We start from the raw sequence: 115,343 nt of genomic DNA, 5'->3' as shown, positions 1-115,343 counted from the left end.
ACTTTTCTTCCATAGCCCCTGAGTAACAACCACTCCATAAGTCTGGATCTTGTCTCAACTTTTCTGGTACTTCAACACTAGACACAATATCTGAGATAACAGCTTTACCGCCAACTTTTAATACACGGTAAATCTCTTTGAAGAGTGCTTCTTTTTCATCAGTTGAAACCAAATTTAAAACACAATTCGAAATAACAACATCGATACTATTATCTAGAACCATTGTCATTTCGTTCTCCAAATAATCTATATATTCCTGAACAGACTGGTACGTCTCTATATTATTCACTGGATGTCCTTTTAAATATTGGTCCAGTAAGTCTAAATTTAATTTTAAGTTTTGTATTTTTCCTTTATAAAATTCAACATTGTCATAACCTAATTTTTCGACTATTTCTGGTTGATATTTTTTGGCAAGTGTCAACATGTCATCATTCATATCTACACCAATGACTCTACCTGACTCACCAACCATTTGTGAAACGATATAAGGTACTTTTCCACCACCAGAGCCTAAATCTAAGACCGTATCGCCTTCTTTGATTTTTCCTAATGGATCCCCGCAACCATAATCTTTTTCAATTATTTCATCGGGAATAATCGCTAAATATTTTGGATCATATTCTACTGGGCAACATAGGTTTTGTTCGTGTTTCTTTGCAGCATTTCCATATCTACTCATTACTGACGTTTCTTGATTCATAACGAATCCTCCCTTGAAGTTAAATAACTGCATTAATAATGAGACCGGTAGCAATTGCAACAATTAAGATTGCGATAACAAATGAAATGACAAATTTTTTCTTGAACAGTTTAGAAAGTAAGACAACTTCTGGAATACTCGCACCAGCACCTCCGATAATTAGCGCAATGACCGTTCCAAGTGACATGCCTTTTGATACTAGGGCTTCTGAGATCGGTAGCATTGTTTCTGGTCTGATATACATTGGGATACCAATTACTGATGCAATAAACACTGATATTACACTATCTCCACTTGCATATTTCGTAATGAATGCTTCTGGCACAAAATCATGTATAATCGCTCCAATCAAAACACCAATCAACAAGTACGGTAACATTGGATAGAGAAAGGCCCATGCATCGTTTAATGCCTGTTTGACACGAGATCCTGTCTGATTCGCAAAGAAACCTTCCCCTTTAACCGTTACCCCTTTATAGCTATCCGCCAAGTTCATTTTTGAAAATATAAGTCCTGTTAGTATACTAAAAATGGCAAGTACGATTAAATAAACCACGGCCACTTGCCATCCAAGCAACGTCCATAGTAAAAAGATCATAAGCGGATTCATCAACGGAGAAGCTACTAAGAAACTGATTGACGGTCCAAAGGGGACTTTTGAATTTAATAACCCTGCAAGTATTGGGATGGTTGAGCATGAACAAAATGGTGTCATCGCACCGAAAAGCATCCCCATTGTGTAATTAACGATCTGATTGGGTTTACTTAAAAGTCGTTGAATTCTCTCTTCTGAAACAACTTGTTGAATGAGACTTACGATGAAACTCACAACAATAAATAGTATTAGTAATTCAAAAAACAAACTAAAAAATGTTTTTATAAATTCCATTATTGAATCTATCATTATAATACCCCTTACAAAATGATTTAATCAATTTTTCTTGATATATTAATCAAAAAAAGTTGATTTATTGTAGTAAAAGAAAAGATACCTTTATAGTATCTTACAGCAAGTATCTTCATTTAAAACCACCTGTATTTGTTGCTCATTGATTCGATAGTAATTCCATGTACCATGCTTTTCAGAAATAAGAATATTGGCATCCACCAACTTCTTCAAATGATATGAAAGCTTGGATTGCTTCAACTCTAACAATTCTTCCAGATCACAGACACAGAGAGATTTCGTAGGACTTTGTCGTATTGAATTTAAGATTTTAAGTCGAATCTTATCAGCCAATGCATTAAACATCTTTTCATAAAATGCTAATTGCTCTTCTTCTGTCATGTTCGGCTTTGATTTAATCACTTCCATAGAATGCCTCCCTCTTATTAAATTTCTTATCATTATAGACCTTTTATATCAACTTTTTTTGATATATTAATTATAAATTGAATTTCAATATTTTTCAATCATATACCTCTCTCAGTAAATTTCTTCCTTCTTATATCATTTGTACTTGTACGGCCATATAATATTTTCTTTTAGTTGACAATTACACTTATATTGTATATGTTATAGTTAAATCCAAACGAAAGGGTGAACCAATTACATGAGCTATTAATCCTATTTTTGAACGTAAACAATTGAAGGTTTCTCATTTTTCGACAATGTATGAGTATGTCTTCAACTGTTTTCTCAGGATAGGATTGTGTGTATGTGTATTGGTATCTATGGGTGCGATATGTCTTTTAGATGACACCTATGTCGATGACGACCTCCTATTCTGAATGAAATAGGAGGCATTTTTTGTCTCCAATTATTTTAAGGGGGATAAATTTATGAAAATTTTATTAGAAGCTTCTCACATAAACTATGACGTCGCGGATCGCTTACTATTGAATATTGATCATTTACAAATACATCAAGGTGAACGTATTGGATTGGTCGGTTGTAACGGTAGTGGAAAGACAACATTACTTCAAATATTGAATCATACAATCTCAACTGAACAAGCGACCGTCACCTATTATGCGCAATGTGAAATGATACCACAATTAAAGCCTATGCATTCTCACAAAAGTGGCGGTGAAGTAACACAAGCATATATTCAGCAGGCATTGGATAAGACGCCCGAACTATTACTCGCAGACGAACCAACAGCTAATCTCGATATCACACATATAGAGGCGTTAGAACAGCAATTGAAGCATTGGCGTGGCAGCTTTATGATCGTGTCACACGATCGATCATTTTTAGATACGCTTTGTACGACAATATGGGAACTAAAAGATGGAAAAATCAACATGTATAAAGGGAATTACAACGACTATATGAAACAAAAAGAATTAGAAGCACGACAAAAACAACTGTCATATCAAGAATACGAAAAACAAAAAAAGCATTTGCAAGAAGCAATAAAAATTAAAAGAACCAAGGCACAACGTGCAACGAAAAAACCTAAAAACCTAAGTCATTCAGATGCGAGACAAAAAGGGATAAACGTCTATTTTGCGAATAAGCAAAAAAAGCTCCAAAAAACTGCAAAGTCATTAGAAACACGATTAAATCAATTGGAGATTAAACACCAACCGAGAACGGCTCAACCACTTAAAATGGATATTCTTCATTCCGAATCAATAAACAATCGTATCATCATTCGAGCAGAAGGTCTTACGGGAGTAGTTAATAACAAAATTTTATGGAAACCAGCTAACTTTAATATCTATGGTGGTGAAAAGGTAGCAATCATTGGAGACAATGGGGTTGGCAAAAGCACTTTGATTCATAAGATTGTTCACCACGATCCCAATATTTCACTCTCACCATCGGCTCAAGTTGGTTATTTCAGTCAAAACTTGGATATATTAAACCTTGAAAAATCTATATTAGAAAATATTCAAGATTCATCTAAGCAAAATGAAACATTGATCCGAACAGTCCTTGCAAGAATGCACTTTTTTAAAGACGATGTTCTAAAACCAGTCAAAGTTTTAAGCGGTGGCGAACGTGTAAAGGTAGCGCTGGCCAAAATCTTTCTAAGTAATGTTAATACATTAATCTTAGACGAACCAACAAACTTCCTAGACATGGAAGCAGTGGATGCATTTGAATCTTTATTACAAGAATATGAAGGAACTTTAATTTTCGCTTCTCATGATAGGCGTTTTATTGAAAAAGTGGCAAATCGCATCCTGATTATTGAAAATCAAGAAATCCACGTATTTGAAGGTGCATTTAGTCAGTTTCAATCTGAGCAAACAAAACGAGAAAGAAGTATAAAAGAAGATGAAAAAATGATACTTGAGATGAAAATAACAGAAGTACTCAGCCGGTTAAGTGTTGAACCAACAGATGCATTGGAGCATGAATTTCAACATCTCATTCAGAAAAAACGTGAACTTGATGAGTGATATCAGATAAAAAAGGAATAAGCAAACCGAACTAATCAATAGTTAGTTCGGTTTGTTTAATATGATATTCTTGTGATTAACACCCTTTGAAATACATAAGATAAGAATGACGGATATGTAACCTAAAATCGATATGAAAGATGCATCCATACCGTATTCGCCACCAGTCAACCAAACATTATCTATTTTGATAATGTACTGAAAAAGACTGTAATCTACTTCAACTTTAGTAACAGTAAAGACGCCGGCTATGTTCCAGCACATATGCAAGGCAACACCTGCCCATATGGAATTAAAGTAATATGAAGCAGTAGCATACATAGTACCAGCTAAAAATCCTGCTAAAATTAGCAAATATAAGTCAATACCTTCTAATTTACCATTAAATAAGTGCACAATACTGAATAAAAAGGAACTTAAAATTATTGAAAAAACAATATTCGTTTTCTCTTCAATATATTTTAGAAGTATACCTCTAAACACCATTTCTTCCACAATAGGTGCAACTATGCCTGAAATAAACACCGTATACAGTAGCATTTCAACATAATCCGTCATTGAATCTAATTGTGTCACTACAAACTCACCTGGTATAAACGTGATATAAATCAAATTTACAACTACTGGTAAAAATATACCTAGAATGACACACAGTGGAAATATCTTAATATGCGTTATACGATAATCAGACAACTTGCTCTTTAACCCTTTGTTAACGAGCCATTTAATCAGCATTACAGTTACAATAAGGTTCGTCACCCCATGCAATACGTACTCTAACCCTTTCCAATTGAAAAAATGCCATAATATCCCTAAATTCTGTGCAAATACTGAAATGCAGAATAGTAATATAACCATACCTAACATTTTGGCCGTCTTTGCCATCTAATGACCTCTTTCAAAAAATTATGTAGGTAACATTCTATCCGAAAATTTGTCCAAAAGTACCACAGATAATCAGAACAATGATTAAAATAAACCACCATTTTTCATTAGCCAATTCCCAAAAATTCATAGGTAATCTTTCTTTAGAATTTTTAGTCTGCACACCATTTACTAATTCATCAAGACTTATCTCAAACAGTGTTGCTAGTTCATTTAACATCTGAAGGTTTGGCTCCAAAACACCTTGTTCCCACTTTGAAACTGACTGTCGCGTTGTATTCAGTTTTTCTGCCAACGCTTCTTGAGTCAAACCCGCCGCTTTTCGATATTTTCTTATCTGAGTACTAAGTTCCATATATGTCACCTCTCAATAAATGTATCAAAGTTGCATGTCAAATTCTACATATCATATGGATCATCGTGTCACTCATTTCGATCGTTATGTCATATCTGTTTCGGATTCTACATGTTGTCTCTCTTATTACATAAATAATCAAAGTGATGTACAATTTCATCCCAGTTTTCAGAACGATTAATTATTTTAAAACTGTCCTCACTTCCGTTAATTATTTCTTTTTCCACCACATAATACATAGTTTTTTCTCTATAAGAAGGCTTCACAATCAAGTATCTATTTTTTTCGTTCAAAATAATATATCTTAATTTCAATTTTTCTCTATTAATTCTAAAAAATGCTCTATCGATAGGGATTTTTAGAATAAAAATAGATTTTAATATATATGAAATTAATATTAAAATATTGAGTATTCTTAGTCCTGAATTAATTTCAATTGATCTCTCACTCAAATAATCATAGCTGCCATTATTAAGAAATAACAATACAAGAAAATAATAAATCCAACACTTTGTAAGTATCAATATATATATAAATTAATAATTCTATTTATTGCGGTAACATAATTAACTGATCTACTTGTACCATCAGTGTACTCTTTTTCATTCAAGGTAAATTTATACATACCTAGCCCTCTATAAATGAACAAAATGATAAGAACTATACATATAAATATAAATGTACATAAAATGAGATGGTCGTATATCAATGAAAATGTATGTAAGACTTTATTCTTCAAATCTTTATTTACAAAATTGCTTAATTTATCTATTCGGTAACCTAAACACCAAATTATCAACGCTATGCCAAATAATACATAATGAAAAGGTATAGAGAACCTTTTTTCAACATCATTTTTAAATCTATGATAATAACCTATTATATCTAATGTACCTATTATTAATTTCTTCTTTCAACAACTACTTAAAAACATTTTAGAGAATGCTTTCTGCTACTTCCATATTTTTATTTATGATAACTTTCTGCTTATCAGTTAATGATGCGGTTTTTTCTCATTTCCAAATTCTATAGATTCACAAGAACAAAAACATAGACTATCATCTATATAGTTGATAGTCTATGTGGTATCTAGGAGGTATAGTTATGTCTTATCAAGAAGTAGCAACAATATTAAAAGTTTTATCAGATTCAAGCAGGTTAGAAATATTAGATTTACTTTCTTGTAGTGAGCTATGCGCTTGTGACTTATTAAAACACTTTCAATTCTCACAACCTACACTAAGTCATCATATGAAGTCATTAGTAGATAACGAATTAGTTACAACACGAAAAGACGGCAACAAACATTGGTATCAACTTAATCATGCTATTTTAGATGATATTATCCAAAACTTAAACATCATTAATACATCTAACCAAAGATGTGTATGTAAAAATGTTAAATCAGGTGATTGTTGATGACCATTTTAGCAATTGTGATTTTTCTTTTAACTTTAATCTTTGTGATATGGCAACCAAAAGGTTTAGATATTGGTATTACAGCTTTAATTGGAGCTGTTGTTGCTATCATTACAGGAGTCGTAAGTTTTTCCGATGTATTAGAAGTAACAGGTATTGTTTGGAATGCAACTTTAACTTTTGTAGCTGTTATTCTTATTTCATTAATATTAGATGAAATTGGGTTTTTTGAATGGTCTGCAATACATATGGTCAAGGCTTCAAACGGTAATGGCTTAAAAATGTTTGTTTTTATTATGTTACTTGGGGCAATTGTAGCAGCCTTTTTCGCAAATGATGGTGCAGCTTTAATCTTAACACCCATTGTATTAGCGATGGTTAGGAATCTAGGATTCAATAAAAAAGTGATTTTTCCCTTTATTATTGCCAGTGGTTTTATTGCTGATACAACATCATTGCCCTTAATTGTAAGTAATTTAGTAAATATCGTTTCTGAAGATTACTTCGATATTGGATTTATTGAATATTTTAGTCGAATGATTATTCCTAATATATTCTCTCTGATTGCTAGTATTCTCGTTTTATGGTTATATTTTAGAAAATCTATACCAAAAACATTTGATACTGAAAATCTTACAACGCCTAGAGATGCAATTAAAGATCCCAAATTATTCAAGATTTCATGGATTGTATTAGCCATATTGCTCGTTGGCTATCTTGTTAGTGAATTTATTCATATTCCTGTATCAATTATTGCTGGTATCATTGCTTTTATCTTTGTGCTCTTAGCTCGTAAATCTAAAGCAGTTCATACTAAGCAAGTGATTAAAGGCGCACCTTGGAACATTGTGCTATTTTCTATAGGTATGTATTTAGTAGTGTTTGGATTAAAAAACGTTGGTATCACCACAATTTTAGCAGATGTATTATCCAACGTTTCAAGTTATGGATTATTTAGCAGTGTCATGGGTATGGGTTTTATATCAGCCTTTTTATCATCAATTATGAACAATATGCCTACTGTCTTAATAGATGCAATTGCTATCGGAAAATCGAATGTAGTTGGAACAATTAAAGAAGGTATGGTTTATGCAAATGTCATAGGTTCGGATTTAGGTCCGAAAATTACACCAATTGGTTCTTTAGCAACTTTATAGTGGTTACATGTTTTAACACAAAAAGGTGTAAAGATTTCTTGGGGAACGTACTTTAAAACGGGAATCATTATTACTATTCCAGTACTATTTATAACTCTCTTAGGTTTATACTTTACACTAGTTATATTTTAAGAAAAGAGACTTTAATTATGGATAAAAACACAATTTATTTTATATGTACTGGCAACTCTTGTCGTAGCCAAATCGCCGAGGGTTGAGGAAAGAAAATATTAGGTGAAGATTGGAATGTCTATTCTGCTGGTATTGAGACACATGGTGTTAATCCTAAAGCTATAGAAATTATGAAAGAAGTAGATATTGATATATCAAACCATACATCAGACTTGATTGATAATGATATTTTAAAACAATCAGATTTGGTCGTAACGTTATGTAGTGATGCAGACGATAATTGTCCTATTTTACCACCAAATGTAAAAAAAGGGCATTGGGGTTTTGATGATCCAGCAGGTAAAGAATGGTCAGAATTCCAACGTGTTAGAGATGAAATAGGTAATACAATTAAAGATTTTAGTAAAAACATCAAGTAAATACTTGATGTTTTTTAAAATTAATATCACTCGATAACTTCATAACGGGTTATACTGCAGCTCAAACTGTACCCGAACCGTTATTTACGTTTGCTTCATACATTGATAAGTCTATAGAAGGAATTGGAGGAGCAATTTTGGCTACTATTGCTATTTTATTTCCAGTATTTCTTTTGTTGTTTGGAATTTTGCCATTCTGGGATAATATTAAATCTAATATTTATGCTGAAGGATTTTTAAAAGGGATAAGTGCAGACGTAGTCGGTATTATTATTGCTGCTTTTATAACTCGATTTGGACTTCAAAGATTACATCAGAATTAGATTTTAATTTAGTCAGCTCATTGTTCATATTATTAATTTATTTTAAATTTTCTCTTGGGCTATTGTTTTGATAGGTATTATTTTAGGTATTCTATTTTATTACTATAAACAATAATTAAAATACTTATACTCTATATACACTCCTCTTATTTAATAATTAAGGGGAGTATATTATTTATCTAAATGTCTGTATAATGTGGCTCTACTTATATTTGTTGTTGCTTTTATCTCATTTAATGTATATTTCTTACTCATATACATTTCTATAGCATCTCTTAAACTTTTATCATCACGCTTAGGTCTACCAAGACTTTTACCTTCTCTTGTATAATTCTCTAACCCCATACGTGTTCTAAATTTTACAATATCACTTTGAAAATCAGTAATATTATGTAATGTTTTTATAAAATTTTCATTACTATCTGTAATAAGATTTTTATTTAAATTAATTACATATAATGAAACTCCTTTGGCAGAAAGTAAATCTAGTATATCTACTAAGTGTTTTGTAGAATCTGCAATAATACATAAGTCTGTAATATACAATATATCGCCAAAAACTAATTTTGAATTTAATAATGTATTTAGTTCGTTTCTTTTTTTATTATTAGCATGCATCTCTTCTAGAATATTTTTTGTATATATTCCTATTTTCTTTGTTTGTTCAGTAACACTATCATTTATTGTCACAGGTCTAATATAGCCATATTTCATTTTAATACACCACCTTACATAAAAAAGTATAACATATAGTTTCATTAAGGGGTATACATATGAAACTTATCTGTTATACTTTATAATATAATTAATATAAAGGAGAGAAAACGATGGTTGAAAAATTAAAATCTGAATGGCTTAATCAGCCCAGAAAGAATATACTTGCTGGTATCGTTGTAGCACTAGCATTAATACCAGAAGCAATTGCGTTTTCAATTATTGCTGGTGTAGATCCGATGGTGGGATTGTATGCAGCATTTATCATCGCTACTGTTACTGCTATAGTGGGAGGTAGACCTGCAATGATTTCTGGCGCCACCGGTGCTGTTGCGCTTTTAGTTACACCTTTAGTTAAAGAACATGGTGTTGAATATCTTTTTGCTGCTACGATATTGATGGGATTAATACAATTAATTTTAGGCATACTTAAAGTAGGTCGTTTAATGAAATTTATTCCCCGTTCCGTTATGATTGGATTTGTTAATGCATTGGGTATTATGATTTTTATGTCTCAAATAGAGCATATTTTTAATATATCTATAGCAACCTATATATACGTTATTATAACTTTACTTATTGTATATATAATTCCTAGATTCTTTAAAGCTATCCCTGCACCATTAATAGCTATAATTGTTTTAACGGCACTGTATATGTACACAGGATCTGATGTAAAAACCGTAAGTGACTTAGGCAATATTAAGCAAACTTTACCTCACCTATTAATGCCTAACGTTCCTTTTAATTTAGTAACACTTCAAATTATTTTCCCATATTCATTATCAATGGCTATTGTAGGTTTAGTAGAAAGTCTACTTACAGCTAAAATTGTCGATGATGCAACAGATACACACAGTAGTAAAAACAAAGAATCAAGAGGCCAAGGGATTGCCAATATTATTACTGGGTTTTTTGGCGGTATGGGAGGTTGTGCCATGATTGGACAATCTGTAATCAATGTTAAATCAGGTGCAAATAGTAGATTGTCTACATTTACAGCAGGTATCGTACTTATATTTATGATTATTGTTCTCGGTGGCGTAGTCGTTCAAATCCCGATGCCAATTCTTGCAGGGATAATGGTTATGGTTTCTATCGGGACTGTTGACTGGAATTCATTTAAGTATATAAAAAAGGCACCTAAAACAGATGCATTCGTTATGGTTTTAACGGTTATTATTGTATTAATGACACATAACTTAGCTATCGGTGTAGTTGTGGGTGTTATTTTCAGTGCTATATTCTTTGCGACTAAAATTTCTAAGATTGAAGTTATTTATAAAGAATCAGATAAGCAACATCGTTTTTCTTTTAAAGGTCAAATATTCTTTGTATCAATTGATTCTATGATGGAGCAAATTGACCTTAATATTGAAGATAGTGTCATAGTGTTAAATTTTGATCGTGCTCACCTATGGGATGATTCAGCAGTTGATGCCATTGATACGATTGTTAGGAAATTTGAAGAGAAAAACAATATTGTGTATGTTGAAAAATTAAACACAGATAGCCGAAAAATCGTTTCAGAACTAAGCCAATTAAATGAAAATCATTTAAATTAAGGAGTGTTTTTTATGTATAATTCAATTTTGCTTGCAGCAGATGGTTCAGAAAATAGTACACGTGCAGCTCAAGAGTTACTAAACTTTATAGGTGATTATACAATTGTCACAATACTTACGGTTGTAGATATTGATGAATCAAAAACAGATGTTTTACATGGTCAACAAGGAACTAATTTAACTCAAGAAAGAGAAAGTAAATTACAATCTATTAAAAATTTATTTGCAGAACACAATGTGAATTACGAAATTAAAATTGTTCATGGTACTCCAACAGATAAAGTGGTTGAAATTTCAAATAGTGGTGAATATCAAGCTATCATTTTAGGTACACGTGGCTTAAACAGTTTTCAAGAAATGGTTCTTGGTAGTGTAAGTCATAAAGTTGCTAAACGCTCTCAAATACCTGTAATTATTGTTAAATAATTTAATATTTAGATACATAAATAAAGTCAAAAGAGAACTGGACTTTGTATTAATGGCACTTAATATAAGAAAAGTAATAGCTCAACAAGCTAACTATAATCAAAACAATTATGAAAAATGCAATTTCTATATTATTTTAATAGAAATTGCATTTTTCGCTTGTCCGAGAACTTTATGTCCCGTTCTTTTTTATAACTTTATAAACTGAAACTTATAACCAATATTAATTTATTTAGTTTTCTTTGTGCCATTTAAGACAAAAATTTTATGCCATATAACTCCAAAACTGACAGTATTATCTACTAAATTAATGCTATTGCTTCCAAGTTGAAAGCTTGAAACAGCCTTTTTAATTCATTGAACACCTTTAGGCATAATACTTTTCATATCTTTGCGTGAACTTTTTAAACTTGATACCTTAATACCAACTAAAGTCCATAACGGTTGATAATAATGATGTTCAGCCGCATCTATAATAGCTATTTTCCATTTAAGCTTTGATTTTTTAAAATAGTTCGATACCACTATTATACTAGCTGTACAACCACCCACAATAACAATTTGATAATACTTACTTATTTTAATGATTCTGGAAAACCTTGATAGCCTTCGCTAATATTCACGACATTTTCAAAGCCTTTGTTTTCTAATATACCCACTGCGATTGAACTTCTAACACCTGACTGACAATGTACGTATATTTTAGCCTCTTTATTAAATGGAATATTTTCATTTAATAATTTACCATGCGGAATATTGACTGCTTGATCTAAGTGCCCATTATTCCACTCTTCTTCATTACGTACGTCAAGTATAGATTCTTCTTTACCAGTCATATCAACGCTATGGATGGATTGTGTTAAAATTTCTGATTTTGGTAAACGATAACCTGCTACATTATCAAAGCCAATTAATTGTAAAGTATGCGCTGCTTGTTCAACGGTAGATTTATCACCAATCAAATCTATATTTTTTTCATAGTCTAAATACCAACCGATTTGGTTAATAAAGTTTTTATTGTAAGGAATATTGATTGTACCTTCAGTATGACCGCCATGAAAGGCTTCTTTACTACGAAGATCAAAGGCTATTCTTACATTATCTAAACTAGGAAAAATGTTGTATGGTTGATACATGTTCATACCAAACTGATTAATTTTTTTCATCTGTGCAAAGTGATGGGGTGGCGCTGGTTGATTTGATGTTAATGTTTCAACAAATTTAGATTCATCTGTCACATTAAATGCCCAGTTATTTGTTTTTTCGTAACCTAGCGTAGACATTGGTATGGCACCTAATGCTTTACCACATGGGCTTCCAGCACCGTGTCCAGGCCATATTTGAATATAATCTGGTAAATCTTTAACACCTTCTATAGATTGATACATCTGTTTTGCGCCAATCTCTGTAGTACCTTCCATTTGTACTGATTTTTCTAGTAAATCAGGTCTATCGATATCACCAACAAAAATAAAGTCACCACTAAATAAACCCATTGGAACACTTGAGCCGCCACCTTCATCAGTGAGTAAGAAACTAATACTCTCCGGGGTATGTCCTGGTGTATGCAATACTTCTAATTTAATATTACCTACTCGAATAATATCTTGATTTTTAACAAAATGTGTTTGTTTGGGCATATTTTTATAACTTAATTGCTCATCGCCTGCGCCAGACACATATATATTGGCGTTTAAACGTTTTGCCACATCTCGAATTCCAGAAGCAAAATCAGCGTGGATATGTATTTCTGCAGCTTGTGTAATTTTAAAACCTTCGCTATCTGCAACTTCGATATATTTTGTTAAATCACGAACAGGGTCAATTATTATTGCCTATCCTGTACGTTGACAGCCAACTAAATAAGATGCTTGAGATAAATGATTATCATAAAATTGTTTAAAAAACATAAAAGGTGGATTTTATAATCAACTTAGCCACCTTTAGACAAAAAAACGCCACGTGAATTTCATGTTATTATTGAGGCTACCAGACCAAATCAATAAAGGAATGAATTCACATGACGCATACTTATTCTAACATGACAAACCATAAAGGAACACACTTATGTTATGAAGAACGTGTTCAAATAGAAACACTTAAAAATTTAGGTTTTTCAAATCGTGCAATAGCGCGTGAATTAGGACGTGCACCTCAAACAATCAATAACGAAATTCATCGAGGAACAACACGTCAAATTAAACGACAAAAACAACAACATAAAGTCTATGAATATGAGACGCAAATTTATTTTTCTTCACTAGGTCAACAACGTTATCGACAAAACAGACAACAATGTGGTGCTCAGCCCTTATGGAAGAAGAGCCCATTATTTATTCCATGGGCAGATCACCTCATGAAAAAGAAACGCTGGTCACCTGAAGCAGTCGTGGCATATGCTCACAAGGAACAATGTTTTGAAAGAGAAGAAATCCCTTCAACAACGACAGTATATGCTTGGATAGATCAACAAATCATGGAAACTAAGAATATTGATCTACTAGAAAAATTAAAAAGACGTCACTCTACTCAGAATAGCTACCATAATCAACCACACAGTCGAGTGCTCGGTCCAAGTATTGAGACACGTCCTAGTGAAATTGAATCACGTCAGTCTTTTGGTCACTGGGAAATAGATACCATAATAGAAACTAAAGACAAGTCAAAGCCAGTTATCTTAACACTTGTTGAGAGACAAACGCGTTTTGAAATACTAGAAATAATAGAGAGTAAAAGTGCTGATGCGGTGTCTCACGCATTGAAAAACTTATTTGACTCCTTAGCCGAAAAAGCACCAAAAATCTTCAAATCTATCACATCTGACAATGGTTCAGAATTTGCATCGCTGTATGAAGAATTTGGCCATATGATAGAAATATACTTCACACATCCATTCTCATCATATGAACGTGGGACAAGTGAAAACCAACATAAAATGATTCGTCGTTTTATTCCAAAAGCACATGATTTATCCAATGTTCAAAAACACTTCATAAAAGCCATACAACAATATATGAATGACTATCCTAGAAAGACTTTAAATTACAACACAGCTCATCATAATATGGCAGAAAGTTTAAAGCACCTCAATCTGTATGAATCTTTCCAAAGCTAAAATCTTAGCTTTGGTTACCTGTTGAGTATTAATTGATTAAAACCAATCAATCCTCAACAGGTTCGAATACGGTTAACCCTTGTGTACACCTCAGTCATTATAGGTGGCTAACTTAAACTTGAAATCCTCGACTTATATTTTTATATAAATTATATATAATTATAAATAATTTATATAAAAAGAATTTACATTGACATTGTTGTCCGTTTATCATATGTATAATTATATTAAATATAATAATTTGGAATCTTTTAGTGTTGTCATCATTTTTAAATACTCTAATGGAAAATCATATTGATTTAGACATTGCAGTCCAAATTTTATTTTTTACGTATCATTAAGTATACACCATATTAGGATTTGTGATCTTAATTATTCAATTTATTTAGCTGTAACTGAATTCCTTCAAATTGGCTTAAGACGTATGTATCATGTGAAATAATGATTAATTGTGTCATCTTTAAGGAAATCAACATTTGAAGTATATCTTCTTCATTAATGATATCTAAATTGGTTGTTGCTTCATCCAATATGAGGATTTCTGGTTCTAATATTAAAGCTTTAGCTATCCATACCCGTTGAAATTGACCACCACTTAACGTTGAAACTTTTTGATTAAGTATATTGTATGGTAAGTTACACTGATCAAGTACTGTTTCAATGCTTGATGTATAACGCTGTTTATCAATCTTGTAATTCTTAAGTGGTTCTAATAGTGTAGCTAATACCGTTTTACGTTGATTTAAGGTATCGCGTTGATATTGTGGTACATATTGGATGTGCTTCATCCACTCTTTAGATGTATAAGATTCACGTAAGTTCCCATTAAGATATAATTTGCCCTGATAATCCGTATCTAAGCCAGCGATAATCTTGGCTAACGTAGATTTACCACAACCACTCTCACCACTTATGAGTAAGTGTTGGTCATTAATTGTACATGATATCTCTTTAAATATTAGTTTCGTATCTATATATTTGGTTAGACTCTCTATTTTAAGCATAAGGTTGTCTCCGATGTGCAATCGTAATTAATTTTTTCGTGTAACTATATGTCGGCTTAGTTAAGATTGACGCTGCCTCACCACTTTCTATCAATTGACCTTGCTGCATAATGCTAATATGCGTGGCAAATTCTTTCACTAAGTTAATATCGTGTGTGATAAAAACGATGGTCATTTGGTAGCGTTCTTGTGCCTTAAGAAGGTAATGCATAAACTTTTTAACATTTCCTTGATCAAGTGCACTCGTCGGTTCATCTAAAAATAAGTAGTCCGGACGTCTAATTAATGACATTATAAAGGCGACACGTTGTGCCATACCTCCACTAAGTTCAAAGGGATAACGCTCAAGTAAATGTTCTCCTTGCCTTAAACCAAGTAATTGCATCATCTGTAAGACGTCCTCCTTAATACACTGTTTAGTCAGATGTGTCCGATTGGCTTCATAAATGTATTGGAAATGCTTAGCTAATGTTATATTTTGAAACATATTACTTTGAACATCTTGAAACACTGCATCTGTTTTAGTTAAATCGATGTCAATATCTCCTTGATAACATAATTGTGGTCGTTTCATTCCAAGTATCGTTCTTGTTAACAATGATTTCCCACTGCCACTTTCACCTATAATGCAATGAAATGCACCTTTAGTTACTGTCAAATCAACATCTTTTAACAATACTTTTTTTTGATCTAAAATCGATAATTGATTGACGTTGACTACCGTATTTACTGCGTTATTTTTTTGTTGATGATTTGACATAATAAGGCGAAACCTCCTAACAATACACCAGGAAAGAAGAAGAGCCACGGTGCGCCGTTGAAATAACTTTTCCCATCAAAAAGAATTGTTCCTAACTCAGGCGTCGGCGGTTTAATACCTAGTCCTAGAAAGGCAAGACCAGATATGCTGAGCATCATTTTGCCAAAGTCAGCCGTTACCAAAGCGGATATATTACTCAATAAATGTGGAATCACATGTGTTACTGTCGTTTTGAATGTTGAGTTCCCACTCAATCGTGCATATTGAACAAATGGACGTTTTTGAATATCTCGCGTTAAATTTCTGAAGTAACGTAAATAACGTCCTATCCATCCAATCGTTAAAGCAAGTATCAAACCTATCATGGAGTTACTTACTAAACTTAAAATGACTAATGCGATAATAAATGACGGAATAGCCAACAACATATCGGCAACAAACATAATGATTTGATCTAACCATCGTCTTTCTATGCCTGCAATTAAGCCAAAGATAAGTCCCATACAAACACTTAATAGAATCACTATACCTGTTAAACTCAATGTGACAAGACTACCGACAATCAGTCTTACTAAGAAGTCTCTGCCTAATTGATCGGTACCCAACCAATGTTGTCCATTAGGTGACTCAAGTGGGTTCAAATGTTGCGTGTCTTGCATTAAACCATACGTCACTAATACAACTATCAAACTTAATAGTGAACCTATTGCGATGTACGTTTGATATTTTTTCATCACATCGCACCTCTTTTCTCATTGCCTGACTGCTGGGTATGACGTCGTCGAAGTCTAGGTTCATTCTTCAAGATAATCACATCGCCTAAATAATTCATTAGCATAATAAAGACGATGATAAAGATGACAATGCCCTGAATTAGTGGATAATCTCGTTGGTTAATAGCATTAATCAACAATTTACCTATTCCAGACATGCTGAAGATGACTTCAAGTATTACGGCTTTTCCAATTAAATGAATGACACTGTTAATTGAAATGGTCATTAGTGGTGCAAATATCTCTTTAATTTGTACGATGATACGCGCTTTTAACGAGAAATGTCTTAACTGCGCAAGTTGATACGCATCTTGATCTAACGTTTGCGCCATCAAATGTGCTGTCATCAATAAGATATGACACCCTTCTATAACAACAATTGTGAAGATTGGCAGCACAAAGTGTTGCCATGAACCACTACCTACAAATGGTAACAATTGCCAACGTACTCCTAAATAATAAATGAATAAAATAGCTAACCAGTATTCCGGCATTGAGGTCATCACTTGGGCGAATCCACGAATTCCATTAGCGTAACGTGTATGCGGACGCGTCCCAACGAAGTAACCAACAATATAGCCAAATGGCAACATGATACAACTAGAGACAATGATTAGCACAAGCGTTGGCATGATAGCTTCCATTATCATAGCGGTAACCGCTTCGTTGGTACTAAAGCTGTATCCTAAGTTGCCCGTAAGTGCATGTCCAACCCAATCGATATATCTTAGTAACACATGTTGTCCTAAGCCAAGTTTATGTTGTGCCGCTTCAATATTGTCTTGCGTAATCGACGTATAACCATGACGTTGTAGATACAGAATCGCTGGATTACCAGATGTCTTCTCAACTAAAATGAAGATAATAAACGAACTTACGGTTAAATAAAGTATGAATTTAATTGTACGTTTGAGCATTGTTATTCATTAACTTTCAACGCTTTATAATCAATTGGTGCATCCGTAAGTCCAGAGAATTTGAATTGTTTTACTTTATCACTCACTACAAATGTCTCATTAGGATAAGCAATTGGCACACCATAATATTGTTGATTAAAGTGTTTAAATATGTCATCAAACGAACGCTGTTGGTCTTCTTTTGATACAGTTGATGGGAAATCGTCTAGCTGTTTCGTTAATGTTTCATCATCAGCTAACACCCCTGGTTGACCATCATTATTTTTAAACACTGAACTCATAAAGTTGTAAGGCATTAATGCATCTGAATACGTTCTATAGAAAATCAAATCATAGTCTTTTTTCGTCCATAATGTATCATAGTATGATTGTGAATCTAACGTCTTCACATTTAACTTAATACCGGCTTGTTTAAGCTGGCGTTGCACTTTTTCTGCTTTATCTTTCCAACTTGGGAACTCTGCAGTTTGAATGACTAAGTTAAATGATAAAGGTTTGCCATTCTTTTCAAAGATGCCGTCATCGTTTTTATGATAGCCTTCTGATTTAAGTAAACTTTCAGCCGCTTTCATATCATAATCGTGTGGCTGTTGATTATCTTTAGTCACAAATTGTACGTTCTTCTGGAACAGACCATTTACAGATTTACCCGCAATATCTTTCGCATCGATGCTCTTACTTATCGCTTCACGAATTGCGCGATGATTTAATACATCATTTTTAGGGTTAAATGCCATAAAGTGACTTACTGTGCTAGGTCTATCTTCAATCGTTAAGTTCTTATTTTTCTTATCTTGTTTGATTTGTTCATCTGAGAGCATTCCTAAAGCACCACCAGAAATATCTACAGAACCACTTTGTACTGCAGAATTTCTTGAGTCCCCATCTTCAATCGTTTGGAATGCAAGATGATAATTGACTGGGTGACCGTTGTCGAAATATTTATTTGGCTTCATTGTCGTTTTTTCTTTCCCAGTTTTATCAACAACAAATGCACCTGTTCCAATCGCTTTTTCAAATTTACCGTTTACTTTACCATCTTCTACTGAATGTGGACTCATAATACGCAACGGTCTCACTTGTGTTAATTCATTTAACACTTGATTTGATGGAGATTTCAATCTAATTTGGACCACGTGATCATTTTTAACAACGACCTTATCTAATTTTTTTAACGTTTCTACAGTCGTATCTTTATTAATCGCTTTCGCACGATCAATCGAAAATTTCACGGCCTTAGCATCTAATGCTGAACCATCTGAGAATTTAACGTTCTTTTTCAAATGGAATTCATAAACTTTTCCTGATTCATCAACGCGCCATTTATCTGCTAAACCTGCTTTAAAGCCCTTATCTTTGTCGTATTTAACTAATGCATCATACACTGCACTATAAACGGGCATCGCTGCATCATAGCCTTGCGCGTCAAGTTTATCCGCCTTTGCTTCAGTAGGTAGCGATACCGTAACATCTTTATCTTCTTTTTGACCATTGCCACAACCTGCTAATAAGAGCGTAACACTTGCTGCTACCGTCATTAATATACGTTTCTTCATTTCTCAGTACCTTCTTTCACTCTTGCTTTGATTAAAAATGATTCTTCATATAATGTTTGTAAATAATCATTCGGTGATAAATAAAAATCGCTATAATGTGTTAAATCAATCACGTCAGGTACAGGCTCTTTCATTACTGCAACTTCAAATCCTGCATCCACAAAGCTATCAACGATATGTTTTAGAGAATGATTCTGAGACGGTGTGGCACCATATTGATTAATCGTGTCATCCATAAACTGACGACTCGAGTTATTAGTTAAATCCGCGAATGAAGCGTAATAAACGCCACCTGGTTTCAATACCTCTTTTAAATCTTTCGCATGTTGCGGAATATCCTCTATTAAGTACAAGACAGACGTACTTACAGCCGTATCAAATATGTGCTTCGTTTCTTGTGGTTTATCTGTTAAATAGTATGTAAGTGGACGTTGTCCTTTTAATGTCTCTGCTTTTTCCAAAGATAAACGTGCTAAATCGATGCCAACACCTTCTTTAAACGGTGTTGTATCGTATAATTGTCGTAAAAATCCGCCTTGATTACATCCCACATCTAAAATCGTTTTCCCTTCGATGTCAGATCTATCAAGCATTTCTATCGTTCTCTCCCAAGCTTCTTGATGGTCTCGTGCCATATCATCATCTGATTCTTGACCTTTTTGCCACCAAACGTCATAACTATCAGTCATTTCATTTTTCTCCTTACTTTAAATCGTAATTATTACGTTTTAAATAATACTATACTCTATCAATTTACACAATAAACTTTTTATCTCATAGCTTATTACTTAGTTTTATTACATTTATGTATATCTGTAAGAAAAATGATATAAACTATAAGTCTTATAGTAGTCAAAACACTTCAGACCATTAAAATTATGAAAAATGACAGCTATTAAATTGATACTTGAGTGAATGATGCTTTACCAAAAGTTTTCGACTAACATTGGTATTATCAAAAAATCTATAAAAGCTGTAAATTTACAAAATTAATTGAGTAATTGAATAACAGAATAACAAGTGTTAATAAAATAATCATAATTGCTAATAGATAAATAAACATTAAACGTCTTAATAAGATTGAAACGTTTTTTACTTACTTTTTGATTTATCTCCAGGATTAGCCATTTTTCTTATCTATTTATTTATAGTTTATTGTATATTTAGAGAAAAATAGAAAGGGATTTAAGAATGTTTAAAGTTAATAAAGATGAAAAGCAGCTAGTTAAAGCAGTAGTTCAATTACTTAATATAGCTTCTGAAAATTTAGAATTTAACGAAGAAATATTCATTAGCTCAAACCAAATGCTAAGTGCGCCATTTATCACTAATAAAATAAGCATTGAAATAAAAGATGATTTCAAACATGTTATCAATCAATATGGCGCACACGCTGGTTCTGTCTTAATACTTAACCGATTATTCGACGCTTTATATAAATTTTTGAAATATAGTTACGATCAAGAAATGCTAGATGAACAATTCGAACAGGTAAAAGAAGAAATCGTATCATATTTTATTGATAAAGAAAGCGTTACTCGTTACTTATAATATTTCTTACTACAAGATAACTTAATTGATTTAATTGATAAAGAAATAAAAAATATAAAGATAGCCATTACTTTCGGTGGATCAAAGGAATCTTTAAACTATCGATTTCATTTAACTCCTATTGTAAATAATATTGAATCTGTTGTTGCAAGATTAAAACAACTCCCCCAATCTAATATGAAGAATGCAAAAACTTACAGCCAATATGAAAAGATTCGATTAAGCAAATTAACTAAATCCTTAGCTGATACCAGTGAATTCAATCCAAATGGCCATTTCTATAGCGGTATTCAGTTTAAAAGAAAAGATATTCAAATAAGCTATTATGCGACGATGAAAAGTTATATTAGCTCAACCTCATCAATAGAAATGCCTACTAAGAAAGACCTGGATAAGGATATTGATAATTTAATGAAGCATGTTGCTAAAGAACAAGATAATGACTTTACTAAAGCATTTTATACATTTAATGATACTTTACTAATAATAACCAATTGTACGGTCAATAGGTTATTACTGTCTAACACGTATTGGCAATTATTAAATCACAATAAAAAGCTTTTATCTAAGTATGAAAATTCTAAAGCAACACTCACTCATACTTTATCAGAGACATTTATTGACACATTACTTACTTCTAATAATTCTAAAGAACTACTCAATGAAGATTTTTCTAAAGTAGTTGAACTACTCTCAAATATAATACCTAAGCATTTAATTATTTTGAGAAATAGCACTACTTATAGTTTAGAGGACCTTTTAGATGCGGATTTTCTCGATAATTATAATTTAATATTTCATTTTAAAAAGAGGGCATCTTACTACCCTTTACATCAAGTGTTTAAAGATTTTTATATTTATTACTTTAAAGGTTTCAATGATTTAAGAACATTAGCAAATTACACTCGAATTTTAATAAAGGAGGAAATGTACAACAGTTATACTAGAAACAAGTGCTTTGATATATTTGAATTTAATGATTATTTACATACTAAAATTAACAACTTTAATTTCAAAGATATAAAGTCTAATAGTAGTAAAGATAATACTTCTCAATCTCTAAGTATTTATCAGGATAAGCTATTTACGAGTTTAAATCATATACATTCTAAGAGCACATTTTCATTATTTGATGACGTTAATTTCTTAAACATCTATAAATCAAAACTAATAAGTAGTCGTAAATAAAAAATTTATATATTTTTTATTAATAGGCTGATAACTGATTTATTAGTAAACATTCATTAAAGTTGCACATTAATCAATTAGTGATTCTAAAGCGCAAACACTCATTCAACACTGTGTTTGTGCTGTTTTTTTAGGTTATTTACTAAAATTTCGAATGTGAAAAATTAAATAGGAAGATCAGTACTTTCTTTATATACTCTGAACATAAACAACAAGAACTAGTCATAGAAATAAAGGGCATATTAAGAAAGGATGTTTAATCAATGAAAGAAAAAAGAAACGAACAAGAATTACTATATGAAGGTGTAAAGATAGTTACTAAGAAGTTATCTCCAAATACAGATTATTCTTTTAATGAGTTAAAAAATATGGCAATAAAAATGCCACAATTTAATAATATGGATCTTTCAATTAATGAACAAAGAGAGGTTGGACGTCGTTATAGTTCATGGGTAAAAAATGTCCTCAAGCAAACGTTATTATAATCAACCGTAAATCAAATCGTAATTTAATTTACCGTAAGGTCAGTACAAATAATATTAGCAACCCTTCGAAAGGGGGTGTTCGCTAATGAGTCATCATGACTTTTTTAAACGATTTCCATACCATATAGATTCAATGGGATGTCATAAAACTATTCTACCTAAAAAAGATGGAGATGAGAAAAAAGTGGTGACTATGTCTAGTTGTATCACTGTTGAAGCTAAATTTTGGCATACCTCAGAAAATACAGAAAAGATAATTATTTCTAACGGTAAAGATAAAGAACATACATTTGAATCTGATATTTTAACAACTCGAAAGTTACCTTCCTTGGTTAAATATGGTCACAGTATCAATGAAAATTATATAAGAGATTTGAGCTATGCACTACAATTAATGCGTGATGAACTGCCCACTTCTGATTTATATGATGGCTCGGGCATCATAGAAACACCCCACGGTTATATTGTAATGATAAATACAATTTATACATCTAAACAATATGATCAATTATCATCTTTAGATCCTATTGTCGATAGTGCTTATCTATTAGAGTCTAAAGGTACATTTAAAGATTGGTTAAATAGGTATATTAACGAAGTCAAAGGTCATCTTCTTCTAGATTTAGCGGTCGTATTTGGAATTTCTGCCTTAGTGACAAGCTTTCTGAAGTACAAACGTGAAATCGAATTTGCAGGAATTATTTTTAGTTTTACAGGCCAGTCATCAACTGGTAAATCAACAGCGGCAGCTTTAGCAGTATCCGTCGCTGGAAATCCAACTAAAGGTAATCAAATACTTTTTCAAAGTTGGAATGCCACACGTAATGCACTTGAAGGTTACTTGAGTAACAATTTTGGTGTACCTATTGTATTTGATGAACTCTCATCAGCAACTTTTAAAGATACAACAGGGTTATTGTACTCTATCACTGAAGGTCAAGGGCGTCAAAGTTCCAATGTACATGGAGAAGTTAAAACGCCTAAGAATTGGGGCACTTCTATGATTTCAACCTCTGAATACAGTATCTTTACTGATTCTGCCCAAAATGATGGTTTACGCGTGAGAACTATTGAAATTAATGAACGGTTTACTAAAGATGCAACAAATTCTGATAATATTAAAAATCTGTGGCACTAAACTATGGTTATCTTTTACCGTTAGTAGCTAAATATCTTATAAACCGTGAAGATGAAGTCATTCAATGGTTTCAAGAGGAGCATCATTGGTTTAATGAAACATTGAAAGATGAAACAAATAATACTGGTGTTCGTATGTTTAAGCGATATGCGACTATCACTACTTCTGCCAAGATTCTAAGTCGTGTTTTAGCTACTGATATTGATATTGCTAAAATAAGAGACTACTTTATTGATTATCATGCTCATACAGTATCTGAACGATCACTGGCAGATAAAGCGATTGAAGTCATTACGTAATCTGTAGCTCAAAACCGTGGTAAATTTTCTGATGACAAAGCGTTAAAGAATATGACTGAGAACCATGGACTAATTGCCTTAAAAGATGAGTATATCGAAGTCAAAATCATTGCGTTTGTATTTAAAAATATGTTGGCAGAACATCACTTCCAAGATGTCAACAATGTCGTGAATGCACTAAGGGATAAAAGATTTATCGAATCTGACCATGATCGAATTATAACAAAAAGAACAGTCAAAGATGACAATGGCAAAAAACAGTCACTTGTCTTTTACCATTTAAAGCTAGATTCAAAATATGCGTCTATTTTTGATCTAACTAAAGATGCTGAACCTATTAAAGCTGAAATTAACTTGGATAACAAAAAGATGCTTGAATCATTGAAAAAACAGAATGATGATTTAATTGATTTTTAATAACTTAAAGATGAAATTGTGCAGGAGTGAATAAAATGGATGAGTTAATTGAAGTATTAGCTGACTTAGTCGTTGAAAAGTTACAGAACGATAACTAATCATGACGGGGCTGGGACATAATTCCTAGCCCCTTTATATTCTTGTATTCTACTTCCGATTTCATCTCTAACACGTTGAAATTCTGACCATTCTTTTCCTGCTGGATCATCAAAGCCCCAGTGTTCTTTTTTGACGTTAGGTGGTATGATGGTACAATTATCATCTGCATTGCTACATAATGTTATGACTAAATCTGATTGTCTTAAGATATCATTATCAATCAAGTCTGATGTATAATTTGAGATATCAATACCTACTTCTTTCATAGCTTCTACTGCTTTTGGATTAAAACCATGTGTTTCAATTCCAGCAGAATAGACATAAAAACTGTCACCTAAAATTTTCTTTTCCCAACCTTCTGCCATTTGGCTACGACAAGAGTTGCCAGTACATAAAAAATAAATTGTTTTCTTATCCATAGTTAAAGCCTCTTTTCTTAAAATATAATTAGTGTGAGATATAAACCTAAGAGTGTGACAAATAGTACCGGAATAGTAATAATGATTCCAGTTTTAAAATATATTCTCCACGAAATCTTTACACCTTTTTGTGTTAACACATGTAGCCACAATAATGTTGCTAAAGACCCAATCGGTGTGATTTTCGGTCCTAAATCAGAACCTATTATATTGGCATAAACCATACCTTCTTTAATGGTTCCTACTACATTAGATTGTCCAATCGCTATAGCATCGATTAAGACAGTAGGCATATTATTCATAATGGATGATAAAAATGCTGATATAAAGCCCATGCCCATAACACTACTGAATAATCCATGACTTGAAATATTAGATAATACTTCAGCTAAAATTGATGTGATGCCAACGTTTTTTAATCCAAATACAACTAAGTACATACCTATAGAAAATAGAACAATATTCCATGGTGCACCTTTAATCACTTGTTTAGTATGAACTGAAGGAGAATTACGAGCTAAGATCACAAAGATAAGTGCAATCGTACAAGCAATGATCGATACAGGGATTTGAATAAACTCACTAACAAGATAGCCTACAAGTAATATTGCTAATACTAGCCAAGAAATCTTAAATAATTTTAAGTCTTTAATTGCATCATTTGGGTTCATAAGATTCTTTTATCGAAAGTTTTTGGTATAGACGTTCTGAAATAAAGCCATAATACAAATATGCTAGCGATCAGAGAGAATATATTTGGAATAATCATTCGACTAAGGTACTCAATAAATCCAATATTGAAGTAATCAGCAGAAACGACATTTACTAAATTCCTCACATTTAATGGAAGTGATGTAGTATCAGCAATAAATCCACATGCAATAATAAAAGGGAATAACGTTTTTTTACTGAAACCCAAATTTCTTACCATCGCTAATACAATTGGCGTTAAGATTAAAGCTGCACCATCATTTGCGAAAAATGCAGCTACTATTGATCCTAATAGCATAATATATACAAACATTTTTAAGACGTTACCGTTTGAAGCTTTGACCATATGTATTGCAGACCATTCAAAAAATCCAATCTCGTCTAATATTAATGAAATAAGAATAACAGCTACAAATGTTAAAGTGGCATTCCAAACGATACTTGTTACCTCTAGTACATCAGAAAAGCTAACAACGCCTGTAATAATAGAGATGACCGCCCCAATTAAAGCTGTAATACCAATATCTAAACCTTTAGGTTGCCATATCACAAAGAATAAAGTTAAAAGAAAAATTACAATTCCTAAAGTCATCATCATCAACATTCACCTGATTTTATATTTTTACATACACAACGTTGGTTAGATGTGTCAATAATGTTTATATTTTGATTGATATCATCTAAAATAACATGATTAAGTTGGTACATATGTTTGTTACCATCTTTACGTGTATAAACTAATTCGTTATCTACTAATAACTTCATATGATGACTGAGTGTTGGTTGTGAGAATTGAAAGTGCTCCAACAAATCACAAGCACATAATTCACCACAAGAAAGTAAGTCTAATATTTCCAATATACTTGGATCTGATAACACTTTTAATATTGTTGAGAGTTCTTTATAAGACACATATCTACCTCCTAGATATTAAATAGATTAACAACTATATAGTTGTTTAACTGTATTATAATTACAAGTATTAAAATCGGGATGAAGAGTAGTTAATGTCGTTTCAATAAAAAAAGGCACATCCACATTATTGAACAATTCGTCAATATGTGTTGTGCCTTTATTACATTTATATATAATTAAATATTAAATAAATCATTAAATGATTCTATCATAGTAGGATGTGTATATATATTGTCACGTAAAACTGTATAGTCAATATTTTGGTCAATTGTCAGTTTTACTAAATTTATGATTTCCTCGGATTGTAAACCATATAAAGTAGCCCCAAGTACTTTATTTGTTGTTGCGTCTATCACAACTTTAAACAAACCTCTAGGATCATTATTAATTTTGTGACGAGGTATATTACTTACTGGTAGTTTACCTTCTTTAATTTCATACCCTTGTTCTTTTGCTTCTTTAGCAGTCAATCCCACACGAGATAATGGAGGATCTATAAATACCGTATAAGGTACCGCACCTCTATTTTCTGTAGTGCGAGCAACTGAACCGAATAATTTGTCTTTAACAATTCTAAAGTCATCTAAAGAAATATAAGTGAATTGCATGCCACCTTTTACATCACCTATTGCATAGATATGTTTTACAGCTGTTTCCAACTGATTATTGACTTCTATTTCGCCACGTTCACCTAGTTTAATATCAGTGTTTTCTAAATTTAAGTCAGTATTTGGCTTTCTACCAATTGCGAGTAATACCGCTTCTGCTTCAAAATCACCTTTATTCGTTTTAGCGATTGTATATCCATCTTTATCTTCAAATTCTGAAGTTTGAGCACCTAACTCGAATTTTACACCTTTATCTTCTAAATCTTTAATCGCATGTGAAACGATTTCTTCATCTTCTCTTGCCATTAATTTATCATTCGCTTCTAATACAGTCACTTGTGTACCAAAGTTTGAAAACATAGATGCGAATTCTAAAGAAATATATCCTCCGCCAACAATAACTAACCGTTTAGGTTGTTCGCTTAAATTCATTATTCCTGTAGAATCATATAAATGTTTAGATTCTTTAATGCCTTTGATATCAGGAATAACAGGTGTTGCACCAGTATTTATCACAATGTCATCTGCTGTTAAAGTATCTACAACTTTGCCTTGTTCATCTAATAAGTCTACTTCCGTATTGGATTTAAAGCTAGCCTTGTAATCTAATACTGTTATATTTTCATCGTCTGCTAAGTTATGATAATTCTTTTTATTAAGGGCCGTTACGACTTCTTCTTTACGCTCAAATGCTTGATTGAACGATCCACTTTCTAATCCTTCGTGCACTAATGTTTTAGATGGAATACAGCCGATATTGATACATGTACCACCATACATTTTTTTGGATTGTTCAACAACTGCTACTTGTTTCCCTTGAGCTGAAGCTGTTTTTGCTAGTGTTTTTCCACCTTTACCAAACCCTAAAATTAATAAATCATACTTTTTCATTGTAACCCTCCATTAATATATCGTTTAATATATCTCCAATAGAAATATTTTGATAATATTTTTCAATTATTTCAAATTCTTTTCGATGATAGTTGGACATTACTCGACTCATTTCATTTGAGATTTTACAGTCACTTTCTTTTGTACCTGTATAAATTCTGCCAAATGATTGACTAGAAGCGAATAATTTAAATAAATTGGATAATGGCGTATCTAACACATTACCATTTATACGATACCCTCCATATTTGCCCTTTTGTGTTGTAATGTAACCTTCTTCTAATAGTTTGCTCATAACTCTTCTTAATTGCACAGGATTAACACAAACTTTTCATGACAATTCGACACTACTAAATCTTTCAGATGAATGTTTACTTAAGAAAGTTAATACGTGAACCGCGATATTAAATTCTAAATTCAATGAATCATCTCCTTTTAAATGTAACTATAATAATTACATTTAAACATATCTACTTCTTAAGTTCAAATAAAAAAATCACGCCTATAATAAGACGTGATTTTTTCTTATAAAATTATTGATTGTTGTTGATATAAGAATCTGGATTAACTGAATATTCATTACCTACGCCACCTTGCATACGTTGGAAATGTAAATGTGGTGCCGTTGAATTACCAGTATTACCTGATTGTCCAATTTGTTGACCTGCTTTCACTTCGTCACCTTTATTTACATTTAATTTATTCATATGCATGTACCATTGATAATAATCACTATTTTTCTCTTTTATTGTTACTTGGTTACCACCACCGTAGTTACTCCAACCACTTTGAATCACAGTTCCATCTGCTAAAGCGTATACAGGGGTATTTTCTTCCATAGCATAATCTACACCGTAATGTGCACCTCCGCCGTGATATTGACCATATTCTTGTAACTTTTTATTTTTAGTAAGCCAATTTGATGAAGCTTCTGCATTACCTTTCGCTTCCTTAGTGCTAGTTGCATCGTTGTTATGAGTAGATTGTTCTTTAGAAGCAGTATTGTTATATTGAGCTGTTTCTTGATTATCATTTGTTTCATTAGAAATCGCTACATGTCCATTACTTCCTGTTTCATTATGCTTAGCTGTTTGATTATCATTTGCTATCGTTTCTTTATTTGTTTCAGATGTTTGATTCTCTTCTCCATTATTTACTTGATAACCTTTATCCTTAATTGATTGATTTGATTGAGATGGTGAATAATCATTATCATCTTTTTCAAAATAGTAATAATGCGTAACACCATTTTGATCTACTTCATACGATTTATATTCTTTATGTTCAAACATAGATTGATTCCAATTGCCATCTAATGTGTGATGATAATTCCCTTTACTATCTATTGTATAATAAACATCATTTTCAATTCCCGTATAGTTGTGAGTATTTTGCGTAGATACACTACTTTGTTCTTCAGCTTGTGCGTCTTGTTGAGCAATACTCATAGTTAGAATTCCAATAGTCGCTATTGAAGTTGTTAGTATTTTTTTCATTTTAATAAACCTTCCTTTTCTTAAACTATAGAACTCAATCTATCACGTGCTTAAATGAAAATAAATACTTGTAATCGATTTGTGTATAGTAAATAAAAAGTTGTAATATTTTCAAAATAATATTACTGATTTCTGAATTTTTGATATTAGTGTCATTCCTTATTACACATAGGATGTATACATTTAATGGGCTATTTTCAAAAAATTCATTACGCAAATTTCAAGTTTAAGTTAGCCACCTTTTCCGACTACATAACTTAGGTGTGTTCCTTTATGATTTGTCATGTTAGAATAAGTATGCGTCATGTAAATTCATTCCTTTATTGTTTGTGTGGTAACTTCAATAATAACATGAAATTCACGTGGCGTTTTTTGTCTAAAGGTAGCTAAGTTGGTTATAAAATCCACCATTATTTAAAATAAAATCTTTTTGCAATTTAATTATAAAAAATTGCAAATTATAAACTAATACTTTTACTAAAATAATAGTTTGGTTTAGAATGAATGTTTGTAAACAATTGTTGGTGATTGTTTTAAGGGGAGAAAAACAAATAGAGAGAGAGTGAGTAAAAGTATGGATTTATTAATTGCTTTATTACCCGCGTTATTCTGGGGTAGTGTAGTTTTAATTAATGTTCTTGTAGGTGGAGGTCCTTATAATCAAATTAGAGGGACAACTTTTGGTGCGTTAATCATCGGTATTATCTTATTACTTACAGGTAATGCTAAATTTGATGACCTTACGATTATTATCGTTGGTTTAATTTCTGGTGCTTTCTGGGCATTAGGACAAGGTTATCAATTAAAATCTGTCAGCCTTATAGGTGTTTCAAAAACAATGCCTATTTCTACAGGTTTACAATTAGTTGGTACAACGTTATTTAGTGCTATTTTCTTAGGTGAATGGAGTACTGGTGTGCAAGTTACATTAGGACTTGTTGCTATGGTATTACTTGTTATCGGTATTGCTTTAACATCTATTAAAGGTAAAAATGAAGAATCAGAAAGTACCAAAAACTTTGGTAAAGCGATGCCTATCCTTTTAATTTCTACTGTTGGTTATGTTGTCTACGTAGTAGTAGCACAAATATTCGGCGTAGATGGAATGAATGCTTTATTCTTCCAATCTATAGGTATGGCTATTGGTGGTTTAATACTATCAGCTAAACATGAAACATCAGTTAAAAGTACACTATGGAATTTAATCCCAGGTGTTGTGTGGGGTATCGGTAACTTATTTATGTTCTACTCACAACCAAAAGTTGGTGTAGCAACTAGTTTCTCATTTTCACAGTTATTAGTTATTGTATCTACACTCGGCGGTATTTTCCTATTAGGCGAGAAAAAAGACAAACGTCAAATGATTGGTATTTGGGCTGGTATTGTACTTATCGTTATTGCAGCCTTTGTACTCGGATATATTAAAGCATAATTATAATTAAGAGATATGACCATGCTTTAGATTGTTACTAATTAAGGAGGAGTTTGAATATGTTCAAAGATTTAGAAGGCAAAGTAGTAGTTATCACAGGTGGTAGTAGCGGCATTGGTAAAGCAATGGTAGAACAATTTGGTAAAGAAAAAGCTAAAGTTGTTATTAACTATCTTTCAGAAAGTTCATTAGACGATGTTGCTGAATCTATCAAATTAATTGAAGATGCAGGCGGACAAGCAATTAAAGTACATGCAGATGTATCAAAAGAAGAAGATGTAAACAATTTAATTAAAGCAGCAGTTGATACATTCGGTACATTAGATATTCTTATTAATAATGCTGGTTTCGAAAAACCAATTCCAACTCATGAAATGCCTCTAGAAGAATGGCAAAAAGTTATTGATATCAACTTAACTGGTGCATTTATCGGTTCAAAAGCCGCTGTTAATCAATTTCTTAAAGAAGATAAAAAAGGTATTATTCTTAATACATCAAGTGTTCACGATAGAATTCCTTGGCCAAACTATGTAAACTACGCTGCTAGTAAAGGTGGTTTGAAATTAATGATGGAAACAATGTCTATGGAATATGCTCAACACGGCATCCGCATTAACAATATCTCACCTGGGGCTATCGTAACAGAACATACAAGAGAAAAATTCTCTGACCCAGAAACACGCGCTGAAACATTAGAAATGATTCCAGCCAAAGAAATTGGTGAAGCTGATCAAGTTGCAAATGTTGCACGTTTCTTATGTTCAGATCTAGCTGACTACATTCATGGTACTACAATCTATGTAGATGGTGGTATGACAAACTACCCAGCATTTAAGGGCGGTAAAGGCTAACTTATATTTGTCAATTAGACTTAATCTTGTCTAGCGACAAATCGTTTGCTAAGACCATTTAAACTGAAATGTCTTATTATTCTTGTTTTTCAATTAATAAAGCTAATAAATAGAGGAGAGTTTAAGCTACTGCCCATATAACGATTAAGGTTGCGGCAATTAATTGCCGCAACCTTAACATGTGTTTGATAAATAAAGTATTCATTAAAAACGTTTTATACAAATAAAGCTTGATAAATATATAAAATGACAATGCTAATGACAATCGTTAAATTAGTGACCATACCTACCAGTGGTAAAGTTTTATATTTAAATTGTATGGAGTAAGGTATGATAGCTACGCCAACTGGTAATAACCAGGCAACTTGTAGAGTTGTTTTGATCATCTCATCATCAACTGGTAAAAAGAAATGTACTAATAAGCCAGCAATAATACCTAAGCCATAGTGTATAGCTAAATATTTAAGAGCAATTGGTAAGAATCTCTTATCAATACTGAAGTTTAACATCAGACCTAGTAAAATCATTGATAATGGCATATTCGCACCTGATAGCACAGAGAAGAAATCAATTACTGGCTCTGGAAAATGAATATCAAGCATATTTAAGATAAACATTATAATATATGTCATAAGTGGCACCGATTTAAGCAAGTTTTTCCCTAAATATTTAAAGTCGAAACTATCCCCTGCACTACTAAAATAGCTACCGACAAAGTAAGTTACACCAAACATGATAATAGCCCCACCTATATCAGCCATACCAAAGTATATCATCCCTGTTTGTGGCCATATCGCTTCAACGAGTGGATACGCAAATAACCCTATATTTAACGAAGCTATCATCATGCCAGTGGCACCACGAATCTGATTATCATAATTTATAAATAACCAGACCACAATAATTTTGGCAAGAATACCATAAATAATCATCATTATTGGTAAAATTGAAAGTGATAAATCTAATTCTGCACCGTTCAAATTAACTATTACTAGCGAAGGCAATGTGACATTTAATACTAAGGTAGAGAATACTTGACTATCATTCGCCTTAAAGTAATTAATCCTCTTTAATGTATAACCCAATGCAATCAGTATAATAATTATGATAAATTGTTGAGTCACAACAATCCTTCTTTCATTACATTTTTTCGTTTTCAATCCATTTTCATACTTTAACATAAATGTTGGTTATTTTAGAAGCTTTCGATTTCATGTTATAATTCTAGTCAAACTCGTGTAGTCCAATGTCCTTGTCTATACCTATAAAGTTACGTCCTTCTAATAGTGCAGAAACTAAAAATGAACCACTACCACAAGTATTATCTAAAATGGTATCACCCAAATTAGAATAAGTTTTTACTAAATATCTGCCTAAATCTATGGGTTTTTGAGTCGGATGGTAAACTTTACCTTCAGATTCTGCCGTTTTAAAATAAGTTAAATCAATTGGATATCTCGTTCCCTCGCTTTTTACTTCACTAGGGGAAAATAGTCCATAACTACCTGTTAACTGATTTTTACGTGTACCCTTATTATAAGGATTACCTTCTGACAGGTTCTGTTGCAAAGTTGAATTTATAGTATAATTTTAACAAAAAGGAGTCTTCTGTATGAACTATTTCAGATATAAACAATTTAACAAGGACGTCATCACTTTAGCCGTTGGCTACCATCTAAGATATGCATTGAGTTATCGTGATATATCTGAAATATTAAGGGAACGTGGTGTAAATGTTCATCATTCAACGGTCTACCGTTGGGTTCAAGAATATGCCCCGATTTTATATCAAATTTGGAAGAAAAAGCATAAAAAAGCTTATTACAAATGGCGTATTGATGAGACGTACATCAAAATAAAAGGAAAATGGAACTATTTATATCGTGCCATTGATGCAGAGGGACATACATTAGATATTTGGTTGCGTAAGCAACGTGATAATCATGCAGCATATGCGTTTATCAAACGTCTCATTAAACAATTTGGTAAACCTCAAAAAGTGATTACAGATCAGGCACCTTCAACGAAGGTAGCCATGACTAAAGTTATTAAAACGTTTAAACTGAATCCCGACTGTCATTGTACATCGAAATATCTGAATAATCTCATTGAGCAAGATCACCGTCATATTAAAGTAAGAAAGACAAGATATCAAAGTATCAATACGGCAAAGAATACTTTAAAAGGTATTCAATATATTTACGCTCTATATAAAAAGAACCGCAGGTCTCTTCAGATCTGCGGATTTTCGCCATGCCACGAAATTAGCATCATGCTAGCAAGTTAAACGAACACTGACATGACATATTAGTGGTTAGCTATATTTTTTACTTTGCAACAGAACCTTACATATAATAAAAAAAGAGATGATTATAATCCTCATTTTCATGTGTTAATTGCAGTAAATAAATCGTATTTCACAGATAAAAGATATTATATTAGCCAACAAGAATGGTTAGATTTATGGCGTGATGTAACGGGCATTTCAGAAATCACACAAGTTCAAGTTCAAAAAATAAGACAAAATAACAATAAAGAGTTATATGAAATGGCTAAGTATTCTGGTAAAGATAGTGATTATTTAATAAATCAAAAAGTATTTGATGCATTCTATAAATCACTTAAAGGTAAACAGGTTTTAGTTTATTCAGGATTATTTAAAGAGGCTAAAAAGAAATTAAAAAATGGGGATTTAGATTATTTAAAATAAATTGATCCAACCGAATATATCTATCAAATTTTTTATATTTGGAAACAAAAAGAGTATTTGGCTAGTGAACTTTATGATTTAACAGAACAAGAAAAAAGAGAAATTAATCATAAAATGATAGACGAAATCGAGGAAGAACAATAACAAAATATAAGTGTTAACAGCTGACCTCCCGATAACATCATGTAGTTATTGGGAGGTCAGCTGTTGAATTATGCACGAGTATTTTAAAAGTTATTGTGATGACGGCGATAAACGATTATCAAAAGTATAATGTTAAAATGTTTTATTATACTAACGTTATATAAACATTATACTTTTGTTATACAAATTTTAACCCTGTTAGGAACTATAAAAAATCATGAAAATTTTAATTTGCATGTAACTGGGCAGTGTTTTAAAAAATCGACACTGGATTTTTTAAAAATTGATATCTGGATTATCTGCAAAATAAAAATCGTAAAGTTTAAGAAATTCAAAATCAGTATCTGATATGTTTTGGTCTTTCATGATTTTAATTATTTTTTGGATTCTTTGGTCGTTAGGGATATTACATAGTTCAGCAATTTCTTTTGATGTTTTATCAAATACAGAAAAAGTGAATACAAAGTTTATCGTCATAAAAACACCTCTTATTTGGCTCATATTTACGTTTTAAGAAACAAATATAATTATACAGGTAATGAACTATATATTTTTAAAGTTTGCTCTAAATACACCTTTAAAATGCAAATAAAGATATTTGATTATCACACGCAAATTTTGTTTTTAGCACTATACCTTTTTAGGTATGTAAGTGCGCCCTTGGATATTTAAATTTATTTATGTCGGGTCTACTAGGTCTATCGAGTAGACAAAGGAGCTAGATGTATTTATGCCGAGAAAATTTATTGATGTTGAGAAGAACCCTTAACTAAACTTGTAGACGAATGTCGGCATAGCGTGAACTATTAAGCCGACCATTCGACAAGTTTTGGGATTGTTAAGGGTTCCGAGGCTCAACGTCAATAAAGCAATTGGAATAAAGCAATTATTTATAACTAATTCATTAAGTTTGAAAGCATATCTGCTACATATGTTTCAGTGAATGCCGCTAATATGACCATTGGCAAACATATAAATAAATATGCTTTTAGTAGGTTAAATAAACTTGTTTTGAAAGAGTGATTTTCCTTTTTTTCTTTTCTGAACAGATTGGTTATTTTTCTTATAATTGATTTATTTAGCATATAGAGACCGCTAGTAAATATACAAAAACTCATAATTTCTAAAGTGTAATGTGGTATATAAGCGATTAAGCTAGTTAGACCTTTGTATGTGTCAAAATGGATAAAAAAACCAAATAGTATTCCAGGAATAATAACCGATACTATTAAGTTTATAGTATATAAAATGGTATTGGTATTAATGCTAACAAAAGCATTTGTATTGGTACATGAAAGCCATTATTTTGTATAAAACCCCAAACTTTTTTTAATCCATGTGTTTTACTAACGCTTTCAGGTGAACTGGAACCTAATTGTTTTATAAATTCTTCTGAAGGATGAAAAATTAAAGCAATAGGAATTGTTACTAGTAATAAAGCTGTTGATAATATAAAGATTTTTAATGCCCTTTTAAAATAATTTTGATCTTTGATACTCAGCATAATTAATCCTTTCTTTCTTGTTTTTTGAAACTCGTTTCACTCGTTTCTAAAAACCAAAAGAAATAAGCCCAATAAACAAAGGTAAGACTAAACCTAAAATAAAAATAAAAGAAGTCACAGTTTCATATTTTTCAGATCCAGACAATTTTTTTAAAACAGGATTTGCAATTACTCTAATCAAACCCAGACAAATCACAATACTAATAATGAATACAGCTTGATTATCATTTAAATAAACTATAGAAATTAAAAACAAAATTGAGAACGGAACACCTAACAAAAAAGAAAATAAATACTTCATCAAAACTCTCCTTTTCATAAACTAACACTATTTAAATTTTATTCCAATTTCCTTTTGGTGTGAACCAACAGCGAAACAAAAAATAAAAAAGCTGTCAAATGGCAAAATTGATACCTAACGGTATCCAGCCATTCGGCTTTTTAGTATGTTTCCGTTTCGCTTTTCCCACCAAAAATTTTCTCGGCATAAATGCGTCAACTCTTTTATTCTTCAGAAATACTTTTAGTTAATAAAGTTGCTCCACCAATTAACATTCCAATGCCCAAAATAAAGAAACCACTAAAGGTTGCAAAAAGACTTCCTAAAGATAAGAAAATAGAAAATAAATTACGTTCTGTTTTTTTCAACTTCAAAACTCCTTTTTAGCAAACTTTATCACAATAGTTATTGTTTTGCAGGTCTATTTTTCATGGTTTTTTCTTATCTTGAATTTAAGTGAAAAAAAGCGGTTCTGTTGCAAAGTAAAAAAATATAGCTAACCACTAATATGTCAGTGTTCGTTTAACTTGCTAGCATGATGCTAATTTCGTGGCATGGCGAAAATCCGTAGATCTGAAGAGACCTACGGTTCTTTTTATATAGAGCGTAAATACATTCAATACCTTTTAAAGTATTCTTTGCCGTATTCATACTTTGATATCTTGTCTTTCTTACTTTAATATGACGGTGATCTTGCTCAATGAGATTATTCAGATATTTCGATGTACAATGACAGTCGGGATTCAGTTTAAACGTTTTAATAACTTTAGCCATGGCTACCTTCGTTGAAGGTGCCTGATCTGTAATCACTTTTTGAGGTTTACCAAATTGTTTAATGAGACGTTTGATAAACGCATATGCTGCATGATTATCACGTTGCTTACGCAACCAAATATCTAATGTATGCCCCTCTGCATCAATGGCACGATATAAATAGCTCCATTTCCCTTTTATTTTGATGTACGTCTCATCAATACGCCATTTGTAATAGGCTTTTTTATGTTTTTTCTTCCAAATTTGATACAAAATCGGAGCATATTCTTGAACCCAACGGTAGACCGTTGAATGATGAACGTTGACACCACGTTCTCTTAGAATTTCAGATATATCACGATAACTCAGTGCGTATCTTAGATAGTAGCCAACGGCTACAGTGATGACGTCCTTGTTAAATTGTTTATATCTGAAATAGTTCATATAGCATACTCCTTTTTGTTAAAATTATACTATAAACTCAACTTTGCAACAGAACCATAAAGCGTTTTGCAATATGTCTGATAGGTATATATCTTTATATATAATAAATCCACCTATAAAAAATGTCACAAAAACAACAACAGACTTCACTTTCTTTATATAATCATTCTTATTTTTTCCTATGAATTTTTTATAATAGTACAAGTAAATAAAGGTAACAACACCAGACAATAAAAATGCCAAGCTGTATCGTAAAAGTAAACCTAATTGTCCAATTCCAATATGAAATAGCCCGAAAAAATCTTCACTATAACCAGTGAAACCTGCTACTTGAATAAGTATAAAAACAACAAATATAAGAGCCAAAAACCATGGCTTTAAAAATTGAACTATATCTTTAGGTTTAATCAATTTAATTTCTCCTCCTAAGATTTACTCAAAAAATTCATAATGAATATTATTGTTCAACCTCGTTTTTTTAGTTTTATTTGTGATATGCTTCTGAGTATCGGTTAATGATGCGGTTTTTAATTATATAATTTCAATTAATAAGGTAATGAATAGTTTTTTTTATAAATTTTATTCTTCTAAAATTCTTTTTAATTTACACACTAAAAAATATCCTCCTTAACAATAATAAGTTATTTAAATTGTTGATTAAGAAGGATATTTTTATATCTATTTATTTCTCAATTTAGAACTAGATTTTTATCGTGCTTTCAGCTCATTTCCTGTCATCCATTTATGATTTTTAATGATTTTACCATTATCTTTGGATTTGTAATCAACTACGTAAACAGTAGTCTTTTTCACGTTATCTATATTGGCTGTAGCACCTTTCATACCAGACATATGACTTGCTTCTAATTTAACAGTATCGCCCTTACTAAATCCATCTTTAGGTGCATCTTTAATCTCTTCGTTTACGACCCATTTATGATTGTTTACTTTTTCATTTCCATTTGTGGGTTTATAACTTACAACATAGGCATATGTTTTATACGCACCTTTTACAGTAGCTTCTGCACCTTTCATACCTGGCATATGCTCTGCTGTAATCGTTACTTTATCTCCCACTTTAAATTCACCCTCATTAGTCGATTTCATATCTTCTGGAACTTTACTTTCATCATTATGCTTCATATGGCTCTCACTTTTTTGGTCATTAGGGTCTTTATCTTTTTCATCATTATTGGAGCAAGCTGATAATATTAGTAATGATCCTAATATCATAAAAATAATTTTTTAATCATAATAAAACTCCTATCTTTTATTTTAATTTTAATGTAAAGGCATTAATTGCAACAATAACCGTACTTAGTGACATTAAAATAGCACCTATTGCAGGTGATAAAATCAAGCCGATAAATGCTAAAATACCAGCTGCTAAAGGTACAGAAACAATATTATAACCTGCACCCCACCATAAGTTTTGCACCATTTTTCTCATAGTATTATTTGAAAGGGTCAAGAAATGAATAATATCTGATGGATTACTTTTAACAAGTATGATATCACCTGAATCCACTGCAACATCTGTGCCTGCACCAATTGCTATACCAATATCGGCTCTTATAAGACTCGGCGCATCGTTGATACCGTCTCCGACCATCATGACTTTATTACCGTCACTTTGATAATCTTTTATAATGCTTTCCTTATCTTCTGGCATGAGTTGTGCGTGGACATCACTAATACCTAATTCTTTTGCGACAGCGTGTGCCACTTCATTATTGTCACCTGTAAGCATGACTGGTGTAATATTTCTTGATAGTAAATCAGCTACCATTTGTTTTGAGCTTTCTTTAATTTGATCTCCTTGAGCAATCATGCCAATGACTTGTTGTTCCTCAATTAAATAGCTGATTGAATTACCTTGTTGAGCTAATTTAGTAAACAAGTCATCGTCATAATTAAGTTTATGTTTATCAAGATAAGAGACATTTGTTATTTTATATGTTTTATTATCAATTAGACCTTCTAATCCGACACCTGGAATATTATTAACGTCTTGTGGATTAGTAAATGAAACATTTTTACTTTTCGCAAAATCAACAATACTTATAGCTAATGGGTGATTAGATTGACTTTCTAATGAGGCGAAAAGGCTTAATATTGTATCATTACTCAAATCATTTTTAAAGCTCTCATAATGATTCACAGAAAAGTTACCCTCAGTTAAAGTACCAGTTTTATCCATCATTACATAATCGATATGTTGAGCTATTTCTACAGACTCTCTATTTTTAATAATTAAACCATTATGTGCACCAATTGAAGTAGAACGTGCAGTGACTAAAGGTATTGCCAAGCCTAAAGCATGTGGACAAGCAATGACTAACACAGTTACAAGACGTTCTAATGCAAAATCAACATCATTTTGAATGAGCATCCAGACAATAAACGAAATCACGCCAACACTTACAGCAAAGTAGAATAAATAACCCGCTACTTTATCAGATAACAATTCAGCACTAGATTTATCATTTTGTGCTTGATTAACAAGTCCCATAACTTGAGAAAGATATCCATCTTCTCCAACAGCTGTAACCTTGACTTGTATTGTTCCAGATCCATTAATAGAACCCCCAATAACGTTGTCATTTTGATTTTTTTGTACTTTTTTTGATTCTCCAGTGACTAGGGATTCATCTATGGATGTTTGTCCTTGAACAATAATACCATCTGTTGGAATGCTTTCTCCGGCTTTTACTTCGACGACATCATCAGCCATGATCTCTGATATTTTAACTTCTTCGCGTTGACCATTGTCCATAACTTTAATAGCACTATTAGGTAAAAGTTCTGCCATTTTCTTTAAGGCATCTCCAGCATTTCCGACAGCATTCATTTCTATCCAATGTCCTAATAACATAATTAAAATTAAGGTAGCTAATTCCCAAAAAAAGTCCATTGTATGACCAGTTGCACTACTAAAGTTATTCATATAAAAAGCATACAAGCTATAAATATAAGCTACCGAAATGCCTAGGGCAACTAAGGTCATCATGCCTGGTTTTTTTGCAGCAATTTCATCTTTACCACCAGACAAGAACGGTTTACCACCATAAAAGAATAAAATTGTACTTAATATTAACACTACCCATTCAGAACCTGGAAATGTGAATTGAAAAGGTAAGTTAACACCCATCAGTGGCGATAAAAGAATGATAGGTATTGCAAAAATTAATGAAACAAAAAACTTAGCTTTAAAATTCCCATGATGATGTGCATGGCCACTATGATGATTATGTGATTCATGGTTATCATGATGCATTTGATTGGAATGATTCATGTGATTTTGATGCTTAAGCTCTTCACCATTATTCTTCAAATTAACTCCTCCTATTTATGAAAATATTATATTAGCTATACTTATACTATAACATATACCCCTTAGGGGTATAAAGGTTTTCGATTTATCTACTTTTATGAATTTATATAATTCCGAAACTTATGTCTACACGTCCTACATTAGACCTTGTCATCGATATTTAAAACAATGTTTTAATTAAAAGATCTAATCTTAACTATCGCATGACAATACACTCTGACCAAGGTTATCATTACCAAAACAAGTCATATATTAATATCCTTAAAGAAAATAACGCATTTCAGAGTATGTCTAGAAAAGCAAATTGTCTAGATAATTATTTAAAGAAGCCAGTAAATGAATTTATAATAAACTCATTTACTGGCCATTTTTCTAGTATTTATGCTCAGTCTCTTCAAACTATATTAATCCTTTTTTGATTCTCAAATTCTACGCCACAATAGCTGCATTTTATTAAAGATACTATATATTCAATCAATTTCAAAGTGAGTTACATACAACTTATTTTTTAGTTTTATTTGTGATACGCTTCTGCGTATCAGATAGTGATGCGGTATTTTAAATAACTTTTATTATAGATAACTTTATTAATTTATACCTTTATTGTAATTAATGTAGTTCATATAAACTCCAAATTAATCAATCATGCCCGATTCAATCCATTTATTAAATTCTATTTTTACAACATCCCCATGATAATATGTACCATTATGTTCGTCACCGTTTTTCATCCACCAATTTTTTGAATTTTCATTCTCTTCAACATCAATATAATTAGTATAAAAAGTGCCTGACATCACAATGGGACAAATGCCCTCTTTATTACCAAGATCTGCTAAATTTGATGCTGTTGTTACTGCTTTTCCAATCCATACAAAATCATTTATACCTGAACTCTTTCTACCTGCCTTCACTGCCAAATTTTTATCTGCAGCCAAACCAATACCTGCTTTGATATTTGGAAGATTTCTTTTATCTAATAATTTATTCAACATTTTTAAATAGGTATTAATGTAAACTGCACGGCTGTAGACATCATATATTTCTTCTTTGCTAGCAGTTGAATATACAGCAAATACGCAATCTCCCCTAATACCAATTTCTTTCAATTCATTATCTTGAGTATCCTTTTGTAAAATCTCTATAACTTCAGACGTAAAGCCTCTAATTACCTTGGCAACATCTACTTCACTATTTTCAGTGAATAATTTAGTAGAATTTCTTAAATCTATAAAGATTGCACTAAGCCAAGCTTTATAGCCATTCTCATATGTAAAATCATCGTTATTAGGAAATCTTTCCACTTCATTTATAAAGTTGGTATTCTCTAATATTTCTTCAACTTTTTTCTTTCTTGACTTGTAATCATAGCCTCTTATTTTCATATTTAAAAACCTCCCGCTTTAACTAAAATAATACCGATAGAATGCAAAATTAAAATTCCTAAAATCCCCCAAAGTACCAATGCTAAGCCTTTCTTATAAAAATGATATTTTCTTGTAGATATTTTTGAATTTATATAAATCTGGGATAAAATATCATGGATTTCTTCTTCTGATGTTCTATTAATCCTTTGCTTTTTATACTCAGAATAAGTCTTGCTTGAAATGCTTTCAAAATAATATAAGGAGTCATTTTCTATTCCGCTATAAGCCTTAACAGATTTTTTCAACTGGGGAAAAAGTACCCTAATTATATTAAATAACCCATCAAAAAATAAAAAATAGACCGCTCCTTCAAACATTAAATAAATTAAATTCGAAAAATTTATATTGTTCAATGCGTTTAATACTATTTCTTTTTGACTATCTAAGAATACTTCAGAAGAAATAGTAGCAATAAAAATCCCTAACATTGCTAAAACAATTGAAGCTTTTGTATCACAACTCCTTATCCATTCTAAATGTCTATCTAACTCGTCTAAAAGATCATTTTTTAAATTATTGTTTCTCATTAAATTAATCACCCTTTTAAAAATTAAAATTTTTAAAAAATAATAAATATAATATTTTAATTTTTATTGTACATCCACTTTATAACGAAATTACTTAATACAAATAATTATAACAAATCAAGAACTTACGTTCTATATATATATTCATAATTCTTAAGATATAATTATTTAAAAATTAGAAATGAGTGATTTGATGTATCGCAATTGGGGACGTGAGTTACAATCAATAATAGAAAATATGGACACGAAAGACGTAAAAGAAGTGATGAGTCAAGCAAGTAAGTCTTATGAGGAATTAAATATTAAACGCAACACTCGTAACAAAGAAAAATATCCAATGATTTTAACTGACATAGTTAAATATGAATTATATCTTCTTGATGGATGCAATAATGTAGATGAGGAAAACAAACCAAAAAAGTGGGAAAACCATGATTTATTTGTGCCAACTAAAACTAACTTTTCAGCAAATTTCAAAAAGTTTTGTCTTGCACTTGGTATTGATTCTGAAAATTTTAAAATTGGAAAATTCTATGCATTTAAATATGATAGTAAACTTGTTATACATGATATATTGTCGAATAACTCTGATTATATCCATTTTTTAAAAAATGGCGTTAATAAAAAAGACTTAGAATCTACAAATAAAATTAATGATAACATATATTATTTTATAAAAAATGAAATTACTAATGCTATTGATTATAAAACTGCTATGACAAATTATTATTTATATTTCTTAATCGATTCAAATATCGAAGTTGGTATAAAATCTAAGGTTATCGATATTATAACAGCACCAAATGTTAGCAGTGCTCAAAAAATAGATATAATTAATTACTATATGGATGAATTAGATGAACTCAAGGACGAAGTTAATGCAAGATTAGCTGCAACCCAATCTTATAGCTATAGTGACTATTTAGAACAAGAATGCCGTGTTCAAATTGACGTAAATCTTGCAAAGTATTTAACTAAAAAAGAAACTCAAGCATCTGCCCCTAAATCCTTAGTAACTAGATTGTTAAGTCAAAGCGAGCTAGTAGATCCACCAGATTACACCAAAGAAAATCGTAACAAACTTATCTCTGAATTAAAAAAAGCTTTAAATTATCATTTAAAGAAGAACATCAATGATAAAAATAACCTTGATGATTCTGAATATTTTTATATCACGACAAAATAGTAACCATCATTATAGAAGTGCCGATTTTCATCGGCACTTCTTTTTGTCAATATACTTCTTCAAAATTTTGTCTGGAATTTTTAAGTCTTTTTTACAGACTTACTCTTCACACTATTACCTATATAGTTATATATGTATTCGGCCGATACACAAATTAATACATTCGGAGGTAAATAATTATGAAGTACAAAGGTGAAGATTTTAACGAACTTAAGAGAATACGTTTAGGTGCTGCTTTCAGTCTATCTGAAGACACTACATTTACATTTCATGACTTAAATGTAAATACGGACATTACATGTTCAACTGACGTACAACAAGATGTTGGTCGCTGGTTTGCATACTTTGTAAAGAACATGCCAAATGTCCCATTTGTCATTATTGGTAAGAATAGCAACGGAAACTTAGTTTATCGTAAGACAGGACCTAATCCAATGCTTCACAAACATAACTGGAAAGGTGGTAACAACTAATGCCTAACAACATATTCAAGCAATATCCATATTTTTTAAATTCAAATGGCTTTTATGAAGTGATTCCACCTAAAAGTAACAATGATGTAGAAAAAATCATTCAATTGTCTAGTCCCATCATTATTGAAAATAAATTTCTCGACCCGTCTACAGGGGTTGAGAAATTGATTATTACAGATGGAAAAAATATTAAACGTATTGAGGCATCAGATATCTTAACATCTTTCAAGCTACCTGGATTAATTAAGTACGGCTTCAACATCAATGAACGGTACATTAAATCATTAAGCTATGCGTTACAATCGATGCGCCAATCACTTCCATTATCTAAATTATATACCGGCGTAGGTGTATTACAGTCTGATGAAGGTATGGTCATTTCATTGGATAAACCATACTTTTCAAAAGAAATAGAGCAATCCCAAGCTAATGAAATCATTTGTGAAACACACTATGATTTACAACCAAAAGGTACTTTCAAAGACTGGTGGGAGATGTACTTAAAACAAGTTAAAGGGAACTTACTACTAGAACTTGCAGTAGTATTTGCTGCTTCTTCATTAGTTACTGCGTTCCTAAAAACAAGACATGAGGTCGAGTTTGCGGGAACCATATTCTCATTTATGGGAAATTCAAGCACAGGTAAATCGACTGCAGCTGCTTTAGCTGTTTCAATAGCCGGCAACCCTACTAAAGGCAGTAATACCCTGTTTAGATCATGGAATGGTACTAGAAACGCGCTTGAAGGATATTTAAGTAGTAACTTTGGTGTGCCTATCGTATTAGATGAATTGTCAGCTGCAACCTTCAAAGACACTACTGGATTGTTGTACAGTTTGGCAGAGGGACAGGGCCGACAACGCTCTAATATTGATGGTAATATCAAAGAACTCAAAAATTGGGGCACTACAGTGATAAGTACCGCAGAACACAGTATTTTAAATGATAGTGCACGTAATGATGGTTTGAACGTCCGTACGATTGAAATATCTGAAGCCTTTACAACAAGTGCTGACAATGCAGATGCAATTAAAAGGGCTACATCGGTCAATTATGGCCATATAATGCCATTAATAGCTGAATATCTTTTAAAACGTGGAAACGAAGTAATTAAATGGTTTCATGCGGAACATGATTGGTTCAAAAACCAACTAAAAAATGAAACGAGTAATACTGGTATTCGTATGTTCAAACGCTATGCAGTGATTGTGACATCAGCAAGAATATTAGCACGTGTAATTGCGACACCCATAGATTTGGATGCAGTAAGAGAGTACCTAATTAATTATCACGCTGATTCCGTAAGTGAAAGGTCCCTGGGGGATAAGGCCATCGATGTAATTGTGCAGTTCGTCATGAGAAATCGTGGGAAATTTGCTGAAAATGGAAAACTCTCAACAATGATTGAAAATTATGGCCTTATTGAGCTGAAAGACGACCACATTCAAGTCAAAATGCTTAAAAATATTTTTAAACATATGTTGAATGAAAATCAATTCCAAGATGTAAATATTGTAATTGATGCTTTACGAGACAAAGGTTATATCCATTCTGATCGGAACCGTAAAACAACAAAACGTAGCGTTCCAGATACTAATGGCAAAAAGAAGACTATTGTCTTTTATCATCTTAAGCTAGATATGACTTATGCTTCAATGTTTGGTTTGAGTTCTAAAACAGAACCTAGTATACCACCATTCGTTGATAATACAAATAAAAATTTGCTAGAAGATTTTGTAACGAAAGCTAAACAATCCGAAGCAAATGACGATTTAGGATTATAAAATATCGCTATAACACCCTAAAGGCTGTTGTAGCTTACTTAATCAAATACTTAGAGGAAATTAAAATGAATACCAAATTCAAATTAACACAATACACATTATGCTCTTTGGTCGAATTAGAGAATCAACAATTAGTCGTAAACTATATTGATCATAACTATGATATAGAATCCTATACGTTAACTGAGACACAACGTAAACTCTTGATACTTTATAAATTTCACCCTGAATTTATAAATGAGGTAGCTCTCACTAATTTCTTTGTGAAAAGTACAAGAGACGACAGAATGACTGTTTATCATATTATCAAATTTTTAAATATTTTATAGAATCGGAGGTCTTTTCATTGGACGAATTAATCACATTACTCGCTGATTTAGTGATTGAAGAAATCAATCACGTTGATGACTAATAATAACGCCCAACACCTCACTGGTGTTGGGCTTATATATAAATTCGTTCATAAATATATATTATCAATTTGGAAGGAGGAAACAGGATGAAACAAGCAATAGGTTATCTACGTCAAAGTACACTCAAAAAACAATCACTCTCAGCCCAAAAACAAACCATCAAGGCATTAGCCGAAAAGCATAATATTCAACACATTACCTTTTATAGCGATAAGCAATCAGGTCGAACTGATAAACGCAATGGTTACCAACAAGTCATTACGCTAATTCAACAAGGTCACTGTGACGTATTATGTTGCTACAGACTGAATCGATTACACCGAAATTTGAAAAATGCTTTGAAACTTATCAGATTATGTCAAAAGCATCAGGTTCATATCTTAAGTGTCTGTGATGGCTATTTCAACTTAGACTCATCTTTTGATCGTTTAAAACTTAACATTTTCATCAGCCTTGCAGAGTTAGAATCTGATAATATCAGTGAACAGGTCAAAAATGGACTACGCGAAAAAGCTCGCCAAGGTAAACTCATTACAACTCACGCCCCTTTTGGCTATCACTATCACGATGGGACATTTACTATAAATAAGGATGAAGCACCTACTGTAAAAGCCATATTCGACGACTACGTGGAAGGTTACGGATACAAGAAAATTTCTCAACGCTTAGAAAAATCCAATCACCTCATCAACCGAAAACCTTTTCAAGTGCGTTGTATTATCCTAAATCCTAATTACTGTGGCCGAGTGCTAAATCAATATGGACAATACGATAATATGTTCCCCCCTATTGTTTCAGTCAGCTTGTATGAATACGCTCAAAAAGTTAGAAACCAAAGACAAGTTAAACGTAGATCTTCAGACAACCAACTCAAACAAAAAATCAAATGCCCTTGTTGTGGTTCAACGCTCACCAATCTGACCATTAGGAAAAAGAAGCACGCATTGCGTTATTATGTTTGTCCAAGAAATATGAATGCTTCACGTTTTGTCTGTGATTTCAAGGGCATCAATGCACAAATGCTAGAAACAAGGGTCTTAACAACTTGTAAGGACTTTTTTCAAAATCAACAGCTCTATTTAAAAATTAATCAAACAATCCAACAACAACTAAAAAACCAAAGAACTTTGGAAACGAAACATATACTCACCCAAGAACAACTAATAGAAAAGCTCGCTCAAGGGACGATTACTGCAGATACATTCAGAGAAAAATCTCTACTGTTACAACAACAATCAAAAACCAATTCATCCATTAGCTCGACTCAAATTCAAAGGGCTTTTCAAAATGTCATTCAACAATGTTTCACGTTAAATATGTTATACCCCTATATTGATGAAATTCATATTACAGAAAATAAAACGCTTACAGGAATCTATTTCAAAAATGAACCCTTAAACATCGTCAATCAAGATATGCAATCATCGATTGCCTAATCAGAAAGGATGAAAAATCATGCAACAACTCAAACAAAAACGTGTTGGTATCTATGTCCGCGTATCAACAGAAATGCAAAGTTCAGAAGGATATAGTATCGACGGACAAATCAATCAAATCAAAGAATATTGTAACTTCCATCATTTCGAAGTCAAAGATATATACGCTGATCGTGGTATTTCAGGAAAGTCTATGAACCGTCCTGAACTCCAACGCATGTTAAAAGATGCAAATGAAGGATTAATCGATTGTGTGATGGTGTATAAAACAAATCGACTTGCACGTAACACCTCTGATTTATTAAAAATAGTCGAAGACTTACATCGCCAAAATGTCGAATTTTTCAGCCTATCTGAGCGGATGGAAGTCAATACGAGTAGTGGAAAATTAATGCTTCAAATCCTTGCGAGTTTTTCTGAATTCGAGCGTAATAACATTGTTGAGAACGTCTTCATGGGCCAAACCCGACGTGCCCAAGAAGGCTATTATCAAGGCAATTTGCCGTTAGGTTATGAAAAAATACCCGATAACCCGATAGTAAACATGAACTGATGATTAATCAACATGAAGCCAATATCGTGAAATATATATTTGAAGCTTACGCTAAAGGTCATGGTTACCGTAAAATTGCTAATGCGTTGAATCATAAAGGTTATGTCACTAAAAAAGGCAAACCCTTTAGTGTGGGTTCTATAACCTATATCCTATCTAACCCCTTCTACATTGGACAAATTCAGTTTGCGAAATACAAAGACTGGAATGAAAAGCGTCGTAAGGGGCTAAACGATAAACCTGTCATCGCTCAGGGAAAGCATTCTCCTATTATAAGCCAAGATTTGTGGGACAAAGTCCAAATGCGTAAGAAACAAATCAAAGAAAAGCCGCAAGTACATGGTAAAGGGACTAACCTACTCACGGGTATTATACGTTGTCCCCAGTGTGGCGCAGCCATGGCCGCTAGCAATACAACGAATACACTCAAAGATGGCACTAAGAAACGTACCCGTTACTATTCCTGTAGCAACTTTCGCAACAAAGGATCAAAGGTATGTTCAGCCAATAGTGTTAGAGCTGATGTTATCGAAAAGTATGTTATGGATCAAATACTCGAAATAGTCAAAAGTGATAAAGTTATCAAACAAGTTGTCGAACGTGTCAATCAAGAGAATAGAGTCGATGTAGCTGCGCTCAATCATGATATTGCTTATAAACAACAACAATTTGATGAAATTAACACTAAACTTAAAAATCTAGTTCAAACCATCGAAGACAATCCAGACTTAACATCTGCACTCAAACCAACCATTCATCAATATGAAACACAACTCAATGACATTACAAACCAAATGAATCAACTAAAGCAGCAACAAAATCAAGAGAAACCATCTTATGATACGAAACAAATCGCTGCCCTATTACAACGAATATTTCAAAATATAGAATCCATGGATAAATCACAACTCAAGGCATTATACCTTACGGTCATTGACCGTATTGACATTCGTAAAGATGAGAATCATAAAAAGCAATTCTATGTCACACTCAAGCTCAATAATGAGATTATTAAACAACTTTTCAATAATAAACAACTCGACGAAGTGCACCTCAGCACTTCGTTTTTATTTTTGCCTCAAACACTCTACTTTCAAATCTAGGACAAGTGTACTGTCCTTTCGTCATTCAATAACACTCAACTAAAGAATAACTCAAAATATACAAAAGAGTCACAACTCGACGTGAAGCTTATATTGATATGACGAAAGAACATCCCAAAACAAAATGTGGGCGGGATAGCAACGGGATTAGACAACTTCATGTAGCAGAAGGATTACGCAAGCGTAATCCCGAAATCCCATTATTATTTATAAATAAATAATATAAATGAACAAGTAACTCGAAACACTCCCAAAAGCCTAAATGATATATAAATATATCGCTATATTTCTCGTGAAACGAGCGGGATAACGGGATTTCCTTGTCATACCAACGATTGTAGCGATTTCTACATGGGATATTTTTTAAATTTCAATGGGATTTTTAACCGAAACAAACGTGATTTCAAACTTATATTATCAAAATGATGTAATACCTACTTACATCAATCAAATACACTAGGAGGTCATAAACATGACGTTAGAACAACAACTCAAAATCTATATCACAAATTTGTTTCACCTACCCCAAGAGGAAGTATGGCAATGTGAAACCATGGATGAGATTGCCGAAAACATCCTTCCTGACAAATATGTAAATCTTGGACCCCTCAGTCAAAAATTACTTCATACCTACACCTATTATTCAGATACATTACACGAAAGAAATATCTATCCTTTCATTTTGTATTATCAAAAACAACTCATAGCCATCGGCTATATCGATGAGAATAACGATATGGATTTCTTATATCTGCACAACACCATCATGCCCCTTTTGGATCAACGATACTTACTAACAGGAGGACAATAATATGCATAAATATATCAAAATCACACAACTCGTCATTACCGTTCTAAGTGAAATAATGACTTGGATGAAAGAATCAGAAAGAAAGGAAAACGCTTATGAATAGATATATTACACGTGGTATTGCCAATAACTTATCCCCCACCTTACAACATCAAATATGGGACCTCGTCCTACAAAAAGATACCAAACCATCTAACGAACAAGAACCCTTGGACTATTTTCATATCTTTCAGTTTATTATGCATCAACAAAAGCTTTTTATAAGACATACTCTAGAAAATCCCGAATACTTTCAATATACAAAAGCAAATGACAATCATCAGGTAAACATTAGTAAAGTCTACGTCATCCGAGAGGACGATGTAGACTTTTCTTATTATGTAATGTTACTACCCGAAGAATACTAAGGAGATAAAATCAATGGAAAATATCACAAATACACTTGTCACCACTGCAATATTTGACGAAAAGAGAACTCACCGCTACTTACTAACAAAGACATGGGACGATAGTAAGAAGACTGCTACAGTCATCACAATGTATCCAAACTACGATGGTATTATAAACATCGATCTCACTACACAACTCATTATCAATCAACTATTACAACAAGATATTGGTACGGTACACTTTGTTAATCTTTATTCAAATATTACTACTCCTAAAAACCTAAAACACTTAAAAGAGGCTTATGATAAACACACAGACATTCACTTGATGAAAGCGATAAGTGAAAGTGAAACAGTGATTCTAGCTTATGGAGCTTATGCAAAGCGGCCTGTTGTCGTCGAACGTGTTGAGCAAGTGTTGGAAATGTTAAAGCCTCACAAAAAGAAAATTAAAAAACTCATAAACCCAGCAACAAATGAAATTATGCATCCACTTAACCCTAAAGCACGTCAAAAATGGACTTTGAAATAAAAGGAGGATTACTTATGAATCATGAAACTACACAATCAAACTGGCAAACGGTTGCTAATTGTTTAGCATCACAAAATTACGTTTCAATAGTAAAAGGTCTAATAAGTCATTTCACAGCAATTGAATTTGATGAAGAAATATTGGATAAAATCTATGATGATTTTATGGATGATGATTGTATTACAACGGTGCTTAATAATGATTTACAGACAATTATTAACCATTACCTATCAAAGTGAATATTATAATACTTATAAAATAGTAGAGCATCCTTCACTTTGCGGTGAGGAATGCTCTATTTAATATCATTTGATTCATTGGTATTATTATCTAATTAAAAAACAATAGAATACTTAGTTTGACTGTTCATGATTAAAATATTCTTTTAATTCTTCCCACTAAATACGAATAAAAGCATATTTTTACTGTTCTTACGAATTCTTCCGGTTAGCTTTTCTATATCGTTTTTCATTCAATAATAATTTTCTTAACATCTTCTAAGTAATCATCTTCAATCATTGGCTTTAAAGTATTTCCATCAATAGCATTTAACATTACATCTTCTTTTTCTTTCAACCGATTATAAACTGCTTTATCGATAAAACCTTTATGAGCTCTATCTCCTTCAGACATTAAATAATAGTATCGTGTATATTGATTATTACTTAATCCCAAACGATGTATTCTATCACGTGATTGCAACATAAACGTTAAATTAAAGTTATATTCAAAATATATTGCATCATGTACTGTCTGATGTAAAGATATGGACTCGCCTAATGTATTAGGATTAGATATTAGAACTTGTGCATTTCCATTCCTAAAATTATTGATCATATCTACCCTATCTTCTTTAGGTGTTTCTCCATAAATCAATATTGAATTAATATCACTTTCTAGTAACCTTTTATTGATTTTATTCATTGTACCTACAAACAATCCCCATACTAGAACTTTTTTTCCTTGGCTAACTAAGTTTTCAATCAATTCAATACCTTTTTCGAATTTTGGAGAAGTTACATTTTTTAAATCAAAAGAATTATAAATTTGTTGTTTTACTTGATTTTCTTCTTCTTTATTTAATGCTTTATCCAAATCGAAATTTAATTCATCATTCAACATTCCTAGTTCACTATAGTTAATATTCTTTTGCAATAATTCTGGGTTAGTTGAAGCTTGTAGTAACCTTATATAAATTGCTAGTATCCCAGATTCATTTTCGTATATCGCTTTTGCTAATTCAATTTGAATATTACTAGGCTTAACACATAATATAATATCATTTTCTGCTTGGGGCACTTCCAAATCGTTCTTATTTGTACGCCAGAAAAAAGGGTTCAACTTGTCATTAATTTCATTAGGATCAGGATTTTGTAAATCAGCAACATTCCAACCAAAATAAGTATCATACTCATCTTTATATAAAATATTTAAGAAGTTAAATATGTCTTGATAACTATTTGGAATTGGGGTACCAGTTAAAACGTATCTATAATAACTTTTAGGACCTAAAGTTAATGCATAACTTGCTCTGCTACTATTAGTACCTTTTATCCTATGAACCTCATCATAAACTATCATTGTCTTATCATTAATAAGTTCATTTAAAACCCCTACATACTTTTGTATTGCTTCAAAATTCAAAACAATGACATTTGCACTTCCCCAATCTGTTCGTACTTTACCTAAATCATTATATTTTTTATCTCTTAGGTTCATAAAGTGTAATTCTCTTTTATCTTGAAAAACTTCAATAAATTCTGAACGCCAAGCTTCAAATGCATTAATTGGAGAAATAACTATTAATTTATCAACTTTCCCCTTTATTTCACTAGACAAAAAAGCAAATGTGCCATACATCATAGCTGTTTTACCAGCTCCAGGTACAGAAAAATTGGCTGCTCTTTTCATGGTGGCTAAATAAAAACTCGCTCTTACTTGAATAGGTTTTAATGGTCTTGTAATCTCTTGATTTATAACATTATTAAAATTTGAAAGTTCTTCTTGCCATCTTGAATCATTTTCTTTAATTGTTAAGCCAGCAATTCTTTGTTCATTAATAGCATAAGCATTTTTACTAATAAAACTTTTTATATTATTATCTATTAATATATCAGGTTTCGATACTTTAGCTAATGCTTTATTCAGCTCTGAAACTAATCTTTCTATTTCAAGATGTGATAAATCCGCTTTTAAAACATAATTAGTGAAATCAGAAAAATAACTTGTGAATTTCTTTAAAGTTCTATGAACCTTTCTGTTCGTAAGATCACTGTCTATACTATCAACAAAAACAAATTCATTATTAACTTCAACTAGTTGTATCTCAGATTTCATGTTCATAAATATCTATCAACTCTCTACTACAATTATTTATTCTTATTAGCATTTCTCTAATTTCTTTTAATTGTTTTAGATTAAATTGTTCAAAATTAAGACTACTAGGTAAACCATTGCCTTTTTCCATATCATTGAGACTTTCAGACATTGATTTAACATTTTCAATAAAACTTTCCACATTAGCATTTCGTTTACTTTTGCTTACAACTTTGTTATATGAAGAACTTACTTCTCGTAGTTCAGGTATCGATTGGCTTAGTGTACTCTTTAAATCTGCGGTAGATTCTACACGTTTTTCTTCTAATTTATCTCTCAAACCATCGATAGCATCTTCTGTTTCTGTATTAAATTGATGACTACCCTCATTTGAAAAAACGATATTTTCAAAATAATCTCTTCCAGCATATGCCCGTGTGCTTGTCCCTGATTGAATTTGCAAAAGGACAAAACTAAAAAATTTTTCAATAGCATCTTCTAACGAAGGTCCACCTTTAGGATAAGCTTTATCTAACTTAGGTACTGCTTCTTCAAATAATGAATAAATGCCAGCATCTTTTATAATATAATAAGAATTCTCTTGTGCATTAATAAAATCTAAAAATTTTCTTATTAATTTTGCAGAACCTAATTGCTTTTCAATAGTTTTTTTTGTTTTATTTGACTCATTTGCATAGTCCGCTACAGTCATCAACTTTTCAACTTCAATTGTTTGATAAATATCCACCGCTTCATCAACTTTATCATAATCTTGCTTTCCTTCTATACCCATTTGTATTGCAAGTTCTAATTGCTTGATTTTAGCTCGATCAGTCTTTTTATCATAAGTAAATGGTAAAATAACAGCTTCAAAATAAAAAGTATTTCCTGTTTCTTGCTCTAATTGCCTGAGCGCAGTAAACCTTCTATTTCCGTCAATAACTCTACCATCATCTAATACATAACCAAATACTTGCTGACCTTTATCTTTAATAGATTTTTTAGTGCTTTTTAAAGCAGAGGTATTAGTCTCATATATCATATTTTCAATACTTTTATTATAATTATTATCTTCAAATTCATAAGCAACCTTTATATCGTCGCTTACTCTAGATATTACAGAAGCAATTCTTCCATTTCTATCATTATAATACAGAAACTTTAGTGGTATTCTATATACCTCTAAAGTTTCTTGATTTAAATCAGTAATAGTTGTTGGTAACTTAGGTTTTGCTCCTGTTTTATCTACTAAACCATCTCGGACTTTTTCAAGTAATGAAATTTTTTCTGTTTCTCCCACTATATTCTCCTCACTTTGAATCATATAATTTTTTAATTTCATTATAAACATCTTGCGCGCTAGTAGCTAATTGATATTTAATATTCAAATTATCTAATGTGTTAAAGAAATTTTTTTGTATTTCACCAATACTTTTATCTCCTAGTCTCATGTTTTCTGCTTTTGTTTCAACAATAAGATATTTTACATCTTGTTCATCAGTTTCTATCATATAGACAAAATCAGGCGTAGTAGTGCCACCAGTATATTTAGGAACTTGTATCGCTTTTTTAGGCAAATTACCAAATACAGTTACATTTTTATCGTAATTTCTTTTTAACAACTCTAACTCAGGTGTTACACTATCATATCTAACTGGTGGTCTTTCATATAAAAATCGTTTTTCAGTTTGAATGTTATTTTCAACGTTAGTACCTAAATAATTTGCATCTACCCAATCTTTAAACTCTGATATTTCTGAATCATAAATGGTTGTAGTGGCAGAAAAATCTAATTTTTTATATTCATAACTTTGACTATATTTTTCTTCAAAACGCTTGTTAAATTCTCTTATTATATTATTTAAACTTAATTCACTCAAGAATCGTTCATCACTATTATATTTATCTTTTAAAACGGAAAGTAAATTTTTATGCATTATAGATATTGGTACATTAGTTTTAAGTACAATTTGTTTTAAAAACTTACCATAGTTCATATAAATAAATTCATTTCTATAATTATATTCTGAAATTGATTCCTTGATAACTTGTTTACCTTCATCATCTTTTTCCAAAGATTGATGTATTCTTTCTGGTTGTTGTTTAACAAATATATCATCGTCGTTCAACAATCTTTCAACAAAAAAATACAGATCATCTTCACTCATCTTTTTGAATTCTAACATATATCTTTTAGATAAATTTTCCCATAAGAATCTCAATTTATTCCAATTCTCTTTATTTAACTTCACTTTTAAATTGGGTGGATTTTTTTTCATATCTCTGACTTTATCTGCATTCAATTTAGATGCATTAACTTCTGGATATAATTCTAACAACCATTCAAATCCTGATTTTTTAACTCCATCAATTTCAACATCTGTTTTAAACTCATTTTTCCTATTAATTAGATTTCGTTCATCTAATTGTTCTAATAACACTTCATCATTATAATGAGGATTCATTTGTTTTCTATGTTCAACTATTTTATTAATCATTTCATCAGTTAATTTGTCTTCACTTAATTTAACGTCAACATCAGAATTTATTTCTCCAATTAACTTTTCTGCGAAATCCTTTTCATCATATCCAATTAAAAATGAAAGTCTACTTGGAAATTCATCTTGTGTTAACCTATGACCAGTCTCATCAACAGGTAAACGCAAACCTCTTCCTACTTCCTGTAACTTGCTATTTTCAGAACCAGAAGTTCTCAATTTCGCAATAACGAAAACATTAGGGTTATCCCAACCTTCTCTTAGTGTCCATTTTGAAAATAAAAATCTTCTTGTAATCCAATTACCATTCGAATCCTTAAAACTCAACATTTTCTCTTTATTTTTAAGTATGTCATTTACTTCAGCTTGTATTGCTTCTTCACCGGAACCTCTGTCTTCACCAAAGTAACCTGCATGAACCATTTGATTTTCACTATTAAGACTCTCGTATGTAGCTTTTAAAAAATCTGAGTATTCGATCTCTCGTGGTAATTTTTTAAATTCAAATTCTTTTATTAATTTTCTAAGTTTAACTTTTAAAAGTCTCTCAAAAGTCTTTTTCAACCAGCCATCTTTATTTCTATATGACCTAATAGAATCAATAAAAAATAGTGAAAGTGTTTTTACTTTTGGTTGAAAATTTTCTTTTAGGTTTTCTCTCATAAAATTATTAATTTCATGCTCAAAATGCTGATTAATCGCATCCTCAATAATGTGTTCCTGATAACTAATAGTGTAAGTACTAGGTATTAATTCCATATCTTCATTAATTTCTAATCCATTAGATAAATTATTATTACCTGAATAACTCAAGCCGCCTTCAAATGATGAGTCCACATTAGCTAAATTCTCGCCTACACTTAAAGTCCATCTCTTCTGACCTTGTTTTAAAACCAATTCTTTAGTTTTAACACTGTCAATTTTATATCGATTTTTTGCTTGTTCTGGAGTCAAGTTAGGATAAAATATATCAATTCCTTTTACTAAACCTTGATTAAAACTATCTATTGCATTTAATTCAAATTGTGGTACTTTACGATAATAATCTTTACTTTTTATCTTATTTTTACCACTGCCTTGTTGGATTTCAGGAAACGTAGCTCCTAATCTTAGTATCATTTGTGGACTAAGATTCTGTACTGCTTTATAAAACTCTCCATTTCTTGGAAACTTGTGTGGTTCATCGATTAGCACGATCGATTTCGTTGCTTTAAGTGCTTCAATCGGCTTAGTGTACCCTGTTAACAATGTTTGATTGAATCGTTCCCTTCCTTTATTTTTACCTCTTGATATAATACCTTTCATATTCTCTGAGTTTAACATTGATGCATTTATTAGTAATATTTGAATTGTAGAAGCATTTAGTGAATCTCCTTCAATAAAATCTATTAAGTGTGATGGAATCACACCTTTATTACTATTAAAATCTCCTGCGTTAATTATATTTAAATTAATTTGTATATTTTCATAATAATTCGAAAAGTGTTGCTTTGAATAGCTTGACTCTATAAATTTCTTCCACCCTTCTTTAATTGCAGGAGTTGGAACTACTATAATAAATTTAAACAAACCATAAGATTTAAATAGTTGATATATAGTTCTTAATCCAACATAAGTTTTACCCGTCCCAGTTTCCATCTTAATATCAATATTCGCCTTATTTTGACCAGTATAATTTATTATTGGATTTGCATAAGGAGTTGTATTTTCATTGAATGTAAGGTCTTGTCTTATTCCATAGAAGGATTCATTTATTGCTTTAATTGCATTCATTTGATGCGGCAATTCTTCCAAAAAAATTTCCATTTTTGTAATTCTCCTAATATCTTACTTGTATAATAACTTTATTTTCTAATTGATTTAAAGCAATTTCAAGTTCACGTAGTATTTCCATTTCTATTGTATATCCATAAATCACAATAGTTTGAACTGAAATTTCATATTTACCAATGGCATTTATAAGAGCTTTTGTATTTTTTGTTTTCCATTTATCAGTAATAATATATATTCGTTGATTATTAATATAAGGAACTGTAATCCCATCAAAGTTTTTCATTTCTATAGGTACATCAAATCTATAATTATCTCTCACTAAATATGTGGTTAATATAGTTTCAAAACCTGATGAATTACTTTGTAATCCCAGACTCTCACTTGAAAATTTATCAATCATGTTATCAAAAATATCTAGTTGAATATCACCATCCAACACAATTTCTTCTAATGATTCTTGACTCGGTGAAACAATATTGAAATGCTGAAAACCTAAATCCATATTTTTATTAGTATATTCTTGTCTTATATTTTCACTTGCTCGTATTATACGATTACGCGAAATTTCATCGATAGATTTATACCCCTCTCTATAAGCTGCCATCCCCCCATTAGTAGCAACTTCGTCTCCCTTAGAATTAATAAAATAAGTTTTTTCAGGCAAAGTACACATTATAAATTTTCTATTGCCTTCATCTTCAGCATTTAATTGCATCACAGCTTCAGCTGTTGTGCCTGAACCGGCAAAAAAATCAAATATAATTGCTTCAGGATTATCAAAAGTAATCATATTAATTAAATATTTAACAAGTGAAACTGGTTTGGGATAATCAAATATTTTATCAAAACCTAATTTTGATAAGTGTTTAACTGCTTCTTCATTAGTACCTATATCTAATTCCTTGTAAAGTGCAGTATTGGGAGTTTTAAACCTTTCTGATTGAGACCTTTGATAACGTGGATTCATATTCTTTGTGTTAAAAGTAAAATAGGTTCCATTTTTAACTTCATCATTTATTTTTTTTTGTGTCCATCTAATTTGTGCAAAAACTCTAAATTCATTTTCATTTATCCCATTTTTAATATTTACTTCATCTAATAACTCAATTCTATCGAACTTGCTTGGAGGGATAGTGCCATTTTCAATAAAACCAAAATTAGCACTTTTTGCAGGAATAACTACCTCTCTTTTTTTATTACTTGCATTTAACAATGAGACAGATCCATTATCCAAAAGGGAACCAAAGTACTTTTTAGAACTTATATTTTTTTCATACACTAATATATATTCAGTTGTACTTCTAGACTTATTAGATAAAGCAGGTGGAGTTGAAGTCTTTGCCCATATGAATTGAACAGTAAAACTTCCTTCTCCAAAAATTTCATCCATTAATATTTTTAAATTTGCTTGCTCATTATCATCTATGGAAACAAATATTACGCCTTCATCTTTTAATAATTTTTTTGCTAAATAAAGCCTTGGATACATGAAAGTTAACCATGCATCATGTGTAGACCTTCCTTGAATAGACTTCAATCTTTTAAGTTCTTCATCACTAAGTTCAAACATATCTTTCAATTGGTCATCACTATAATCAAAATTATCCGGATATACAAAGTCATTTGAATTAGTATTATAGGGTGGATCAATATAAATAAAATCAATAGACTTAGCATAGTTTGATTGTAAATATCTTAACAATTCTAAATTGTCACCTGTAAAGAATAAATTTTTACTATTTATATTTATTGGTTTAGTATTATGATCTTTATCAGGTACAATCACAGATTTAGGAATTTCTCCCGATTGTTTTTTAGCATAATTTTTTCCAATAAAATTTAACTGATAACCACTAGATAACTCACCAACATTATATTCTTTTAAAGCGTGTTCAAATTTATCCAAATTGAATTTAGCACTCTCTATTAAATTCCCTTTATCATCGTATTTTTCTGAAGTGAAAAATTCGGGTAATTTATTAAATAACTCTTCCATAAAAGAAGAGTTAGATTTAACATTTTTATTATAGTTTTCATTATCTTTTAACATTTTATACGACCTCATTATTTTAATATTTGATTTAATTTCCGTTAAGTAATATTTACAAAATTTATTGCTTATATAATATATATTCTCTTTATCTTCTTTTAAAATTTAAACTCTCAAAACTCTATATAGTATAACAGTTAATTTTATAAGATTGCAATGCAATAACAAGTTCTCTTATTTAGGTATTAAAAAACCGCATCATTTATGATAAGCTTCCCCTTATCGGTGATATTGCTAAAAAAGAGAAGACACATTGTGTCTTCTCTTTTTTAAACAACTTTATAATTTATTTAACAGATTAGAGAAAAATTGAATGATCGATTGAATAATTTCCACAATACCGTCCCATATGCGTTGAAGGAGATTTCTATTTTCTTCTGTATTCAAATCTTTGGCTTTATCCTTCGCTTTATTCAATAAATCATCAGAGTTTTTTTCAATATTTTTTAATACATCTTTAGCATTTTGTTTAAATGCTTTAGGATCAGAGGTTAAGGCATTAGAATTTGCCACATTAATCATATTATTATTAATCATTTGAATTTGATTATCTGATAATATCTCTGATAAGCCACGCTCATCGAGGACTTTATTAACAGTGTCTTCAACTTGTTGTTGTGTGATTTGTTTATCTTGATTTTGTTTAATATCGGCAAGTTGTTCTTTAATATCTGCTATAGAAGCATTCAAAGCTTCATCTGAATACCCATCTTTACCTTTATTTTCTTCCGAAATTGTACCTAAATCATTCATTTCTTGGTTTGAATTTTGAATATCTTCATTATTTAGATCGTTACCTTTTTCTTCATAAGCTTTATAAATACCTGCTAAAGCACCTTCACCCGTTACTGGTTCTACAGAAGCTATATGTATTTTTGCATTTTTAATTCCTGCCGTAATTGCAGCATTTTGATATTGTTCGGATGTCACTTTTGTAATGTTATCTGGTGTATCAATTTTCACATCAACACCTTTACCCCATTTTTTATGTTCAATCGTTGCACTTGAATAAATATAATTTAAATTACTACTATTGGGGATATAATTACTCACATCATTGACGTTAACACTATAAGTTTCATAGTTATCATCAACACCTAAATTATCTTCAGTTTGTTGTAAATCTTGCCCTTCTAGGTCAGCACCTTTAATAAAAACAGGTTCATCCCAATCTGCTTTATTATCAGCTGCTTTAACAACTCCTGAAGCTGATAACAATAATGTAGCTACTGCTAAACTAGTTACTGTTTTTTTCATTTTCAAATACACCATCCCTTAAAATATTTCATATATTTATATTAATCGTATCCAATAACATGTTTTTGGATTGTTTCAATCATTTCTGAATCAGCCTGTGTCATGTCATACTTATAAATTTGGTTGAACCTTGGATTATAAATACCAATGTAACGTATATTCTCAAAGATAGGCTTTTGAGATGCCTTACCCATTAAATAATATATCACTAATTGAAGCGTACTATTTTTCTGTGGCAATTGTTTTGAAACTTTAAAATCCCACAAAGTATCTTCAGTTAGAAAGTCGCCATCTCCAGTATCAATAATGCTTGTATAACCCCCCTCAAATGTGAAACCATCCATTTTAACTTCACCAATTTGATTAAAAAATGAAAGACTTCTGTTTATAAGTGATTTTATATTATTAATTGTGTCTTGATCTGGAATTTTAAATTCTTTAGGCATGCTTCCTGCTCTATATACCATATCGTAATTTACCAATTGACATGCTTTAATAATAGATAGATCATCATTATCATTAATATCTTTTAACAATGATTCGGCTGTTTGTAATTCCCCAGCTAATTTTGCGCCAGTTAACGATATGGCAAATGATTTTTCTTTGTCTTGATTAGTCATCATACGAGTAAGGTAGTCTACGACTAAACCAATTGTTTGAGGTGCTATATTTTCATTTTTTGTATCTATAAATGTTTCTGGTTCTAGTTGCTTAACTTCAAATGATTTTCTGTTTAAATATCCACCACGGGGTTGTTTAACTTGTGAAATTCTTTGTGTAACACTAACCAATTAAATACTCCTTTTGATAATAATAATTTTATATTTATGAAGCGTTTGAAGTTTCTTTGTCATTTCCTGAACTTTTTGATTCTACATCTTGAGATTATTCATTTTCATAGTTGTTATCATCAGTATTTTCATCATTGTTTTGGTTGTTATTTTCTTGTGTTGCACCTGGATTTTGCTTATCCTCGCTAGATGGTTGTTCTATTTGTTGATTTGAATCCTCACGTCCCTCATTTTGCGAAGCTTCCTCGTTACTATTTTCTTGCTGTTCTTCATTATTTTGTTTTTGATTTGATTTATTATTATCTTCTTCAATGTTGTCTCGGTTTTGTTCATTTTTTGTATTTTCATTCGTTGATTGTTTACTATCATTATCTGTTTGATTATTTTCTTTTTTATTTTGAGACTGGTTGTTATTTGATGTTGATTGATTTGACTCATTGTCATATCCTTGTTCTTTTTGCCAATAATTACCTACGATTTTTGAAAGTTCTTTATATTTTTGTTCTGGTACATCAGAGTTGGCAGTTTCAAACTTAGGCATTCCTTTTTTGTATACGTAAGTATTGTAAAAATCAGCAGTTGAATTATAGATATCTTTATCTATATAACCGTTTTCCGCTTTTATAGGACCATCTGGATGTGTAATAGCGCCACCCGTTTTGATAATTTTTCCTGTATTTCTATCTATAATGGCGTGGTGCTTAACGGATTCGTTTATCCCACCAAAAGGCGTTTCAATAAAAATTTTATCATCATTACTTTTATCTTTATTGTAAATTAGATCATCTTTATTTTGAGTAAAATTGAGTATATCTTCGGAGTTAAAAGCAATAGATTTTGCTTCATCAATTGTTATAGGTTGACTATTTTGATTATTTGCTTCATTTGTTGTTTCTGCAGCATTAGACTCACCTTGAGATTGATTCTTTGTATTTTGATTGTTTTCTACAACTTCATCATTTGATTGATTTTCAGTTTGATCTGATTTTTTATCCCTTTCGTGTGCTTTATTATTGTCTTTTTTATCATTATCTTCCGTATTTTGACTGCAGGCACTTAAAATAATAAAAGAAGACAAACCTAATATACCTAACTTTCTAAATTTCATTAAATACATCTCCCATATGTAAGATTCACTTTCAATGTTATCAAAAAATAAAGCGTTATCAAATACAATAAAATAAAAATATACTATACTTAATACAACTAATATATTGATACTGTAATAACAAATGATTCATCTGTTTGTCTGTATTTCCATAACAATTTAAATGTTATAATTATTAATAAGATAATCGTTGATCATAATAGAAAAAATAAATTTAGAGGGATGTTATGGTATATCAAAGTGAATTTGCGTTAGAAACTGAAATGATGGAACAGTTAAAATCCAACGGCTATGAAACGGTAACGATCAGAAATGAACAACAATTATTAGATAATTTCCGTTCGGTATTGAATGAACGTCACGCTGATAAATTAAATGGGGAACCTTTAACAGATAAAGAGTTTCAACGCTTGTTAACCATGATTAATGGTAAAGGCATTTTTGAAAGTGCCCGTATATTACGTGATAAAATGCCTTTAAAACGTGATGATGAATCTGAAGTGTATTTATCATTTTTGGATACGAGGAATTGGTGTCAAAATAAATTTCAAATCACCAACCAAGTATCTGTAGATGACACATATAAAGCGAGATATGATGTCACAATTTTAATTAATGGCTTACCATTAGTACAAATTGAACTTAAACGTCGTGGTATTGATATCAATGAAGCATTTAATCAGGTTATGCGCTATCGTAAACAAAACTACACGGGCCTTTTTCGTTACATACAATTATTTATTATTAGTAATGGGATCGATACACGCTATATCTCTAATAATGATGGCGAAATATATAAAAGTCATATGTTTTATTGGAATGATAAAGAGAACAATCGTATCAATACATTAAATGAATTTACTGAAACATTTTTAAGACCGTGCCATATCGCTAAAATGATTTCACGCTATATGATTTTAAATGAAACAGACAATATCCTTATGGCCATGCGTCCATATCAAGTCCACGCTGTTGAAGCCTTGATACGTCAAGCTACAGAAACAAGTAACAATGGTTATATTTGGCATACGACGGGTAGTGGTAAAACATTAACTTCCTTTAAAGCGAGTCAAGTGTTGTCAGAACAAGATGACATCAAAAAAGTCATCTTCCTTGTCGACCGTAAGGATTTAGACAGTCAGACCGAAGAGGAGTTTAATAAATTCTCTAAAGGTTCCGTGGATAAAACGAATAATACGGCGCAGCTCGTTAAGCAATTAAAGGATAAGAGTTTACCACTTATTGTCACAACGATTCAAAAAATGTCTAAAGCAATTCAAAATAATGCAGAAGCATTGGATCAATATAAAACAGATAAAGTGGTATTCATTATTGACGAATGTCATCGTAGTCAATTTGGAGATATGCATCGCATTGTTCGTCAACATTTTAATAATGCGCAATATTTTGGTTTTACGGGTACACCGCGTTTTGAAGAAAACCAAAGTCAGGATGGTCGGAGTACTGCGGACATCTTCGGTCGCTGTTTACACACTTATTTAATTAAAGACGCGATTCATGACGGTAATGTATTGGGCTTTTCCGTAGACTATATCAATACCATTAAAGCTCAGAACATAGATACAGAGACAGACGAATTGGTTGAAGGTATTAATACTGATGAGGTTTGGTTATCTGATCAACGCGTTGAACTTATTGCACGTCATATTACAGAAAATCACGACAAATATACAAGAAACAGACAATATTCAGCGATATTAACCGTTCAGAGTATTCCAGCCCTTGTGAAATATTATGATACGTTTAAAAAGATCAGTAAGGATTATGAACATCCTTTAAAAGTCGCAGGTGTGTTCTCTTATGCCGCCAATGAAGAGCGTAATGAAGGAGAAGTAGATGAGGCACATTCTAGAGAAAAATTGGAAGAAGTCATCAAAGATTATAATGATAACTTTGGCACCAATTTCTCGACAGATACCTTCCAAGAATACTTTAATCATATCTCTAAAAATGTCAAAAAAGGTGTCAAAGGCAACAAAATTGATGTTTTAATCGTCGTTAATATGTTTTTAACAGGCTTTGATAGTAAGGTATTAAATACATTATATGTCGATAAAAAATTAAAATATCACGACTTAATCCAAGCCTATTCACGTACGAACCGCGTGGAAAAAGAAACTAAACCATTTGGTAAGATTGTGAATTATCGTGACTTGAAACAAAATACAGATAACGCCTTAAAGCTGTTCTCTCAAACGGAAGATACAGATCGTGTGTTAATGAGAGATTATGATGAATATAAAGCGGAGTTTGTTGATGCATTAGCTGAACTAAAAGCTGCTGCACTAAAACCTCAAGATATGGATCAAGTTCAAGATGAAAATGAGAAAAAAGCGTTTGTGGAGGCTTTCCGTTTAGTTTCAAAACTCGTGCTGAGATTGAAAGCCTTCGATGAATTTAACTTTACAAAGGCAAATATCGGTATGGATGAACAAGAATTTGAGGACTATAAGAGTAAGTATTTTGCGATATATGACGAAGTGAAGCCTAAACGAGGTGAAGTTGAAAAAGCCTCTATTCTCAACGATATTGATTTTGAAATTGAAATCTTACGTAATGATCGAATTAATGTCTCCTATATCATGGATCTCGTCAGACAAGTTGATTTAAAAGATAAAGCAGAACAGCAGCGTAATCGTGAACAAATTAGACGTATGTTAGACAACGCGGATGATCCAACTTTACGTTTGAAACGGGATTTAATTCGCGAATTTATCGATGACGTTATACCTGAATTGTCTGAAGAAGACAATATAGATGAAGCCTATATCCTATTTGAAAAAGCGAAACGTGAATCAGAATTCAATCAATTTGCACGTCAACAATTGGTTGATGAACAGATACTTAAAGATATCACCGGTGAATATGAATATAGCGGTATTGTCAATCAAGATCACCTTAAGGATCTTGTAGGAAATAAAAAGTTACGCGAAAAACGTCAAACGAAAAAAGCCGTAACATCATTTGTCGAAGAAATGACAGAAAAATATAGTAGCTAGAAACTATATCAAACCTTTGTGATAATAAATATTGCAGAGGTTTTGATATGTTCTACAAACACATAAAATAATTATATAAGCAAAGCAAAAGCATTTTAATAAATGGAGGAAATAACATGTCAATTACAGAGAAACAACGTCAGCAACAGGCTGAATTACATAAACGTTTATGGTCCATTGCCAATGATTTAAGGGGGAATATGGATGCGAGTGAGTTCCGTAATTATATTCTAGGACTCATCTTCTATCGCTTTTTATCAGAAAAAGCTGAAACAGAAGTTGCAGAAGCATTATCAGGTGAAGATTTAACATATGAAGAAGCATGGGAAGATGAAGAATATCGTGAAGACTTAAAAGCTGAACTGATTGAAAATGTGGGTTACTTTATTGAACCTGAAGACTTATTCAGTAGTATGGTTAAAGAAATCGAAAACCAGCGTTTTGATATTGAACATTTAGCACAAGCCATTCGAAAAGTAGAGACGTCTACGCTTGGCCAAGACAGTGAAGAAGACTTCATTGGTTTGTTCAGCGATATGGATTTAAGCTCAACACGTCTGGGGAATATGGTCAAAGAACGTACTGCCCTTATAGGTAAAGTAATGGTTAACTTAGGCGACCTACCATTTGTGCATAGCAATATGGAAATTGATATGTTAGGTGATGCTTACGAATTTCTAATTGGGCGTTTTGCGGCCAATGCAGGTAAAAAAGCTGGGGAATTCTATACACCTCAGCAAGTGTCAAAAATATTAGCGAAAATCGTTACATTAGGTAAAGACAAATTAAGAAATGTCTATGACCCTACGTGTGGTTCAGGCTCATTATTACTGCGTGTCGGTAAAGAAACAACGGTTTACCGTTACAATGGTCAAGAACGTAACAATACCACATACAACTTGGCTCGAATGAACATGTTGTTACATGATGTGCGTTATGAAAACTTTGATATTCAAAATGGAGACACTATGGAAAACCCCGCATTTTTAGATGAAAAATTCGATGCGGTTGTCGCTAACCCGCCTTACAGTGCGAAATGGTCGGCGGACAGCAAGTTCAATGATGATGAACGCTTTAGCAATTACGGGAAGTTAGCGCCTAAATCAAAAGCAGACTTCGCATTTATCCAACATATGGTGCACTATTTAGACGATGAAGGAACAATGGCGGTCGTCTTACCGCATGGTGTGTTATTCCGTGGAGCAGCTGAAGGCACGATACGTAAATATCTTATTGAAGAGAAAAACTATTTAGATGCAGTTATTGGTTTACCAGCCAATATTTTCTACGGCACTTCTATTCCAACATGTGTCCTTGTATTTAAAAAATGTCGTGAAGAAGCTCAAGATGTGTTATTTATTGATGCGTCTAATGAATTTGAAAAAGGTAAAAATCAAAACCATCTCACAGACGAACAAGTTGAAAAAATTATCGCTACGTATAAAAACAGAGAAACAGTTGATAAATATAGTTATACGGCAAGCCTCAAAGAAATTGAAGACAATGACTATAATTTAAATATTCCAAGATACGTTGATACATTTGAAGAAGAAGAACCGATTGATTTAAACCAAGTTCAACAAGAACTGAATCAAATCGATGATGAAATCGCAGACGTAGAACAAGAAATTAACGAGTATTTAAAAGAATTAGGAGTGTTAACACATGACTAATGAAATTAAGAATGTACCTGAATTGAGGTTCCCAGAGTTTAAAGAAGAGTGGAGCAAATTAAAATTAGGAGAATTAGCAGAAATTGTTAGAGGTTCATCTCCGAGACCAATAAGCGACCCTAGATGGTTTGACATTAATTCTGATATAGGGTGGCTTAGAATTTCAGATGTAACTGAACAAAACGGAAAAATTACAAAATTAGAACAAAAAATATCTAAAGATGGCCAAAAAAAGACTAGAGTTTTGCATAGTAAACATCTATTACTAAGTATTGCGGCAACTGTAGGTAAACCTGTTATTAATTATGTTAAAACTGGAGTACACGATGGTTTTTTAATTTTTCTTAGACCATTATTTGACATTGAGTTTATGTATCAATGGCTTGACGCGTATAGACCTAAATGGAAAAAATATGGGCAACCAGGCAGTCAAGTGAATTTAAATTCCGAATTAGTGAAGTCTCAAAAAATATATATGCCTCATTCTGTAGAACAAAAAAAAATCAGTGATTTTTTCAGCAAACTCGACCACCAAATTGAACTCGAAGAACAAAAATTAAAGAAGTTAGAAGAACAGAAAAAGGGATATATGCAAAAGATTTTTTCTCAAGAGTTAAGATTTAAAGATGACAATGGAAACAGTTATCCTGATTGGTCTATTAAAAAGATTGAAGATATTTCTAAGGTTAATAAAGGGTTCACTCCAAATACAAAAAATGATGAATACTGGGATGAATTAAATGAAAATTGGTTATCTATAGCAGGTATGACACAGAAATATTTGTATAAAGGAAATAAAGGAATTACTGAAAAAGGAGCATCAAAGCATGTAAAAGTAGATAAAGATACTCTAATAATGAGCTTTAAATTGACTTTAGGTAAGTTAGCTATAGTAAAAGAGCCTATCTATACAAATGAAGCTATATGTCATTTCGTATGGAAAGAAAGTAATGTTAATACTGAGTATATGTACTACTATTTAAATTCTATAAATATAAGTACTTTTGGTGCACAAGCAGTTAAAGGAGTAACATTAAATAACGATTCAATTAATAGTATTATAGTAAAGTTACCAGTGATACAAGAACAAAATAAAATAGCATACTTTTTCAATGAATTAGATAAATTAATAAGAAAACAATACGCTAAAATTGAATTACTAAAACAACGTAAAAATGGATTACTACAAAAGATGTTTGTGTAGTTCTGATAAAAGACCTATTATGTTAATTGAAATTAGAAAAAAATAAGCATTAGAGCATCCCTCACCGCAAAGTGAAGGATGCTCTGTTTTTATTGTAATTAGTATAGTCTTTATTTTGATAGATAATTATTAATGATTGTCTGTAAATCATTGTTAAGTACCGTTGTAATAGAGTCATCATTTATAAAATCATCATAGATTTTATCAAGTATTTACTCATCATCGATGGCTGTGAAATGATGCACCAGACCTTTTACTATTGAAATGTAATTTTGAGATGCTAAACAACTAGCAATTATTCGCCAGTCCGATTGTTTAGTTCCATGGTTCATAGATAATTCTCCTTTATTTTAGTGTCCATTTTTGACGCGCTTTAGGGTTCAGTGGATGCATGACTTCACTTGTTACTGGATTAATGAGCTTTTTTACTTTCTTTTTATGAGGTTTTAACATTTCCATCACTTGTTCAACACGTTCGACGACAACTGGTCGCTTCGCATAGGCTCCATAAGCAAGAATCACTGTGTCACTTTCACTTATCGCTTTCATCAAGTGAATATCTGTGTGCTCATCGTATGGCTCTTTGATATGTTTGAGGTTTTCTGGTGTTTTGATATTAGAGAATAGGTTCACAAGATATACAGAACCATATTTATCAGACTTCGCTAATTGGTTAAGAATTAGAACGGTTGTTAGATCGAGGGAAAGTATGCCATCTAAATGAGGGTACATCGTTATGACTGTACATGCGGATTTCTTTTCATCCCACGTCTTTTTGAGTAAGTAGCGATGTTGTTCATCGTCGCTAAATATAGCTTCTGTGTGTATCGTACTTTTGATTGTATTCATAGTATTCACTTCCTTTAGTATTCTTCCGGTAGTAACATGACGTAATAAGAAAGGTCTACATCATCTTCTCGGATAATGTAGACCTTATTTATATTGATAGCTTTTGAATAATTAGCTTTATGTGTTTTGATGTACTCAGGACGTTCTTGTTTGTGTTTGATATATAGTCGATCATTGTGCATGTTGAACTGGAAAATATGAAAGTAATCTATTTCTTCTAGTTCCTTAGACTGTTCGTTTTCACGTTGAGCTACAAGTTGCCATAATTGATGTTGTAAGATGATAGGTAAGCTATTGGCAATACCACGAGTGATATATCTATTCATAAGCGTTTTCCTTTCGTTCTGATTCTTTCATCCAAATGATAATTTCACTAAGAATTGTAATGACGAGTTGTGTAATTTTGATGTATTTATGCATATTATTGTCCTCCTGTTAGTAAGTATCGTTGATCCAAAAGGGGCATGATAGTGTTGTGTAGGTATAAGAAATCCATATCGTGGTTTTCATCAATATAACCAATGGCTATGAGCTGTTTCTGATAGTAGAGGATAAAGGGGTATATATGTCTTTCGTGAAGTGTATCAGAGTAGTAAATATACGTATGAAGGATTTTATTGGTAAGTGGGCCAAGTCTTACATATTGGTCAGGAAGGATATTATCTGCCACTTCCTCGATAGATTCACATTCCCATTTTTCGACCTTTGGTAGATTAAATAAGTTGATTATATAGTGCTTGAGTTGTTGTTCTAGTGTCATTGTTATGACCTCCTAATGTATTGGATTGACGTATGCATGTGATACATCATTTTGATAATATATATTTGATTTTTATTTCATTTCTCTCACTTTTTTCACTAATAACTAAGTGGTAAAAGTGGAAATTTGGTCGATGAAATAATCATTTTGACCATATATTTCAAATTGGAATTTGGGCATAAAAAAAGACCCCCAATCTTTTTTCAAAGATTGAGGGATAAGACTTTCGTCAATTTTATACCTTACAAGTTTTACTTGTTTATCTGTCGTAATTTCAATAGAGTCAATCAACATCTTCATAAGTTGATTTTTTGCTTCTGGTGTAGCTTCTCTCAAGTAGATACTAAATCGGCTAATCATCATGGTTAAACGGCTTTTAAGTTTATCAAAATCAGGTACTTCAGCTTGTGATTCCCTAGCTTGTTGCGTTTCTTTAATTTGCTTATCTAACATCTCTAGTTGTTCATTTATCTGACTTTGTTTTGCTTTTAACATTTCGCTATCCATTTGATCATCTAAGAACAATTCTAACAATCGTTCTTGTTGTGTTTTAAGCTTAGCTTTTTGTTTTTCTAAACTATCAATGTCATATTTAATTTCTGTTTGGTTACTATGCTTTTGTTTCAGTTCTTCTATCACATTTGATGCAATCTGCTTAATAACATCAGGTTGTGAAAGAATACGATTCAAATGAACATTGATTACGCGTTCGACGACTTCAGCATTAATCGCATTACTATGACATGCAGAACTCCCTGAGCGGTTGAATAATGAACAAATGTAATAGCGTTTGATTGTCCGTTCTTTCGACTTTTTCGTTTTATAATAAGTCCGTCGGCATACCATATTATTGCCGCACTCTGGACATTTAATGAGCCCACGAAGATAGAAATCTCCACCAATAGGTCTGCCCGGTTTAAAACTTTTAGAAGCTAATTTTTCATGAACTTGATCAAATACCTCTTCACTTATAATGGCTTCATGTTTACCTTTGACCAATATCACATCATTTTTATCACTTTTACCACTTCTTCGCTGTACAGCCCAATTTTGATGGTTATTGAATCTGACATAGCCTTTATAGACTGGATTATTCAAAATATATTTAACCCCATACACTGAAAATGGCTTTTGATTAATGGTACGATACCCCTTTTGATTCAGTACGGTTGTAATAGCTTTGAGTCCTTTATTATGATTCAAGTATAAATCGAAGATTTCACGTACGATATTAGCTTCATTTTCATCAATAACTAAATCATTTTTCTGTGTCAGTGGGTTAAGTGATAATTTGTAGCCGAGCACTCGACCAGTTATTGCTTCTCCACTACGTGCTTTGGCATTCATGGACATTTTGACGTTACTGATAAGTGTTGAACGCTCGATGGATCCTATTAATCCAAACATTGTAACGAGTACTTCTCCAGAGGCATTGGATGTATCAATATTCTCAGAAATCGATTTATACCCTACGCCATGTTCTTTGAATTCATGAATGATATTAAACACATCTCTCATTGATCGTGAGATACGATTCAATTTCCAACTTAACACCATTTCGATTTTATTATCCTTAACATCTTGTAATAGACGTTTCATTGCTGGTCGACCTTCAATATTTTTACCTGATATACCGGAATCGATATAAGTTTCATAGTCATAACCTGGATAGTTTTTCACAACTTCTTTGATGAGCACTTGTTCTTGTTCATGGATTGAATATCCACGTTCAGATTGCTCAGATGTGCTTACACGTGAATATAGTGCAATTTTCTTACTCATAATGTACCGCTCCTTTTATTAGATTATTGTTACAGACCATCGGTCTTGTAACATCACATGGATAATATATATTTATAACTTCGTTTCATTTTTATCACTTTTGCCACTTAATAATATGAGTACTACAGGCATTAGCCTGTAGTACATAATTAGCTTAAATTAGCTTACTTACTTTTATTCATACGCTCTTCTATAAGAGGTACAAGCACTTCTACAAATGCTTCAATTTGTTCATTATTCAAATTACTTCTCACCTTTCAACACCTGGTTTCACAGTCATTTTGTTATAAATCATCATTCGAACTTTAAATTCAATGTTTCAGCAAGTTTTTTGTCAATTTTTATGTGATAATAGACAATTGATTCCATTTCGCCATTATTATTCTTTACTTTTCTTTGATTTGTTTTTCTATCTTTATCTGTAACTAATTTATTGTCGTTAGCTAATGATTTAATTACATTTTTTGTATCTTCAAACCCATTGTCCCTTAATATGCGTTCGAAAACGGAACGAATAATCCTCACTTCTATATAGTCATTTTGCGCTATTATCACTCCATTGTTTTCTATCATATTAGACAATGGACCACCATGGCTAAATTTGCCTGAATTTACAGCTATATACTGAATAAGAACTTCCATTGCTTTCTCTGTTAATGAACGTTCTAATATTGTGCTATTATGATAATTTAATAGATAGTTTCTTATTTCCTCTATGCCTAGCTTTACATCTAATGCTAATTCAAAAACTGTTGCCGAAGTCAATATAACAGCATACCTACTTATCATTCGTATGCCTGTTTTGCTTTCTTCATTTGCTAATGCTAATTTAAACCACTGTCTATGTTCTTCGTAAATAGTCACCAATTGCTCTTCATTATTTAATAAATACTCAGATATTATTGGCAATACATGACCATAATTTTTTCTTACAACTTTTTTGATAGCATCTGAATTCGAAGATGATGATGTAATTGCCTCATTAATTTCAATGATACGTACTCTTAATCCATCATTTTTGGCAGAGTTACTAAAAATGCTATACTCGCCTGTTGAAATAATAGAAGTACCTGAATTAAATTTCTCCCTTGTATTACCATTTTTATCTGCTCGCTCTCTTCCTTGCCCTTCGCTTATTGAATATAACAAGTTGGTTAGATTACTAATTGTAGAAGTCGATAACTCATCAAATATTACTGGGACACCAAAATTTGAACTCATGATATTTTCAACCCCAACTTTAGTCGCATTCCAACTACAAAATAAAGTATTATCTCCTTTATTAACATTTCCCGCTATTGAACCAGCTAACATAGCTGCTGTAGTTTTCCCACTTGAAGACTGTCCTGTCAATGAATACACTATTCCTGTATACTCAATTTCATTTAAAAAGAATAAATATCTAGTAACTAAAGCACTCACTCCAAAGATAGTAACTAGTTCCAATAGAACATTGCCACTCACTTGTTCCTGAAACATTGTTAACCATTCACTTAATTCACCCTTAGGAGCTAAATCATATTTATTATCACAAACCACTTGATTCATATCTTCTTCAGTCATTGAAGGACTAAAATAGAGATCATCTAAAACAATAACTGTTCCTTTATTTGTAGGTATAACACCAACACCTTTATAAAAACTACTTTTCACTGTACTATCTCTATACTCTTGTAAAGCATTACTCAATTCTTTAATCCTATTTTCATTAATAGTGAATCCCATTTCTATCAATTTAAACAAGTTACGTGAACTTAATATACTTGAATCTAAAATGTATTCATCACCATCTATGTCTTGTATGATAATCTGTTCTTTTTTATATACTCGATCTTTATACTTAGCGACTATAAAAATTGGAGAAGCTAGTTTAACTAGCCTCTCACCTTCTCCATCATTGCTACCTTTCATTTTCTTAAAGCAACCATTTGAATCAATTAAATATTTATCATTTTCAAACTTCATTTCTTTTTTCCTCCATGCAAAATCTTATTTACAAATACTAGCTAAATATCATCGATACTGTAAAAATCTGTTAGTCTCACGAAAATACGTTGATTTTTATTGCAAACCATTTCAAAGTGTGAAGATCCATGCAACATTACATAATTTCGAAATCGATGTTCGACATCTTCTATTAAATTTGCTGCCGGATCTTTTACACCTATATCTATTAGCAAATTTTTTACAGTGAATCTTTCATTTGCTCTTTTACTTAGCGCCTCTGGTTTACATTTTAAAAACAATTCTCTGCTCATATTACCTAACCTCTTCTATTTCGAATAAAAACTTCATTATCTAATCCATCCATATAAATGCACCCTTTATATTCGTAAAAGAAGAGATGAAACAACGTATTGACTAATTTATATTCAATTGGATTGCTAAATTCATGAATTAAATCTACGCCTAATTCTATTTCACAACCTTCTAATGAAAACGATTCTTCATCTTGTGTATCTATTCCTATTGAGATTAATTGATATAATACTTCAATAGCATGTTGACTTAATTCAGTTTGAATTGATGCGTAATTATTATTACCATCCATTGATATTAAAAAATTATCTGTTTTTATTTCCATTTTCTTTGCCTCCTAAATTAATTATTTATCTTTTGAAAATTTTAATTATTATATTTTCTGCTTCCCCTTCTTGTAACTGGCATAGCGTGAAATGTTCTTCAAGATACATTTCAAGTAAAATGTTTATAGCATATACTTCATCATCGTAAATATCGCCATAAACATTGTCACCAACCATATCCAATAAGTCGTATATTGAAAATTCAGTTCCCCTTGGCAACATCAAAGCTTGTCCAATCAAAAGAGTAATTAAATTTTTACAATCACTTGTTATTGTGAATTGTGTAGTATACTTAAATTGCTCTCCTTTTATAGTTTCAATTTCTATGTGATGAATATCCTCATCCTGGGTATAAAGTTCTTTTATTATATACGTTTTCATAATAAAAACCTCCTTGGAATTATGCTCAAGTAATAACTTAAGCTAGGTATAATATACATCCCTATAGGGAAGAAATTTTCCATTTTTGAAAAAAATAAATGGAATTGGACCGAGCAAAATATTTGACAAATTAATATTAAGAGGTGATTTTTTGGAATTGAAGTTCAAACAAACCGAAAGTAATAAGTACATCTTTTTAGGATATATTTTTGATTATTGCAGAGAGTCATTAAAGACATTAGATATTAATAAATCTTTAAATATTTCCATAAAACGCTTAAGCATAGAGGATAATTTTAGAGAGTATGTTTGCAATGGTGTTGTGATACACATTTCTGATGAAGATATAAAATCTATTATTAAATATAGTAATCCAAAGGTAGCATATAAATTGTTAATTCGACGTGTTTTAGATGCACTTTATGATGCTTTAGAAGATGATTTAAACAAGGAGACTAAATTGGCACTTTGGAATAATTTTGAGAGATCAACACTTGATTTTTTCAAATTAAAATTTGTTGACAAAGATATGGTAACACTACCAAAGATGATGTTTGAATATGATTATATGGGTAAGTACTTAATGAAGGATATTGAGAAAAAGAAATTACGTATGCAAAGACATACTGAAATCAATAGAAGTTTTGGAGATTCTTTTACTCCATCATTTTTTGATTTTTCAGGCCAAACAATTATTGATCATGAAACAGATAGAGATGGTATTCAAGAGTTATTTCAGAATTTTATTAGTGGGGATATTCAAAAGATAACTAAGCCTCAATTACCCAAATCAATTAGTTTAATAGACACTAATGAAGAAGCTAATTGTTTATGGGAATACAAACCTGAATCTATTTTTGCTCTACACAATATCATGGAGTATTTTGACAAAAAATTCTATACTATTGTGAATGAGAATTTGACCTTCGACTTATCTGATGTTAAAGACTTTGCAACAGATGACATTAATTCATCTAATCAAGAAGCCATCGGAAATGGGGCTATATACAATAAATTTAATCCTCAAAGTTTTGTATTTCATGAATTTGTTATTATTTCTGCCATAGCCAATTTTTACAAAAATCCATACTTAAAAATGATAAATATGGGAAAGTTTTCGTCACAGCCATCTAATACTTTTAATATATTTACCAAAGATTTTAATAATATACCTTTGTATATGAGTGACTTCATTATAAAAAAAAGTAGTACTTTTGCTGATGACTTAATTGACTTTATATGGGTAAAACTTAAAAACAAAATTAATAAAAGTAAACAACAAGATGTAGCATACTTAATTGAGAAAATTTTTAGCTTAAGCTTTACACCTTTAAATACAAAAAAACATTATAATGCAGTTCAAAGTACATATAATATTACACAAGCGTTAATATCTATTATCAATGATACTTCTAATTTTAATAATTTTATTAACTACGAAAATTTAATTAACAATGTAATTGATTTAATTAATGATTGGATAGAACAAAACAATCATTTTGTCCAACAAATGGAAAGTGACATAGCATCATTGAACCTTGTGTCAGATAATTATTACCTAGACATATTAGAAGTCAAAGAGCTAGACAATGATTATAATGATGATGGACTACTTAATTCAATAGCTTCTTTCAACTTATTTTTAGATAACCTAACTAATAAAGTAGATGAAAGACTAGTTTGTACCCTAGTTGCAAAAACTATTAAAAAAGTTTAACAAGTAACTTTATATAAACCACAAAACCTCTTAAAATAAAATACATTTTTTGATAAAATAATTATTATACTAAATCTATATTTATATTTTATTACTTATAAATTTTAAGTGGTTTTGTGGTTTTCCAAATAATTTTATATATTAACAGCACTTTAAACCAAAACTTACTATAATCATATATTTTTAAGTATATCCCAAGAACGCTCTCGTTTTAATTTTTGACGTGAGTAGCACAAACCATTTTGATATTATACTTATTCATTAATAAATTTATTTTATTTATTTATATAATATATTTTAAAAACCCGATGATATTGAAATTTACAATATTATCGGGTTAGCTATAATATTTTATAATGATATTGATTATAATGATTTCATCATTTAGATATCCGTAATTCGAGCAAAAATATAGAAAAGTTTTTAAATAAACAACTTCAATCTATAATTCTAAATTCCCTACTACTTTCATAGCGACTTTATTAATCTTTTTATCAATAATTTCCTTTTTATTTTTACTTCTATTTAAATTATCAAGGTGGTATGTTGTAATTTTATATATTCCCGCAAGGTTTAATGGATATTTAAGTACATGGTATCCCATTCTCTTTTTTAATTTATGAAAAATTTCTGGGCCTCCCTGCGTGTACAAAATGATTGCTTTTTTATCTTTCCATAAACCCTTTTTAAAATATTGCTTTCTTTTAAAACTAAATGCATTTTCTGGCCAAAATGCTTGATCAATAAAACTTTTCATTATTGGTGGAACATTGAACCAATATAGTGGATAAATAAAAATTAATGTCTCTGATTCATTTAAAGTATTGATTATATACGTTTGCTGTTTTGTTGGTTCTGAATAGTAACCATTCTCCAATATTAATGAAAGATCCATTTGTTGCAAATTAAATATATGTAAATCATTTTTATCTAACTTCTTTAAAATTGTCTTATATAACTCAAAGCATACTCCTGACTGGTTACCTCCGTATATAATACTAATCATTATGTTCTCTCCTTTGATTGAGTTCTTTTAGAATTGTTTCTTTATTTAGTTCATATTGGTTATCTTTAGATAATTCATGAATTTTTTTAAGCTTATTCAGTATCAATATTTGATTATTCAACTCATCTTCTTTTTCTTGTATCACTTTATTTATATACTCCACAGAATTAATATTACAAGTCTGCGTTGTCGGCTTATGAAATAATTCAATGATGTACTTCATATCTTCTAACCCTATATCTAACGCTTTTAAGTCCATAATCATTTTCAAATCTATCATAGCCGTGTCATCGAAATACCTATATTGGTTCGTGTCTCTCGGTATTCTGAGTAAGCCAATTTTTTCATAATATCTGATTTTCGATTTAGCGATATTTAGTTTTTTGGAAACTTCATCAATTCTCATGTAACACAACCTCCTTATTTTCAAATCTACCATTAAACATTACTTTAAGGTCAATTGTTCTTTACTATCATCTATGTATTATTGGTCATTTATTATTGTAAAATAGTTTTTAAGATATAAAAAATGAAGGACACATCTACACGATATTGTGTCCTTCACTTAATTACATTAACTTATCGAATCCATTAGTTTATAAAAATATTTTGCTTTATGTGACTTATTCAACTCATACCATGCTTCCAATGTATCTGGTTCAAATACGTCTATCTTTTTCAATACTTCCATAGCAAATTCTAGCGGCGCAATACCTGACGCAGTAATTAAATTTTCATCAGACACAGCCGACTTCATTTCAAAATATTTTTCTCCTCTATAATTTGGACACGTCATTTTAGTATATTCTAAGTTATTACTCGTGTGTTTCCTAGTATCTATGTACCCACTATTAGCTAAAGCATCCACTGCACCACAAATTGCAGCAATAATTGTTCCTTCATCTAATGCAGTACCAACTCTTTCTAATATCGGTTTATGTACTTGGTCATTCCAATTCATTCCTCCAGGTAAAATTAGAAGATCATTGTGTTCTACCTTACATTTACCGAAAGTCATATCTGGCGCTATATGTAATCCACCCATTGTTTTTACTGATTCCTTAGTAGCACCTACAGTTATTACGTTTAATGGTTCTAACCCATTTTTAAAATATCTTCCTGAGTTCAATTCAGCAATTAAATAACCGTACTCCCAATCTGACATTGTATTAAATACATAAAGATATACTTTTGATATTTTCATAAAATCATTCTCCATTCACTATTCATATAACAAAATGTAACATAGCTTCCCTGACAACTAACGTCAAGGAAGCTATTATTTTTGATAGAATTCAATTAAATCGGACAAGTTCTTAATCATTTCTTCTTTTAAACTCAAAGGCTCTACAACTCGAACCCCTTTACCATATGACAACAATAATTGCGGTACGTATTTATTCATAATTGTTTCTTCAAGCTGAAAAACTGCTTGATTGAATGTTCTTTCTTTTAAGTAATGTCCTAGAAACCAATGGTGACAAATTTCATCTAATGTACTTACATCTCCATTAATTACTAAAGTTGTTGTTGCATCTTCATTTTCCTTAATTGGCAACAAATTCCCCATAAAAAAGTTTTCTGCTGAAAAGTCTTCGGGCTGTTCAAACGTTTCATCAGTTAATATGAGCCTTTCTATTCTATCCACTCTAAATGTTCGAACATCATCTCTAAGATGGCAATATGCGACTAAATACCATTTGTTTTTCCAGTAAATAATTCTGTACGGATCCACCTGCCTGTCATTTGATGTGTCATCGCTTCTTTTCCAATATGAAATAATGACAGAATTTCTATTAACTACGCAATATTCTAATGCTTCTAAATGGCTATATGAAGGATATATGTTATTTTGCTTAATTACTTCAAGACTAGACATATGTTTCTCTATTTCACTTTCTTGATCCAATTTCGAATGGTTTCTTAACTTTCTAATAGCACTATTTAACGAATTTCCACCATAATAACCCGCTTCTTCTGCAAAATTTGCGGCATGACATAATGCAATTTGTTCCTCAGAATTAAAAAAGAGTGGCGCTTCAATAAAATCATTTAACAATGTATATCCACCATTATGTCCAGTATCTGAAATGATGGGCACGCCACTTTTTGAAAGTGTATCCATATAGCGATACACAGTTCTGATATTCATTTCTAGCTTGTCTGAAATTTGCTTGGCAGTAACTTTCTTATCTGAACTAAGCATCCATAGAACTGCAAGTAAATTATCCATTTTAGCCATCATACTAACCTCTTTCATATAAATGTTATTAAAAGTAATCATTACAATGTATTTTCAAATTTCAACGTACAGTGACTATCAGTGACTATTACTCAAATTATTCTTTCATTAAATTTTTATATAATTTTAAAATAGGATATGCATTAAACATTTCCAAATCTGCATAATCAAGGTTTTCATATCGTATTTTTGCTTCCTGTTTACTCCCAGATAATACATTTATATATAATGTTGCTATTTTTTCATCAATATTTATTAATTTTTCCCTCAACTCGATTAATTTACTTATTACACCATCATCTATTATATTTCTTCTTTTCATAATTTGTGCTTGATTAATTAAGTTCATAAATTTTTTATCATAATCAAAATTGAGTAAATTTTTCAATATATAATCAGCTAAATCTAATAAATCAACTTTTTGGGTTTCATCATAAGAAGCAATTAACTCTAATGCAAAATTATTCAATTTTTCCCATTTTATCTCAGATTTACAATCAAGTTCATCATTTACAATGATTTCCTTTATAACATTAATATCAAAATTAAGTACATCAACAATCATATCTCTAGTTAAGGTATATATAATTGGCATCTGCACTTCTCCCTCTTCTTCTTTAACCACTGCTTGAAATTTACTTAGGAAATCATTAGAGTAGGCATTATATAATAGGTCATCGTATCTGAATAAGACTATATATTTTCCACTAAATTGCATTTTACAATATCCATTATTTTGTATATTGTAATTTTCAAATCGCTTATATTCTAATAATTCTATTAAACCAACTATTTCATTCATTTGGTCATTAAAATCAATTGGTTTAAGTTTTTTATCAATTGGAATTAAATTTCTATATTCTGAGATTTTATTCTTCAGATTATTTATTATATCTCTTATTTCTGTTACATTTATGTTAAACGGATTTATAGATAGTTCGATATTATCTATATTAAAATCACCACCCTTAGATATCTCATTAATAATATAAAAAGATTTTTCTTCTATATTTAATTTATTAAAGGGCATCATAGAATATGTACTTTTATTACTATTTTCAAACACTTGTAGTTTAAAAATATCATTTATAATTATAGACGTAGATTCTTTTGCTACAACAAAACTTATTTTACCTTCGAATAATACTTCTCCATTTTTTATTACTTTTCTTTCTTTTACCCTTTTTATTTTTTCCATACTTAATATTGAATCAGGAATAGTTGCTTCTAGTTCAGGTGAATTTATATCTATATATCCATAAAAATCATTTAATGGGAATCCTCTATGATCCATAACAATATTTTCTGGCGTAGCAACATATGAAAGATTTTTTCCAGTATTTTTTACTTTAATTTGTTTTAATGGATTATGACTCTGTTTTTCGCTTAAGTATTTCACACAATTACTATATAAAACATTTTCATTTTCAATTTCGTACATTTCAATAGTGACACTCTTCTGCTTTTTTTGAAGTAAACGTCTTAAATCTAATAAATGTAGTTGCTTACCATAAACTTGCTTATCAATAACTTTATTATTAACGACAATCAAGTACACCACAAAATAGTAGACGCCACCCTCTTTTTCATATACTTTCAAATCATTCACTTTGACATTATTACGATGTATGACTTTACCACCTCTTTTAGCTACTTGCTTTCCTTTAACCTGAATCTGTATTTTTCCAATAAAATTACTTTTTCTTAAATCTTCTGAGTTATATACAACTAATTCACCATCAAAAGAGATTTTTGTATCATTAGAATTAACATCTGGTTCAATTTTCATAGTACTATTTGCCATCGATTCAATTTTTATAGTGGCTTCTCTTTCAATATTTTTTGAATTCAAACTTTTAATTTTAATGCACTCCTTTTACATTATGAACAACCTATTTTTTAGTTTTATTTGTGATACGCTTCCCCACGCATAATCTTAAACGCACGATACACTTGCTCCAACAATATCACACGCATCATTTGGTGCGGGAAAGTCATTTTACTGAATGACAACGCATAGTCACTACGGTTCATCACATCTTGATGTAAACCATTAGACCCACCGATGACAAATGTAAAGTCGCTTGTGCTACGTGTCATACGTTGCTGAATTTCTTGCGCAAGTGCTTCTGAGCTCAACATCTTACCTTGTATCTCTAATGTAATGACGGTAGATTGTGGCTTGATTTTGGCTAGAATGCGTTGGCCTTCTTTGTATTTCACTTGCTCTACTTCTTTATCGCTCATGGTTTCAGGTGCTTTCTCATCAGGGACTTCTACAACGTCTATTTTTGTATAGGCACCGAGTCGTTTTTCGTATTCTGCGATCGCTTGCTTCCAGTATTTTTCTTTCAATTTTCCAACTGCAATCACTGTAATTTTCATTTTATGCTCCTTATGTGTATAAATTGGTGAGTTATCCACATGTTATCAACTTATTCACACGATACATGCTTTTTATGCACCATATGTATAGAACAACTATGAAGAAATAAGCATTTCTGCTTCATTTTGTGGATAATTCTGTGGATATGTGTATAAATCTGTTGGTAAACTCTTTATTAACATGTGGATAGTATGTTTTGTTGATGTTTTTGTGCACAGTTTTGGGGATAATTCATTGCATATCTGTGCATTTATTCATTTATACTATACACAAAAAGGGCCATGACGTACACAGCTGTTCGTTGTCTGTGATAATCATGACCTCATTGTTAATTTCCTTATAATGTATAGATAGGTGTTGCTTGTTCTTTATCTGTATCACACAGTTTTACTTCGTTCGTCGTATCAATATCATGATCTTGTAAAATCTGTCCAACGCTCATACGTGCCAAGTCTTTCATATTGTTATCTTGAGACAGATGCGACAAGTAAATGCGTTTCGTCTGACCTGTGATGACGTCTCTCATCGCAAAGGCTGCATCTTCGTTGGATACGTGCCCCATATCACTCAGAATACGTTGCTTTGTTTTCCACGGATAACGTCCCATACGCAACATATCGACATCATGGTTACTCTCGAATACGAAGGCATCGCTGCCACGAATCATGCCTTTCATGCGATCGGACACATAGCCTGTATCTGTGATTAATGTCAATTTCTTATAATCATTATGAAAAATATAAAATTGCGGATCAATTGCATCATGAGACACGCTGAATGATTCAATATCAAAGCCTGCAATTGACTTTGTTTCATATGGATTAAAAATGAACTTCTGATCGGTTGGAATCTTGCTGTCTTTCTTTTCGATGCACGACCATGTTTTTTCATTCGCATAAATAGGCAGTCCGTATTTACGTGCAATTACACCTAATCCTTTAATGTGATCGACATGTTCATGTGTCACTAGAATGCCGTTCAGATTTTCAATTTTGCGGTCTATTTGTTCAAATAAGCCTTCCATCTTCTTACCTGTCAGACCAACATCGACAAGTAGACTGCCTTTGTCATTCTCTATATAAGTGGCGTTTCCTGTACTGCCACTTGCAAGTACACTCATTCGTATCAAGTGACCACCCTTTCTACTGTTCTATAATTTTTGGATTCGATGAGACAGCCTCAACATAATACGTTTTCGTCTGATTACCACGCTTTACTTGAATTTCCCAATTGGCTTGAAGCACTTGCAGATTCGTCTCTTTTACGACGGTATAATAACCTAACCGCAAGCCCTTCACTTCATCGCCATCTTTAAGGTACTGATTGTAATAAAGTGCTTCTAATGCTTCATACGCACTGATGACTTTGTGACGCTTATTATTCGCCCCTTTAGACGGACGGATGTCTTCCATAGCAGCTTGCTTATATGATTTTACCTGATTATCTGCAACGACAAATGTCAGGGCAGCACGCTTATTGTTCATGATTGGGAAGCCTTCAAATGTTTGTTCATATTTGATTTCTTCACCTTTTGTTTCTTGATATTGATATTCATTGCCTTTGTAGACGTTATCGTTAATGTACGGTTTAAGGTGAGAAATTGGGTCCAATTTGACATCGACCGTTTCATTGACTTCCTTCGTCAGAACATATCCGTTTTCACTTTGGCTTGAGTCGCTCCGATCTTCTGTGTCTTCTTCAAAGTTACGTGAACGTGCTGTTATCAGCTGCATTTTCACTTTGCTTACTTCGGGAATATTTTTCGGTAGTTTGATGTTTTCTTGTGCGAAGTTGACGCCGTTCTCCGTCGCTGATGGATTCAGTTTTGACTTGTTGTACTTATCAACATACAAAATGACAAGCACGACATTAATAAGGAAGAATACGATAATGAATAATGTTTTGGCGTGTTTCCAATTCATTGTTCGATCAACTCCCCATCATTGAATTCATACCATTTCCCTTCATGTTTCACAAACCATGTCGGTTCAAACTGACAATTTTCTTGAATTTCCAATCGATTGTCCGGCCCTTTCTTCGATACCATACGGTAACCGACCACCAATTGTTCCACTTTTCGATAGTCGACTTGGTTACTGCTTGCCAATGCACCACGCACATCTTCAAGTGTTGGTAACTTCTTAGGTTTTTCACCGTTATCGATTGTTACATTCGTCTTCAACAATCCTCTGCTGTATTCAAAGATCCCACGTTCTCCCCAACTCACCAAAATCTGATTCAATTGATTCGGATAAAAGATTGGGCGTCCATTTAGGAACATCTGATACGTAATCAATCCTTGATCTTTGTTCGTATTGAAGAGACGGAAGTCATCAGTGAAGCCACCGTGCTCGTTGATATAATCAAAGGTTCTCGGAATACTGATATTCATATCTCGTGTACTGTATTCATCTTCTGTCAAGTTCGTATAATGATATGTTTTTCTATCTGGATCGTAGTTCACGACACCTGTGTTGTTGTTGTATATCGTATTCCCACTCTTCGTTGTACGAACAATCGGTGTGTCATCAAACAGAATCGCATTCAAAGCTTCTACACTAATATGATTGAAAATGGTACGATACGTTTTTAAATTATCAGGTGCTTTCGGCGCATAAAGATATGTCGCTTTATTAACGGTATCTTCATTTGTCGAGACGTTCATATAAGGTCGCAATGCCATCTTCAGTTCTTCTAAATGATTTTTTGCACTGCTTGTTCTAATCGATGTTGTCATTTTAACTGCACGATGACGCGTTTCATCAATTGCATAGACAACGAGATGCTCTGCCGAGTCAATATCGTAAATCAAGCGATCAAATTTGAAGTGATTCGGTACTTTGGCCTGCACATCGAGTACATCACCGAGATACATCGTAAGCGGGATGTCTGTCGGGTAGTCTAAAACAAGGAAATGGTCACTCAGTTCTCTCAACAATAAAGACTGATCATTTTCAACGTATAAGACTTTATTGATGTGCTGCTTGGCAAACATATCTGACAGTTCATTCACTTCACGTGTTGCCGGCATGCCTTCCACGTTCGTGCCGTGGACATGAACCAGTTGTAACGGCGCAATGACTTGATTGATTTGTGATTCGAATCGTGGTCCAATCGATTTCGTATTCTCTTTCGCTAGTTCACTGTCTACATCCGCAATATCTGGCGTAAAGTTCCAGATTAACAGTGTCAGGACAATACTTGATATGACAAGCACAGTAAGCATGATGAATTTGATTAATTCTTTAATTCGCATCCCAATCACCATCTTCTATGACTTCACATGGTAACGTAATAAAGATAGACGTTCCTTGACCTTCTACACTATTCGCCCATATACGACCATTGTGTGCTTCGACAATCTCTTTAGAAATGGCAAGACCGAGTCCTGTACCACCCATCTTTCGTGTACGAGCCTTATCCACACGGAAAAAGCGATCAAAGATTTTATCGACCTTGTTTACCGGAATACCGATACCATTATCTTTAATACGAACTGTGAGTCGTTGGTGTGTCGCATTATGTTTCACATGGAACTCTACCCGCTTCTCACCACGTGAATACTTCAACGCATTGGTGATGACGTTATCAAACACTTGTGTCATCTTGTCCGGGTCAATTTCTGTAAAGATCGTCTGACTCGGAATATCACGTACGAATGTCGTTTCCTTCGCTGACATCTCATGACGGTTGATGATTTTGTTGATAAACATGTTGAAGTCGACAATCTCTTTCGTAATCTGTTCCGACTTGTTATCCATTTTCGATAAGTGTAACAGATCGTTCACGAGTCGAATCATGCGTTCCGTCTCTTCTCTCGTTACTGACAAGAATTGCGGCGCGATCGACTCATCTTTCCATGCGCCTTGTTCTAACGCCTCGATATAGCTATTCATCGACGTCAGAGGCGTGCGTAATTCATGCGATACATTGGCCACGAATTCTCGACGTTCTCGTTCGATTTGTTGCTGTTCGGTCACATCATGCAACATCGCAATATAACCGTTCACAAATCCTGTGTTTTGGACAATCGTACTAAAGTTCAGGCGTGCAATAATACCGTCTTCTTCGTTGATATCAATCAGTAAGCTTTCATTGTTATCATTCAGTTCATCTAAGCTGAGTTCGTCATTCAAGTCCAATACGTCAAAGATGAACGCACCTTCGACATCTTCCTTCGTCTTACCGAGCATTTTCAACGCCATGTCGTTAATAATCTTAATCCGCCCACGTCGGTCCGTCGCAATAACACCGTCACTCATATGACGGATCACCGAGTCCAGGCGCCGCTTCTCACTTTCTGTATTCGCCTGTGCTTCTTGTACACGCTTCGAAAGGTTGTTGAACGCCAGTGCCAGTTCACCAATTTCGTCATTACCGTAGATTTTCACACGTTGTGTGTAGTTCCCTTTCGACATCTCAACCGTCTGGTTACGCATATCTGTGATTGGTTTCGTAATCGTACGCGCAATGAAGAAACCTAAAATCACTGTAATAATCAGTGAAATACCTGTACCGACAATAAATATCTGGTTGATATCACTCAGTTGATCGTACACTTGGTTAATATTCGATTCAATGTAAATATTACCGATGAGCCCCTTACTCGTTGTCACCGGCATATTTTTAATCCATACACGCTGCTTGCCCTCTCCATAATCTTTCAAGACCACTTCCGAGTTCGATTGGCGCAACGACAATGCTTTCTGAATCGCACTGTCATTCGCCTTCTGATTGATGAGGTGGCGATTAGACTGCTTCGACGTCGCAACGATAATCTGGTCTGTATCAATGAAGCGAATTTCAATCATTTCATTGCGGTTCGCATATTCATTCAGCAAGTTCTGAATTTCTTTCTGTGTGTTGGTTGTATTGTTACCTTCTGCATAGATCCTTTCAATACTCAACTCGATCTGCTTAGCATTTTGTGCAATGTTCGTTTTGAATGTCTCGGTCATTTCTTTTTCTAGACTATTGGTGAAGTACAGACCGATAATCTGCATACCGATAATAATCAACAAAACATACACGATAACCAGTTTGGTGTGAAGAGATTGAAATTGTTTTAACCACTTCATAAATGCAACATCCTTCTACTCATGATGTTGTAGGAAATATCCCACACCTCGACGTGTCACGATATAGTCTGGATGTGATGGATCATCTTCAATCTTTTCACGCAAGCGACGAATTGTCACATCTACTGTACGTACATCTCCAAAATAATCATAACCCCATACGGTTTGTAATAAGTGTTCACGTGTCATCACTTGTCCCATATGTTTAGAAAGATAGTGGAACAATTCGAACTCACGGTGTGTCAGATCAATTGACTCACCACGTTTTTTAATTGAATACGCATCTGGATACACTACGATATCTTTAATCGCAATCTCGTTAGACTGCTGGCTACTGTCAACGCTTGGTTGTGCATGGTGACGACGTAAATTGGCTTTGACACGTGCGATTAATTCACGTGTACTGAACGGCTTCGTTACATAGTCATCTGCGCCGAGCTCAAGCCCTAACACTTTATCAATCTCAGAGTCTTTCGCCGTTAACATAATGATTGGCATATCATGTTTTTTGCGCACCTCACGGCAGACTTCCATACCGTCTCGACCTGGTAACATAATATCGAGTAAAACAATGTCCGGCTCTTGGGCATAGATTAACTCGACTGCATCATCACCATCGTAGGCAACAAAGACGTCATATCCTTCTTTTTTCAAGTTAAACTCAAGTATATCTGCAATTGGTTTTTCGTCGTCTACTACAACTACTTTTTTCGCCATCATCCATGACCTCATTTCTTCATTCATCCAACGCCGAAACGCTGAACATGTTTTAATATGTGATGAGCCACTATACATAGCGCTCAAGTTCACACTCCTATACCTTATAATGTATCACTTCTAAAGTGTGAATTCTATCCTTTTACTTTTCTATGCCATCCATACATCAGAAAATAATTCCATAAAAAAACTGGATAACATGCTCAGTTGTCATGCATCCAGCTGTATTTCAATTTTATTGTGTACGCTCTGTATCGAATTGAATCAATACTTTGCCATTTGTACGTTGATTGAATGTATAATCAAGTGCTGTTTCTATTTCGTCGATATTGAAGATACGTGGGTCTACGGCCGGAACGATATTTTCACGCTCAATCATGTCCGTGATGACTTTCAATTGTTCACCATCAGCACGTACAAAGATGAAGCGGTATGTCACACCTTGTGCTTTCGCCTTGCGATCAAATTTTTGCCCAGCTAATGTAAATAACAATGTTTTAAACTTCGAAAATCCTTGTTTCTCTGCAAATGCTTTGTTCGGTGCATTGATTAGGCTGACAATCTTTCCACCCGGCTTCATAATCGACAATTCCTTCTCAAATTCTTTTGGCCCTAATGTGTCGATAACATAATCCACATCGGATAAGACTTCCCAGTAGTTTTCCTTCGTATAGTCGATATATTGATCAACCCCTTTTGCTAAGAAAGCATCTTTTGAGCGTGTATTTCCTGAAATTATAACTTTAAGCCCCATTGATTTTGCAAGCGGGACTGCCATCTGTCCGAAGCTACCTGAACCACCAGAGATGAAAAGTGTTTTCCCTGCTTCTACTTCAAGTTCTTCTGTTAATGCTTGATATGCTGTTAAGCCTGTTAATGGTGCTGCAGTTGCTGTTTTTGCATCTATATTTTTAGGAATGGTTGTCAAAAAGTCAGCTTTTACGGCAACATATTCAGCAAATGCTCCGATGCGTGTGATGGGTAGGCGTGTATAGACGACATCCCCTGCAGCCAAACTTTGAACGGCTTGTCCTACTTCTACAACTGTTCCTGACAATTCATTGCCGAGTGTGACTGGCTTAGGATAGTCTTGAATTAGTTTTACAGCACCTGTAATTGTCAACTTTTCTAAAGGGTTAATTGCTGCATATGCGACCTTGATTAATACCTCATCTGTTTGAATGGTTGGGACAGGTATTTCATTCACTGTTACATTTAAATCTTTATTATATTTCTGTAATTGCACGGCCTTCATATAAATTGGCACCTCTTCTTATTTTAGTTTTTTGTGATAATATAGTATTTATGGAAAAACAAAAAATAACCAAATCATTAATCATTACAACAGCACAAACGATAATTCAAGAAACACAGCAGACAGAGATCTCACTGTCCAAAATTGCTGAAGCACTGGATGTCACACACGCTGCTATCTACAAACACTTTGATAACAAACAAGCCTTATGGACTGCTGTTTGTAAAGATTGGTTTATGACGCATATCATCGGACGCATTGACATCGATGACGCTACATATACGGACAAAACGCAATGGCTCCATGATTACCTTTGGGCGTTTGTAAATGCCAAACGAGAGACATATCATTCGAACAAAGTGATGTTTGATCTGAATACACGTTATATCGATAAAGATCCGTTTATGTTGCGAGAAGTTTTAACGCCTTGTTATGTGCGTATTCAACAGCAAATGGGGTATGATGTGTCTCATATTGAAAAAGCTGAAGTTATTCTTTCTGCATTTTCTACCTTCACATTACCAATGTTCAAAGATATGTGGGATTTACCCGACTATGCACATCGCTTTGAGATGACGTTTGACTTAATCAAACAAAGTGTTTAAATCTCCTTTAATTTATGTTGTTTTATTAACATAAGTTAAAGGTTTTTTGTTGTTTAAATAATTAGCTAGTTACAATTTTGAATTTTTGTAACTGAAATATAACATAATTTTTTTAAAATGACGACTGATTCAACTCTCTTTTTTCTTATAAAAGTATTAAAAAAAGCGCACACCATTCGGTGGACGCTTTGGACGTTATCAGTAATACTTTTACATAATAAAAAAGCTCATCCTATTGGATGAGCAATTAGCGGTCCCGACGGGAATCGAACCCGCGATCTCCTGCGTGACAGGCAGGCGTGTTAAACCGCTCCACTACGGGACCATAAATGGTGACTCCTACGGGACTCGAACCCGTGTTACCGCCGTGAAAGGGCGGTGTCTTAACCGCTTGACCAAGGAGCCGTTCTTTAACACAAAAATTATTATAGCATCGTCTTTTCTCGTTGACAAGATTTTTTTTGATTTTTTTTGTATAATTTTTTATAGACGACTAAAAGGGGGACAATATATGGAAATTCCGGAATCACAAACTGTATCTTACAAGCGGGAAAAGCCTAAACGTGCGACGTATTTTGTAAAACGCTTTTTCTTTATCACACTCGGCGCACTATTAATGGGTGTCGCATTAGAATTATTTCTCGTTCCGAATCAATTGCTCGATGGGGGCATTGTCGGTATTTCAATTATTTTATCACATCTAACAGGATGGAAGCTCGGTGTGTTTATCTTTCTTCTTAATTTACCGTTTTTCTTCTTAGGTTATAAGCAGATCGGTAAAACTTTTGCGATTTCTACTATTTACGCAATCACAGTGCTATCTATCTCTACTATTTTACTTCATCCTATTGATCCGGTGATTGATGATAAGTTTCTCGTGACAATTTTTGGTGGTGCCGTACTCGGTATTGGTGTCGGTATCGTTCTAAGATATGGCGGATCACTCGATGGGACAGAAATACTGTCTATTCTCGTACAGAACAAAGTTCCATTTTCAGTTGGTGAAATTGTGATGATTATCAACTTCTTTATCTTCGCAGTTGCAGGCTTCGTCTTCACATGGGAAAGTGCACTGTTTAGTGTTGTTGCCTATTTCATCGCATCAAAAATGATTGATACGGTATTACTCGGCTTTGATGAATCCAAATCAGTATGGGTCATCAGTGATGCTTACAAAGACATTGGTGAAGCCATCAATTCACGCTTAGGACGAGGTGTCACATATTTGAAAGGAGAAGGCGCTTATACAGGTGAAGATAAACGTGTCATTTTCTGTGTCATTACACGTCTAGAAGAAGCAAAATTGAAAGACATTGTAATGGAAATTGATGACAGTGCATTTCTTTCTATCGGTAACGTATCAGAAGTACGTGGCGGTAACCATAAAAAATGCGATATCCACTAATCATGCAATCTATTTACATATTTATCACTTAAGTCGCTTAAGTCCTAAATATGTAAATAGATTTTTTTAGCATAAAAGCCTAAGACAGTGCATGTCTTAGGCTTTTATTCAAGGGGCAGTCTTTCCGAAGTGTATCCGGTAGACTTACCGCATCATTCAATTATACCCACAATTGTTCTACAACATTTGTTTGGTTACGGTCTGGACCTACTGAGAAGATTGAGATATGAACGTTACACAACTCAGAAATACGCTCTAAATAACGACGTGCGTTATCTGGTAATTCGTCTAATGTACGAACACTTGTAATATCTTCTGTCCAACCTGGTAACTCTTCAAAGATTGGTTTGCAGCGTTTTAAATCATTTAAGTTTGCTGGATACTCTGTAATCTCTTTGCCATCTAGCTCGTATGCTGTACAGATTTTCACTGTATCTAAGCCAGTCAAGACATCGATTGAGTTGATTGATAAGTCTGTAATACCGCTCACACGACGAGAGTGACGTAATACTACTGAGTCGAACCAGCCGACACGACGTGGACGTCCTGTTGTTGTTCCGTATTCACGACCAACTTCACGAATATGGTGACCGTCTTCGTCGAACAATTCTGTTGGGAATGGACCATCACCTACACGTGACGTATAGGCTTTACATACACCGACAACTTTTGAAACATTTGTTGGACCCACACCTGCACCAACTGTTACGTTACCTGCGATTGGGTTACTAGATGTAACGAATGGGTACGTTCCGTGGTCGATGTCTAACATGACACCTTGTGCCCCTTCAAATAGTACACGCTCATCTGCAACAAATGCATCGTCCAATACTTTCGCTGTGTCCGTTACATACGGCGCAAGACGTTGACCTGCTGCGTAGTATGTTTCAAAAATATCTTCAAATGCAGGCGCTTCTGCGTTGAACATTCCTTTGAAATAGTCATTTTTGTAGTCTAAGTTTTCTTTTAAGCGCTTCTCGAATACGTCTTTGTCTAAAAGATCAGCCATACGGATACCGATACGTTGTGCTTTGTCTACGTATGCTGGGCCGATACCTTTTTTCGTTGTACCAATTTTGTTATCACCACGACGGGCCTCTTCAAGCTCATCTTGCATTAGATGATAAGGTAAAATCACGTGTGCACGGTTTGAGATACGTAAATTATCTGTTGCGATACCACGTTCATTTAACGCATCTAATTCTTTTAAAATTGCAACTGGATCTACAACGACACCGTTACCGATTACGGATAGTTTGTCTTTGTAGAAAATACCAGATGGTACCAAGTGCAATTTGTATGTTTCACCGTCAAACTTAATTGTGTGACCTGCGTTGTTTCCACCTGAAAAACGTGTAATCACGTCTGCTTGTTCTGCTAAAAAGTCTGTAATCTTACCTTTACCTTCGTCTCCCCATTGTGTCCCAACTACTACGATTGATGACATAAGAGCACCTCCAAGTTTTCTCAATTAACCAAGTGTATTCTACCAATAACTCTCTGCGAATGCAAATGAAAAAACGAACATTCATTTTGATCTAACTCTCGGTATCACTGTTCGATACACAACAACGCACAACAGTGTCAACCACGCATTATACAAGGTTTTTTATAGTACATTAAATGATTTTAAAATCCTAACTAAATTTAAAAATTATCATCTAATACAATACAAAAACCGCACATAAAACAAATAATTAGTTTTAAAGTACGGTTTTTGGCGTAATATTTTTTTATGCCATTTCTGCATGTGCATAATCAATATCTGTAAATTTATTGTATTGTTTCATGAAGTGCAGTTTAACAGTCCCTGTTGGACCGTTACGTTGCTTGGCGATAATGATTTCAATTTCACCATTTTCATCGTTCGTTTGTGGTTCAAAGCTTGCATCATCATCGTCTTCATCACTGTCCCCACGATTATAATAATCATCACGATATAAGAAGGCGACGATGTCCGCATCTTGTTCAATCGATCCTGATTCACGAATGTCACTCATCATTGGTCGCTTATCTTGTCGTTGCTCTACACCACGTGATAGCTGACTGAGCGCTATGACTGGGCATTCTAGTTCACGGGCAATTGCCTTGAGCATACGTGAAATTTCAGAGACTTCTTGTTGACGGTTATCTGACGCACGAGAACCGCTTCCTTGAATCAATTGTAAGTAGTCGATCACAATCATATCAAGCCCATGTTCTTGCTTGAGGCGTCGACATTTCGAACGAATATCTGTAATACGTATGCCCGGTGTATCATCAATAAAAATCTTCGTTCGTGACAGCTTACCGACAGCCACTGTGAAGCGATTCCAGTCTTCTTCTGTCATCGTTCCTGTTCTCAGACGATTCGAATCGACATTTCCCGAACTACATATCATACGTGTTGCTAACTGGTCGGCGCCCATCTCAAGAGAAAAGATACCGACCGTATAATTGTCTTCGTGTGTTGCGACTTTTTGTGCAATATTCAGTGCGAAGGCAGTCTTACCTACCGATGGACGGGCTGCTAAAATAATCAAATCATTGCGGTTGAAACCTGCTGTCATCTGGTCAAGATCGCGATAACCTGTTGGAATCCCCGGTGTTTGACCGCTGTTTTGATCGAGTTCTTCTGCATTTTCATATACTTGACTTAAAACATCACGAATATCTTTGAAACCATCACTTTCACGGGTTGTAGACAGTTCTAAAATACGTCGTTCTGCATCATTTAAAATGGTATCTAAATCTAATTCGTCGTTATAGCCATCACTTGCGATACTATCTGCTGTATGAATCAGTTTACGTTTCATCGCATGCTTGAAGACAACATTCGTATAATATTCGATGTTCCGTGTTGTCGGCACGCTAGACGTAATCTCAGCTAAATATTGTGCGCCACCCGCTTCATTGACAACACCGTCTTGTGTTAAGCGATCTAACACGGTCACGATATCTATGTCATTACCATCTTCATTTAAATGCATCATGGCACGGAAAATATGTTGATGCGGCGCACGATAAAAAGATTCCGGCATTAAGATCTCCTGTGTCGTGGAGATAAGTTCAGGATCTAAAAATATCGCACCTAATACAGATTGTTCCGCTTCATGACTATGTGGCATTTGATTATGTTCAAACATACCATCCATGCCATCAGCCTCCTTTAACTAAATTGCACATTTATTTGATATTTTAAGGCTGGAACATGTCATTATGCCCCAGCCTCTTAACACGCTCCATCACGCTCTTATTGTTCTACTGTATGAACACGAATCGTACCGTCTACATCTTTGTGTAACTTCACAGGTACGTTTGTATAACCTAACGCATGAATTCCGTTCGGTAAGTCCATTTTACGTTTATCCAGCTTGATACCGTGTTGTTTGTTCAATGCTTCAGCGATTTGCTTCGTACTGATTGAACCGAATAATTTGCCGCCTTCACCTGACTTTGCTTTCACTTCAACTTCAAGTGTTTCAAGCTTTTCTTTTAACGCTTTCGCATCTTCAAATTCTTGTTGTTTTTCTTTTTCAATACGTTTATTTTTTTGTTCAAGTTGCTTTAAGTTACCAGGTGTCGCTTCAACCGCATAACCATTTTTGATTAAGAAGTTATTCGCATAGCCAACTGGCACATCTTTAATTTCGCCTTTTTTCCCTTTACCTTTTACGTCTTGTGTGAAAATTACTTTCATGATTCGTCACTCCTGTCTATTTGTTCCGCAATTGCTGTTTTCAACTGTTCGATTGCTGCTTCCACCGTTACATCTTTCATCTGCGTCGCCGCATTTGTAAGATGGCCGCCACCTCCGAGTGCTTCCATCGTTAACTGAACGTTAAAGCCACCCAGTGAGCGTGCAGACATTCCGACTAAGTCCTGCTCTCGGCGTGCAACGACATACGACGCCTCCACACCGTCCAAACTCAACAATTCATCTGCCGCTTGGGCAACTGTTACAGGGTGATAGATTTTGTCATCTGCACCGTGTGCAATCGCAATGCCGTTATCTTGTAACACAACCGTACGTATTAGTTCAGAACGATTAATGTATGTCTCGATGTCATCTTTTAAGAAGTGTTGTGTCAGAATCGTATCGGCACCGTGTGCACGCAAGTAGCTCGCTGCATCAAATGTCCGTGATCCTGTACGCAACGTGAAGTTACGTGTATCGACGATAATTCCCGCATACATGACAGTCGACTCAAGTCGTGTCAAACGTTGCTCTGTCGGCTGATATTCAAGCAACTCGGTAACAAGTTCAGCCGTAGAACTTGCATAAGGTTCCATGTAAACAAGCAATGGATTCGAGATAAAGCTGTCGCCACGACGGTGGTGGTCAATCACAACTTTGCGGTTTGCTTTATTTAAAATGTTCTCATCCATCACCATTTCTGGTTTATGCGTATCAACAACTACCAAAGTTGTTCTAGATGTCATCATATCCCATGCTTCATCAGATGTAATGAAACGTTCTTTCAGCTCTGGTTTTTCATTGATCTCATCCATCACACGTTGAAGTGTTGGATCAATATCTGAATCATTCAACACGACATATGCATCCAAATTATTCATCATTGCAAAGCGTGTGACACCAATTGCTGCACCAATCGCATCTAAGTCTGGGCGCTTATGTCCCATCACGATTACTTTGTCACCTTCAAGCAAGATGTCTTTCAGCGCATGCGAGATAACACGTGCACGAACACGTGTCCGTTTTTCCATCGGGTCAGTCTTACCCCCGTAGAAACGAACGTTACCATTAATATTTTTAATCGCCACTTGGTCTCCACCACGACCCAATGCCAAGTCAAGACCTGATTGTGAAAGTTCGCCAAGATCGATTAAGTTTTCGGAGCCTTCTCCAACACCAATACTGAATGTCAGTTGTGCACGGTAACCACTACTCTTCTCACGCAATTGACTTAAAATGTCAAACTTGCTCTCTTCAATTTCTCGTAAAATACGTCTGTTCAAATACGCAACGAATTGATCTGAGCTATAACGCTTGAAGTAAACGTTATGTGTCTGTGCCCAACGGCTGATAACACGTGTTACCATAGCGTTAATCTCTGAACGCTGCGTATCATTCATATTTTGTGTAATTTCATCGTAGTTATCCAAAAACAACGTTGCAATAATCGGTTGTTGATCTTCATATTCTTGTCGAATTTCAGTTTCTTCTGTCATATCAAGGAAGTAAAGTATTTTCTCTTCTTCTGAATATTTGACACGATATGCGTATGGACCATCTTGGTATTCAATTTCTTTCGCTTTTTCTAATCGTTTCAAAATATTTGGGTACACTTCATTGATTGGATCTGAAATCACATTGCGTTCGATACGTTCTGACATAAACGGATTGACCCATTCAATTTGTTCTGCATCGTCTAATACAATCAATCCCATTGGCATCGTTTTGACCGCTCTATCACTTCCAACTGAAATCTTACCGCTCAACTGATCAATGTAGCGATCAAAATGTTGATACATACGTTTCAGAAGTACTGCACAAATGATAAGCACAACGAACAAGCCTAATGCGAGCGCGAGTGCAAACATCTTGTTAAAAAGCACCAAGACACCAACGCTTATCATGGCAGCAAGCGTCATCAATACAAACGGGATGACCAGTGCCTTCTTTATAGCATGACGATTCATTTTGTCACCTCTTATCGTTTTTTAATCATAGCTTTTAAATTTAAACCTATATCTAACAATCCAATTAAGCGTGTTAAAGGATAAAATGCAATACCTAACATGACAAACACAATCGTCAAACTAATATGTAGACGGTTCATCACACATACATAATGGATAAAACTCAAACCTTGAATAACTAGTAAAAAGCCGAGTACAATTTGAAAATTCACACTGATACTATTCATTGTCGTTGCAGGTTCTGTTGTTATGCCTACCAACAAAGCGATCGCATAAATAATGAAAACTGAACGTCCCATCTGCCATAAAAAGAGAGGTCTGAATACGGGCGTTGCAATCTTGAACTTACGCAAAATAGGACAAATAATAACGAGTGTTAAAAACATGAAAATTGCCAATGCAATGACAATCAAACCTGGCATTTGTATAGCAAGTTGTTGTACCGATGCATTCAATACTTCTTTTGATGCTTCATCTACATCTTGCATTGCAGCTGCTTGATCTACGACGGCTTGATAAGGTTCTAACATTTCATGAGCATAAGGTAATTGTTGAATGCTTTGTAAAAACATCATCACACCTAGCGTTAATACACTCGATACCAATGTTGTCATATACAAGATGCGCTCTTTAGAAGCACGCTGCTGTAACAGACGTCCAATCAATGCGCTGATTACGAAAACAATCATCATAAAGCTCATCAACAAGACACTACCTGTTAATGTGGCAAAGATGAATGTAACAAAGACGCTAAAGCCGAACGAATGGATTGAGCGATGCCATAATATAATACCCGGGAGTGTTGCAAACAGTGCAACAATCAATCCTAATGCGGGTAAGAAGTCTATTACTAAGATGACCAACAGCCATGCAAGTGTACATAGCAACATTGGCTTAAACTGTATTTTTGAAAACAATAACGCCACTTCCAAACTAATTTATTTCTTTATCGCTTATTTTACAAATTTTGCCGTGTGAATACAATGACTTGGATTGATACGACACTGACAAAATATGAATAGAATGAGGCGTCTACGTCTTGTTATGCATACGCATATTCAAAATTTTACCCCTTCTTTTCTTCATTCCTTTGATTATAACAAAATGTCGGATATCCGTCTAAGCCTAGCGACGAAAACGGGAAACTTTTAAGAAATGATAGAGATAAGGTGCCCAATCATTGAAGTTTAGCAGGAAGCCGTCATGACCGACGTTGTCAGGAACGAAGAAGTGACGATGATATCGAAAATGTTGACCGACCGCTTCAACTTGATCATCTGGATACAGCAAGTCATCGACGAAACCTATCGTTAAAACTTTCGTGTCGAGCATGCGAAATACAGCACTAACGTCATCACGACCACGGTAAATATCATGACTATCTAAGACATCGAGCAGTGTTAAGTAACTCTCTAAATGAAAAGATGACTTGAACTTGTCCCCTTGATGTTTTTGATAAGCGACGACTTCATCAGGTGTGAATCTTGACTCGTAACTTTTCGAAGAGCGGTAAGTTAAGAACCCAAGTTGTCGTGCAATGCTCAAACCTTCCGTCCCCCCTATATGAATGGCTTGACGTGCAATTTCGTTAAATGCACGACTATACGAAGACGTCTTCGCTGTTGCTGCAAGAATCACCGCTTTTTTCACGTGAAACTGTCGATTGTATAACAGCTCCATCACCTGCATGCCACCGAGTGACGCTCCAATCAGAATATCAATTTCTGTATAACCGAGTGCCTTCACGCCGAGTTCGATTGCTCTAACAATATCACGCATCGTTAAATGCTCTGGAAAGTCGCTGTCATTGGCACGTGAACTCGATCCAAACGGACTACCGATGACGTTAAATGTCAAAAACTGATAGTCGTGAAATGGCATATACCCACCATCGATAATTTCACGCCACCACCCTGGCTGTTCATCTGTGCCATAAGTTAGGTGATTGCCCGTTAAAGCATGGCAAACGAGAACCAATGGCTGCCCTTTGTAACCGACGTATTCATAGCGCAATTGTAAATCTTGAATTGTTTCGCCTGATTCTGTTGTGAATGTTCCTAAATGTAACGTATCTACGGTATAGTTGCTCATTGCTCGCCCTCCTAAAAATTAAAAACTGTATCATTGAGCCAACAACGATACAGTCTTATCTATATAGGATGACTTATTATCCGACCGCAATCGTTGGTTGTAGCACCGTTCTTGTATATAAGTGGTTGCTGAAGCGTCAACGGGCCAAATCCCTCAGCTTCTCTCAATAAGTTTTCAGCATATTTAAATTAAGTGTTATGATACACTATTTTTGTCTATAAAACAACATCAAGGAGCCATCATCAGTCTCAATAACGCCACAGCTACCATCCCCACCAATACCGTTATTGTCAAACTCCGTGTACGTAATGCAATCCATATTGTTGGAATGAGCGCAATGACAAACGTCCAGTTGATCGCATAGCCAAATACACCGCTTTGCTGCTTTATCAAGCCATCGACGACAAGTGCTGTAAATAACGTAATCGGAATAAATGAGAGCCATTTGATGAATTTCTCAGAGAGTTCGAGTCGTGAAATCATCACAAGTGGCAAAATGCGCACGAGCAATGTTACAACGCCTGATAAGACGACCGCAATTAAGAAATAGCATGTCATTGTTCCATCACCATCCCTAATGTCGCCGTCAATATTGATGCAATCATAATTGCGAGATAAGACGGCATAAATAGACTTAATACAAGCATTAATACGGTGACAACACAGATGAGCAACATATATAGACGTATCTTAGACTTCTGTACGCCCTCTAATTGTGCCGCTGCCAAGAAAACAAACATCGCTAATATCGCATAATCAAGTCCAAACATTTCCGGTCGACTCACAAAGTCACCGAGCGCAGCACCAAGAATTGTCGTAAAAATCCAAAATAGATATGCTGTAATATTCAAGCCATGCATCCAGTTACGACCAATCATCTCCCCTTTTGAATAAGGTGTGATGGCTACACCAAATGTCTCGTCCGTCAACAATGCGCCGATGCCGACACGATGACCTAATGTTTCTGATTTGAAGGACGGAGCTAACGTCATACTCAACAAAAACATTCGACTGTTGACAATTAACGTGGTTAAGACGATGACCCATACGGGCGTATGAACAGCCATCAAAGCAATCACGATGAATTGCGCTGCTCCAGCATAAATTAAAATGGACAATAATGCGATTTCGAATAGATTGAAGCCAGAGGTACTCCCCACGACACCGAATGAAAATCCAATACCTGCGTATCCAAGCAAGGTTGGAATACAATCTTTGATGCCTTGTCTGAATGTCTGATATGCCATGATGTGACCCCCTTCATCAAAATTAAACTTATTGTATTACAAAACAATTTCAAAATCTACATTGTTAGACAACCTTCACAGTGCATGCACACAAACCGATGTCTAAAAACACTGTTAAAACACCGTTTTATATCACTAAATTTTCTGACAATAGAGAGTCTAGGGATGTCTTAATATTAAAAAAGACCTTTCAAAGTGAGAGAGAATTCACTTCGAAAGGCCTTCGTGTATCTATATTAATTTAGAGAGTAAATATTGGTACCGAGAATTATTTTGGTTCAATGACTGTTTGTCCGCCCATGAATGGTACAAGTGCTTCTGGGATTGTGATAGAACCATCTTCATTTTGATAGTTTTCAACGATAGCTGCAAATGTACGACCTACTGCTAAACCAGAACCGTTTAATGTGTGTACATATTCAGGTTTTGCATCTTTGTCGCGTTTGAAGCGGATGTTTGCACGACGTGATTGGAAATCAACACAGTTTGAGCAAGAGCTGATCTCTTTATAGTCGTTGTAACTTGGTAACCATACTTCTAAATCGTAAGTTTTACTTGAACCGAAGCCAATGTCTCCAGTACATAAAATCACACGACGGTATGGTAAGCCTAATTCCTCAAGAATCGCTTCTGCGTTACCAGTCATTTCTTCTAATGCATTCCAAGAATCTTCAGGTTTTTCAATGCGCACCATTTCAACTTTTTCGAATTGGTGAAGACGGATTAAGCCACGTGTATCACGACCAGCAGATCCTGCTTCACTTCTGAAACATGCAGATTGTCCTGTGAATTTTTCAGGTAACACACCCGGTTGAATCACTTCTTCACGGTAGTAGTTTGTTAATGGTACTTCTGCCGTTGGAATTGTGTAAAGACCTTCTTTTTCAACTTTGAATAAGTCTTCTTCAAACTTAGGTAGTTGACCTGTTCCATACATTGAGTGACGGTTTACAAGTTGTGGTACATTCATTTCAGTGTAACCATGTTGTGTTGTATGTTTTGTCAACATGTAGTTGATTAAGGCACGCTCTAACTTCGCACCTTCGTTTGTTAAGAATACAAAGCGTGCACCAGATACACGTGCAGCACGTTCAAAGTTTGCCATACCTAACTCTTCAACAAGATCCCAGTGTGCTTTTGCTTCAAAGTCAAATTCACGTGGTGTGCCCCATTTTTTCAATTCAACGTTTTCAGTATCGTCTGCACCTTGTGGCACATCATCATGAATTAAGTTAGGAATACGTGATAATTTATCTTGTAATGCATTATCCACTTCTTTAAGTTCTGCATCGATTTCTTTTACTTTTTCTCCTGCTTGGCGTTGCATTTGGATTGCTTCTTCAGTGTCTTCGTTATTACGTTTCTTTTCAGCAATTAATTCAGATGCTTTATTGCGCTCTGCTTTTAATTCTTCTGTTTGTTTAATTAGTTCACGGCGTTTTTGATCAAGTTCTAACACTTCATCAACAACAACCGGATCATCTCCACGTAATTGAATCTTCTCTTTAACTTTCTCAGGCTCGTTTCTGAATAATTTAATGTCTAACATAGTGCGACATCCTTTCTTTGTGTATTAGTGAGATTTATTTTTTGGGGGAACCCATAAAAAAAACCACGTCCCTATTACAAGGGACGTGGTTACTACGCGTTGCCACCCTATTTAACAAGCATATTAAAAATATGCCTGCGCTCAACAAAAGTTAACGGTTTTACCCGAATTGTTCTTAATATGTGGGTAGATTTCATATCTTTATCACCTGTTTGTTCACACCGACCACAAACTCTCTGTTAGGATTCAGATATTACTTAGTCCACAAACAATTAATTATTCTGAATTTATATTTAATATATCAGACTATTTTATAAATTGCAAGCCCTATCATAATACGCACCTTTTTGTAAATAATTCGCCACATCTTCAATATCTTTATGGAATTGGCGATCTTCTGTAATTGACGGCACGATTTCACGTAGTGCTTCGTACTGTTCTCGTGTTTTTGGCGAAAGCCCTTCAATCCCTCTCAATTCAACTGCTTGCAATGCAATAATCGCCTCAATCGCAATCACACGACGTACATTTTCTAATATTTTGTATCCGTGTCTTGCCGCAATCGTCCCCATTGATACATGATCTTCTTGATTCGCTGACGATGGAATAGAATCAACGCTTGCTGGATGCGCCAATGTCTTATTCTCTGATACAAGACTTGCCGCCGCATACTGCATAATCATCGCACCACTTTGTAGCCCCGGTTCTGGGCTTAAAAATGCAGGTAAACCACCATTCAACTGTGGATTAACAAGACGTTCTAGACGTCTCTCTGATACATTAGCCAGCTCGCTCAAACCAATTTTTAAGAAGTCCAATGCAAACGCAATCGGTTGTCCGTGAAAGTTCCCACCAGAGATGACTAACGTTTCGTCTCCTTCATCAAAAATCAATGGATTGTCATTGGCTGCATTCATCTCGCATTCTAACTTCTCACGTACATAATTGAATACTTGAAAACTCGCACCATGTATTTGTGGAATACAACGTAATGTGTACGGATCTTGTACACGTAACTCTCCTTGTCGTGTTGTCAGCTTTGATCCTTCAAGCCAGTCTAACATCCGTCTTGCTACATCTGTCTGTTCATCAAAATTCCGCACTGTATGAACAGACGTATGATACGCATCTGTTATCCCTCTCAGCGCTTGATGTGTTAATGCAGCAATCCACTCTACCTCATAAGCCAAATGCTCCGCTTCAATCATTGTCACAACTCCTTGTGCAGTCATTGCTTGTGTTCCGTTGATTAATGCCAAGCCTTCTTTGGCTTGTAACTTTAATGGGGCTCTATCTAAACTATCCAAGACATCCGAGCTGTCTAACATCTGTCCATGATAATAGACACGCCCTTCTCCTATTAAAGCTAAAGCTAAGTGTGATAAAGGGGCTAAGTCCCCCGATGCCCCCAGTGAACCTTGTTGTGGAATTACCGGAATGATTCTTTGATTGATAAAGAATTGTAACTGTCTGACGAGATCAACTGTCGCCCCAGAGTGCCCTTTTAGCAGCGTGTTCAGTCGTAATACCATCATGACTAATGATACTTCTTGTGAGAACGGGTCCCCTACCCCGCATGCGTGTGAGCGTATCAGATTGACTTGTAGTTGATTGTATTGTTGTGGATCGATCAACACATCACTGAACAAACCAAATCCTGTTGTAATACCGTAAACAGTCTCTTTGTTTTCAATAATACGTTCTACGATTGCCCGACTCTCTTTGACACGTGTGAGTGCATCTTCTGTAATTTCTACGGTTGTCTGTTCATGTAAGAAGTCACGTATATCATTTATCCTAAGTTGATCACCTGTTAAATATAAAACCATCTTATCCAACCCCTTTGCTATTTCTTGCCATCCTCATTTCAGTATAGATTCCAGCTATCACTTACACAATAGCTGGGGTCATATTCGTTATTAGGTAGCGCGTTACTTGAATGCCACGCTAAATCGCCTTATTTTATCTATTGACGAATAAGTCACACCCGTATATCATATCTTGTTGTAATAATGGAATATCAGATAGGAGGTTCTTGCTCTATGGAAATATTGTCGGATGTTAGAATACCGAAACGCAAACAAGATACGCACAAAGGTGACTATGGTCGTATTCTTCTGATCGGTGGTAATGCAACGTTAGGTGGCGCGATTATGTTAGCCGCACGTGCATGCGTGTATAGTGGGAGTGGTTTGATTACGGTAGCAACGCATCCAACGAACCATGTCGCACTCCATTCACGCTGTCCAGAAGCGATGGTGATTGATATTAATGATACGAAGAAACTGACAAAAGTCATCGAACAGTCAGATTGTATCTTAATCGGTCCAGGACTTGGGCTCGACTTTAAAGGGAACAATGCGATGACATTCTTGCTACAAAATATTCAATCACACCATACGTTGATTGTTGATGGCGATGCGATTTCTATTATGAGTAAGCTCAAACCAGAAATCCCACCATGCAAAATCATTTACACACCACATCAAAAAGAATGGGAACGTCTCAGTGGTATTCCAATTGAAGAACAGACGTATGAACGCAATCGTGCTGCTGTTGATAAGATTGGCGCAACAGTTGTTTTGAAGAAGCACGGCACTGAAATCTTTTTCAGAGACAATGAATATAAGCTAGAAATTGGTACACCTGCTATGGCAACAGGCGGAATGGGCGATACACTAGCTGGGATGATTACAAGCTTCATCGGTCAATTTGATGACACAATTGATGCCGTGACAAGCGCTGCCTATACACATAGCTACATTGGAGAAAAATTGTCGAAAGATATGTATGTCGTTCCACCTTCAAAAATCATTGACGAAATTCCTTACGCAATGAAACAACTCGAACAATAATATAGACGCAAAAAGGTTCAGAACATCCGTATGCTCTGAACCTTTTTTATATGGACTGTTATTCGTCTATTTCATCTTCATTAGCAATGTCTTCTTCAACACGTGCCATGAAGTCTTCTCTCAATATCTCTTTTGAACCGTCAGCATTATCGCTGCCTGTTTCAGACACTTTAGACACCCCGCCGTCTTGTTCTTCCGTTTCTAAGTCATCGGGTTCCTGCTTTACCTTAGCAACCGTAGAAACGAACTGATCATCATCAAGACGAATCAAGCGCACCCCTTGTGTATTACGACCATTTACAGAAATGTCTTCTACTTCCATACGGATGATGACGCCGTGATCTGTTACGACCATCACATCTTCATCACCTTCAACTGTTGCGATACACACAAGCTTACCGTTACGCTCAGTAATATTGGCTGTCTTAATACCCATACCTGCACGACGTGACAAGCGGTATTCACTGATCGGTGTACGCTTACCGTATCCTTTTTCCGTCACGACAAGAATTTCCGCTTCGGTATCTTCATCTGCAACACCGAGACCAATAACTTCATCGTCCCCACGTAATGAAATACCTTTCACACCCGCTGCAATTCGGCTCATCGCACGAATATCTGTCTCTTTGAAGCGAATGAGTGAAGCTTGTGATGTACCGATGAGAATGTGTTTATGGCCATCCGTCAAACGAACCGCTACAAGCTCATCGTCATCTCTAAACTTAATCGCAATTTTACCGTTTTTGTTGATGCGGTTAAAGTTGCTTAATGCTGAACGTTTCACCAAGCCATTTTTCGTGACAAAGACTAGGAAGTTATCTTCAGAATCCAAGTCTTTCACAGCAATCATTGTACTGATTACTTCATCACTCTCAAGCGCAATCGCATTGACGACTGGAATGCCTTTAGACTGACGTGAGAGTTCCGGCACTTCATAGCCACGTAACTTATACACACGTCCTTTGTTCGTAAAGAAGAGGACATCATCATGCGTACTTGTCGTTACGAGTTGGCTTACGAAGTCGTCTTCAAGCGTATTCATACCTTGAACACCACGTCCACCTCGATTTTGTGCACGATACGTCGATACTGGTAATCGTTTAATATAGTTGTTGTGACTTAATGAGATCACAATTTGCTCTTCTGGGATTAAGTCTTCATCTTCCAAGTGATCAACGACACCTAATTGAATTTCTGTACGACGATCATCACCGTAACGCTCTTTGATATCTGTTAACTCTTCACGTACCAATGCGAGTAACTTTTCTTCGTCTGCTAGAATCTCTTCTAACTCAGCGATATAAGCAATCAACTCGTTGTATTCATTTTCAATCTTGTCTCGCTCTAGACCTGTCAAACGACGTAAACGCATATCTAAAATAGCTTGCGCTTGGCGTTCTGACAATGAGAAACGTGTCTGTAAACTATCCATTGCGACTTTGTCTGTCTCTGATTCACGGATAATCGCAATAATCTCATCGATATGATCGAGCGCAATACGCAATCCTTCAAGAATGTGGGCACGGTCTTTTGCTTTACGCAAATTGTATGCAGTACGACGACGTACGACTTCCTTCTGATGCTCTAAATAATGGTATAGTGCTTCTTTCAAAGTAATCAGCTGTGGACGACCATTCACTAATGCAATCATGTTGAAACCAAATGATGTTTGCAATGGTGTTTGTTTATACAAGTTGTTCAAAATGACACTTGCATTGGCATCTTTACGAACGTCAATAACGATGCGGACACCTGTACGTAAACTTGTCTCATCACGCAAATCTGTTATGCCTTCAATCTTCTTATCACGAACGAGATCCGCAATCTTCTCAATCATACGTGCCTTGTTCACTTGGAAAGGAATTTCAGTCACAACGATGCGTTCACGACCACCACCACGTGATTCGATATCAGCTTTTGCACGCATCATGATAGAGCCACGTCCTGTTTCATACGCTCGACGAATGCCACTCTTACCAAGAATTAAACCCGCTGTTGGGAAGTCTGGTCCTTGGATGTCTTCCATCAGTTCTGCTGTTGAAATATCTGGGTTATGACTCAAACTCAACACACCGTCAATAACTTCACGCATATTGTGCGGTGGGATATTCGTTGCCATCCCAACCGCAATCCCTGATGCACCGTTCACTAATAAGTTCGGGAAGCGAGACGGCAAGACGCTCGGCTCTCGTTCGTTCCCATCGTAGTTGTCGATAAAATCAATCGTATCTTTGTTAATATCTCTTAAAAGTTCTAGCGCAAGCTTCGTCATTCGCGCCTCTGTGTAACGCATTGCGGCAGCACCATCACCGTCCATTGAACCGAAGTTCCCTTGACCATCTACCAGTGGGTAACGGTAGCTGAACTCTTGTGCCATACGTACCATGGCTTCGTAAATAGATGAGTCACCATGCGGGTGATACTTACCCATTACGTCCCCAACGATACGTGCTGATTTTTTGTAAGGTTTATCCGGCGTCATGCCTTGTTCATTCAAACCATAAAGTATACGGCGATGCACAGGCTTCAAACCATCTCTTACGTCTGGCAATGCACGAGATACGATAACACTCATGGCATAGTCCAAAAATGATTCACGCATCTCTTTGCTGATATTCCGTTCATTGATTCTTGATTCAGATGTTTCAGCCATCAAGATATCCTCCTTTTCATTTTCAAGTGTTCATATTAGAAATCCAGGTTGGCATAGACAGCGTTATCTTCAATGAACTGGCGACGGTTCTCAACGACATCGCCCATTAACATTTCGAACGTTTGATCCGCTTCAATCGCATCGTCTAGCGTTACTTGTAACATCGCACGATTTTCTGGATTCATTGTTGTCTCCCACAACTGATCGGCGTTCATCTCACCCAAACCTTTATAGCGTGCAATCGACCATTTCGGTGTTGGATTCAGCTGTTCTTTTAACTTGTCTAATTCGCGATCATTAAAGACATAATATTTTTGTTTACCTTGCGTTAATTTATAAAGTGGCGGTTGTGCAATGTACACATAGCCCGCTTCAATCAACGGACGCATAAAGCGATAGAAGAAAGTTAGTAACAACGTACGGATATGTGCACCATCGACATCTGCATCGGTCATGATCACGATCTTGTGATATCTTGCTTTTGAAATATCGAATTCGCCACCAATACCCGTTCCGAATGCTGTGACCATTTGACGGATTTCGTTGTTATTTAAAATCTTATCTAATCGTGCTTTTTCTACGTTAAGAATTTTCCCACGCAATGGCAAGATTGCTTGAATACGTGAGTCACGTCCTGACTTCGTAGACCCCCCGGCAGAGTCACCCTCTACTAAGAAGATTTCACTTTCTGACGGATCTTTACTTGAACAGTCCGCCAGTTTACCCGGTAAGCTCGAAATATCTAAAGCCGTTTTACGACGTGTCACTTCACGTGCCTTCTTAGCCGCAATACGTGCTCTGGATGCCATAATACCTTTTTCAACGATTGTACGACCTACTTGTGGATTTTCCAGCAAGAAGCGCTCAAACAGCTCTGAAAACGTACGGTCTACAATTTGACGCACTTCTGAGTTCCCTAACTTCGTCTTCGTTTGTCCTTCAAATTGTGGATCACCATGCTTGATAGAGATAACCGCAGTTAAACCTTCACGTGTATCTTCACCAGAGAGACGCTCCTTGTCTTCTTTGATAATTTTGGACTGTAATCCATAACTATTAAGAACACGTGTCAGCGCCCGTTTAAAGCCGTCCTCGTGTGTCCCACCTTCATACGTATGGATGTTGTTCGCATATGTCAGCAAATTAGTCGCATAGCCACTGTTATACTGTAAGGCTATTTCCACTTCAACATCATCACGTTGTTCATGCACGTAAATAGGCTCTGGATGAATCGGCTCTTTCTTCTCGTTAATCAACTCAACGTAAGACTTAATCCCGCCTTCGTAGTAGTAGTTATCTTCTCGTGGCGCCTCATCATCTCGTTCATCTCGCAATGTGATTTGTATCCCTTTGTTCAAGAATGCTAACTCTCTAATACGTTTTTGTAATGTCTCATAGTTATAAACCGTTGTTTCTTGGAAAATATCAGCATCTGCCTTGAAGCGGATAACTGTTCCCGTTTTATCTGTATCATCAATCTGTTTCAAATCAAATTCCGGCACGCCGCGTTTGTATGATTGGTGATGAATACGACCATCTCGGTGCACGTATACTTCGAGTGTCTCACTCAATGCGTTTACAACCGACGAACCTACACCGTGTAAACCACCTGATACTTTATATCCGCCACCGCCAAACTTACCGCCGGCATGAAGCACTGTAAGAATAACTTCGACAGCTGGACGTCCCATCTTCTCTTGGATATCGACCGGGATACCACGACCGTTATCTGTTACTTTGATCCAATCGTCTTTTTCAATGACGACTTCAATCGTATCTGCATAGCCTGCAAGTGCCTCGTCAATACTGTTATCTACAATCTCCCATACGAGATGGTGTAGACCACGTTCTGCAGTCGAGCCAATATACATCCCTGGTCGCTTACGAACCGCTTCGAGACCTTCTAATACCTGAATCTGACTCGCACCATAGTTTTCTGTGTTGTTCACATCAGCCAATGCTTCCACCTTCACTTTCTACTATTTCTTAATATTTCCTTCTGCAATTCGATATATTTTAGCATCTTTCATTATTTCATGGTCGATACCATCCACGGATGTCGTTGTTACAAATGTCTGTACTTTATGTTGTATCGTGCTCAACAAATGCGTTTGTCGAGAATCATCTAACTCACTTAATACGTCATCAAGCAACAAAATGGGGTATTCCCCCACTTCTTGCTGCATTAATTCTATTTCAGCTAGCTTAATTGAGAGTGCCGTTGTACGTTGCTGCCCTTGAGAACCAAACGTCTGCGCATCCATCTCATTCACTTGAAAGCCAAGATCATCTCGATGTGGTCCTTGCAAACTCACACCACGCTCAATCTCTTTCGTAAGGGAGGCTTGTAGTGATTCAAACACATCATTGGTTAAGCCTTCCTCACCTTGCGCGACGTCTTGTATCTTGATACTCGGCATGTACTGCAATGTCAAGCGTTCCTTGCCATTCGTAATCCCTGAATGAATCGGTGCTGCGAGTGTTTCAAGTTCTGCAATAAACTGCTGGCGTCTCAAAGTCACCTTGACTGCATATGTTGCAAACTGTTGATTCAACACCTCTAGCATTGTCGTATCTTTTTGTTGCTTGAGTTGTAGTTGTTTCAAATAATGATTTCGCTGTTTGAGTATGCGTTGATATTGCGATAAGTCATTCAAATACAAACTTGATATCTGTCCAAGCTCCATATCAATAAAACGACGTCTCACTTGTGGCGCGCCTTTTACAATATTGAGATCTTCTGGCGCAAATAGAACAACGTTAAGATGACCGATGTATTGCGTCAAGCGACTCTGTTCTAAATGATTGACCTTTGCCTTTTTGCCCTTTTTCGTAATGAACATTGTCAAAGGCATATGACCATGTCTAAAGCTTAATTCACCTTCTATTTTAGCATACTCTGCATCGAACCGAATCAACTCTCTGTCGTTCGTTGTTCTGTGACTTTTAGCTAAGGCCAATGTGTAAATTGACTCAAGTAAGTTCGTCTTACCTTGTGCATTCTCTCCAATGAGTATGTTGACTTCCGGATGACATGCCAAATCAACTTGCGCATAGTTCCGATAGTTTTCCAACTGGAGTGTTGTTAACTTCATTGTTCACCAATTTTAATCACATAAGATCCTACTTCAGGAATCTCAATCACATCGCCATCACTTAACTTTTTACCACGACGTGTCTCGTGCTCACCGTTCAAAAACACATCATATTCTTGTAAAAACCATTTTGCTTGGCCACCTGATTCGATAATACCTTCATAGTTCAAAAACTGACCTAATGTCAAAACGCTATCCACTGTAACTTCCTCAGCCAAAATTATCACTCCATTCGTAATTGCTCACCTAGTCTATTATACCTTTTTATCCGCTAAATTTCATGTAGAAATGCATATTTATTTAAGGTGTGTCGCTAAAAGTTTCATGTGAAACAAATGAGCAACACACCTTGTTCTTTGATGTGATAGCAGCAGACAAAATCCACTATCTGTTTATTTGTTTTTCTGTTCGTCAAGCGCTTGATCAATCGCACCTTTGACTGCTTCATAATCAGTGACATCTTTTACACGTTCACCATTCACATATAAAGATGGCACTTTAGATACTTTGTATTGTTTCGCCAATTGATCATCATGCTTCGCTTGTTGATGAAATACTTTATCGTTGTAAGCATTCAAAATTTGTTTCTTCTGTTCTGGCTTAATCTTCAACTTGTTGATTTCTTTTTCAACAAGTTGTTCTGTTAACCACTTGTCATCTGACACGGCTTCTTTTGACTTCGGCTGCGCGCGATATAATGCTTCATGGAATGACCAATACGCTTCTGGTGCAAATTTATTAACCGCTAATGACGCACGTGTCGATAACTTAGACTCCTCGCCATGAATGAGTACATTCACATAACGGAGTTCAACTTTATTCGTTTCGATATAGTCTTTTTGAATTTTTGGTAATATTTGGCTTTCAAAATCTCCGCAATACGGGCATTTATAGTCACCGAAAAGTACGAGTTTCACGTCGCTCTTCTTGTTGCCGATTTGTGGCTGTAAAGCAGTGTCTTTATGCAAGGCTTTACTGTCCAATTTATCTTTTGAATCGCTTGAAAAAGAGAATGTTCCTAAAACAGCAAGTACAAATAAACAAATGACAACGCCAATCAACAGCGTCTTTTTAACTTTCATATTCTGTTCCTCCAAGATTACATATAGTTTTATTATACTCGATTTCGCCCCTACATCACTACACGTATGAGTAAAATATATTACTTCTGTACAGAACGAAAAAAGCTAAGGCGTATCGCCCTAGCTTTTCTCTCTAGTATGTGCGGATTGGCAAGATTAATTGCGTCACCGTATCATCGTCTTTTGGTTTTAAAATAAATGGTTTCATCGTACCGAAAAATGCGACTTCTACTTCATCGTGATCAATGGCTTTCAATGCATCCATCATGTATTTCGAGTTGAAAGAAATTTTTAAGTTGCCACCTTCAACATCATTTGCTGTAATTTCTTCTTTTACCGTTCCAATCTCAGGTGATGTTGATGACAATTCAATTTGGTTCTCTCCCGTGCTGAGCTTGATGACATTGTTGCCACCTTCACGCGCTAATAATGATGCACGGTCGATCGCGTGATAGAATTCGCTGTTATCGAGACCTAACTTAATCTCGTAGTTTTCTGGGAACAAGCGAGACGTATCAGGATAATGCCCTTCTAATAAGCGTGAAATGAAGTTGACATGACCTACTCGGAATAGCACTTGGTTCGAAGCAAAGTAAATGTCAATGTGGTCATCACTATCTGACATAATTTTGTTCAATTCAGCTAATGCCTTACCTGGAATGATGACATTTTTATCACTGATATCTTCGTCTTCTAATTTCAACTTTCTTACAGCCAAGCGGTGTGAATCGGTCGCAGTGCATATTAATTCATTTTCTTGTATAAGCCAGTTGACCCCTGTTAGTACTGGGCGTGTTTCTGAGGTGGACACTGCAAAGTTTGTTTGTGCAATGATGTTTTTCAATACTTTGATTGGTAGTTGTAACGCATCTTCACTTGAAATTTGTGGTAACAGTGGGTATTGATCTGGATCTAAACCACTTAAGTTAAATTCTGAATGACCTGATGTTATCAGCGTTTGAAATTGTTCGTTTGTTATTAATTTGACGTCTTTTCCTGGTAATTTTTTAATAATATCCACGAAGAAACGACCTGGTAATACAACTGATCCTGGTTCTGTCACTGTTACTATTTCTTCACCATCTATATGGTTTGGAATAGTAATCTCAATAGAAATTTCAGAATCAGACCCTGTCAATACGACACTTTCGTTTGTCGCATGGATCTTAATCCCTGTTAGAATCGGTAAAGTGGTTCTCGGTGAGATGGCTTTTAATGTATCGTTCAATTGCGTAATAAAATAATCACGTTTAATTGTGAATTCCATAAAGTATAAACTCCTTTCAGTCGTTTATATAAGTTATAGTTATTATTAAAAATCGTAATAATAGTAGTAGGGTTTGTGGATTAGTGGATAACCTTTACGAATTAAGAAAAATAAAGGATGTGCACATGTGGATAACTTGTGCATGATGTGTACAACTTCTGCACACTATCCACAATCTAACTTCTAAGCTCTTTTTCAAATTGCTTGATTTCTTGTCTTAACGGAGCATTATTTTCAAGCTCTTTTTTGATTTTATCGTGTGCATGTATCACGGTCGTATGATCGCGCCCGCCAAACTCTTCACCAATTTTAGGTAAAGAAAAGTCGGTTAGTTCACGAGATAGATACATTGCGATTTGGCGAGGGTATGCGATTGATTTTGTACGTTTTTTTGCTGCAAAATCTTCAATTCGCACACCATAGTATGCACCGACAACCTTTTGAATATCTTGAATGGTAATTTTTCTGCTTTGTGATTCTTGAATAATATCTTTGAGCGCTTCTGCTGCCAATTCTGTCGTAATGGGTTTACCTTGCAAATTCGAGAAGGCATTGACACGGTTGAGTGCACCTTCTAATTCACGAATGTTGGTTTGGATCTGATTGGCGATATAAGTAAGTGCTTCAATAGGTACATCAAGATGCTCTTCTTCCGTCTTTTTCTGTAAAATTGCCATTCGTGTTTCCAAATCAGGCGGTGTAATATCAACGATGAGTCCCCACTGGAAGCGGGATTTTAGACGTTCTTCCAAAGTTGATATTTCCTTTGGTGGACGATCACTAGAAATGACAATTTGCTTGTTGTTTTGATGTAATTCATTGAAAGTATGGAAAAATTCTTCTTGTGTCTGTTCTTTTTTCTGAATAAATTGAATGTCATCAATAAGTAAAACGTCGATATTACGGTATTTTTCACGAAATGATTCCGTATCATTGTTTCGAATGGATTGAATGAATTCATTCGTAAACTTTTCACTTGTCGTATAAAGCACTTTCGCATCTTTGTTATTTTCCATTACAAAATGCCCAATCGCATGCATCAAGTGTGTTTTACCTAGACCGACGCCTCCATAGATAAACAATGGATTGTAGGCTTGTGCTGGTTTTTCAGCTACGGCAAGACTTGCAGCGTGCGGGAAACGGTTGCCCGGTCCAATAACAAAAGTATCAAATGTATTTTTGGTATTGAATTGTTCCCCTTGTGCGACTACGGGTTGAACGGGTTTGACGTCATTCTGAGCTGTTGTAAAATTCGCACGTAGTTCATCTAAGTCATCTTCAGTTAGCACTTCTAAATGCGTTACGTTTTTTCCAGTAATGGCATTCACAGATTCAATGATTACGCCCTTATAGGATTGTAGTAACCAGTTCGCTTCAAAAGCATTATTGACGACTAAAACAACTTTTTCATCAGAAAGCGAATGCAGTTTCGTTTCTTTAAAAAAAGTGTCATATGATGGACCTTTTACGTGTTTATTACGAATCAACTCCAGAACGTTGTCCCAAGTTTCTTGTTCTGTCAT

99 protein-coding genes, 2 tRNA genes, 10 pseudogenes, 1 riboswitch and 1 other annotated feature (1 of these 113 running past the window's edge) are annotated in these 115,343 nt (G+C 33.8%); of the genes and pseudogenes, 33 read left to right on the top strand and 78 right to left on the bottom strand.

Going from position 1 to position 115,343, the window contains the following annotated elements; genetic code table 11:
- From MUA51_RS00560 to MUA51_RS00550, 3 genes are all read right to left on the bottom strand, one after another.
- Positions 1–703, bottom strand: partial view of a methyltransferase domain-containing protein gene (locus MUA51_RS00560; RefSeq protein ID WP_262559980.1) — the 5' portion only. Its footprint begins 353 nt before the window's first position; only the first 703 of its 1,056 coding nucleotides appear in the window; the start codon lies at positions 701–703; the stop codon falls past the left edge of the window.
- Positions 704–722: 19 nt separating this feature from the next.
- Entirely contained in the window at positions 723–1,607 is an 885-nt protein-coding gene (locus MUA51_RS00555) for a permease (RefSeq protein WP_262559979.1), read from the bottom strand.
- Positions 1,608–1,697: 90 nt separating this feature from the next.
- Positions 1,698–2,018, bottom strand: coding sequence for an ArsR/SmtB family transcription factor (locus MUA51_RS00550; protein ID WP_262559977.1), 321 nt, complete (start codon positions 2,016–2,018; stop codon positions 1,698–1,700).
- Positions 2,019–2,485: 467 nt separating this feature from the next.
- Between MUA51_RS00550 and MUA51_RS00545 the strand changes: the two genes are divergently transcribed.
- Complete coding sequence (locus MUA51_RS00545) at positions 2,486–4,057, top strand: Vga family ABC-F type ribosomal protection protein (protein WP_262559976.1); 1,572 nt, start codon at positions 2,486–2,488, stop codon at positions 4,055–4,057.
- Positions 4,058–4,099: 42 nt separating this feature from the next.
- On the opposite strand, the gene MUA51_RS00540 is transcribed toward MUA51_RS00545, so the two are convergent.
- Together MUA51_RS00540 and MUA51_RS00535 are read right to left on the bottom strand one after the other, a co-directional pair.
- Positions 4,100–4,942, bottom strand: a complete 843-nt coding sequence (locus MUA51_RS00540) for a CPBP family intramembrane glutamic endopeptidase (protein ID WP_262559974.1) — start codon at positions 4,940–4,942, stop codon at positions 4,100–4,102.
- A 37-nt stretch (positions 4,943–4,979) separates the two neighbouring features.
- The gene (locus MUA51_RS00535) at positions 4,980–5,297 is read right to left on the bottom strand and encodes a helix-turn-helix domain-containing protein (protein WP_262559972.1); all 318 of its coding nucleotides are present in this window, start codon (positions 5,295–5,297) and stop codon (positions 4,980–4,982) included.
- A 1,104-nt stretch (positions 5,298–6,401) separates the two neighbouring features.
- On the opposite strand from MUA51_RS00535, the gene arsR reads away from it, so the two are divergent.
- From arsR to MUA51_RS00515, 4 genes and pseudogenes are all read left to right on the top strand, one after another.
- Entirely contained in the window at positions 6,402–6,716 is a 315-nt protein-coding gene (gene arsR / locus MUA51_RS00530; RefSeq protein ID WP_262559971.1) for an As(III)-sensing metalloregulatory transcriptional repressor ArsR, read from the top strand.
- Positions 6,713–8,005, top strand: a pseudogene (gene arsB, locus MUA51_RS00525) (arsenite efflux transporter membrane subunit ArsB). The gene arsR and the pseudogene arsB (MUA51_RS00525) overlap by 4 nt, the downstream one beginning before the upstream one ends.
- Before the next feature lie 17 nt (positions 8,006–8,022).
- Positions 8,023–8,424 (top strand): annotated as a pseudogene (arsC, locus tag MUA51_RS00520) (arsenate reductase (thioredoxin)).
- A gap of 23 nt (positions 8,425–8,447) precedes the next feature.
- Positions 8,448–8,747 (top strand): chromate transporter, encoded by a 300-nt coding sequence (locus MUA51_RS00515; RefSeq protein ID WP_346657954.1) that lies wholly within the window; start codon positions 8,448–8,450, stop codon positions 8,745–8,747.
- Between the two features lie 171 nt (positions 8,748–8,918).
- On the opposite strand, the gene MUA51_RS00510 is transcribed toward MUA51_RS00515, so the two are convergent.
- Positions 8,919–9,461 (bottom strand): recombinase family protein, encoded by a 543-nt coding sequence (locus tag MUA51_RS00510; protein ID WP_262559970.1) that lies wholly within the window; start codon positions 9,459–9,461, stop codon positions 8,919–8,921.
- A 113-nt stretch (positions 9,462–9,574) separates the two neighbouring features.
- Here MUA51_RS00510 and MUA51_RS00505 point away from each other — a divergent pair, with 113 nt between their 5' ends.
- From MUA51_RS00505 to MUA51_RS00495, 3 genes and pseudogenes are all read left to right on the top strand, one after another.
- Complete coding sequence (locus tag MUA51_RS00505) at positions 9,575–11,026, top strand: SulP family inorganic anion transporter (RefSeq protein WP_252559394.1); 1,452 nt, start codon at positions 9,575–9,577, stop codon at positions 11,024–11,026.
- A 12-nt stretch (positions 11,027–11,038) separates the two neighbouring features.
- Positions 11,039–11,452, top strand: a complete 414-nt coding sequence (locus MUA51_RS00500) for a universal stress protein (RefSeq protein ID WP_252559391.1) — start codon at positions 11,039–11,041, stop codon at positions 11,450–11,452.
- Between the two features lie 10 nt (positions 11,453–11,462).
- A pseudogene (locus tag MUA51_RS00495) lies at positions 11,463–11,655 on the top strand (IS5/IS1182 family transposase); the annotation flags it as partial.
- Positions 11,656–12,027: 372 nt separating this feature from the next.
- Here MUA51_RS00495 and cstB read toward each other — a convergent pair.
- Positions 12,028–13,362, bottom strand: a pseudogene (gene cstB, locus MUA51_RS00485) (persulfide dioxygenase-sulfurtransferase CstB).
- Between the two features lie 110 nt (positions 13,363–13,472).
- Between cstB and MUA51_RS00480 the strand changes: the two are divergent.
- Positions 13,473–14,567, top strand: coding sequence for an IS30 family transposase (locus MUA51_RS00480; protein ID WP_262559967.1), 1,095 nt, complete (start codon positions 13,473–13,475; stop codon positions 14,565–14,567).
- Between the two features lie 368 nt (positions 14,568–14,935).
- Here the strand turns inward: MUA51_RS00480 and MUA51_RS00475 are convergent, their stop codons facing one another.
- From MUA51_RS00475 to MUA51_RS00450, 6 genes are read right to left on the bottom strand one after another with little or no spacing between them, the layout of a single operon-like run.
- Positions 14,936–15,571 carry an ATP-binding cassette domain-containing protein gene (locus MUA51_RS00475; protein ID WP_262559965.1) on the bottom strand — a complete coding sequence of 212 codons (636 nt, stop codon included), beginning with the start codon at positions 15,569–15,571 and terminating at the stop codon, positions 14,936–14,938.
- Positions 15,564–16,331, bottom strand: a complete 768-nt coding sequence (locus MUA51_RS00470; RefSeq protein WP_262559964.1) for an ATP-binding cassette domain-containing protein — start codon at positions 16,329–16,331, stop codon at positions 15,564–15,566. The genes MUA51_RS00475 and MUA51_RS00470 overlap by 8 nt, the downstream gene beginning before the upstream one ends.
- Complete coding sequence (locus MUA51_RS00465) at positions 16,298–17,065, bottom strand: ABC transporter permease (protein WP_262559963.1); 768 nt, start codon at positions 17,063–17,065, stop codon at positions 16,298–16,300. Before MUA51_RS00465 ends, MUA51_RS00470 begins: the two co-directional genes overlap by 34 nt.
- Positions 17,065–18,021, bottom strand: coding sequence for an ABC transporter permease (locus MUA51_RS00460; protein ID WP_250396298.1), 957 nt, complete (start codon positions 18,019–18,021; stop codon positions 17,065–17,067). The genes MUA51_RS00465 and MUA51_RS00460 overlap by 1 nt, the downstream gene beginning before the upstream one ends.
- A gap of 2 nt (positions 18,022–18,023) precedes the next feature.
- Positions 18,024–19,577 (bottom strand): ABC transporter substrate-binding protein, encoded by a 1,554-nt coding sequence (locus tag MUA51_RS00455; RefSeq protein WP_262559961.1) that lies wholly within the window; start codon positions 19,575–19,577, stop codon positions 18,024–18,026.
- Positions 19,574–20,266: a class I SAM-dependent methyltransferase gene (locus MUA51_RS00450; RefSeq protein ID WP_262559960.1), complete on the bottom strand. Its 693-nt coding sequence runs from the start codon at positions 20,264–20,266 to the stop codon at positions 19,574–19,576. The genes MUA51_RS00455 and MUA51_RS00450 overlap by 4 nt, the downstream gene beginning before the upstream one ends.
- Before the next feature lie 502 nt (positions 20,267–20,768).
- On the opposite strand from MUA51_RS00450, the gene MUA51_RS00445 reads away from it, so the two are divergent.
- The 4 genes and pseudogenes from MUA51_RS00445 (at position 20,769) to cch1 (MUA51_RS00430) (ending at position 24,655) form a co-directional block, all read left to right on the top strand.
- Positions 20,769–21,128: a hypothetical protein gene (locus tag MUA51_RS00445; RefSeq protein WP_262559959.1), complete on the top strand. Its 360-nt coding sequence runs from the start codon at positions 20,769–20,771 to the stop codon at positions 21,126–21,128.
- Positions 21,129–21,305: 177 nt separating this feature from the next.
- Positions 21,306–22,316, top strand: coding sequence for a hypothetical protein (locus tag MUA51_RS00440; RefSeq protein WP_262559956.1), 1,011 nt, complete (start codon positions 21,306–21,308; stop codon positions 22,314–22,316).
- Between the two features lie 263 nt (positions 22,317–22,579).
- Positions 22,580–22,801, top strand: a complete 222-nt coding sequence (locus tag MUA51_RS00435; protein WP_262559955.1) for a hypothetical protein — start codon at positions 22,580–22,582, stop codon at positions 22,799–22,801.
- 85 nt (positions 22,802–22,886) lie between these two features.
- Positions 22,887–24,655, top strand: a pseudogene (gene cch1 / locus MUA51_RS00430) (cassette chromosome replicative helicase).
- Between the two features lie 98 nt (positions 24,656–24,753).
- On the opposite strand, the gene arsC (MUA51_RS00425) reads toward cch1 (MUA51_RS00430), so the two are convergent.
- From arsC (MUA51_RS00425) to MUA51_RS00400, 6 genes and pseudogenes are all read right to left on the bottom strand, one after another.
- Positions 24,754–25,173, bottom strand: a complete 420-nt coding sequence (arsC, locus tag MUA51_RS00425) for an arsenate reductase (thioredoxin) (protein WP_262559953.1) — start codon at positions 25,171–25,173, stop codon at positions 24,754–24,756.
- 17 nt (positions 25,174–25,190) lie between these two features.
- Positions 25,191–26,482: pseudogene (gene arsB, locus MUA51_RS00420) on the bottom strand (arsenite efflux transporter membrane subunit ArsB).
- The gene (locus tag MUA51_RS00415; protein WP_262559952.1) at positions 26,482–26,796 is read right to left on the bottom strand and encodes an ArsR/SmtB family transcription factor; all 315 of its coding nucleotides are present in this window, start codon (positions 26,794–26,796) and stop codon (positions 26,482–26,484) included. Before MUA51_RS00415 ends, arsB (MUA51_RS00420) begins: the two are co-directional and overlap by 1 nt.
- Positions 26,797–26,975: 179 nt before the next feature.
- Positions 26,976–28,298: a hypothiocyanous acid reductase MerA gene (merA, locus tag MUA51_RS00410; RefSeq protein WP_262559951.1), complete on the bottom strand. Its 1,323-nt coding sequence runs from the start codon at positions 28,296–28,298 to the stop codon at positions 26,976–26,978.
- On the bottom strand, positions 28,285–28,611 hold the full coding sequence (locus MUA51_RS00405; protein ID WP_316957940.1) for an Rrf2 family transcriptional regulator: 327 nt from the start codon (positions 28,609–28,611) through the stop codon (positions 28,285–28,287). Before MUA51_RS00405 ends, merA begins: the two co-directional genes overlap by 14 nt.
- 220 nt (positions 28,612–28,831) lie before the next feature.
- Positions 28,832–29,794, bottom strand: coding sequence for a M23 family metallopeptidase (locus MUA51_RS00400; protein WP_262559949.1), 963 nt, complete (start codon positions 29,792–29,794; stop codon positions 28,832–28,834).
- Between the two features lie 574 nt (positions 29,795–30,368).
- Here MUA51_RS00400 and MUA51_RS00395 point away from each other — a divergent pair.
- On the top strand, positions 30,369–31,226 hold the full coding sequence (locus tag MUA51_RS00395; protein ID WP_142019173.1) for a RhaT/GlcU family sugar-proton symporter: 858 nt from the start codon (positions 30,369–30,371) through the stop codon (positions 31,224–31,226).
- 59 nt (positions 31,227–31,285) lie between these two features.
- The gene (locus tag MUA51_RS00390) at positions 31,286–32,077 is read left to right on the top strand and encodes a glucose 1-dehydrogenase (RefSeq protein ID WP_107504575.1); all 792 of its coding nucleotides are present in this window, start codon (positions 31,286–31,288) and stop codon (positions 32,075–32,077) included.
- A gap of 215 nt (positions 32,078–32,292) precedes the next feature.
- On the opposite strand, the gene MUA51_RS00385 is transcribed toward MUA51_RS00390, so the two are convergent.
- Entirely contained in the window at positions 32,293–33,201 is a 909-nt protein-coding gene (locus tag MUA51_RS00385) for an AEC family transporter (protein ID WP_262559945.1), read from the bottom strand.
- A 100-nt stretch (positions 33,202–33,301) separates the two neighbouring features.
- Positions 33,302–33,646: a DNA methyltransferase gene (locus MUA51_RS00380; RefSeq protein ID WP_262559944.1), complete on the bottom strand. Its 345-nt coding sequence runs from the start codon at positions 33,644–33,646 to the stop codon at positions 33,302–33,304.
- A gap of 43 nt (positions 33,647–33,689) precedes the next feature.
- Between MUA51_RS00380 and MUA51_RS00375 the strand changes: the two genes are divergently transcribed.
- Both MUA51_RS00375 and MUA51_RS00370 read left to right on the top strand, forming a co-directional pair.
- Positions 33,690–34,364 carry an IS6 family transposase gene (locus MUA51_RS00375; protein WP_262559942.1) on the top strand — a complete coding sequence of 225 codons (675 nt, stop codon included), beginning with the start codon at positions 33,690–33,692 and terminating at the stop codon, positions 34,362–34,364.
- 57 nt (positions 34,365–34,421) lie between these two features.
- Positions 34,422–34,931: pseudogene (locus tag MUA51_RS00370) on the top strand (protein rep); the annotation flags it as partial.
- 276 nt (positions 34,932–35,207) lie between these two features.
- On the opposite strand, the gene MUA51_RS00365 reads toward MUA51_RS00370, so the two are convergent.
- The 10 genes and pseudogenes from MUA51_RS00365 to MUA51_RS00320 all read right to left on the bottom strand — a co-directional run bounded on the left by MUA51_RS00365 (position 35,208) and on the right by MUA51_RS00320 (position 43,200).
- Entirely contained in the window at positions 35,208–35,408 is a 201-nt protein-coding gene (locus tag MUA51_RS00365; RefSeq protein WP_107513379.1) for a hypothetical protein, read from the bottom strand.
- 419 nt (positions 35,409–35,827) lie between these two features.
- Positions 35,828–36,435 (bottom strand): annotated as a pseudogene (locus MUA51_RS00360) (stage II sporulation protein M).
- A gap of 46 nt (positions 36,436–36,481) precedes the next feature.
- Positions 36,482–36,736 (bottom strand): hypothetical protein, encoded by a 255-nt coding sequence (locus tag MUA51_RS00355; protein WP_262559941.1) that lies wholly within the window; start codon positions 36,734–36,736, stop codon positions 36,482–36,484.
- A 203-nt stretch (positions 36,737–36,939) separates the two neighbouring features.
- Positions 36,940–37,083, bottom strand: coding sequence for a hypothetical protein (locus MUA51_RS00350; RefSeq protein ID WP_262559939.1), 144 nt, complete (start codon positions 37,081–37,083; stop codon positions 36,940–36,942).
- 154 nt (positions 37,084–37,237) lie between these two features.
- Positions 37,238–37,912 carry an IS6 family transposase gene (locus MUA51_RS00345; protein WP_118003383.1) on the bottom strand — a complete coding sequence of 225 codons (675 nt, stop codon included), beginning with the start codon at positions 37,910–37,912 and terminating at the stop codon, positions 37,238–37,240.
- Between the two features lie 24 nt (positions 37,913–37,936).
- Positions 37,937–38,323 (bottom strand): hypothetical protein, encoded by a 387-nt coding sequence (locus MUA51_RS00340; RefSeq protein WP_262559937.1) that lies wholly within the window; start codon positions 38,321–38,323, stop codon positions 37,937–37,939.
- A 297-nt stretch (positions 38,324–38,620) separates the two neighbouring features.
- Positions 38,621–39,055, bottom strand: coding sequence for a YdhK family protein (locus MUA51_RS00335; RefSeq protein ID WP_346657951.1), 435 nt, complete (start codon positions 39,053–39,055; stop codon positions 38,621–38,623).
- 127 nt (positions 39,056–39,182) lie between these two features.
- Complete coding sequence (locus MUA51_RS00330) at positions 39,183–41,246, bottom strand: heavy metal translocating P-type ATPase (protein ID WP_262559934.1); 2,064 nt, start codon at positions 41,244–41,246, stop codon at positions 39,183–39,185.
- A gap of 635 nt (positions 41,247–41,881) precedes the next feature.
- The gene (locus MUA51_RS00325) at positions 41,882–42,631 is read right to left on the bottom strand and encodes an adenylate/guanylate cyclase domain-containing protein (RefSeq protein ID WP_262559933.1); all 750 of its coding nucleotides are present in this window, start codon (positions 42,629–42,631) and stop codon (positions 41,882–41,884) included.
- Positions 42,632–42,633: 2 nt separating this feature from the next.
- Entirely contained in the window at positions 42,634–43,200 is a 567-nt protein-coding gene (locus MUA51_RS00320) for a Pycsar system effector family protein (protein WP_262559932.1), read from the bottom strand.
- Positions 43,201–43,393: 193 nt separating this feature from the next.
- Here MUA51_RS00320 and MUA51_RS00315 point away from each other — a divergent pair, with 193 nt between their 5' ends.
- From MUA51_RS00315 to MUA51_RS00275, 9 genes and pseudogenes are all read left to right on the top strand, one after another.
- Positions 43,394–44,386, top strand: coding sequence for a hypothetical protein (locus MUA51_RS00315; RefSeq protein WP_262559931.1), 993 nt, complete (start codon positions 43,394–43,396; stop codon positions 44,384–44,386).
- A 179-nt stretch (positions 44,387–44,565) separates the two neighbouring features.
- Positions 44,566–44,859, top strand: coding sequence for a cassette chromosome ssDNA-binding protein (gene ssb, locus MUA51_RS00310; protein ID WP_262559930.1), 294 nt, complete (start codon positions 44,566–44,568; stop codon positions 44,857–44,859).
- Positions 44,859–46,643, top strand: a complete 1,785-nt coding sequence (gene cch1, locus MUA51_RS00305) for a cassette chromosome replicative helicase (RefSeq protein WP_262559929.1) — start codon at positions 44,859–44,861, stop codon at positions 46,641–46,643. The genes ssb and cch1 (MUA51_RS00305) overlap by 1 nt, the downstream gene beginning before the upstream one ends.
- A 499-nt stretch (positions 46,644–47,142) precedes the next feature.
- Positions 47,143–48,492 carry a cassette chromosome recombinase CcrA gene (gene ccrA, locus MUA51_RS00300; protein WP_262559928.1) on the top strand — a complete coding sequence of 450 codons (1,350 nt, stop codon included), beginning with the start codon at positions 47,143–47,145 and terminating at the stop codon, positions 48,490–48,492.
- A gap of 19 nt (positions 48,493–48,511) precedes the next feature.
- Positions 48,512–50,148: pseudogene (ccrB, locus tag MUA51_RS00295) on the top strand (cassette chromosome recombinase CcrB).
- Positions 50,149–50,620: 472 nt separating this feature from the next.
- Positions 50,621–50,959: an SAUGI family uracil-DNA glycosylase inhibitor gene (locus MUA51_RS00290; RefSeq protein ID WP_262559927.1), complete on the top strand. Its 339-nt coding sequence runs from the start codon at positions 50,621–50,623 to the stop codon at positions 50,957–50,959.
- A 95-nt stretch (positions 50,960–51,054) separates the two neighbouring features.
- Positions 51,055–51,366, top strand: coding sequence for a DUF960 domain-containing protein (locus MUA51_RS00285; protein ID WP_262559926.1), 312 nt, complete (start codon positions 51,055–51,057; stop codon positions 51,364–51,366).
- A 13-nt stretch (positions 51,367–51,379) separates the two neighbouring features.
- Complete coding sequence (locus tag MUA51_RS00280; protein WP_262559925.1) at positions 51,380–51,880, top strand: DUF1643 domain-containing protein; 501 nt, start codon at positions 51,380–51,382, stop codon at positions 51,878–51,880.
- A gap of 14 nt (positions 51,881–51,894) precedes the next feature.
- Complete coding sequence (locus MUA51_RS00275) at positions 51,895–52,119, top strand: hypothetical protein (protein ID WP_262559923.1); 225 nt, start codon at positions 51,895–51,897, stop codon at positions 52,117–52,119.
- A gap of 229 nt (positions 52,120–52,348) precedes the next feature.
- On the opposite strand, the gene MUA51_RS00270 is transcribed toward MUA51_RS00275, so the two are convergent.
- The 7 genes from MUA51_RS00270 to MUA51_RS00240 all read right to left on the bottom strand — a co-directional run bounded on the left by MUA51_RS00270 (position 52,349) and on the right by MUA51_RS00240 (position 63,673).
- On the bottom strand, positions 52,349–54,223 hold the full coding sequence (locus MUA51_RS00270; RefSeq protein WP_262559922.1) for an SNF2-related protein: 1,875 nt from the start codon (positions 54,221–54,223) through the stop codon (positions 52,349–52,351).
- Positions 54,207–55,538: a hypothetical protein gene (locus MUA51_RS00265; protein WP_262559921.1), complete on the bottom strand. Its 1,332-nt coding sequence runs from the start codon at positions 55,536–55,538 to the stop codon at positions 54,207–54,209. The genes MUA51_RS00270 and MUA51_RS00265 overlap by 17 nt, the downstream gene beginning before the upstream one ends.
- Positions 55,507–58,500 carry a type III restriction-modification system endonuclease gene (locus MUA51_RS00260; protein WP_262559920.1) on the bottom strand — a complete coding sequence of 998 codons (2,994 nt, stop codon included), beginning with the start codon at positions 58,498–58,500 and terminating at the stop codon, positions 55,507–55,509. Before MUA51_RS00260 ends, MUA51_RS00265 begins: the two co-directional genes overlap by 32 nt.
- Before the next feature lie 13 nt (positions 58,501–58,513).
- Positions 58,514–60,517, bottom strand: coding sequence for a site-specific DNA-methyltransferase (locus MUA51_RS00255; protein ID WP_262559918.1), 2,004 nt, complete (start codon positions 60,515–60,517; stop codon positions 58,514–58,516).
- Between the two features lie 279 nt (positions 60,518–60,796).
- Positions 60,797–61,774 carry a DUF1002 domain-containing protein gene (locus MUA51_RS00250; protein ID WP_262559917.1) on the bottom strand — a complete coding sequence of 326 codons (978 nt, stop codon included), beginning with the start codon at positions 61,772–61,774 and terminating at the stop codon, positions 60,797–60,799.
- Positions 61,775–61,815: 41 nt separating this feature from the next.
- Complete coding sequence (locus tag MUA51_RS00245; RefSeq protein ID WP_262559916.1) at positions 61,816–62,565, bottom strand: hypothetical protein; 750 nt, start codon at positions 62,563–62,565, stop codon at positions 61,816–61,818.
- 94 nt (positions 62,566–62,659) lie between these two features.
- Positions 62,660–63,673, bottom strand: coding sequence for a hypothetical protein (locus MUA51_RS00240; RefSeq protein WP_262559915.1), 1,014 nt, complete (start codon positions 63,671–63,673; stop codon positions 62,660–62,662).
- Between the two features lie 227 nt (positions 63,674–63,900).
- On the opposite strand from MUA51_RS00240, the gene MUA51_RS00235 reads away from it, so the two are divergent.
- The 3 genes from MUA51_RS00235 (at position 63,901) to MUA51_RS00225 (ending at position 69,570) form a co-directional block, all read left to right on the top strand.
- Entirely contained in the window at positions 63,901–66,693 is a 2,793-nt protein-coding gene (locus tag MUA51_RS00235) for a type I restriction endonuclease subunit R (RefSeq protein ID WP_262559914.1), read from the top strand.
- Between the two features lie 116 nt (positions 66,694–66,809).
- Complete coding sequence (locus tag MUA51_RS00230) at positions 66,810–68,366, top strand: type I restriction-modification system subunit M (protein ID WP_262559913.1); 1,557 nt, start codon at positions 66,810–66,812, stop codon at positions 68,364–68,366.
- A complete protein-coding gene (locus MUA51_RS00225) occupies positions 68,359–69,570 on the top strand; it encodes a restriction endonuclease subunit S (RefSeq protein WP_262559912.1) in 1,212 nt (403 codons plus the stop codon). Before MUA51_RS00230 ends, MUA51_RS00225 begins: the two co-directional genes overlap by 8 nt.
- Positions 69,571–69,680: 110 nt before the next feature.
- On the opposite strand, the pseudogene MUA51_RS00220 reads toward MUA51_RS00225, so the two are convergent.
- From MUA51_RS00220 to MUA51_RS00180, 9 genes and pseudogenes are all read right to left on the bottom strand, one after another.
- A pseudogene (locus tag MUA51_RS00220) lies at positions 69,681–69,902 on the bottom strand (hypothetical protein).
- Between the two features lie 13 nt (positions 69,903–69,915).
- Complete coding sequence (locus MUA51_RS00215) at positions 69,916–70,419, bottom strand: DUF1643 domain-containing protein (protein WP_096808021.1); 504 nt, start codon at positions 70,417–70,419, stop codon at positions 69,916–69,918.
- A gap of 14 nt (positions 70,420–70,433) precedes the next feature.
- Positions 70,434–70,745: a DUF960 domain-containing protein gene (locus MUA51_RS00210; protein ID WP_262559909.1), complete on the bottom strand. Its 312-nt coding sequence runs from the start codon at positions 70,743–70,745 to the stop codon at positions 70,434–70,436.
- Positions 70,746–70,840: 95 nt separating this feature from the next.
- On the bottom strand, positions 70,841–71,179 hold the full coding sequence (locus MUA51_RS00205; protein ID WP_262559908.1) for an SAUGI family uracil-DNA glycosylase inhibitor: 339 nt from the start codon (positions 71,177–71,179) through the stop codon (positions 70,841–70,843).
- Positions 71,180–71,284: 105 nt separating this feature from the next.
- Positions 71,285–72,961, bottom strand: coding sequence for a cassette chromosome recombinase CcrC (gene ccrC, locus MUA51_RS00200; RefSeq protein WP_262559907.1), 1,677 nt, complete (start codon positions 72,959–72,961; stop codon positions 71,285–71,287).
- A gap of 294 nt (positions 72,962–73,255) precedes the next feature.
- On the bottom strand, positions 73,256–74,926 hold the full coding sequence (cch1, locus tag MUA51_RS00195; RefSeq protein ID WP_262559906.1) for a cassette chromosome replicative helicase: 1,671 nt from the start codon (positions 74,924–74,926) through the stop codon (positions 73,256–73,258).
- Positions 74,927–74,967: 41 nt separating this feature from the next.
- Positions 74,968–75,219, bottom strand: coding sequence for a hypothetical protein (locus MUA51_RS00190; protein WP_142019159.1), 252 nt, complete (start codon positions 75,217–75,219; stop codon positions 74,968–74,970).
- A gap of 5 nt (positions 75,220–75,224) precedes the next feature.
- On the bottom strand, positions 75,225–75,545 hold the full coding sequence (locus MUA51_RS00185) for a hypothetical protein (protein ID WP_142019158.1): 321 nt from the start codon (positions 75,543–75,545) through the stop codon (positions 75,225–75,227).
- Positions 75,546–75,570: 25 nt separating this feature from the next.
- Entirely contained in the window at positions 75,571–75,927 is a 357-nt protein-coding gene (locus MUA51_RS00180; RefSeq protein WP_262559905.1) for a hypothetical protein, read from the bottom strand.
- Between the two features lie 151 nt (positions 75,928–76,078).
- Here MUA51_RS00180 and MUA51_RS00175 point away from each other — a divergent pair, with 151 nt between their 5' ends.
- The gene (locus MUA51_RS00175) at positions 76,079–77,644 is read left to right on the top strand and encodes a hypothetical protein (RefSeq protein WP_262559904.1); all 1,566 of its coding nucleotides are present in this window, start codon (positions 76,079–76,081) and stop codon (positions 77,642–77,644) included.
- A gap of 442 nt (positions 77,645–78,086) precedes the next feature.
- On the opposite strand, the gene MUA51_RS00170 is transcribed toward MUA51_RS00175, so the two are convergent.
- From MUA51_RS00170 to MUA51_RS00115, 12 genes are all read right to left on the bottom strand, one after another.
- Positions 78,087–78,650 (bottom strand): NAD(P)H-dependent oxidoreductase, encoded by a 564-nt coding sequence (locus MUA51_RS00170; RefSeq protein WP_142019155.1) that lies wholly within the window; start codon positions 78,648–78,650, stop codon positions 78,087–78,089.
- Positions 78,643–79,056: a MerR family transcriptional regulator gene (locus MUA51_RS00165; RefSeq protein ID WP_040030477.1), complete on the bottom strand. Its 414-nt coding sequence runs from the start codon at positions 79,054–79,056 to the stop codon at positions 78,643–78,645. Before MUA51_RS00165 ends, MUA51_RS00170 begins: the two co-directional genes overlap by 8 nt.
- Before the next feature lie 168 nt (positions 79,057–79,224).
- On the bottom strand, positions 79,225–79,854 hold the full coding sequence (locus MUA51_RS00160) for a type 1 glutamine amidotransferase family protein (RefSeq protein WP_040030476.1): 630 nt from the start codon (positions 79,852–79,854) through the stop codon (positions 79,225–79,227).
- Positions 79,855–79,929: 75 nt separating this feature from the next.
- On the bottom strand, positions 79,930–80,892 hold the full coding sequence (locus MUA51_RS00155; RefSeq protein WP_262559903.1) for a helix-turn-helix transcriptional regulator: 963 nt from the start codon (positions 80,890–80,892) through the stop codon (positions 79,930–79,932).
- A 97-nt stretch (positions 80,893–80,989) separates the two neighbouring features.
- A complete protein-coding gene (locus tag MUA51_RS00150) occupies positions 80,990–82,681 on the bottom strand; it encodes a hypothetical protein (protein WP_142019153.1) in 1,692 nt (563 codons plus the stop codon).
- A gap of 116 nt (positions 82,682–82,797) precedes the next feature.
- A complete protein-coding gene (gene rlmH, locus MUA51_RS00145; RefSeq protein WP_262559900.1) occupies positions 82,798–83,277 on the bottom strand; it encodes a 23S rRNA (pseudouridine(1915)-N(3))-methyltransferase RlmH in 480 nt (159 codons plus the stop codon).
- A gap of 338 nt (positions 83,278–83,615) precedes the next feature.
- Entirely contained in the window at positions 83,616–84,398 is a 783-nt protein-coding gene (locus MUA51_RS00140) for an MBL fold metallo-hydrolase (RefSeq protein WP_262560836.1), read from the bottom strand.
- Positions 84,399–84,420: 22 nt separating this feature from the next.
- Positions 84,421–85,200 (bottom strand): two-component system regulatory protein YycI, encoded by a 780-nt coding sequence (locus tag MUA51_RS00135; protein ID WP_262559899.1) that lies wholly within the window; start codon positions 85,198–85,200, stop codon positions 84,421–84,423.
- A complete protein-coding gene (locus MUA51_RS00130) occupies positions 85,197–86,534 on the bottom strand; it encodes a YycH family regulatory protein (protein ID WP_262559898.1) in 1,338 nt (445 codons plus the stop codon). The genes MUA51_RS00135 and MUA51_RS00130 overlap by 4 nt, the downstream gene beginning before the upstream one ends.
- Positions 86,524–88,356 (bottom strand): cell wall metabolism sensor histidine kinase WalK, encoded by a 1,833-nt coding sequence (gene walK, locus MUA51_RS00125; RefSeq protein WP_262559897.1) that lies wholly within the window; start codon positions 88,354–88,356, stop codon positions 86,524–86,526. The genes MUA51_RS00130 and walK overlap by 11 nt, the downstream gene beginning before the upstream one ends.
- A 15-nt stretch (positions 88,357–88,371) precedes the next feature.
- On the bottom strand, positions 88,372–89,073 hold the full coding sequence (yycF, locus tag MUA51_RS00120; protein ID WP_262559896.1) for a response regulator YycF: 702 nt from the start codon (positions 89,071–89,073) through the stop codon (positions 88,372–88,374).
- Positions 89,074–89,308: 235 nt separating this feature from the next.
- Positions 89,309–90,328, bottom strand: a complete 1,020-nt coding sequence (locus MUA51_RS00115) for an NADP-dependent oxidoreductase (RefSeq protein ID WP_262559895.1) — start codon at positions 90,326–90,328, stop codon at positions 89,309–89,311.
- A gap of 50 nt (positions 90,329–90,378) precedes the next feature.
- Here MUA51_RS00115 and MUA51_RS00110 point away from each other — a divergent pair, with 50 nt between their 5' ends.
- Positions 90,379–90,933, top strand: coding sequence for a TetR/AcrR family transcriptional regulator (locus MUA51_RS00110; protein ID WP_262559894.1), 555 nt, complete (start codon positions 90,379–90,381; stop codon positions 90,931–90,933).
- Positions 90,934–91,184: 251 nt separating this feature from the next.
- Here MUA51_RS00110 and MUA51_RS00105 read toward each other — a convergent pair.
- Positions 91,185–91,258 (bottom strand) — tRNA-Asp (locus tag MUA51_RS00105).
- A 5-nt stretch (positions 91,259–91,263) separates the two neighbouring features.
- A tRNA-Glu gene (locus MUA51_RS00100) sits at positions 91,264–91,338 on the bottom strand.
- A 106-nt stretch (positions 91,339–91,444) separates the two neighbouring features.
- Between MUA51_RS00100 and MUA51_RS00095 the strand changes: the two genes are divergently transcribed.
- Positions 91,445–92,338 carry a YitT family protein gene (locus tag MUA51_RS00095; protein WP_262559893.1) on the top strand — a complete coding sequence of 298 codons (894 nt, stop codon included), beginning with the start codon at positions 91,445–91,447 and terminating at the stop codon, positions 92,336–92,338.
- A gap of 160 nt (positions 92,339–92,498) precedes the next feature.
- On the opposite strand, the gene MUA51_RS00090 is transcribed toward MUA51_RS00095, so the two are convergent.
- From MUA51_RS00090 to hutH, 10 genes are all read right to left on the bottom strand, one after another.
- Positions 92,499–93,785 (bottom strand): adenylosuccinate synthase, encoded by a 1,287-nt coding sequence (locus tag MUA51_RS00090; protein WP_262559892.1) that lies wholly within the window; start codon positions 93,783–93,785, stop codon positions 92,499–92,501.
- Between the two features lie 286 nt (positions 93,786–94,071).
- Positions 94,072–95,472 carry a replicative DNA helicase gene (dnaB, locus tag MUA51_RS00085; RefSeq protein ID WP_262559891.1) on the bottom strand — a complete coding sequence of 467 codons (1,401 nt, stop codon included), beginning with the start codon at positions 95,470–95,472 and terminating at the stop codon, positions 94,072–94,074.
- A gap of 98 nt (positions 95,473–95,570) precedes the next feature.
- Entirely contained in the window at positions 95,571–96,017 is a 447-nt protein-coding gene (gene rplI / locus MUA51_RS00080) for a 50S ribosomal protein L9 (protein WP_095114944.1), read from the bottom strand.
- A complete protein-coding gene (locus MUA51_RS00075; RefSeq protein WP_262559888.1) occupies positions 96,014–97,981 on the bottom strand; it encodes a DHH family phosphoesterase in 1,968 nt (655 codons plus the stop codon). Before MUA51_RS00075 ends, rplI begins: the two co-directional genes overlap by 4 nt.
- 11 nt (positions 97,982–97,992) lie before the next feature.
- Positions 97,993–98,898 carry a DUF2232 domain-containing protein gene (locus MUA51_RS00070; RefSeq protein WP_481906614.1) on the bottom strand — a complete coding sequence of 302 codons (906 nt, stop codon included), beginning with the start codon at positions 98,896–98,898 and terminating at the stop codon, positions 97,993–97,995.
- 208 nt (positions 98,899–99,106) lie between these two features.
- Positions 99,107–100,072, bottom strand: a complete 966-nt coding sequence (gene metX / locus MUA51_RS00065) for a homoserine O-acetyltransferase MetX (RefSeq protein ID WP_262559887.1) — start codon at positions 100,070–100,072, stop codon at positions 99,107–99,109.
- A gap of 70 nt (positions 100,073–100,142) precedes the next feature.
- Positions 100,143–100,245, bottom strand: a riboswitch (SAM riboswitch).
- A gap of 55 nt (positions 100,246–100,300) precedes the next feature.
- Positions 100,301–100,630 (bottom strand): AzlD domain-containing protein, encoded by a 330-nt coding sequence (locus MUA51_RS00060; RefSeq protein ID WP_262559885.1) that lies wholly within the window; start codon positions 100,628–100,630, stop codon positions 100,301–100,303.
- Positions 100,627–101,319, bottom strand: a complete 693-nt coding sequence (locus tag MUA51_RS00055) for an AzlC family ABC transporter permease (RefSeq protein ID WP_262559884.1) — start codon at positions 101,317–101,319, stop codon at positions 100,627–100,629. Before MUA51_RS00055 ends, MUA51_RS00060 begins: the two co-directional genes overlap by 4 nt.
- Positions 101,320–101,587: 268 nt before the next feature.
- Complete coding sequence (serS, locus tag MUA51_RS00050) at positions 101,588–102,868, bottom strand: serine--tRNA ligase (protein ID WP_262559883.1); 1,281 nt, start codon at positions 102,866–102,868, stop codon at positions 101,588–101,590.
- Positions 102,869–102,944: 76 nt separating this feature from the next.
- Positions 102,945–103,145: a binding site (T-box leader), on the bottom strand.
- Positions 103,146–103,179: 34 nt separating this feature from the next.
- A complete protein-coding gene (hutH, locus tag MUA51_RS00045) occupies positions 103,180–104,697 on the bottom strand; it encodes a histidine ammonia-lyase (RefSeq protein WP_262559881.1) in 1,518 nt (505 codons plus the stop codon).
- Between the two features lie 213 nt (positions 104,698–104,910).
- On the opposite strand from hutH, the gene MUA51_RS00040 reads away from it, so the two are divergent.
- Positions 104,911–105,723, top strand: coding sequence for an NAD(P)H-hydrate dehydratase (locus tag MUA51_RS00040; RefSeq protein WP_095114929.1), 813 nt, complete (start codon positions 104,911–104,913; stop codon positions 105,721–105,723).
- 58 nt (positions 105,724–105,781) lie between these two features.
- Here the strand turns inward: MUA51_RS00040 and gyrA are convergent, their stop codons facing one another.
- From gyrA to dnaA, 7 genes are all read right to left on the bottom strand, one after another.
- On the bottom strand, positions 105,782–108,376 hold the full coding sequence (gyrA, locus tag MUA51_RS00035) for a DNA gyrase subunit A (protein ID WP_262559879.1): 2,595 nt from the start codon (positions 108,374–108,376) through the stop codon (positions 105,782–105,784).
- 35 nt (positions 108,377–108,411) lie between these two features.
- Complete coding sequence (gene gyrB / locus MUA51_RS00030; protein WP_262559878.1) at positions 108,412–110,343, bottom strand: DNA topoisomerase (ATP-hydrolyzing) subunit B; 1,932 nt, start codon at positions 110,341–110,343, stop codon at positions 108,412–108,414.
- Between the two features lie 12 nt (positions 110,344–110,355).
- Positions 110,356–111,471, bottom strand: coding sequence for a DNA replication/repair protein RecF (recF, locus tag MUA51_RS00025; RefSeq protein ID WP_262559877.1), 1,116 nt, complete (start codon positions 111,469–111,471; stop codon positions 110,356–110,358).
- A complete protein-coding gene (gene yaaA, locus MUA51_RS00020; protein ID WP_262559876.1) occupies positions 111,468–111,698 on the bottom strand; it encodes a S4 domain-containing protein YaaA in 231 nt (76 codons plus the stop codon). The genes recF and yaaA overlap by 4 nt, the downstream gene beginning before the upstream one ends.
- A 165-nt stretch (positions 111,699–111,863) precedes the next feature.
- Positions 111,864–112,553, bottom strand: coding sequence for a DsbA family protein (locus MUA51_RS00015; RefSeq protein ID WP_262559875.1), 690 nt, complete (start codon positions 112,551–112,553; stop codon positions 111,864–111,866).
- Positions 112,554–112,686: 133 nt separating this feature from the next.
- The gene (gene dnaN, locus MUA51_RS00010) at positions 112,687–113,820 is read right to left on the bottom strand and encodes a DNA polymerase III subunit beta (RefSeq protein ID WP_262559874.1); all 1,134 of its coding nucleotides are present in this window, start codon (positions 113,818–113,820) and stop codon (positions 112,687–112,689) included.
- 176 nt (positions 113,821–113,996) lie between these two features.
- Positions 113,997–115,343, bottom strand: coding sequence for a chromosomal replication initiator protein DnaA (dnaA, locus tag MUA51_RS00005; protein WP_262559871.1), 1,347 nt, complete (start codon positions 115,341–115,343; stop codon positions 113,997–113,999).

The organism is Staphylococcus sp. IVB6214, from assembly GCF_025558585.1.
Lineage (GTDB): Bacteria > Bacillota > Bacilli > Staphylococcales > Staphylococcaceae > Staphylococcus.
This window is presented reverse-complemented; position numbering and strand designations above follow the sequence as displayed.

Coding starts and splice junctions, on each gene's coding strand:
- MUA51_RS00315 (WP_262559931.1), top strand. CDS start 43,394: ATGTATCGCAATTGGGGACGTGAGTTACAATCAATAATAGAAAATATG.
- serS (WP_262559883.1), bottom strand. CDS start 102,868: ATGTTAGACATTAAATTATTCAGAAACGAGCCTGAGAAAGTTAAAGAG.
- MUA51_RS00320 (WP_262559932.1), bottom strand. CDS start 43,200: ATGAGAAACAATAATTTAAAAAATGATCTTTTAGACGAGTTAGATAGA.
- MUA51_RS00395 (WP_142019173.1), top strand. CDS start 30,369: ATGGATTTATTAATTGCTTTATTACCCGCGTTATTCTGGGGTAGTGTA.
- MUA51_RS00215 (WP_096808021.1), bottom strand. CDS start 70,419: ATGAATACAATCAAAAGTACGATACACACAGAAGCTATATTTAGCGAC.
- MUA51_RS00325 (WP_262559933.1), bottom strand. CDS start 42,631: ATGAAAATAAGAGGCTATGATTACAAGTCAAGAAAGAAAAAAGTTGAA.
- MUA51_RS00445 (WP_262559959.1), top strand. CDS start 20,769: ATGTTTAAAGTTAATAAAGATGAAAAGCAGCTAGTTAAAGCAGTAGTT.
- MUA51_RS00440 (WP_262559956.1), top strand. CDS start 21,306: ATGAAGAATGCAAAAACTTACAGCCAATATGAAAAGATTCGATTAAGC.
- MUA51_RS00455 (WP_262559961.1), bottom strand. CDS start 19,577: ATGAAGAAACGTATATTAATGACGGTAGCAGCAAGTGTTACGCTCTTA.
- MUA51_RS00055 (WP_262559884.1), bottom strand. CDS start 101,319: ATGGCATATCAGACATTCAGACAAGGCATCAAAGATTGTATTCCAACC.
- dnaA (WP_262559871.1), bottom strand. CDS start 115,343: ATGACAGAACAAGAAACTTGGGACAACGTTCTGGAGTTGATTCGTAAT.
- MUA51_RS00090 (WP_262559892.1), bottom strand. CDS start 93,785: ATGTCATCAATCGTAGTAGTTGGGACACAATGGGGAGACGAAGGTAAA.
- metX (WP_262559887.1), bottom strand. CDS start 100,072: ATGAGCAACTATACCGTAGATACGTTACATTTAGGAACATTCACAACA.
- MUA51_RS00210 (WP_262559909.1), bottom strand. CDS start 70,745: ATGAATAGATATATCACTCGTGGTATTGCCAATAGCTTACCTATCATC.
- MUA51_RS00555 (WP_262559979.1), bottom strand. CDS start 1,607: ATGATAGATTCAATAATGGAATTTATAAAAACATTTTTTAGTTTGTTT.
- MUA51_RS00190 (WP_142019159.1), bottom strand. CDS start 75,219: ATGAGCAGAGAATTGTTTTTAAAATGTAAACCAGAGGCGCTAAGTAAA.
- MUA51_RS00510 (WP_262559970.1), bottom strand. CDS start 9,461: ATGAAATATGGCTATATTAGACCTGTGACAATAAATGATAGTGTTACT.
- MUA51_RS00335 (WP_346657951.1), bottom strand. CDS start 39,055: ATGAAGCATAATGATGAAAGTAAAGTTCCAGAAGATATGAAATCGACT.
- MUA51_RS00235 (WP_262559914.1), top strand. CDS start 63,901: ATGGTATATCAAAGTGAATTTGCGTTAGAAACTGAAATGATGGAACAG.
- MUA51_RS00015 (WP_262559875.1), bottom strand. CDS start 112,553: ATGAAAGTTAAAAAGACGCTGTTGATTGGCGTTGTCATTTGTTTATTT.
- hutH (WP_262559881.1), bottom strand. CDS start 104,697: ATGGTTTTATATTTAACAGGTGATCAACTTAGGATAAATGATATACGT.
- MUA51_RS00115 (WP_262559895.1), bottom strand. CDS start 90,328: ATGAAGGCCGTGCAATTACAGAAATATAATAAAGATTTAAATGTAACA.
- rplI (WP_095114944.1), bottom strand. CDS start 96,017: ATGAAAGTAATTTTCACACAAGACGTAAAAGGTAAAGGGAAAAAAGGC.
- MUA51_RS00545 (WP_262559976.1), top strand. CDS start 2,486: ATGAAAATTTTATTAGAAGCTTCTCACATAAACTATGACGTCGCGGAT.
- MUA51_RS00480 (WP_262559967.1), top strand. CDS start 13,473: ATGACGCATACTTATTCTAACATGACAAACCATAAAGGAACACACTTA.
- MUA51_RS00110 (WP_262559894.1), top strand. CDS start 90,379: ATGGAAAAACAAAAAATAACCAAATCATTAATCATTACAACAGCACAA.
- MUA51_RS00265 (WP_262559921.1), bottom strand. CDS start 55,538: ATGAAATTAAAAAATTATATGATTCAAAGTGAGGAGAATATAGTGGGA.
- MUA51_RS00460 (WP_250396298.1), bottom strand. CDS start 18,021: ATGCTCAAACGTACAATTAAATTCATACTTTATTTAACCGTAAGTTCG.
- MUA51_RS00260 (WP_262559920.1), bottom strand. CDS start 58,500: ATGGAAATTTTTTTGGAAGAATTGCCGCATCAAATGAATGCAATTAAA.
- MUA51_RS00450 (WP_262559960.1), bottom strand. CDS start 20,266: ATGACTGATAGTTATGACGTTTGGTGGCAAAAAGGTCAAGAATCAGAT.
- MUA51_RS00390 (WP_107504575.1), top strand. CDS start 31,286: ATGTTCAAAGATTTAGAAGGCAAAGTAGTAGTTATCACAGGTGGTAGT.
- MUA51_RS00135 (WP_262559899.1), bottom strand. CDS start 85,200: ATGAATTGGAAACACGCCAAAACATTATTCATTATCGTATTCTTCCTT.
- MUA51_RS00230 (WP_262559913.1), top strand. CDS start 66,810: ATGTCAATTACAGAGAAACAACGTCAGCAACAGGCTGAATTACATAAA.
- MUA51_RS00250 (WP_262559917.1), bottom strand. CDS start 61,774: ATGAAAAAAACAGTAACTAGTTTAGCAGTAGCTACATTATTGTTATCA.
- MUA51_RS00060 (WP_262559885.1), bottom strand. CDS start 100,630: ATGACATGCTATTTCTTAATTGCGGTCGTCTTATCAGGCGTTGTAACA.
- MUA51_RS00170 (WP_142019155.1), bottom strand. CDS start 78,650: ATGATTAGTATTATATACGGAGGTAACCAGTCAGGAGTATGCTTTGAG.
- MUA51_RS00095 (WP_262559893.1), top strand. CDS start 91,445: ATGGAAATTCCGGAATCACAAACTGTATCTTACAAGCGGGAAAAGCCT.
- MUA51_RS00130 (WP_262559898.1), bottom strand. CDS start 86,534: ATGCGAATTAAAGAATTAATCAAATTCATCATGCTTACTGTGCTTGTC.
- recF (WP_262559877.1), bottom strand. CDS start 111,471: ATGAAGTTAACAACACTCCAGTTGGAAAACTATCGGAACTATGCGCAA.
- MUA51_RS00255 (WP_262559918.1), bottom strand. CDS start 60,517: ATGTTAAAAGATAATGAAAACTATAATAAAAATGTTAAATCTAACTCT.
- MUA51_RS00155 (WP_262559903.1), bottom strand. CDS start 80,892: ATGGCTAAAATGGATAATTTACTTGCAGTTCTATGGATGCTTAGTTCA.
- MUA51_RS00205 (WP_262559908.1), bottom strand. CDS start 71,179: ATGACACTAGAACAACAACTCAAGCACTATATAATCAACTTATTTAAT.
- MUA51_RS00285 (WP_262559926.1), top strand. CDS start 51,055: ATGAATAGATATATTACACGTGGTATTGCCAATAACTTATCCCCCACC.
- cch1 (WP_262559906.1), bottom strand. CDS start 74,926: ATGAAGTTTGAAAATGATAAATATTTAATTGATTCAAATGGTTGCTTT.
- MUA51_RS00500 (WP_252559391.1), top strand. CDS start 11,039: ATGTATAATTCAATTTTGCTTGCAGCAGATGGTTCAGAAAATAGTACA.
- ccrA (WP_262559928.1), top strand. CDS start 47,143: ATGAAACAAGCAATAGGTTATCTACGTCAAAGTACACTCAAAAAACAA.
- MUA51_RS00435 (WP_262559955.1), top strand. CDS start 22,580: ATGAAAGAAAAAAGAAACGAACAAGAATTACTATATGAAGGTGTAAAG.
- yycF (WP_262559896.1), bottom strand. CDS start 89,073: ATGGCGAAAAAAGTAGTTGTAGTAGACGACGAAAAACCAATTGCAGAT.
- MUA51_RS00270 (WP_262559922.1), bottom strand. CDS start 54,223: ATGAACATGAAATCTGAGATACAACTAGTTGAAGTTAATAATGAATTT.
- dnaB (WP_262559891.1), bottom strand. CDS start 95,472: ATGGATGGTATGTTTGAACATAATCAAATGCCACATAGTCATGAAGCG.
- MUA51_RS00400 (WP_262559949.1), bottom strand. CDS start 29,794: ATGAAAAAAATACTAACAACTTCAATAGCGACTATTGGAATTCTAACT.
- MUA51_RS00075 (WP_262559888.1), bottom strand. CDS start 97,981: ATGAATCGTCATGCTATAAAGAAGGCACTGGTCATCCCGTTTGTATTG.
- MUA51_RS00180 (WP_262559905.1), bottom strand. CDS start 75,927: ATGAAAACGTATATAATAAAAGAACTTTATACCCAGGATGAGGATATT.
- MUA51_RS00160 (WP_040030476.1), bottom strand. CDS start 79,854: ATGAAAATATCAAAAGTATATCTTTATGTATTTAATACAATGTCAGAT.
- walK (WP_262559897.1), bottom strand. CDS start 88,356: ATGAAGTGGTTAAAACAATTTCAATCTCTTCACACCAAACTGGTTATC.
- ssb (WP_262559930.1), top strand. CDS start 44,566: ATGAAGTACAAAGGTGAAGATTTTAACGAACTTAAGAGAATACGTTTA.
- MUA51_RS00375 (WP_262559942.1), top strand. CDS start 33,690: ATGAACTATTTCAGATATAAACAATTTAACAAGGACGTCATCACTTTA.
- arsR (WP_262559971.1), top strand. CDS start 6,402: ATGTCTTATCAAGAAGTAGCAACAATATTAAAAGTTTTATCAGATTCA.
- MUA51_RS00505 (WP_252559394.1), top strand. CDS start 9,575: ATGGTTGAAAAATTAAAATCTGAATGGCTTAATCAGCCCAGAAAGAAT.
- MUA51_RS00185 (WP_142019158.1), bottom strand. CDS start 75,545: ATGGAAATAAAAACAGATAATTTTTTAATATCAATGGATGGTAATAAT.
- MUA51_RS00355 (WP_262559941.1), bottom strand. CDS start 36,736: ATGAAGTATTTATTTTCTTTTTTGTTAGGTGTTCCGTTCTCAATTTTG.
- MUA51_RS00535 (WP_262559972.1), bottom strand. CDS start 5,297: ATGGAACTTAGTACTCAGATAAGAAAATATCGAAAAGCGGCGGGTTTG.
- merA (WP_262559951.1), bottom strand. CDS start 28,298: ATGAAAAAGTATGATTTATTAATTTTAGGGTTTGGTAAAGGTGGAAAA.
- dnaN (WP_262559874.1), bottom strand. CDS start 113,820: ATGGAATTCACAATTAAACGTGATTATTTTATTACGCAATTGAACGAT.
- MUA51_RS00150 (WP_142019153.1), bottom strand. CDS start 82,681: ATGAAAATTGAACCAGATGTTAATTCTAATGATACAAAAATCTCTTTT.
- cch1 (WP_262559929.1), top strand. CDS start 44,859: ATGCCTAACAACATATTCAAGCAATATCCATATTTTTTAAATTCAAAT.
- MUA51_RS00475 (WP_262559965.1), bottom strand. CDS start 15,571: ATGCTTAAAATAGAGAGTCTAACCAAATATATAGATACGAAACTAATA.
- MUA51_RS00465 (WP_262559963.1), bottom strand. CDS start 17,065: ATGAAAAAATATCAAACGTACATCGCAATAGGTTCACTATTAAGTTTG.
- MUA51_RS00140 (WP_262560836.1), bottom strand. CDS start 84,398: ATGAGTGTACTTGCAAGTGGCAGTACAGGAAACGCCACTTATATAGAG.
- ccrC (WP_262559907.1), bottom strand. CDS start 72,961: ATGAGTAAGAAAATTGCACTATATTCACGTGTAAGCACATCTGAGCAA.
- arsC (WP_262559953.1), bottom strand. CDS start 25,173: ATGGATAAGAAAACAATTTATTTTTTATGTACTGGCAACTCTTGTCGT.
- MUA51_RS00040 (WP_095114929.1), top strand. CDS start 104,911: ATGGAAATATTGTCGGATGTTAGAATACCGAAACGCAAACAAGATACG.
- MUA51_RS00240 (WP_262559915.1), bottom strand. CDS start 63,673: ATGAAATTTAGAAAGTTAGGTATATTAGGTTTGTCTTCTTTTATTATT.
- MUA51_RS00540 (WP_262559974.1), bottom strand. CDS start 4,942: ATGGCAAAGACGGCCAAAATGTTAGGTATGGTTATATTACTATTCTGC.
- rlmH (WP_262559900.1), bottom strand. CDS start 83,277: ATGAAAATTACAGTGATTGCAGTTGGAAAATTGAAAGAAAAATACTGG.
- MUA51_RS00275 (WP_262559923.1), top strand. CDS start 51,895: ATGAATCATGAAACTACACAATCAAACTGGCAAACGGTTGCTAATTGT.
- MUA51_RS00345 (WP_118003383.1), bottom strand. CDS start 37,912: ATGAACTATTTCAGATATAAACAATTTAACAAGGACGTCATCACTGTA.
- MUA51_RS00550 (WP_262559977.1), bottom strand. CDS start 2,018: ATGGAAGTGATTAAATCAAAGCCGAACATGACAGAAGAAGAGCAATTA.
- MUA51_RS00290 (WP_262559927.1), top strand. CDS start 50,621: ATGACGTTAGAACAACAACTCAAAATCTATATCACAAATTTGTTTCAC.
- MUA51_RS00365 (WP_107513379.1), bottom strand. CDS start 35,408: ATGACGATAAACTTTGTATTCACTTTTTCTGTATTTGATAAAACATCA.
- MUA51_RS00280 (WP_262559925.1), top strand. CDS start 51,380: ATGGAAAATATCACAAATACACTTGTCACCACTGCAATATTTGACGAA.
- MUA51_RS00165 (WP_040030477.1), bottom strand. CDS start 79,056: ATGAGAATTGATGAAGTTTCCAAAAAACTAAATATCGCTAAATCGAAA.
- MUA51_RS00225 (WP_262559912.1), top strand. CDS start 68,359: ATGACTAATGAAATTAAGAATGTACCTGAATTGAGGTTCCCAGAGTTT.
- gyrA (WP_262559879.1), bottom strand. CDS start 108,376: ATGGCTGAAACATCTGAATCAAGAATCAATGAACGGAATATCAGCAAA.
- MUA51_RS00470 (WP_262559964.1), bottom strand. CDS start 16,331: ATGTCAAATCATCAACAAAAAAATAACGCAGTAAATACGGTAGTCAAC.